The following is a 113,282-nucleotide window of genomic DNA, read 5'->3' on the forward strand; positions in this document are numbered from 1 at the left end:
CCGGGCGGACCAGCGCCCGGATCGCGTTCCTGCGCGCGGCCGCGCCGCCGTTCGGGACGATGGCGCGGCTGGGCGGCTACCTCATGCTGTCCGTCGGGCTCGCCGCGCTGCTCGGCGGGTCGTGGGTGGACCTGCTGGTCGCCGGGGCCCTGGGCCTGGCGGTGGGGGCGCTGCAGCTGGCCGTCGGGCCGATGCCGAGCGGCGTCGAGGTGGTGCTGACCGTCGGCGCGGCGTTCGCGGTGTCCGTCGTGGTGCTGCTGGCGGCCCGCGTGGTGCCCGAGCTCGGCGTCCTGCCGGCGCTGGTGGCGCCCCTGGTGCTGTTCCTGCCCGGCGGGCTGCTCACCACCGGCGTCATCGAGCTGGCCACCGGGCAGATGCTGTCCGGCGGCGGCCGCGTCGCGGCGGGCACCATGCAGCTCGTGCTGCTGGCGGGCGGCATCGTCGCGGCCGCCGCGCTGGTCGGCGTCCCCGAGGTCGACCTGGCGGGCGGGGCCCAGGCGCTCGGCCCGGTCGCGCCCTGGATCGGCGTCGTCCTGTTCGGCGTCGGCACGGTCGTGTTCCGGTGCGGGCGCCCGCGCACGGTGGGCTGGGTGATCCTGGTGCTGGGGGTCGCCTACGGCGCGCAGGTGGTCGGCGACGCCCTGGTCGGCGGCGTGCTGTCCGCGTTCGTCGGCGCGCTCGCGATGACGCCGGTCGCGCTGGCCGTCGCCCGGTTCCCGTCCGGGCCGTCCCCGCTGGCGTCGTTCCTGCCGGCGTTCTGGATGCTGGTGCCCGGCGCACTGGGCCTGGTCGGCGTCACCAGCCTGCTCGAGGGCGACGACTCCGGGCTCTCGACGCTGGTGACCACCGTGGCGACGATGGTCGCGATCGCGTTCGGCGTGGTCCTCGGCATGGCGGCGACGCGCGCGCTGCCCGGGCGGGGCGCGGGCCGACGGCCCGGCACCGTCGGCGGGGTGCCGGGCGTCCGTCCCGGGCCGGCCCCGAGGGGTCCGGCAGACCCGACGGGGCCGGCCGCCCGCACGGAGCCGGCGGACCCGCCGGTGTGAGGCGTCAGCCCCGCCGGCTCCAGCCCTCGCTCGGCGCGCCGGCCACGGCGACCTCGTCGCGCTTGTCCTCGAACAGCCGGATGATGCTCACCGACGCCGGCGCCACCCGCAGCTGGCTCCAGGACCCGGGCTGCGCGCCCATGGTGCGGCCCAGCGCCGCGCGGATCGCGACGGCGTGCGACACCACGACGACCGTCCGGTCGGTGCCGGCGGCCAGCAGGCCGTCCAGCCCGGCGCCGATCCGCACGCCGACGTCGGCGATCGACTCGCCGCGGTCGGGCCGGACGTCGGCGCGGGTGTGCCAGGGCTCCAGCTGCCCGGGCCAGCGCTCCTCGATCTGCTCGGCGGTGAGCCCCTGCCAGGCGCCGAAGTCGGCCTCCTGGAACGCGGCGTCGACCCGCGGGGTCAGCCCGAGGGCCTGCCCGATGATCCCGGCGGTCTCCTGCGTGCGGACCATCGGCGACGCGATCAGCTCCGTCGGGTAGGGCACGTCGCCCCACAGGTCCTGGCCGACCCGGCACACCAGCTCGCCGGCCGCGGCCGCCTGCTCGCGCCCGCGGTCGGTGAGCGACGGCCCCGGCTCGGACGAACCGGAGTAGCCGCGGGACACCGTCATCTCGGTCTCGCCGTGCCGGACCAGGATCACGGTCACGGGCTGCGCGTCGTCGAACCGCACGGCCGCGCCGGACGGCCGGGAGCCGCGGCGGGCCTGCGCCGGCGGCGCCGGGGTGCCGGCCTCGGGCTCGAGGGGTGCGGAGGTCTCGCCGGGACCGGGGCCGTCGGCGGCCATCAGAACGCGTCCTCGCCGCGCACGAGGATCCGCCCGGAGTCCTCGCAGTAGACGATCTCGTCCTCGGGCGTGGCCTTGATCTTCGCCAGCTCGGACGGCGGCACCGGCATGCCGCTGCCCCCGGACCGCCCGTGGGTCAGCGGCGCGACGGCCACGCCGCCGAACCGGGCCCGCAGCTTGTCGTACAGCGTGATCAGCCGCTCCTCGAGCGGCGCGGCCACCGCCTCGCGCTCGGCCCGGACGGTCTCGGCCTGCGCGTCCAGCACGGCGACCTCGGCGTCGCGCTCGGCGGCGACGCCCGCGCGGTCGTTCAGCAGCGCCGCGTGCGCCGTCGTCAGCTCGCCGAGCGCGCTCTCGTGCGCCTCCAGCCGCTCCATGGCCTCGAGCTCGACCTCCTCGAGGTCGCCCTGGCGCCGCGCGAGCGAGACGAGCTCGCTCTGCAGGGCCTGCAGGTCCTTCGCGCTGCCCGATCCGGAGTCCAGGCGGGCCCGGTCGCGGGCGGCGCGGTCGCGCACCTGCTGCACGTCGGCCTCGGCCTTGGCCACCTCCCGCTTGATGTCCCCGACGGAGGTGCGCGACGCCGCGATCGCGGTGTCCAGGTCGGCCAGCTGCGCGTCGAGCTCGGCGATCCGCGCGTGCTGCGGCAGCGACCGGCGCTTGTGCGCCAGCTGGTCCAGCTTCGTGTCGAGCGCCTGCAGGTCGAGCAGCCGCTTCTGGTCCTGCGGGGAGGCCTTGGTCACGGGTGGTGTCCTTCCGACGGTGCGGTGGTGCTGGCGGGCGCCGGGACGCGGCCGGTCCACGGATCGGTGCGCAGGGTGCTCACGCGGGTCTCCACCGTAGTGCCGCGCGCCGCGAGGTCGGCACGCAGGTCCTGGGCCGCCCCGACCAGCCAGGGCCACTCCGAGGCGAAGTGCGCGGCGTCCACCAGGTAGGGCGGGCTCGCCGCCGCGCCGCGGGCCTCGAACTCGGCGCGCTCCCGCAGCTCGGAGGCCGGGTGGTGCCGCAGGTCCGCCGTCAGGTAGACGTCCGCGCCGGAGGACCGCACGGCGTCGAACAGCGAGTCGCCCGACCCGCCGACGACGGCGACCGTGCGGACCGTCGCATCCGCCGGGCCGGCGTACCGGATGCCCTGCGCGGTGGCGGGCAGGGCGGCGGCGACCCGCTCGGCGAAGGCGTGCAGGGACAGCGGCTCCGCCAGGTGGCCCACGCGGCCGGTGCCGGTCGGGCCGTCCCAGCGCGCGAGCTCGAGGACGTCGAAGGCCGGCTCCTCGTAGGGGTGCGCCGCGCGCATCGCGGCGACGACGGCGGCCCGGAGACGACGGGGCGCGACCATCTCGACGCGGGCCTCCACGACGTGCGCCGCCTCGCCGGGCGTCCCGATCGCGGGCGTCGCGTCGGCCCCGGGCGTGAACGTGCCCTCGCCGGTGCTGGTCCACGCGCACCGGGTGTACTCCCCCAGCGCGCCGGCGCCCGCTGCGGCGAGCGCGTCCACCAGCCGCTCGGCGTCCGCGGCGGGGACGAACACGACGTGCTTGTCGAGCGCCGCCGCGGGCGCCGCGACCAGCGGGCGCAGGTCCTGCAGCCCGACCAGCCGGGCCAGCGCGTCGGCGACGCCGCCCTCGGCGGCGTCGGCGTTGGTGTGCGCGGTGTACAGGGCGACGCCGGCGCGGATCAGCCGGTGCAGCAGCGCGCCCTTGGCCTCGGTCGCCGCCACCGCGTGCACGCCGCGCAGCAGCAGCGGGTGGTGCACGACCAGCAGGTCGGCACGCGCCGCGATGGCCTCGTCGACGACCGCGGCCACCGGGTCGACGGCGAGCAGCACGCGGCGGACCGGCTGGTCCGGGTCACCGGTCACCAGGCCGACGCGGTCCCACGACTCCGCGGTGGACGGGGGGTAGCGGTGCTCCAGCACGCCGACCACGTCGGCGAGGGTCGCGACCGGACCGGGGGGTGTCGTCGAGGAGCTCACGCGGTCGAACCTACCCGTCGTGCCCGCCGCCGCTCAGGGCAGCAGCATGGTCTTGACGGCCCGGCGCTCGTCCATCGCGGCGTAGCCCTCGGCGACCTCGGCCAGCGGGAGCACCAGGTCGAACACCTTGCCCGGCCGGATCGCGCCGGACCACACCTCGGGCGCGAGCTCCTCGATGTAGGCGCGGACCGGCGCGATGCCGCCGCGCACGCCGACGTTGCTGCCGAACATCTGCTGCACCGGCAGCTCCGGGCCCCCGGCGGGCACGCCGACGAACCCGATCTGCCCGCCCGGACGCGCCGTGTCCAGCGCCTGCTGCATCGACTCCTTGGTGCCGACGCACTCCAGCACGTGGTCCGGTCCGACGCCGCCCAGCAGGTCCCGCACCGCGGCCGCGCCCTCGTCGCCGCGCTCGGTCACCACGTCGGTCGCGCCGAAGTCGCGGGCGAGGGCCTGGCGGGACTCGTGCCGGGAGAACGCGACGATCCGCTCGGCGCCGAGCCGGCGGGCCGCGATCACGGCGCACAGGCCGACCGCGCCGTCGCCGACCACCGCGACCGTCGACCCCGGGCGGACGCCGGCGGACAGCGCCGCGTGGTGCCCGGTGCCCATCACGTCGGTCAGCGACAGCACGCCGGGCAGCAGCGCGTCGTCCGGGGTGCCGGGCATCGCGACGAGCGTGCCGTCGGCGAGCGGCACGCGGACGTACTCGCCCTGCCCCGCGTCGGTGAACACGCCCTCGGCGTCGTCACCGCCCCAGCCGCTCGACCGCTCGCACGAGGTGTGCACCCCGTTGCGGCAGTGCACGCAGGTGCCGTCGGAGACGGTGAACGGCGCCACCACGAACTGCCCGGGCCGCAGGGTGCGGACCCCCGCGCCGACCTCCTCGACCACGCCGACGAACTCGTGCCCGATCCGGCGCGGTCGCGTCGTCGGGCGGACGCCGCGGTACGGCCACAGGTCGGAGCCGCAGACGCAGGAGGCGACCACCCGCACCAGGGCGTCGGTGGGGCGCTGGATCGTCGGGTCCGGCACCTCCTCGAGGCGGACGTCGCGGGGGCCGTGGATCAGAGTCGCTCGCACGCCTGCGAGCCTACGTCGGCGCCCGTGCCCTCGCCCGTGTCGGTGCCGCTGGGCACACTGGGTCCCATGTGTGGCCGCTACGCCCAGACCCGCGCCGACGACCAGCTCGAGCGCGACCTCGTCGTCGACCGGATCCTCGGCGAGGCCCGCGGGCCGTCGTGGAACGTCGCGCCGACCCAGGACGTCCCCGTCGTGCTCGAGCGCGTGGAGGACGACGGCCCCCAGCGCCAGCTGCGCACCGCCCGCTGGGGCCTCGTGCCGTCGTGGGCCAAGGACGTCTCCATCGGGTCGCGGATGATCAACGCGCGCTCCGAGACCGTGCTGGACAAGCCGGCGTTCCGGAAGGCCGCCGCCCGTCGCCGCGCGCTGGTCCCGATGGACGGTTACTACGAGTGGCAGGCCAACGAGCACGGCCCGAAGACGCCGTACTACCTGCACGGCACCGAGCCGCTGGCCGCGGCCGGGCTCTACGAGCTGTGGCGGGACCACGCCAAGGCGGACGACGACCCGACCCGCTGGCTGTGGACCGTCACCATCATCACGCGGCCGGCGACCGACGCCCTCGGGCACATCCACGACCGGTGCCCGGTGCTGCTGCCGCGCGACCTGTGGGACGGCTGGCTGGACCCGACGCTCACGGCCCCCGACGAGGTCGGCGCGATGCTGGTGCACGTCCCCGAGCCGCACCTCACGCCGCGCGAGGTCGGGCGCGCCGTCGGCAACGTGGCGAACGACCGGCCGGACCTGATCCAGCCGGTCTGACGACTCAGGCCGCGACGCGGACCTTCGCGGCCTTCCAGTAGCCGCAGAACGTCACGTCCTGCTTCGGGACCCCCGCGCCGACCCAGTGCCGGCGCGCGCCCGCGACCAGCCCCTGCTCCCCCACGACCCAGGCGGTGACGGGCTCGGCCGGGACGGGCGCCGCCTCGACCGCCGCCAGCACCGCGGCACCGACCACGGCGTGCGGGTCGTCCCGCACCAGCCAGCGCACCTCGACACCGGCCGGGCCGGGCATCGCCTGCCGGTCGTCGTCGTGCGGGACCTCCACCAGCGCGAGGCCGCGCGCGGTGGCCGGCAGCGACGCCAGGACGCCCGCCACGGCCGGCAGCCCGGTCTCGTCGGCGGCCAGCAGCACGTGCTCCCGAGCGGCCGCGGCGGGGAAGGTGATGCCCTCGTCGAGGATCGCGACCGCGTCGCCGACCTCGCACGTCTGCGCCCAGGTGGCCGCCGGACCGGACGTGCCGTCCTCCGGCGAGCCGTGGACGACGAAGTCGACGTCCAGCTCGGGACCTTGCGGACCCCCCGCGCGGAACGCCCGCACCGTGTAGTTCCGCAGCACCGGCCGGTGGGTGCGCGCGATGGTCAGGTAGCGCAGGTACGCGAACGTGTCGAGCTTCTGCGGCAGCCGGGCCAGGTCGGCTGCGTCGGCGACCGGGATGAACAGCCGGAACCACTGGTCGTAGCCCATCGGCCGGAACCGGGCGACGTCGCCGCCGCCGAGGGTCACGCGGACGAACCCGGACGAGATCCGCTCGCGGCGCAGCACGTGCAGCGTGAGCAGCTCCGAGGTCTCGGGCTTGCGCCGTGCGGCGTCGACGTTGCTGCGGGCCACAGGTCCCCCGTTGGGTAAGGCTTGCCTGACCCGGGGACCGTAGCAGGTGGGTCAGCGACCGCGGTAGCGCTGCACCATCGGGCAGTCGAACGGGTCGCGCGCCGACAGCCCGACCTCGTTGAGGTAGCGCACGACGATCCCGTAGGACGTCAGCAGCGTGGTCTCCGTGTACGGGACGCCGTGCTCCTGGCAGTGCGCCCGCACGATCTCGGCCGCCCGGGCCAGGTGCGGCCGCGGCATGCTCGGGAACAGGTGGTGCTCGATCTGGTAGTTCAGCCCGCCGAGCAGCAGGCTCATCGGGGTGCCGCCGGTGATGTTGCGGGACGTGAGCACCTGCTTGGACAGGAAGTCCAGCCGGCTGTCCTCGGGGATGATCGCCATGCCCTTGTGGTTCGGGGCGAACGAGGCCCCCATGTAGACCCCGAACACCGCGAGCTGCACCCCGAGGAACGCCAGCGCCAGCCCGAACGGCAGGAACCCGAGCACGACGGCGAGGTAACCGCCCAGCCGCACCGCCATGACGACGAGCTCGGTGGTCCGCTCGCGGCGCTTGCGGTCGTCCCCGCGCGCCAGCGTGGAGCGGATCGACGTGACGTGCAGGTTCAGGCCCTCCAGCAGCAGCAGCGGGAAGAACGCCCACCCCTGCACCCGGGCGAACGCCGCCCGCAGGCCGGTGCGGTGCTCGGCGGCGGCCGGGTGGAACGCCAGCGCCTCCATGTCGATGTCCGGGTCCTTGCCGACCCGGTTCGGGTTCGCGTGGTGCCGGTTGTGCTTGGTGGACCACCAGGTGTGGCTGACTCCGACGACGGCGTTGGCGAGCACGCGGCCCAGCCGGTCGTTCGCCGGGCCGGACCGCAGCACCTGCCGGTGCAGCGCCTCGTGCGCCAGGAACGCGCACTGGGTCATGACGACGCCGAGCACGCCGGCGACGGCCAGCTGCCACCAGGAGTCGCCCAGCAGCACGAACGCGACCGCGAGCCCCGCGAGCGCCACGCCCTGGGCGACCAGCAGCCCGACGTAGTACCCCACCGTGCGGTCCAGCAGCCCCTCCTCGCGCACCTGGGCGGAGAGCGCCTGGTAGCTGCCGGTCGCGGCCTCCTGCCGGGGGCGCGCGGAGGTCACGAGGGGTGCGGTGGTCACAGGCGCTCCGTGCGTGGGGGGTCGACTTGCCAGTCGAGGTCTGCCCGCCGGTCGCCCGGCGTCGGTCGCGGTCACTGTACGTGGGCACCCGTCCCCGCGCGCGCGACAGGGGCCCCCGGCGTGCCGGGCCGGGTCGCGTCAGCCGACCCGGCCCAGGGCCACCGCGGCGTGCAGCAGGGCCGCGAGCGACTCGTTGTCCGTGATCGCCCCGGCCCGCACCAGGTCCCACACCTGCGGCCACGGCACCCGCCGCAGCCCGACGATGCCCTCCTCCGCCTGCTCGTGCGCGGCGTCGGCGGGACGCAGGCCACGCGCGAGCAGCACGTGCCCCGGCGCGTGCGCCACGCCGTTCAGCGACACCACCGGGCCCAGCAGCCGCCACTCGTCGGCGGCCAGGCCGGTCTCCTCCTGCAGCTCGCGCCGGGCCGCGACCACCGGGTCCTGGCCGTCCGAGCCGCCCGCGGGGACCTCGAGCGACACCCCGCCGGTCGTGTACCGCTCGACCTCGACCAGCACGACCTCGTCGTCGTCCGTGACCGGCACGACGAACACCGCGGGGTGCCGCACCTCGACCACGCCGTACACGCCGCTGCCGCCGTCGGGCCGCGTCACGGCGTCCTCCCGGACCCGGATCCAGGCGTTCTCGTACACGGTGGTCGAGCCGTGCGTCGTCCAGGCGGAGGGGGTGGCGTCGGTCATGGCCGCCATCGTGCCAGCCGCGCCCTGCTCCCCCGCGCCGTCCGCGGCCGGCGCCCGACCCCGGGGCACCGCGTGCCGAGGTCGTCACGTGGCGTCGAGGTCGTCACGTGGCGTCGAGGTCGTCACGTGGCGTCGAGGTCGTCACGTGGCGTCGAGGTCGTCACGGACGAGTGACGACCTCACCGCGATGTGACGACCTGGCCCGCGCGGGACGGCGGGAGGCTCCGCGGTCGGGCAGGGCCGGTCAGAGCAGGCCGCGCTGCACCGCGACCCGCACGGCCGCCCGCCGGCCGTCGACGCCGAGCTTGCGGTAGATCGCCCGCATGTGGGTCTTCACGGTGTTGATCGACAGGAAGAGCGACCCCGCGATCTCGTCGGACGTCAGCGAGGACCGCAGGCAGGCCAGCACGTCGCGCTCGCGGGGCGTGAGCTCCCAGGCCGACGCCCGGGGCGACGGCGCGTCGTGCTCGGCGACCAGCAGCCGCGCGACCAGGCCCTCGTGCCCGCTCCCCCACTCCAGGTGCGCGGACAGCAGCGGGTGCAGGGCCGCGGCGCGGTCCCGCAGCGGCCGGACCACGCCGTGCGGGGCCGCCGCGGCGAGCGCCGCCTCCAGCGCGAGGTGCGCGGCGCCGTCGTCGAAGCCGGCGAGCAGCGCCGCGGCGGCCGCGCGGTTGGCGACCCGCACGTGCGCCGGCGTCCCGCCGAGCGCGGCCGCCATCCGGGCCGTCGCGTGCTCGGCCGCGCGCAGCGCCCGGCGCGCGCCGGCGACGTCGCCCGTGCGCCGCAGCACGTCGCTCTGCCAGCCCAGCGCCAGGGGGTCGGCGAACGCGACCGACCGCTCGTCCACCAGCTGCAGCGCCTCGGCGGGCCGGTCCTCCGCGTCGAGCTGCAGCGCCGTCAGGAACGCCCGGAACGGCGTCAGGTGCTCCGGCGCCGTGCCCTCGCCCCACGGGGCGTCGGTGATCTCCCGCGCCCGCGCGAGCCCGGGTGCGTCGCCCTGCGCCAGGCAGACGATCGCCAGCACCCCCGCCGCGTGCACCCCGACCTCCCGGCGGGTGCGCCCGGCGGCCTCGATCGTCGTCCGCAGGTGCCCGGCCGCCGCGCACAGCTCGTCGCGCCAGTAGGCCGCGAGCCCGCACGCGAGGTGCGCGGTCGCCACGATGCCGGTGCCCTGCCAGTCGTGCGCCGCGGCCGCAGCGAGCACCGCGCGGCCCCGCTCGGCGGCCTCGAGGACCGCGCCGCGGTGCGCGCTCGCCAACGCCTGCTCCGCCCGGCAGCCGAGCTCCAGGGCGATCCAGCCGCGCTCGGCCGCGAGCGCCGCGCCTTCCGCCAGGTGCGCGGCCGCCGACCGGTCGGCCGCGTAGCGCTGCAGCTCGGCCCGCCCGACCAGGTACAGACCGAGCGCGCGCGTCGCCGGGTCGGCCACCCCCGCGTCGAGCAGCGCCCGCCCCCGGCGCACGGACTCGTCCAGCGGCGGGCGGCCGGGCGCGAGGTAGATCCGGACCAGCTCGCCGGCGACGGCCGCGCTGCCGGTCGCGTCGTCGTCCGGCCGGACCGGTGCGTCGTCCGGCTCGAACGCCTGCGCCGCGGCGAGCGCCAGCAGCACGTCCGGCTGCTCGCGGTACGCCGCGGGCAGGGCCGCGCGCAGCCCCCGCACCTGCCCGACGTCCCCGCGGACCACCAGGTCCGGCCACCGCTCGCCGAGGATCGCCGCGGCGAGCTCGGGCGCGTGCCCGTCGAGGGCGTGCCGGATCGCGGCGGCGGGGTCGCTGCGCCCCAGGTGCGCCGCCACCACGCGGTGCGCGACCCGGGCGGCCAGGGGCTCGCGCCGGACCAGCACCGCCCGCGCGTGCGCCGCCACCAGCGCGTGCCACCGGTACACCGGCGCCTCGCCCGCGTCGCCGACCTCGGTGAGGAAGAGACCGCGCGCCGCGCACTCGTCGAGCAGCCGGGCACCGCCGGGCACGAGCGCCTCCGCGAGCTCCGGGTCGATCAGCTCGGCGACGCAGGCCCGGAGCACGAAGTCGGCGAGGTCGGCCGGCAGCGACCCGATGACCTCCTCCACCAGGTAGCCGGTGATCGGCACGTCCCGGTCCCGCAGCTGGGCCAGCGGCTCGGCGGACGGGCCCAGCACGTCCGCGGCCAGCGCCAGGCGGACCGCCACGGGCCAGCCGCGGGTGATCTCCCACAGGGACCGGGCCGCCTGCGGCTCGGCGGTGCCGCCCAGCGCGCGCACCACCTCGGCGACCTCGTCCGGCGTGAACGCGAGCGCGCTCTGCCGGAGCTCGCCCACCTCGCCGGTCAGCCGCATGCGGTTGACCGGCAGCGCCGTGTCGAACCGCCCGGCCAGCACGAACCGGGGCCCGGGGTACCGCAGCAGCGGTCCCAGCACCTGCCGGGACGTGCGCGCCGCCAGCAGGTGCACGTCGTCCAGCACCACCACCAGCTCGGCGGGCAGGCTCGCGAGCGCCGCCACCAGGGCGTCGACCCGCCGGGCGACGGTCATCCGGGCCCGGTCGTCGACCGCCGCCAGGTCCGCCCCCGCGTCGGGGCAGGCCAGCGCCACCGCGTCGGCCAGCACCCGGGTCAGCCTCCCGGGCTCGTCGTCGAGCGGGTCGAGCGACACCCAGGCGACCGGGCCCGGGACGTCGGTCGCCCACTGCGCGAGCGCGGTGGTCTTGCCGAAGCCGGCGGGCGCGCTGACCACCGTGAGCCGGTGGGCGTCGACGGCCTCGGCCAGCGCGCCGGAGCACCGCGGCCGCGGCACGGATCCGCGTGGTGGGCGCGGCACCGTCAGCTTGCCCACCGGAGTGCGCAACGAACCGGCGGCCTCGCCGACTGCCTCAGCGTCCATCTCCACGTCCCCCCGACGTGCCCGACGTCCGGTGCGCCGTGCTCGGGGCGGGCCCGTGGCGCGACCGGGTCGCCGGTACCAGAGTGGCACACCCGTGTGTCGTGCGTCACATCCATGGTGACCCGGTTCGCGGCGCGGCGTGACGGCCTCCCGCACGGCCGCTCGACGCCGGTTCATGCAGCGCGGGTGAGGCGGACGGCCCGGGGGTCGGCTGTGCTCGGTGCTGCCGGCGGCATCCCGCGGTCCGGCGCCGACGCACGACCACCACGGAGGCGGTGCGGACATGTCGCAGGTGCGGACCGGGACGGGTCCGGGCGCGCGCGACCCCGAGGTCGTCCGCGCCGCTGCGGAGGCCTACGTGTGGGCGTACCCCGCCCTGCTCGGCTACCGCGAGCTGCGCACGGAGGTGCGCACCGGCGTCGCCGCGTTCGACGTCTTCGACCACGACGCGGCCCCGCCCGCTCCGGGCGACGGCAGCCGGTGGGCGGACCCGCTGCTGCTCCGGTCGAGCACCTGGCTCGACCTGCGGGCCGAGCCCGCCGTGGTGGGGCACCCCGACCTGCCGGCCGACGCCTACGCGGGGCTGCAGGTGATCGACCTGCTCGCGCGCACGGTCGCGCACGTCGGCGTCGTGGCGAGCGGTCCGGCCGCCGCCGACTGGGTCGTCGCCGGAACCGGCTGGGAGGGACGCCGGCCGGCGGGGACGCGCGGGCTGCTGCGCACCCGGTCGGGGCTCGTCCGCGTCGTCGCCCGGACCGCGGTCGCGCCGTCGGAGGACCTCGCGGCCGCACGCGCGCGCCAGGCCGCGTACCGGGTGCGGCCCCTGCACGCCCTCGGCGGGGTGCCACCGCCCCGGCCCGCGCCGTCCGTCGACTGGCTGCCCTGGGACGAGGAGCGCGCCTGGGGCCCGGGCTTCGTCGACTACCTCGCGCTCCTGCTGCGGCTGGTCGCCCCGGACGACCCCGGCGACCTGGCGCTGCTCGACCGCTGGCGGCGGCTCGGCGTGCTGCCGGACCCCCGGGGGCCGGGTGGCAGCGCCCGCACGCGCAGCCTCGTCGCACGCGGTGCGGCGCTCGGTGCCGCGCAGCTCCAGGACGCGGTGCAGCGCGACGGCGACCCCGGCACCCCCGCCCTGCGCCGGGCGGTCGCCGCCGCCGTCGAGCTGCACGCCCCGGAGCCGTCCGAGGTGCGCACGCTGCGCTGGCGGCACGTCGACGACGAGCCGCTCGACGGGCACCGGCGGTACCGCCTGGTCCTGCCCGCCGGGGTCCCGGCCCGGCTCGGGTGGTCGCTGGCCGCGTACGCCGAGCCCTCCGGCGAGCTCGTGGCCGACCCCGTGCACCGCACCGCGCTGCACCCGGGCACCGGCGGTCTGCCGTGGGGGCCGGACGGGTCGCTGGTCGTGGCCGTGCAGCACCAGCGCCCGTCCGACCGGGGCGTCGGCGCGGGTGCCGCGTGGCTCCCCGCGCCGGCCCGGGCGTTCAGCCTGGTGCTCCGGCTGTACGCACCCGACCCGCGGCCGGGCCGCGCCGACTGGACCCCGGCGCTCCGCGCGCTGTGACGTGGCAGCCCGTGCCCGCACCCGCTCGACGCGCGCTCCCGGTCAGGCCCGGTGGCCGACCACCTGGAGCTCGGCGATGTGCACCCCGAGGTCGCTGAGCAGCGCCACGACGCCGGTCAGGCCTGAGGAGTCCGGCACCTCGCACGAGAGGATCGCGCCGTCCGGCGTCGGCGCCGAGACGATGTCCGCGTACTCCCGCAGGCCGTCGAGGTCGTGCTCCGGGCCGACCACCCGGATGTGGTAGAGCATGCCGACCTCCTCCGCCGCTCCGCCCAGGGTGGTCCGCCCCGGCCCGGCGGTCGTCATGCGAGGCGGGTGAGCCGCAGCGGGACCGGGCGGTCAGGACGCCACGACGGCGAGCGCCGCCGGCGACCCCGCGGTGACGTGCACGCTCCAGGAGTCCCCGAGCTCGACCCCCTCGAGCGTGCTCAGCGCCGGTGTCGCGGTCGCGTCCCCGCCGTGCGCGCACGGCACCGGCATCGAGCCGACCTCGACCCCCGCGCTGCGGACCACGAGCTCGGCCGGCGCCCCGTCGACCGACGTGCACGCGACGGTGACGTCGGCCGTCCACGGACCCCCGGGCGAGGTGGCGGTGCCGCTCATCGGTGCGTCCGGGCCCGCGGACCCGCCCGAGAAGGCCACGCCGTCCGGTCCCCGGAGCGGCTCGACGACCGCCATCATCGCGTCCACGTCCGGCAGCGCGGACGGGTCGACGCCGTCGTCCGCCCACGCGCGCACGCCCAGCACGAGCACCGCCGCGACCACCGGGAGGCCGACCGCGACGATCGCGGTGGTCCGGCGGCGGCGCGCGCCGAGCAGGTGCGGCGGGTCGGGCGTGGGCGGCGGCAGGTCGACGTCGATCGAGGTCACCTCGCCAGCCTGGCACGCCCGCCCGGCCGAGGGGGCGGGTCCCGGCGACCCGATCGGTTGACTTCCACTTGGTCGTGTTCCGACGAATGCTTGACGGGGACCCGGCCGTGTCGTAGCGTCGAGGTCGAGTCGAGATCAGCACTGACCGAGGGCCCCGGCGAGCGGTGCGACACCGTTCCGGGGCTCTTCGTCTGGGTCCACGGCGCGGCCCGCCCACGCGACACCGGCGTCGGCGCGGCGCCGGTAGGCTGGCGCACCGCAGACGGGCCTGTAGCTCAGTTGGTCAGAGCGCCGCGCTTACACCGCGGAGGTCGCCGGTTCGAGACCGGCCGGGCCCACATCGTCGCCGGCTCAGAGCGCCGCCACCGCGTCCCGGTACGCCGCGAACGGCCGCGCCCGCCCCGCGGGGTGCACGAGCGACCACCGCACCGTCCCCGCCGCGTCGAGCAGGAACGAGCCGCGCCGCGCGTACCCGTCGACCTCGTCGAAGACGCCGTACGCCCGCGCCGCCGCGCCGTGCGGCCAGAAGTCGGACAGCAGACCGAAGGCGTACCCGTCCTGGTCGGCCCAGGCCCGCAGCGCGGGCGCCGGGTCGCAGGACACGGCGAGCACGCGCACGCCCCCGAGCTCCGGCAGGCCGGCCTGCAGCTCGGTCAGCTCGGCCGTGCAGGTGCGCGAGAACGCGAACGGCACGAACACCAGCAGCGTGGGTCCGTCGCCCGGCCCGCCGACGACCACCGGCGCGCCGTGCGCGTCGGGCAGCGTGCGGACGGGCGCGACCGCGCCGACGCCGAGCGCGCCGGATGCGTCGGGCACGGCGGCGTCGGCGGTCACGCCCGCACGACCCGGTGGGTCAGCGGCCGCGGCCGCGGCTGCCGAGGCGCGTCGCGGACCAGTCGCCGGCGATCGAGAACGTGCTCGTCGCGTGCAGACCGGCCGTCGTCGCGGCCTCCTCGATGTCGTCGTGCCCGACGTGCCCGCCACGGCCGGGCTTGGGGGTGAGGACCCACATCTGCCCGCCGTCGTCGAGGACCGTCATCGCGTCCATGAGGTAGTCGGCGAGATCGCCGTCGTCCTCGCGGAACCAGATGACGACGCCGTCCACGACGTCGTCGTAGTCCTCGTCCACGAGCTCGGCGCCGGTGATCCCCGCCAGGTCGGAGCGCAGGTCCTCGTCGACGTCGTCGTCGTAGCCGAACTCCTGGACCACCTGCCCCGAGGTGAACCCGAGACGGCCCGCCCCCTGGGGAGCGTCGCCGGTGCTGGATGCCACGTCCTGACCTGTTCCTTCCGTCCGAGCCGCCGTCGGTGCGACCGCGACCTCATCGATGATCTCCGAACGGTAGCCCACCGCACCGGCTCCGTGCGTGGCAAGCGGCGCGCCGCGCGCGTGCCGCCTCCTGCCGGGGACGGGACCGGGCCGCACGGGGAGCGGGACGTGCGCCGCCGGGACCCGCCCGGCGGTTCCGGGCCGTGCACACCTGGCGGACGCGGCGCCCAGCATGCGAGCATCGCGGCGGCCGCGAAACGGCGGCTGACGTGCTGCGACGTGATGCGGGCCACCCCCCGGGCGCCGACTGTCACGGACGTCACGCATCCCAGGTGCCGGACTGGGAGACTTTCACCGTCCGGACGGCGGACAATGGTCCCACTACCCGCTTGGCGGCGAGGCGCACCGAACGTGGCGCGCACGCCGGGCGGGCCGAGATGCGCACCGGGGCCGACCGGCCCCCACGCGTGGAGAGGCGAGGAGCACTGGTGGCTTCGAAGGACGAGCGCGGACCGCTCATCAACGGCCTGCTGAGCCAGGTCCCGGACGTCGACCCGGAGGAGACCTCCGAGTGGGTCGAGTCCATCGACGGGCTCATCGACGACAAGGGCGGCCCCCGGGCGCGCTACGTGCTGCTGAACATGCTCAAGCGGGCACGCGAGCGCAACGTCGCCGTGCCGGCCGAGCTGAACACGCCGTACGTGAACACGATCGGCGTGCACGACGAGCCCTACTTCCCCGGCGACGAGGTGCTGGAGCGCCGGTACCGCTCGTGGAACCGGTGGAACGCCGCGGTCATGGTGACCCGCGCACAGCGCCCCGGCGTCGCGGTCGGCGGGCACATCTCCTCCTACGCGTCCGTCGCGACGCTCTACGAGGTGGGCCTCAACCACTTCTTCCGCGGCAAGGACCACCCCGGCGGCGGCGACCAGGTCTACTTCCAGGGCCACGCCTCCCCCGGCGTGTACGCCCGCGCCTACCTCGAGGGCCGCCTGGACGAGCACCAGCTCGACGGGTTCCGCCAGGAGGTGTCGCATGAGGGCGGCGGCCTGCCGTCCTACCCGCACCCGCGGCTCATGCAGGACTTCTGGGAGTTCCCGACGGTGTCGATGGGCCTCGGCCCGGCCTCGGCGATCTACCAGGCGTGGACCAACAAGTACCTGCACCTGCGCGGCATCAAGGACACCAGCCAGCAGGACGTCTGGGCGTTCCTCGGCGACGGCGAGATGGACGAGCCCGAGTCGCGCGGCATGCTCCAGCACGCCGCCCAGCAGGGCCTGGACAACCTGACCTTCGTGGTGAACTGCAACCTGCAGCGCCTCGACGGCCCGGTCCGCGGCAACGGCAAGATCATCCAGGAGCTCGAGGCGCAGTTCCGCGGCGCCGGCTGGAACGTCATCAAGGTCGTGTGGGGCCGCGAGTGGGACGCCCTGCTCAACGCCGACAAGGACCGCGCGCTGGTGCACCTGATGAACCAGACGCCCGACGGCGACTACCAGACCTACCGGGCCGAGAACGGCGCGTTCATCCGCGAGAACTTCTTCGGGCGCGACCCGCGCACCAAGCAGCTCGTCGAGAAGATGACCGACGACGAGATCTGGGCGCTCAAGCGCGGCGGCCACGACTACCGGAAGATCTACGCCGCCTACAAGGCCGCGCGCGAGCACACCGGGCAGCCGACCGTCATCCTGGCGCACACCGTCAAGGGCTACGGCCTGGGCTCCGGCTTCGCCGGCCGCAACTCGACGCACCAGATGAAGAAGCTCAAGGGCGCCGAGCTCAAGGCCCTGCGCGACTCGCTGAGCATCCCGGTGACGGACGAGCAGATCGACGCCGACCCGTACCTGCCGCCGTACTACCACCCCGGCCAGGACGACCCGGCGATCCAGTACCTGCAGGAGCGTCGTCGCCAGCTCGGCGGCTACGTCCCCGAGCGCCGCGTGGCCCACAAGCCGCTCGCACTGCCGGAGGACAAGGCGTACGAGCTGCTGAAGAAGGGCTCGGGCACGCAGGAGGTCGCCACCACCATGGCGCTCGTCCGGCTGTTCAAGGACCTGGTGAAGGACAAGGAGTTCGGCAAGCGGCTCGTCCCGATCATCCCGGACGAGGCCCGCACGTTCGGCCTGGACTCGATCTTCCCGAGCGCGAAGATCTTCAACACCAACGGCCAGAACTACCTCGCCGTGGACCGCGACCTCATGCTCTCCTACAAGGAGTCCGAGTCCGGCCAGATCATGCACACCGGCATCAACGAGGCCGGTTCCGCCGCCGCGTTCCAGTCGGTGGGCACCTCGTACGCCACGCACGGCGAGCCGCTGATCCCGTTCTACTTCTACTACTCGATGTTCGGGTTCCAGCGGACCGGCGACCAGTTCTGGGCGGCCGGCGACCAGATGACCCGCGGGTTCCTCATCGGCGCCACCGCGGGCCGGACCACGCTGACCGGCGAGGGCCTGCAGCACGCCGACGGCCACTCCCCGCTGCTCGCGGGCACCATGCCGCACGTCGTGCACTACGACCCGGCGTACGGCTACGAGATCCGGCACATCGTCAAGGACGGCATCCAGCGGATGTACGGGGACGACGGCCGCGACCCCGACGTCATGTACTACCTGACGGTCTACAACGAGCCGATGGTCCAGCCGGCCGAGCCGGAGGACGTCGACGTCGAGGGCATCCTCAAGGGCATCCACCGCATCGCACCGGCCGAGGGCGACGGGCCGCAGGCCCAGATCCTCGCCTCCGGCGTGGCCGTGCCGTGGGCGCTCGAGGCCCGGCAGCTGCTGGCCGACGACTGGGGCGTCCGCGCCGCCGTCTGGTCGGTCACGTCCTGGAACGAGCTGCGTCGCGAGGCCCTGGCCGCCGACCAGCACGCGTTCCTCCACCCGGGCGAGGAGGCGCGCACGCCGTACCTCACCGCCAAGCTCCAGGGCGCCGAGGGCCCGTTCGTCGCCACCACCGACTACGACCACCTCGTGGCCGACCAGGTGCGCGAGTGGATCCCGGGCCGGTACGCCACGCTCGGCGCCGACGGGTTCGGGTTCTCCGACACCCGCGCCGCCGCCCGCCGGCACTTCAAGATCGACGGCCCGTCGGTCGTGGTCCGCGTCCTGCAGCAGCTCGCCCGCGAGGGCAAGGTCGCGCCGGAGGCCCCGGCGCAGGCCATCGAGCAGTACCGCCTGCACGACGTCAACGCCGGCACCTCCGGCAACACGGGCGGCGACTCCTGACCCGCTGACCCGAGCCCGACGACGAGGGGCCCCGCGCCGACCGGTGCGGGGCCCCTCGCCGTCCCGCCCGCCCGCGGCACGGCGCCGGCCGACCGCCGACCGCCCTGGCCGTCCGCACCGACCGCGCGGCCGGGTCCGCATCGCCCACGCTTTCTCGCACTGCCCACGGCGATTCCGGGGGGCGGAGCGAAAATCCGTGGGCGATGCGGGCGATGCGGGCGACGCGGGCGACGTGGTGGGCGACGTGGGCACGCGCGCAGCGCGGCGCCGGGGACGGCGAAGGCCCCGGCGCCCGGGCGGGCGGCGGGGCCTTCGGCCAGGGGTGAGGTGGGGTCAGGCGCCGGCGTGGCGCTCGGCCTGCTCGACCAGACGGGTCAGCTCGCGGCGCATCTGCGCGATCTCGTCCTGCCGCGGGTACAGGTCGAGGCTCGCGAGGTGCTGCTTGGCGTCCATCGGCCGCTCGGCCTCGACGGCGGCGAGCACCAGCTCGCGCCCGACCTCGGGGTCGTGGTCGCGCGGGTGCCAGTGCCCGGTGCCGAGCCCGAGCGCCTCGACAGGCAGCCCCGCCTCGCGCAGCAGCCGCAGCCCGGCGACGAGCGCGCGGCCGGAGGGGTCGCGCTCGGCGGCGGTGGTGAGCCGGCGGACGGTGCCCTCCATGTCGTCGCGCACGGACAGCCGTGCGACCTCGACCAGCGGGTACCAGGCGCGCGGGTTGCCGGCGAGCTCCTCGCCGAGCGACCACACCGCGAGGTCGGCGGCGCGCTGCCGCTCCGCGTCGTCGGCGTCCGCGGTCAGCGGGTCGTCGTCGGAACCGGTGGCGGCGTGCCGGCGGACGATCTCGGCGAGCGCCGCGAAGGCGCGCTCGTCGTTGGGGTCGTCGCCGAGCTTCGAGCGGAGGGCGTCCTCCTGGGGGACGTCACCGTGCCGTGGGGTCGCCCCGGTGGGACGACGCGCCCCGACACGGGACGCAGGCACGGGCCTGCCCAGGAGGCGGCGCAGTCGGGGCAGCAGAGCCATGACGCGACACTATCCGGTGTCCCCGACCTGCACTCCTCGAACGGCCCACCAGGAGCCGGATCGGACCCGGGACCTTTGTCGGTTCCCCACAACGGGGTCCTATGCTCGCCCCATGCCTCAGCCCCGCCGGACGCCTGCCGCCACGGCATCCGCCGCTCCCGCAGCGCCCGCGGCACCGGCAGCGCCGGTCGCCACCACCCCCGCCACGGCCGCCCCGACGGGCCCGTCGACCCCGGCGAGCCCGGCACGCCCGGCACGCCCGGCACGCACCGTGACGACCGAGCCCGCCTCGGACGGCCTGTCCCCCGCGCGCACCCGCACCGGGCGCGGGGGCCGGATGGCGACCGCCCCCGACACCAGCAACGGCGAGACCCTCCGCCGGGTCCGCGAGGGCAGCGGCGTGCTGGCGGCCGCGGCCATGCGCCGCCTGGACGAGGACCTGGACTGGTACCGGGCGCTGCCCGCGGACGACCGGTCCTGGGTCGGGCTGGTCGCCCAGGCGGGCATCACCGCGTTCGTCACGTGGTTCGCGGACCCGTCCCGGCAGCCGCACGGCGTCGGCGAGATCTTCGCGACGGCCCCGCCGGAGCTGACCCGGTCGATCTCGCTGCAGCACACCCTGCAGCTGGTGCGGGTGGTCGTCGACGTGGTGGAGGCGCACAGCGACCGGCTCGCGGCGCCCGGCGGCGAACGGGACCTGCTGGAGGCGGTGCTCCGCTACTCCCGCGAGGTCGCGTTCTCCGCCGCCGAGGTCTACGCCCGGGCCGCCGAGGTCCGCGGCGCCTGGGACGCGCGGCTCGAGGCGCTGGTGGTCGACGCCCTGCTGCGCGGCGACGTCGACGACTCCCTGCGGTCCCGGGTCGCGGCGCTGGGCTGGAGCGGACGCGGCAGCACGCTGGTCGTGGTCGGCACCACGGCGTCCCCGCTCGACGACGTCCGCACCTCCGACCTGCGCCGCGCCACCCGCCGCGCCGCCGACGACGCGCTCGTCGGCATCCAGGGCGACCGGCTGGTGGTGTTCCTCGGCGGGACCGGCGACCTGCGCGAGGCGGCCGCGTCGCTGCTGCCCCGGTTCGGCCCCGGGCCCGTGGTGCTCGGCCCGACAGGCGAGGACCTGGCCGACGCCGCCCGGTCCGCCCGCGCGGCGCTCGCCGGGCTGGTCGCCGTGACCGCGTGGCCCGACGCGCCGCGGCCGGTGCTCGCCGACGACCTGCTGCCCGAGCGGGTGCTGGTCGGCGACGCGAGCGCGCGCGCCGTGCTGGTCGAGCAGGCGTACGTCCCGCTGCTGGCCAGCACCGGCAGCCTGCTGGAGACGCTGACCGCCTACCTCGCGGCGGGCCGGTCGCTCGAGGCCGCCGCCCGCACCCTCTACGTCCACCCCAACACGGTGCGGTACCGCCTGCGCCGCGTCGCCGAGGTCACCGGCTGGGACCCGCTCGACCCCCGCGAGGCCTACGTCCTGCAGCAGGCGCTGGCCGTCGGCCGCCTCGACCACCCGGCCTGACCGGCCCGCGGGCCCCGACGGCGTTGTGGAAGCCCGACAAGTCGGGCATCGGAGGTTGGTGCGCGTCGCGACCGGGCGCGGCCCGCGGGACGGGCAGACTGGTCGGGTGCTCGCGATCGTCTGCCCGGGACAGGGCGCCCAGACCCCCGGCATGCTCAGCCCCTGGCTCGAGCTGCCCGGCACCGCCGACCGCCTGGCGGCCTTCTCGGAGGCCGCGGGCACCGACCTGACGGCCCACGGGACGACCTCCGACGCGGACACCATCCGCGACACGGCCGTGGCCCAGCCGCTGATCGTGTCGACCTCGCTGCTGGCGCTGCGTGCGCTGGAGGACGAGGGCGGCCCGGTCGCCGTCGGCGCCACCGCCGGGCACTCGGTCGGCGAGTTCGCCGCCGCGGCCGTCGCCGGGGTCCTCGAGGACGCCTCGGCGGTCCGGCTGGTCGGCCACCGCGCGCGGTTCATGGCGGAGGCCGCCGCCGCGGAGCAGACCGGCATGGCCGCCGTGCTCGGCGGCGACCCGGACGAGGTCGCCGCGGCCGTCGAGGCCGCCGGCCTGTGGCCCGCCAACGTCAACGGCGGCGGCCAGACCGTCGTGGCGGGGTCGGTGGACGGGCTGGCGCTCTTCGCCGCGAACCCGCCGGCCCGCGCCCGGGTCGTGCCGCTGCAGGTGGCCGGCGCGTTCCACACCCCCTACATGCAGAGCGCGCTCGAGGCGTTCGGCGCCGTCGCCGCGGGCTGGCCCGCCGCCGCGCCGCGCACGGTCCTGCTGACCAACGCCGACGGGTCGGCCTACGCCGACGGCGCGACGGGTGCCGACGTCGTCGGCCGCCTCGTGCAGCAGATCGCCGCGCCGGTGCGCTGGGACCTGTGCCAGGGCACGCTCGCGGAGCTGGGCGTGACCGGCCTGCTCGAGCTCGCCCCCGGTGGTGTGCTCAAGGGGCTGGCCCGGCGTAGCCTGCCGGGGGTGGAGACGGTCGCGATCACCTCGCCGGCCGACCTGCCCGCCGCCCGGGACCTGGTCGCGCGCCACGCGCAGGGCACGTCCGGCACCGCACCGACCGACGACTCCCAGGAGACCGCCCTGTGACCCGACCCACCCTGAACCAGGCCACCGGCCCCGCCCACACGCGGATCCTCGGCCTGGGCGCCGCGCGCGGCGAGAACGTCGTCCCGAACGACGACCTGGTCGGTCCCATCGACTCCTCCGACGAGTGGATCCGCCAGCGCACCGGCATCGTCACCCGCACCCGCGCGGGCGCGGACACCGACGTGCTGGACCTCGCCGAGCGGGCGGGCCGCGAGGCCATCGCGAACGCGGGCCTGCAGGGCTCGGACATCGACGCGGTCATCCTGGCGACGGTCACGTACTTCCACCAGACGCCGTCCGGCGCCGCGGTGCTGGCCGACCGGCTCGGCGCCACCCCGGCGGCCGCGTTCGACGTCTCCGCCGCCTGCGCGGGCTACTGCTACGGCGTGGCCCAGGCGGACGCGCTGGTGCGGGCCGGCGCGGCGCGCAACGTGCTGGTGATCGGCGCCGAGAAGATGAGCGACTTCATCGACCCGACGGACCGCAGCATCTCGTTCCTGCTCGGCGACGGTGCCGGCGCGGTCGTGATCGGCCCGTCCGACACGCCGGGCATCGGCCCGACCGTGTGGGGCTCGGACGGCAGCCAGGCGCAGGCCATCCGCCAGACGCACTCGTGGATCGACGTCCGCGACAACGGCGCCGGCTGGCCGACGCTGCGCCAGGAGGGCCCGAGCGTCTTCAAGTGGGCGGTGTGGCAGATGGCCCCCGTCGCGCAGAAGGCGCTCGACGCCGCGGGCGTGACCGCGGACCAGATCGACGCGTTCATCCCGCACCAGGCCAACATGCGCATCATCGACCAGATGATCAAGACGCTGAAGCTGCCGGAGACGGTCGCGGTCGGCCGCGACATCGCCGACACCGGCAACACCTCGGCGGCCTCGATCCCGCTCGCCACCGAGCGCCTGCTCCGCGAGGGCCAGGTGTCCAGCGGGGCGCTCGCCCTGCAGATCGGCTTCGGCGCGGGCCTCGTCTACGCCGCCCAGGTCGTCGTGCTGCCCTGACCGGGCCGCGACCCGCAGTACCGTTCACCGACCGGAAGACGTCGCCGGGCCCCACGGACCCGGCGCAGCACACACACCAAGGAGACACGATGGCGCACAGCGAGCAGGAGATCCTGGCCGGCCTGGCCGAGATCGTCAGCGAGGAGACCGGCCTGCCGACCGACTCGGTCCTGCCCGAGAAGTCGTTCACGGACGACCTCGACATCGACTCCCTGTCGATGATGACGATCGTGACCCTGGCCGAGGAGAAGTTCGAGGTCCGCATCCCGGACGACGAGGTCAAGAACCTCGCGACCGTCGGCGACGCGGTGTCGTTCATCTCGAACGCCCAGGCCTGAGACACCACCGACCGGGGTCCGCGCCGCCACGCCGGCACCTGGTGCCGGCGTCGACGGGAGCCGTCCAGGCGCCCGCGGCGCGGACCCCGGTCGCGTCCCGGCACCCGGGACCCCCTTGAACCCCGCGACACCCGACACCACCAGGAGCCCTCGATGAGCACACGAGTCGTCGTCACCGGACTCGGCGCCACGACCCCCCTCGGCGGGGACGTGCCCACCACCTGGCAGGCCGCCCTGGCCGGGACGTCGGGTGCGCGCACCCTCGACAACGACTGGTCGGAGAAGTACGGCCTGCCGGTCGACTTCGCGGCCACCCTCGCGGTCCGCCCGGAGGAGGTCCTCCCCCGGCCCGAGATGAAGAAGATGGACCCGTCCGCGCAGTACGCGATCATCGCGTCGCGCGAGGCGTGGGCCGACGCCGGCTCGCCCGAGGTCGACCAGGACCGGCTCGGCGTCGTCGTGTCCTCCGGCATCGGCGGCATCTGGACCACGCTGGACGCGTGGGACACGCTGCGCGAGAAGGGCGCCCGCCGCGTCCTGCCGATGACCGTCCCCATGCTCATGCCGAACTCGCCGTCCGCGTACGTCGAGCTGGAGTTCGGCGCCCGTGCCGGGGCGCACGCCCTGGTGTCCGCGTGCGCGTCCGGCGCCGAGGCGATCGGCTACGCCGTCGACATGATCCGCAGCGGCCGCGCCGACGTCGTGATCGCCGGCGGCACCGAGGCCACGATCCACCCGATGCCGATGGCGGCCTTCGCGGCCTCGCGCACCCTGTCGACCCGCACGGACGACCCGGCCCGCGCGTCCCGCCCGTACGACACGGCGCGCGACGGCTTCGTGATCGGCGAGGGCTCCGGCATCGTCGTCCTGGAGTCCGAGGCGCACGCCGCCGCCCGCGGCGCCCGCGTCTACGCCGAGATCGCCGGCGTGGGCCTGTCCTCGGACGGCTACCACATCACCTCCCCCGAGCCCACGGGCCGCGGGCAGATCGCGGCGATGCGGATGGCCATGAAGGACGCCGGCATCGGCACCGCGGACGTCAAGCACGTCAACGCGCACGCCACCTCCACCGTGGTCGGCGACCTCATCGAGGCCCGCGGCGTCCGCGAGACCCTGGGCTCCGACGCCGACGGCGTGGTGCTGTCCGCGACCAAGTCGATGACCGGTCACCTGCTCGGCGGCGCCGGCGCGCTCGAGACCGTGTTCTCGGTGCTGGCGGTGCACGACCGGCAGGCGCCCCCGACGATCAACGTCGAGGACCCGGACCCCGAGCTGGTGCTGGACCTGGTCCGCGACAAGCCGCGCGCGCTGCCCGAGGGCGACCTCGCGGTGGTCAACAACTCGTTCGGCTTCGGCGGGCACAACGTGGCCCTGGTGGTCACGAACGCCTGAGCCCGCGCCGCGCGCGACGACGCCCGGTCCGCCCCTCGCCGGCGGGCCGGGCGTCGTGCGTCAGAGCCGGTGCGCCAGCGCGCCGACCGCCTCGCGGGCCAGCACCGCGTCCCGCCGCGCCAGCGCGCGCAGCCCCGCCCCGACCTCGGCGCCCAGGTCGAACGACGGCGCGACCAGCCACTCGGTCTGGAGCCCGTCCCAGAGGGCCATCAGCTGCCGCGCGAACCGCTCCGGGTCGACGTCCGGGTGCGCCCAGCCGCGCTCCTGCAGGTCGCGGAGGAACCGCGCGTACTGCTCCACGATCCCGGCCCGGCGCCGGAGCGCCCAGGCGTGCGCGGGGTGGTCGGGGTCGGTGGCCTCGGCGCTCATGCTGACGAACAGCCGGAGCACCCGCGGGTCGGACAGCTCGGCGTTCACGACCGCGGCCAAGGCCACCGCCGGGTCCTCGTCCCGAGGAGCCGGGTCGGCCCGGCGCTCGACCCGGCGCGCCTCCTGGCGCGCGTCCGCGTGCTCCAGCGCCGCGACCAGCAGGTGGTCCCGCGAGGGGAAGTGGTAGAGGACCTGCGACTCGGTGAGCCCGGCGCGCCGCGCCACCTCGGCGAGCGTGAGGTTCCGGTGCCCGGCCTCGACCACCAGCTCGTAGCCGTGCCGGCCGACGGCCTCGATGCGGCCCCGGGTCTTGGCGTAGGGACCACGCCGGGGCTGCGCGCTCGTCGACATGGCACCGAGGGTACCGGCGGCCCCGCGCCGCCCGAAACCGGATCTCCGTCGGTTTCCACCGGCCCCGAGACGGGCCAGCGTGACGACAGGTTGTGCGCCCAGGCGTGCAGAACGTCCATCTGCGCCCGAAATGAGAGTGTGCTGGTGTTTGACTCGCGCCGCACCAGCTGACCGGGGTCGCGTCGCGGACGACGCCGACCTCGACGCACGAGATGAGGCCAACGATGCCCAGGAAGCAACCACGACGGCTGTCGACGCCCGTGGCGGTCGGCGCGTACGCGCTGTGCGCCGCGCTCGCCGGCGGGCTCGTCGTCGGGAACGTCTACGCGACCAAGTACGCCGACCTGGTGTCGGTGTACCTCGACCAGCCGACCCAGAAGGTGGTCACGGCCGAGGGCGAGGACGCGGAGTACTTCACCAGCGACTTCACGTCCGACGAGGAGCGCCAGGCGTACCTGGCCGACGTCGGCACCCGCATCTCCGAGGAGGGCATCACCCTGCTCGAGAACGACGGCGCGCTGCCGCTCGCCGACGGCGCGCGGATCAGCGTGTTCGGCCAGAGCGCCGTCGACCCCGTCTACGGCGGCACCGGCGCCGGCTCGCTGGACACCTCGCAGGCGGTCACGCTGGAGGACTCGCTCACGGACGCGGGCTTCGAGCTCAACCGGACGCTGTGGGACTTCTACGCGTCGGGCGCCGGCTCCGAGTACCGCCGAACGGTCCCCGACGTGTACGGCGAGGGTGCGTTCGCGGTGAACGAGGTGCCGCAGAGCGCCTACACCGATGAGGTCCGCGCCTCCTACGCCGACTACGCGGACGCCGCCGTCGTCGTGCTCGGCAGGTCCGGCGGCGAGAGCAAGGACCTGATCGCGACCGGCGACCCGGCGGCCGGGACGTACCTGCAGCTGACGCCCGACGAGCGGGACCTGCTGACCGCCGCCACCGCCGGGTTCGACACCGTCGTGGTGCTGCTCAACACGCAGAACCCGGTGGAGCTCGGGTTCCTCGAGGAGTACGACGTCAGCGCCGCGCTCTGGGTCGGGGCGTACGGGCAGACGGGCGCCGCAGCCGTCGGCCGGGTGCTGGACGGCGAGGTCAACCCGTCCGGCGCGCTCGTCGACACCTACGCCTACGACTCCCTGAGCGCCCCGAGCACGGCGAACCTCGGCTCGTACGAGATCGCGAACTCGGAGGTCGACCGGGGCGACCGGTACATGGTCTACGCCGAGGGCGTCTACGTCGGGTACCGGTACTACGAGACCCGGTACGAGGACGTGGTGCTCGGCACCGGGAACGCGGGCGACTTCGACTACGCCACGGCGGTGCAGTACCCGTTCGGCCACGGCGAGTCGTACACGACGTTCGACTGGTCCGACTACACGGTGACGGAGGGCGACGACGCGTTCGAGGTCGCCGTCACCGTCACCAACTCCGGCGACGTGGCGGGCAAGGACGTCGTGCAGGTCTACCTGCAGCAGCCGTACTCCGACGAGGACCGGGCGAACGGCGTCGAGGAGCCCGCCGTCGAGCTGGCGGGCTACGCCAAGACCGGCACCCTGGAGCCCGGCGCGAGCGAGACCGTGACCGTCGAGGTGCCGCGCGAGCTGATGCGGTCCTACGACGCCGACGGCACGGGGACCTACGTGGTCGGCGCGGGCGACTACTACCTCGCCGCGGGCACCGACGCGCACGTCGCGCTCAACAACATTCTCGCGGCCAAGGGCTTCACCACCGCCGACGGCATGACCGACGACGGCGACCCGGCCTTCGTGCACGACGTGGCGGTCGCCGAGACCGACGCGACCACCTACGCCGTCTCCGCCGAGACGGGCACCGAGGTGACCAACCAGTTCGCGCACGCCGACCTGCGCACCTACGACGAGGACTTCACCTACCTGAGCCGGTCCGACTGGACGGGCACCTGGCCGACGACCTACGCCGACGGCTCCTGGACGGCCCCGGAGCAGCTGCTGGCCGACCTGGAGATCCCGGACGTCGAGGACCCCGACGCCGAGCAGCCCGAGGTGGGCGCCGTCGACGACGCCTACGGCGAGCTGAACGCCGCGATGCTGGTCGGCGAGGAGCACGACGCGCCCGCCTGGGACGCGCTGGTCGGCCAGATGACCGAGTCCGAGCTCGACGAGCTGGTGCGCGTGGGCGGCTACGCCACCAAGCGCGTCGACTCGGTCCAGCTCCCGGCCACCGTCGACAAGGACGGCCCGGCCGGCATCTCCGACACCCTGGTCGGCGGCCAGTCGGGCATGGGGTACCCGCCCGCCATCGTGCTGGCCTCGACCTTCAACACCGACCTGGCCGAGGAGTTCGGCGTGGCGATCGGCGAGGACTCCCTCGACCTCGGCGTCACCGGCTGGTACGGCCCCGCCCTCAACATCCACCGCTCGCCGTACAGCGGCCGCAACTTCGAGTACTTCTCCGAGGACGCGCGGCTGTCGGGCGTGATGAGCGCCGCGGTGGTCGAGGGCGCGCAGTCCAAGGGCGTCCTGGTGTTCATGAAGCACTTCGCGCTCAACGACCAGGAGACGGACCGCATCGGCCTGGTCACCTTCGCCGACGAGCAGGCGATCCGCCAGCTCTACCTCGCACCGTTCGAGGTCACCGTCCGCGACGGCGGCGCCCGGGGCGCGATGGCGGGCATGAACCGCATCGGCCCGGTGTGGTCCGGCGCGGACGCGGGGCTGATGACCGCGACCCTGCGCGACGAGTGGGGCTTCGCCGGCGTCGTCGTCACCGACCAGGCGTCCTTCGACGTGTTCGCCTACGAGGACCTGCGCGCCGGGCTGGCCGCGGGCACCGACCTGTGGCTCAACACGGACGCCGACCTCTGGCGGCTCTCGGACGACGAGATGACGCCGACCGTGCTGGCGCACATGCAGCGCGCGGCGCACAACATCGCCTACGCCGTGGTCGGCAGCAACGCGATGAACGGGCTCTCCGCGGGCTCCGAGCTGGTCTCGGTCACGCCGCCGTGGAAGTGGGCCCTGTACGCCGCAGACGTGGTGCTCGGGCTGGTCGCCGTGGGGGCGGTCGTCCTGGTCACCCGCAGGCTGGTCCGGGAGCGGCGGCAGCCCGCCGCCACCCCGGCAGCCTGAACCGGCGCCGGACCCGGGCCCGCCCAGCACCGGGCGGGACCGGGTCCGGCGTCCGCACGCTCAGTACCCGCTGAACGCGTCCGTCCGCACCCGCCGCACCCCGGCGCGCCGCAGCAGCGCCCGGGTCGTGTCGACCATCGCGGGCGGGCCCGAGACGTACGCGTCGCGGGACGCCGCGTCCGGGACCGCCTCCGCCAGCAGCCCCGGCGTGAGGCGGCGCTCCCCCAGGTGCACCCAGCCCGCGGGCAGCCCGTCCTGCTCCGCCGTCGACGACAGCACGAGCACCCGCGCGCCCGCGGCGGTCAGCGGCTCGGCGTACGCCAGCTCGGCGTGGTCGGTGACCGCGTACACCAGCACGACGTCCCGCCGCTCCCCCGCCGCGGCCAGCGCGGCGAGCTGGCTGGCGAAGGGCGTCACGCCGATGCCGCCCGCGACCAGCAGCAGCGGCCGCGCGGGGTCGGCCGGCAGCACGAAGTCGCCGCCGAGCCCGGTGGCCCGGACCCCGGCCCCCACCGGGAGCGCACCCAGCGCGCGCTTGAACGTGCTCGCCCGCTCCGGCACCGTCAGCGCCACGGTGAGCTCGTCCGCCGACGGCGCCGACGACACGCTGAACACCCGCCGCGTGCCCCGTGCGTCGGGGCGGGGGTGCGGCACGGTCAGCTCCACGTACTGGCCCGGCCGGAACCGCACGGGCCGGTCGGCCCGGAACCCGACCTCCACGGTGCGCGGCGTGAGCCGGCGCTGCCCGGTGACGGTCAGCCGGACCGCGCCGCGCTGACCGAAGCCGAACGCGAGCAGGTTGCCGACCAGCAGCGCGGCCTCGGGCGTGCTGAACAGCGGGCCGAGGTGGTACGGCACGGCGAGGACGGCAGCGACCACGACCGCCTCCAGCAGCTGCTGCCACCGGCGCGGCGGGAGGGTCAGCGGCTCGGTCAGCATGACGCCGCCCAGGAACAGGATCGGGTACGACACCAGCGCCGTGCTCACGGCGTCGAGCACCGGCTCCCCGCCCGACGCCAGCCGCACGGCGACGAACACCGTCGCCGCCGCCACGAACGTGCCCACCGGCGCGTACCGCCGGGTGCGGACGACGACCACGACGGTCAGCAGCAGCACGGGGACCAGCAACCAGCGGTCGGCCACCCACCAGGTCGTCGCATCCCAGCCGGTCAGGCCGATCACGAACGCGCCCGCGGCGGCCGGGTTGAGCACGTGCCGGCCGCGCCAGGCCAGCAGGTACTTCGACGCGTTCGCGAGCACCGCCGCCAGCGCCAGGGTGCCGAGGTAGCGCACCTCCAGCGTCGGCCAGAACAGGAACAGCAGGATCAGGCCCGTGATGACCGCCGACTCGGTGTGCGGCCGGGTCCGGGCCGCCAGGGCGGCCACCCAGGCGCCGGCGACCGACGCGCCCACCGCGACCAGCGCGCTCACGACGATCGCCCCGGGCTCGACGAACAGCACCCCGGCGAGCGACAGCACCAGGGCCACCAGCGCGAGCGCCGACAGCCCGAGCGTCAGCAGCCGGTACATCGTCACGCGGCCGAGCCGCTCATCGACCCGGCCGAGCACCGCGGACCCGCTCATGCGAAGACCTCCCCGTCGATGCCCAGCGACCAGCGGACGCCGCCGTCCGCCCGCAGCACCACGTACCGGATGCCGAACCGCGACGCGACCAGGTCGGGCTCGGCGAAGAACAATGCGGTCGCGGCGACGTCCGCCACGAGCGCGGACGGGCCGACGGCCCAGGTGGCCAGCACGTCCTGCGTCGGGACCCCGGTGCGCGCGTCGACCACGTGGTGCACCCCGGGCGCCCACGCCCGCCGGTTGGTCGCCGAGCCGCACAGCGCACCCTCCGCCAGCCGCAGCACCCCGAGCGCCCGGGTGGTGTCCCGCGGGTCCTCCAGCGCGACCGTCAGCGGGTCCGGCACCGCGGCCCGCAGGTCGCCGCCCGCGTCCACCACGTGCTCGGTGACCCCGTGCGCGGCCAGCACCCCGGCGACCAGGTCCACCAGGTAGCCCTTGCCGCCGGCGCCGACGTCGAGCAACGCCGGCTCGTCCAGCGTCAGGGAGCGGCCGTCGGGCGACCGCCGCGCGGCGGTGCGCCAGTCGGGGGCCGGGGTCGCCAGCAGGGTGCCGGCGGCGTCCCGGCGCGGGCGCAGCGAGTACGCGGCGTCGTAGCCGAGGCCCTCCAGCGACCGGCCGACCAGCGGCTGCACCGCGCCGTCCGTGCAGCGTGCCGCGACGTCGTAGGCGTCCAGCAGCGGCCCGGCGTCGTCGGGGAGCCGGTACGTGCCGGCCCCGCCCCGCGCGACCGCCGCCACCCAGGAGTCGCCCCGGAACCGGGACCAGTCGCGGTCGAACCGCGCGATCCGCTCGTCCACCGCCGCCCGGACCCCCGGGTCCAGCGGCGCCGGGGTGTCGATCGTCCAGCGCGTGCCGATGGCGTCGAAGCCGGTGCTAGACCTCGGCATCGGCGCGGATCTGGTCGAGCGCCGCGTTGAACCCGTCACCGGTCAGCGACGACCCGGACACCTTGTCCACCGACAGCCCGGAGAGCTCCGCGCCGACGACCTCGTCGGCGATGCCCGAGGCGAACTCGTCCTGGAACCGGGCCGCGTTGCCGCCGGTCGCCTCCGGGGTGACCGTCACGTCGGTCACCACGTCGTCCGCCACGGTGACCTCCACGGAGATCGACTCCTCGCCGCCCGGGGTCTCGTACGAGCCCTCGGCGGTGTACGTGCCGTCGGTGTAGGTGCCCGTGGTCGCGCCCGCGGTGCCGTCGGTGCCGGCGCCCGCGGTGGCCTCGGAGCCTCCGTCGGAGTCGGCGTCCGACTGGGAGCTCGCGGGGGCGTCGCCCTCGGTGGCGGCGTCCGCGTCGCCGCACGCGGCGACCGCCACGACCACGGACAGACCGGACAGGACGGTGAGGGTGCGGCGTCGGATCGATCGGGCCATGGTGCTGCCTCCCTGGTCCCGGACGTCCCCGGGCTCGTGCGGTGCTTGCGGCCGACATGTTGTCGTGACAACGACGCTAGGCACGCTTCCTGCGAAACGCCTGGGAACCGCGGATGCGCCGGCGGTGCGTCGGTGCCCGGCCGGACGCTGAGGGGTGCTGGCACCGCGGGCGGCCCCGCACCGGGGGGCCGGCCGCTGCGGGCACCGGGCGGTCGAGGGCCGAGCGGTGCGCCGGTCGCGCGGCGCCCCAGGTGGCTCGCGGCGTGCCCGTCGCGTCCCGGCCCTCGCGTCCTCCCGTCCTCACCCCGGCGAGGTCGTCACACGTCGGCGAGGTCGTCACTCGTACGTGACGACCTCGCGACGTCTGACGACCTCGAGCACCGGCCCACGCCCGCGACGAGGTCCGCAGCCGGGAGTTGCCGGCAATCCCCCGCCCCGGCGGCAGGGCTGCGAAGGCGGTCAGCCGACGCGGTGCAGCCAGCGGACCGGCGCGCCGGCTCCCGCGTAGCGGAACGGCTCCAGCTCGTCGTCCCAGGCCTGGCCGAGCGCGAGCGCGAGCTCGGCCCGCACGGTACCGGCGTCGCCGGCGTCCAGCGCGGCGCGGATGCGGTCCTCGGGCACCACGACGTTGCCGTGCACGTCGGTCTGCGCGTGGAAGATCCCGAGCTCGGGGGTGTGGCTCCACCGGGCGCCGTCGCTGCCGTGGCTGGCGTCCTCGGTCACCTCGTAGCGCAGGTGCGTCCAGCCGCGCAGGGCGGAGGCCAGGCGCGCGCCGGTGCCCTGGCTGCCCTGCCACGAGTGCTCGGCGCGCAGCATCCCGGGCGCGGCAGGCTGCTCCGTCCACTCCATGGACACGCGCGTGCCCAGCACGTTGCCCGCCGCCCACTCCAGGTGCGGAGCGAGCGCGCGCGGCGCGGAGTGCACGAAAAGGACACCGCGGGTGATAGCACCAGCCATGTCATCCCTCCCGGTTCGGCTCGAGGTTCGTCTTCCCCAACGGCCTCGTCCCGATTCCCGGGTGGTACGCACGGTGTCGCGGCGTGCAGGCACAGCATGCCTGATGAGGGCCGGTGCGCACCAGCGCTCCGGCCCTCCTCGGTGAATCTGCCCGGTTTGCCCGGACCCGGGACGACCCGGGCGGACGCGTCAGAGCGTCTCGCGGATGGCCCGCATCGCCTTCTTGCGCACCGAGCGGTCCAGCCGGTCGATGTACAGGTGCCCGTCCAGGTGGTCGACCTCGTGCTGCAGGCAGCGCGCCATCAGCTCGACGCCCTCGACGACGACCTCCTTGCCGTCGAGGTCGTGCCCGACCACCCGCGCGTACCAGGCGCGGCGCGTCGGGAACCACAGCTCGGGCACGGACAGGCAGCCCTCGTCGCCGTCCTGGTAGTCCTCGGACAGCTCGACGATCGTCGGGTTCAGCACGTAGCCGATCTCGTCGTCGATGTTCCAGGAGAACGCCCGCAGGCCGACGCCGATCTGGTTCGCGGCGAGCCCGGCGCGGCCGTCGTGGTCCACCGTCTCGAGGAGGTCCTCGACCAGCCCGCGGACCCGGGCGTCGATGGTGGTCACCGGCTCGCAGGGGGTGCGCAGCACCGGGTCGCCCACCACGCGGATCTCTCTCATCGCCATGGGGACGATTCTTCCATGACCCGGCTGCCGCCCGCGGACCGGCGCGTCGGCCGGTCCGCGGGCGACGACCGTCACACCCCGGAGCCGCCGACCAGCGCGTCCAGCTCGCCGTAGTCGATGCCGTCCGCCACCGCCGTGTACGTGCCGGCCGTCGCGAGCTCGACCGCGGCCCGGCGCACCACGGCGTAGGCCGCCTCGGCGACCGACGAGCCCAGGCTGACCCGCGCGACGCCCAGCCGCCCGAGCTCGGCGACGGGGGGCAGGCCCGGCCGGACCATGACGTTGAGCGGCACGGGCACCGCCGCCGCGAGGGCGGCCACGGTGCCGGGGTCCACCACGCCGGGGACGAACACGCCGTCCGCCCCGGCCGCCACGTACCGCCGCGCGCGGGCGACCGCCTCCGCGAGCAGCGCGTCCGGGTCGCCGGTCCCGGCCAGGAAGACGTCGGTGCGCGCGTTCACGAACAGCGCCACCCCCGCCCGGTCCGCCGTCTCGCGCGCGACGGCCACGCGCGCGGCCAGCCCCTCGGGACCGCACGCGCCGTCCTCCAGGTTGACCCCCACGGCGCCGGCGTCCAGGAGCCCCGCGACGGTGACCGCGACGTCCCCCGCGTCCGCGGCGAAGCCGCCCTCGGCGTCGACCGTCACGGGCACGTCCACCGCGTCGACGATGCGCCGGACACCGGCGAGCAGGGCGTCGCGGTCCAGGCGGTCGCCGTCCCGCGCGCCGAGCGCCCAGGCGAAGCCGGCGCTCGTGGTGGCGAGCGCGGGCGCACCCGCCGCCTCGACGACCCGGGCGCTCGCGACGTCCCAGACGTTGGCGAGGGCGAGCGGGGCGGCGGGGTCGTGCAGGGCGTGGAAGCGGAGCGCGCGCTCGGCGGTGGCTGCGCGCCGGGCGGGGTCGTGGGTCGTCATGCGCCCAGTCCAGCGCGCGCGCCGGTGCTGCGTCTCGCGGATTTCGGACGACGTCCGTCGGTTCCCGGCCGGTGTGACCGGAGGAACGCCCCGTCGGCATGACACCGGAGGGTCCCGGATCTAGTCTTTTGTACTGACCAGTCAGTACTAAGAATCAACGAGGTGACGGCATGTCCTCCACGCAGCCGGACCCGTCGACGGGTGACCGGACCCCCGACGGCCCGTGGGACGTCCCGCCGGACGTCCTGACGGACCTCGCGCCCGGCGTCGGCCCGGACACGGCCGAGCCCGGCGCGGATCCGGAGCCGGCAGCCGCCGCCGTGCGTGCCCGCGGGCTGCGGCTCACCGGGTCGCGCGGACCGGTCTACGGGCCCGTCGACCTGGACCTGCCGGCCGGTGCGCTCACGGTGGTCCAGGGGCCGCAGGGTGCCGGGCGGTCCAGCCTGCTGCTGACCCTCGCCGGCCGGATGGTCCCGGACGCCGGCAGCGAGCTCACGGTCCTCGGCGAGCCGCTCCCCCGGCGCCGCACCACCGTCCAGCGGCGGGCCGCCGTCGCGGGGTTCGCGGGCGTCGACGAGCTGGACGACGCGGTCACCGTCGGCGACGTCGTCCGCGAGCGGATCGCGTGGCTCACGCCGTGGTACCGGCGCACCGGCTGCGTCACGCAGACGACCTTCGCCGACCTGGCCGCACCCGTGTTCGGCGACCGGCCGCTCCCCCGGGTCGGCACGGTCGTCTGGGACCTGGACGAGGTCGACGTCATGCTGCTGCGCGTCACGCTGGCGCTCGCCCAGCGTCCCGACCTGCTGGTCGTCGACGACCTGGACCAGGTGCACGACTCCGGCCGGCGCCAGACGGTGTGGACCCGGCTCGAGGCCCTGGCCGCCACCGGGACCACCGTGATCGCCTCCGTCGCCTCGCTCGACGAGGCCGCGCGGATGCGCTGGTCGACGCCGCCCGAGGTCGTGCACCTCGCCACCGGCCCGCACGCCGTGCCCGCCGCCTGATCCTGCTGCTCCTGTCCTGAGGACCCCCGATGCTCTCCTTCCTGTCGACCGGCACCGAGCTGCGCCGGTTCCGCCGCGGCGTGCTGCCGAAGCTCGCCGTGGTCGCGATGCTCGCCATCCCGCTGCTGTACGGCGCCCTGTACCTCTGGGCGTACTGGGACCCGACCGGCAACCTGGACCGGCTGCCCGTCGCCCTGGTGAACGCCGACCAGGGCGCCACCCGCGACGGCGAACCGCTGCACGCCGGTGCCGACGTCGTCGACGAGCTGCTCGACTCCGAGGCGCTGGACTGGCGCCCGGTCGACGCGACCACCGCGGCCGACGGCGTGGCGGACGGGACCTACTACTTCGCGGTCACGGTCCCCGCGGACTTCTCGGCGGACATCGCCTCGATCGGCGGCGACGCCCCCGCCGCGGCCGAGATCGACGTCACCTACAACGACGCCAACTCCTACCTCGCCTCCACCCTCGGGCGCAGCGCGATGACGCAGATCCGCGCCGCCGTCTCCGCCACCATCGGCGAGCAGGCCGTCGACCAGGTGCTGGTCGGCCTCGGCTCCGCACGGGACGGGTTCGCTCAGGCGTCCGACGGCGCGCTCACCCTGACCGCGGCGAGCGGGGACCTGTCCTCCGGGGCGCACCAGGTCGCCGACGGCGCGACGTCCGCGGCCGACGGGGCGGCGCAGCTCGCCTCCGGCTCCTCCGACCTGGCCGGCGGCGCCGCCCGGCTCGACTCGGGCGCCGCGCAGCTGTCGTCGGGCGCGGGCACCCTGTCCTCCGGCGCGGCCACCGCGGCCTCCGGGGCGGCGGCTCTCGCGTCGGGGGCGCAGCAGCTCGCGGCCGGCACGCAGACCGCCGCCGGCAGCGCGACGACCCTGGCCGACGGCGCCTCCGCGGTCAGCGACGGCGTGGACACCCTCGCCGGGACCGTCGCGGGGCTGCAGACCGCCGCCGGGGACCTCGGCGTCGACCTCACCTCGGTCGGCGACGCGCTCGGCGCCCTCGCCCGGGAGCAGGCGGTGACGGGCGACACCGACGCGGCCGCGCGCATCCAAGCCCAGCTCGCCGCCCTGCAGCAGGCCGTCGCCGGCGTGCCGGTCCCGGACGACCCCGACGCGGCGGCGGCCGACCTGGCCCGGCTGGTCGACGGGGCGCACCAGGTCCGGGACGGGTCCGCCGCGCTGTCCGCCGGCCTCGGCACGCTCGCCGGCTCCTCCGGCGACCTCGCCGCGGGCGCCGCGACGCTGGCGGACGGCACCGCCCAGGTGGCCACCGGGGCCGCCACCCTCGCCACGAGCTCCGGCACGCTCGCCTCCGGTGCGGCCGAGCTGGACGGCGGCGCGCAGACCCTCGCGTCCGGCGCCGCCGGCCTCGCGACCGGCACCGGCACCCTCGCGTCCGGCGCGACGCAGGTCGCCGACGGCACCGACCAGCTGGGGGACGGCAGCCGCCGGCTCGCCGACTCCCTCGCCGACGGCGCGGCGCAGATCCCCGACGACGACGACGCCACGCGCTCCGACCGCGCCGACGCGCTGAGCACGCCGGTCGGGCTCGCGAGCACGGACGTCGCCGCCGCGGACGGGTACGGCGAGGGGTTCGCGCCGTTCTTCATCCCGCTCGCGCTGTTCGTCGGTGGGCTCATCACCTGGCTGCTGCTGCGGCCGCTGCCCCCGCGCGGCCTCGCCACCCCGGCCCGGGGCTGGCGGATCGCCCTGGCCGGCTACCTGCCGGCGCTGGCCATCGGCGTCGGCCAGGTCGTCGTCCTGCTGGCGGTCGTGCACCTCGGCCTCGGGCTCGGCATGTCGACGGTGCTCGGCACGGTGGCGTTCACCGTCCTGGTCGCCGCGGCGTTCCTCGCCGTGCAGCAGATGCTCACCGCGGTGCTCGGCCCGGCGGCCGGCAAGGTCGCGATCATCGCGCTGCTCATGCTGCAGCTGACCGCCGCCAGCGGCACCTACCCGGTCGAGACGACGCCGTCGTTCTTCCAGTGGCTGCACCCCGGGCTGCCGATGACCTACGCCGTCACCGGCCTGCGCGAGCTGACGACCGGTGGGACGGACGGGCGGCTCTGGTCGTCGGTCGGCGCGCTGCTGCTCTTCCTGCTGGGGTCCCTGGCGATCACCTCGTGGCGCGCGGCACGGCAGCGCACGTGGACGCTGTCCCGGCTGCACCCCGCGCTGTCCATCTGAGCGGCAGGGTCCGACCGAACGCCACCGATCTGAGAGGCTGGGCGCCATGCCGACCGCCGCCGACGCCGTCCCCACGGCCCCCGCGACCGCCGACACCCGCACCGGGACGTCGCCCGGCGGACGCCGGGACACCCGCCGGGCGATCATCGAGGCGACCGTCGCGCTGATCGCCGACCGCGGGTTCTCCGCCACGTCGGTCGACGACATCGCGGACCGCGCGGGCGTCGCGAAGGGCAGCGTCTACTACAACTTCGGGTCCAAGGGCGCGCTGTTCGAGTCCGTGCTGACCGAGGGCCAGCAGGCGCTCACCAGCGCGCTGCGCGGTGCCGCCGACGGCCGCACCGGCCGCGAGGCCGTCGGCGCGCTGGTGCACGAGCTGCTCGCCCAGATCCAGGGCCACCCGGACTTCGCCAAGGTGCTGGTCGCCGAGGTGTTCCGCACCGGCCGCGACTGGCAGGAGTCCATCCGGCAGGTCCGGGACGAGGCGTTCGCGGTCTTCGCGGAGGTGGTGGCGGCGTCCTGGCCGCACCGAGACCCCTCGCTCACCGCCGCGGCGATGTTCGGCGCCACGCTCGTGGCCGGCCTGGAGTGGCTGGCGTTCCAGCCCGAGCGGCCCGTGGCGGACGTGCGGCGGGCGGTGCTGGCGACGGTGCTCGACCCGCTCTGACCTGCTCGGACCGGGGCTCGACCCGGTCCTCGACCCGCTGTGCCCCGAGCGGTGGCGACCCCGGGACGCGGAACGGCCCGGCGAGCAGGTGCTCGCCGGGCCGTCCCGGAGGTGCTGCGGTTCGCTCAGTAGCGGCCGGCCTGCTGCGGCACCGCGCCGAGCAGCTCCATGACCTCGGCCTCGAGGAACCGGCGGTGGCCGCCGAGGGTGCGGACCGCGGACAGCTTGCCCGCCTGCGCCCAGCGCGTGACCGTCTTCGGGTCGACGCGGAACATCACCGCGACCTCACCGGGGGTGAGCAGCGAGGTGGAGGCCTGCGTCGGGAGCTGGGCCTCGAGGGGGTACGTCATGATGACTCCTAGTCGGTTCGGTAGCCCGGCTGACCTCGTAGGTCCCGTGGCTTTGCGTCCCCGCCTTGCAGCGGGTTTGCCGTTGTCGCTCAACGGGTAGAACTATACAGAAATCGGACAGATCGGCAAGTACCACCCGAGAGCGGACAAACTCGCAGGTCAGCGGTGTGTGCGCTCACATCGCGGACGCCGGTCCCAGTACCCGACCCGTTCCGGGGCCGCCACCGGGGCCACCCCTGCTCCGCGCGACGTCACCCGTCCGGAGCAGCGACCGCGTGCGGAGGTCGCCCACGCCGCCCTCGCGGACGTCCCCGATCACCGGTCCGCCGCCCCGGTCGGTGCACCACCCCGGGGCGCACCCGCCGAACCGCGCGGCGCAGCGCGGTGGGTCAGGCGCCGCCGTCCGGGTCGAACCGGTAGCCCATCCCCGGCTCCGTCAGCAGGAACCGCGGTGCCGCCGGGTCCGGCTCCAGCTTCTTGCGCAGCTGCGAGAGGTAGAGCCGCAGGTAGCCCGTGTCGGTGACGTGCTCGGAGCCCCAGATGTCCTGCAGCAGGGTCTGCCGGGTGACCAGCCGCCCGGCGTTGCGGACCAGCATCTCGAGGATCCGCCACTCGGTGGGCGTCAGCCGCACCGGTTCCGGCGCACCGCCGGCCACCGCGTCCCGGGTCACCGTCGTCGCGGTGAGGTCGACGACGACGTCCCCGATCCGCACCAGCGGCTCGGCGTCCTGCCCGGGCACGCGGCGGGTCAGCGCACGGATCCGGGCGAGCAGCTCGTCCACGCCGAACGGCTTGGTCACGTAGTCGTCGGCACCGGCGTCGAGCGCCTCGACCTTGTCGGCCGATCCCGTCCGGCCCGACAGCACGAGGATCGGGGCGCTGGTCCACCCGCGCAGCCCGTGGATCACGTCGACGCCGTCCAGCTGCGGCATCCCGAGGTCGATCAGGTAGAGGTCGGGCTTGTGCTCGATGGCCTGGTTCAGCGCGGCCGTGCCGTCCGTGGCGACCAGGATCTCGTAGCCGCGCGCACGCAGGGTGATCCGCAGCGCCCGCAGGATCTGCGGGTCGTCGTCGGCGATGAGGATCTTCACGACGCCACCTCCTGCGCGCCCGACTGGCGCAGCGCGATCACCATGGTGAGCCCGCCGCCGGGGGTGTCCTCGGGGCTCAGCGTGCCGCCCATCCCCTCGGTGAACCCGCGGGACAGGGCGAGACCGAGCCCGAGCCCGGTGGCGTTGTCCGTGTCCCCGAGCCGCTGGAACGGCAGGAACAGGTCGGACCACCGCTCGGCGGGCACCCCGGGGCCGTGGTCGACCACCCGGACCTCCACGCGGTCGGCGAACGCGCTCGTCTGCACCCGCGCCGGCACACCGGCGGGGCTGGCGTGCACGGCGTTGGCCAGCACGTTCACCAGCACCCGGCGCAGCAGGGCCGGGTCCGCCTGCACGGCCGGCAGGTCGGGGTCGAGCTCCAGGTGCACCAGGTCCGGCCCCAGACCGAGCTCGTCCAGGGCGGGCAGGATCACCTCGTCGACGTCCGTCGGGCGGCAGGACACCCCCAGCACGCCCGCCTGCAACCGGCTCACGTCGAGCAGGTCCGTGACCAGGCCGGTCAGCGTCGCCAGGCTCTCGTCCGCCGTCGCCAGCAGCTCGGCCCGGTCGTCGGCCGTCAGGTCGACGTCGGCGGACCGCAGGCTGCCGACCGCGGTGGTCGCCGCGGTCAGCGGGCGGCGCAGGTCGTGGCTGACGGCGGACAGCAGGGCGCTGCGCACCTGGTCGGTCTCCCGCAGCGGCCCGATCGCGTCGGCGGTGCGGCTGAGCCGCTGGTGCTCGAGCGCCGCGGCCAGCTGCGTGCGGACCACGCCCAGCAGCCGGTTGCCGACGCCGTCGACGTCGTCCGGGTCGACCCGTCCCTCGCCGCCGGGGTCCAGGTCCAGCACGGTGTGCTCGTCGACCGGCACCGCCGGTGACCCGGGCCGCACCGTGCCGGACTCGGCCAGCACCTCCTCGCCCGCGCGCAGCCGCGCACCGGCCAGGCCGAACGCCTCCTGGGCCCGCTCGACCAGCGCCGCGAGCGCGTCCTGGCCCCGCAGCACCCCGCCCGCCACGGTCGCCAGCAGCTCGGACTCCGCGCGCGCCCGCGCCGCGACCCGGGTCCGCCGCGCGGCGACGTCGACCACCGCGCTGACCAGGACCGCGTTCGCGACGTAGAGCACCAGGGCGGCGGCGTGCACCGGGTCGGCGACGCTCACGGTGTGGATCGGCGCGACGAACAGGTAGTTCAGCGTCAGGCCCGACAGCAGCGCGGACAGCAGCGCCGGCCACAGCCCGCCGACCAGCGCGACCACCACCACCAGCAGCTGGTACGCCAGCACGTCGCCCGCCAGGGACTCCTCGCTGCGACCCGCGACCAGCCAGGCGGTCAGCAGCGGCCCCAGCACCAGCGCCAGGACGAACCCGAGCACCCGGCGCCGCACGGTGAGCGCCCCGGTCAGCGCACCGGTCAGCCGGGGCAGCGGCAGCCGCCGGGCCGCGGCGGCGTGGTTGACGATGTGCACGTCGATCGGCCCGGACTCCCGGATCACCGTCGACCCGATGCCCGGCCCGGTCAGCGCGGCCCGCAACCGGCTCCGTCTGCTCAGCCCGATCACCAGCTGGGTGGCGTCCCGGGACCGGGCGAACTGCACCAGCGCGGTCGGCACGTCCTCCCCCACCACCTGGTGGTAGCTGCCGCCGAGCTGCTCCGCGAGCGCGGCCTGACCCGCGAGCGCCTCCGGGTCCGTGTCCCGCAACCCGGTCTGCGCGGTCACGTGCACCGCCAGCAGCTCCCCGCCGGCCGACCGCGCCGCGATCCGGGCGCCGCGGCGCAGCAGCGTCTCCCCCTCCGGCCCGCCGGTCAGCGCGACCACGACGCGCTCGCGCGCCTCCCACGGGCTGTCGATCGCGTGCTCGGCGCGGTAGCTGCGCAGCGCGGAGTCGACCTCGTCGGCGAGCCACAGCAGCGCCAGCTCGCGCAGCGCCGTCAGGTTGCCCAGCCGGAAGTAGTTGGACAGCGCGGCGTCCACCCGCTCGGCCGGGTAGACGTCACCCGCCGCGAGCCGGTCCCGGAGCGACTGCGGCGTCAGGTCCACCAGCTCGATCTGGTCCGCCGACCGGAGCACGCGGTCCGGCACCGTCTCCCGCTGCGGCACACCGGTGATGGTGCGCACCACGTCGTTCAGCGAGTCGATGTGCTGGATGTTGACCGTCGTGAGCACGTCGATGCCGGCGTCGAGCAGCTCGGCCACGTCCTGCCAGCGCTTGTCGTGCCGGGACCCCGGGGCGTTGGTGTGCGCGTACTCGTCCACCAGCGCGACCTCGGGTCGCCGGGCCAGCACCCCGTCCAGGTCCATCTCGGTGAGGGCGACGCCCCGGTGCTCGACCCGGGCCCGGGGAACGACCTCGTACCCGTCGAGCAGGGCGGCCGTCGCGGCGCGCCCGTGGGTCTCCACGACCGCGACCACCACGTCCCTGCCGTCGCGCGCCAGGTCGCGGCCCGCCTCGAGCATCGCGTAGGTCTTGCCCACGCCCGGCGCAGCACCGAGCAGGACGCGCAGCCGGCCCCGGGTCATCGGCTCTTCCTTCCAGGTCGTCGAGGTCGAGGTGCGGTCCGCGCGCGTCGCGCCGGCCGCCAGCAGCCCAGGTCCTCGCGGTGATCGTAGTCTCGACGGAACCCGCGTCCCGCGAGCAGGATGGGGGCCATGACCTCGGACGACGACGCCGACGACGCGACGGCCGGCGGCCCGCTGCACGAGCACGTCGAGCGGCACCGCGACGGCAGCGTGCGGGCCCGCGGGCCGATGCTGGGCGACGTGCAGCACGGCGCCTGGGAGTGGTTCCGGCTCGACGGCACGATCCTGCGGTCCGGGTCGTTCGACCGCGGCGCGCAGGTCGGGGACTGGACGACCTACGACCGGCAGGGCCGGCCGTACAAGGTGACACGGATGGGCTGAGCCCCGCTGTGCCCGGCTCGCTCCCGGCACCCGGCACCCCGCAGCGCGCGCCGGTGCCTGCGCGCGCTGCGGGTCCGGCGCGTCAGGCCATCGGCCACCTCCCGTCGTCGTCGGGCCCGGCGGTGCCGCCGGTGGTCGCGTCGAGCTCGCGCCGCAGCCGTCCCCGGTACCGGAGCACGGCCACCCCGCCGCCCAGCAGCAGCACGGCGGCGGTCGCGGCCAGCGCGACGTCCGCGCCGGTGACGGCCAGCGGCTGCCCGGGGGGCGCCGGCGGCGTCCCGTCCACCGGCGGCGCGGCGACGACCAGCGTCTCCGACGGGTCCCCGCACTCGCCGACCGACAGCACCGCCCCGTCCGTCCCGGTCGTGCGCTCGACGAACCCGTAGGTCCCGGGCGCGTCCGTGGTGAACCGGCCGGTGAGGTGCTCCCCGATGCCGTCGTCGCCCGCGGTGAGCGCGATCGGCTGCGACGTCCACACGGGCTCCGTGCAGACGAGCGGCTCGCCCTCCGGTGCGTGGAACAGCTCGACCACGGTCGTCGCACCCGCCGGGACCGCGCCGTCGACGACCACCACGTCCCAGATCTCGACGCCGGCGACGAGTTCGCCGGCGGCCACGGCCTCCGTGCGGACGGCGAGCCGGTCGGTCACCAGTGTCGTCTCGTGCGGGATCCCGCACCTGCCTTCGTGCCGGGTGACGCCCTCGCCGGTCAGCAGGGTCTCGACCCAGTACACGGCGCCCGCCTCGCCCGGACCAGGGGTCGGGCCCGAATCGTAGAGACCCGCCCCGTCGACCGGGACCGGGTCGGAGGTCCAGAGCAGGGTGCTCTCGTCGCAGACCGGCTCCGCCGCCGGGTCCTGGGGGCCGAACGCCCGGAACACCAGGTGGTCGCCGGGGTCGGTCGTCCCGGTGACGAGCGCGACGTCGTGGATCGGCTCCCCCACGACCGCGTCCGGCTGCGCCCGGGTCACGACCGACGGCGGGACCACCACCTCCGGGGCACCGGGCACGTAGAACACCTCCCGGACGTCGTCGTACGGGCTCACGAACGGTTCGACGCGGTCGTCGCCCGCGAACGCGTAGACGAACACGAAGTAGTCACCGCCGGGATGCACCGCCCGGGTCGGCGCCACGATCGGGTGCGCGTCGTCGTAGCCGACCTCGTGCACCCCGTCGACCGCCGGGACCGTGTCCGTCCAGTGCACCGGCGCGCCGTCGGGCACCTCGGGCTGGTCGGGCATGCCCGGCAGCGGCCCGTAGACGGTGACGACCGCGTCGCCGAGATCCGGCTGCCACCCCCCGAGGCCCTCGAAGTCACCGTGGTCCTCGGGGTACCCGCCGATCGTGATCCGGTCGAACGCCCGGCCGCCGGGCACGACGTTGAACTCACGGGTCTGCGACTCGTGCACGAGGTCGAACCGGTTGACCGCGGTCTCGACCTCCTCGAAGTACGGCGCCGTGAAGTCCTCCCGCACGTACGGCGCGAGCTCCCCGGCGTCGGCCTTCCGGATGGTCACCACCGCCGTGTAGAAGCCGTTGGCCGTGGCGGTGACGGCGCCGGTCGAGGTCACGCGACCCGGCCCGTGCGCGACGACGCGTTCGACCCCCGCGACCGGAGCACCCGCGGGTGGCGCCGGCGCCTGCGGCTGCGGGCTGTCGAACGGCCCGTACCAGGTGACGTCCGCCGGCAGCGCCACCGGGACGCCGTCCAGCTCGACCCACTCGTCGCCCGGCGCGGCCGCGAACTCGATCACGTCGACCAGCGGTTCGCCGTCCTGCACCACGACGTCCTGGACGGTCGTGGTGGCCTGCGGCCGGAAGTCCCGGACCACCTCGAACGGATCGCCCGGGACGGTCACCTCCCGCGGTTCGTGAGCGGGCCGGTTGCCGTACGTCAGCTGGTCCTGGCGGTTGCCCGCCATCTCGAGCACGGTGAGCGACGTGCGCCACGCGTCGGGGAACACCACCTCGTAGCCGACGGTCCCGTTGCCGGTCGCCGTCCACGTCAGCGTGACCGGCTGCGCGGTCGTGGTGCCGGAGAACGTCCGGGTGCCGGTGGCGTCCAGCACCGCGGGGCCGGTCAAGGTCACCGTGAACGCGGCACCCACCACCGGGTGCCCCGTGGCGGACGTCAGCGATATCCCCTGGATCGCGCCGGTCCGGTGCCCCGCTCCGGTGGCCGAGCCGGGGGAACCGGCCCAGGGCCCGGCCTCGGCGGCCCCGGTGGTGAGCACCTCGTGAGCGCGGTCCCTGACCGCCTGCGGGGTGGCGGCCGTGATCAGCAGCTTGGTGGCCTCGACGACGCCGCCGGCCATCGTCCCGGGGCGTTCCTGGCGCTGGTGCACGGCGTACCCGAGCGCCGCCTGGGTGAGGTCGTCGGTGGCGAACCGGTGCCGGGCGAGGGCCGCCGCCAGCTCGGGATCGTCCACCTGGTGCTCGCCCTGGGGCCGGTCCGAGGCGGAGGGCGCAGTGACTCGCGCCTGGACGCAGTAGCCGTGCTCGTCGGCACCCGCCGGCCCGGGCATCGGCCCGAGCTGGACCGGGCCGTAGCCGGAGGGGGTGATGGAGATGCCCGCCGCGGGGACGCTCGCGGTGGCCGCGGGTGGGGACGGCGCGAGCAGGAGCGCGACGACCGCGCCTCCTGCGAGCACCGTGGCCAGCAGCGCCGAGAGGCTGCGGCGGGCATGCCAAGATGGCCGTGCTTGCATGTCAGGTCTCCTGAGGAACTGTCGAGCAGGTACGAGGGGCCCGGTGTGCCAGCACCGGGCCCCTCAGCTCGTGGTCTGAGGTCGGGTCGGAAGCCGAGGTCGGCTCGAGGGTCGGGATCGGAGGTCGAGGTGGAGGGCGGACTCGGGGGTTGGGCGCGGCTGAGGTCCCGACACTAACGACGGGGCCACCGGCCGTGGGCCGGTCGTCGTCCTCGCTGGGGACGACCCTCGGCGCGTCGACGATCTCCGGCGCGTCGCCAGGCTCAGCCGTGGGCCAGCTCAGCCCTCGGCCAGCACCCAGCCCGGCTCGTCCGACCCCGCGGGGAGCGTCACCTCGCCCCACGACCCGACCGCCACAGTGAGCTCGCCCGCACCGTCGACGCCGTCCGGCAGGGCCACGACCGTGGTCGCGGGGACGTAGTCCTGGGTGCAGATGCCGTCACCGGGCTCGGGGAACGTGATCTCGACGGCACCCTCGCCGGTCGAGGTCGCCGTCGGGTCCGCGACCACCGGGCAGGTGCTCGACCCGAACGTCACGACGTAGAGCAGGGCGGGGTCGGTGGTGCGCGCGGCACCCGCGGACGCGTCGGCGGGCGGGGCCGCGAGGTCGTCCGGCAGGCCGACGACCGTCGACCCGGCGGTCAGCGTCAGCGGCTCCGGTGTGGCCGGCTCGGTCGTGGCGGGCGGCTCGGTCGTCTCCGAGCCGCCGGCGTCGCCGCTCGCGCACCCGACGACGAGCAGCAGCGCCGCGGCGGCCAGGGCAGCGGCGGACGCGCCCCGACGGCGGCGACGTCCCGGAGTCACGGCACGGGCGAGGGCGGCGGGCGTCTGGTCGTGAACCATGAGGTGCTCCTGGTCGTCCGGCTGGCGCTGACGGGTGTCGAGCCCCGGCGCGCCGGGCCCCGACGCCCACGCTACCGCCGCCGCCCTGGCGCCCGCGGGCCCTCGGCGGGGCGCGAGGAGGGCCAGGGAGATCGCCCTTGAGGGAGCCGGCCCGGTCCCGCCACGATGAACCCGTGCCCCTCCGGTTCCCCGCCCCCCTCGTCCCCGGCGACCGCGTCGGCGTGACCGCCCCGTCCGCCGGCGTCGCCCGTGACCTGCGCCCCCGCCTCGACGTCGCCCTCGCGACCCTGCGCGACCACGGCCTGGACCCGGTCCTCGGCCGCTGCCTGGACGGCATCGGCATCGTCAGCGCGCCGGCCCGCGACCGCGCGGACGACCTCGTGGCGCTGCTGACCGACCCCGCGGTGCGGGCCGTCGTGCCGCCCTGGGGCGGGGAGCTGGGCATCGACCTGCTCGGGCACGTCGACTGGGACCGGCTGGCCGACGACCCCACCTGGCTGGTGGGGCTGTCCGACACGTCCGTGCTGCTGCTGGCGCTGACCCTGCGCACCGGCGTCGCGACCCTGCACGGGCAGAACCTGATGGACACGCCCTACCGGGTGCCGGAACCGCTCGTGGGGTGGCTCGACGTCGTCCGGCTGCCGTCCGGGTCCCGGTTCGACCAGGGGCCGTCCGTGCGGCACCGCCGGGACGGCTTCGACGACTGGGTGGCCGACCCGGCGGTCACCGAGCGCACGCTCGACACCCCCGGCACGTGGTCCCTGCTCGACGAGGCGACCGCGGGCACCGTCACGGGCCGGCTGGTCGGCGGCTGCCTGGACGTCGTGCCCCGGCTCGCCGGGACCCCCTACGGCGACGTCCCCGGGTTCGCCGGGACGTACGCGCCGGAGGGCCTGGTCGTCTACCTGGAGGCCGTGCACCTGGAGCCGGCGGAGGTCGCCCGCACCCTCTGGGGCCTGCGGCACGCGGGCTGGTTCGAGGCCGCGAGCGCCGTGCTGATCGGCCGCACCCTGTCCCCCGAGTCCGGCACGTTCTCGCAGCGGGACGCCGTCCGGCACGCGCTCGGCGACCTCGGCGTCCCGGTGCTGCTCGACGTCGACTGCGGCCACGTCCCGCCGCACCTGGCGCTCGTGAACGGCGCGCTGGCCGAGGTCCGGGCGGAGCCGGGGGCGTTCCGCCTCACGCAGACGCTGGCGTGAGCCCGCGCCGGTCCGCCGCCCGGCGCAGGACGACCCGTACCAGCCGCCGCACCAGCATCCCGGCCAGGCCGGCGCCGACGGCGACCGCCACCACCCCCGGGTCCGTCGGGTCCAGGACGAAGACCCGCTGCCCGAACGGGGTGAGCACCGCCAGCGCCATCCCCGCGACCATCGCCAGGACCAGCCCGGCCTTCCACGGCCGCAGCGGGCGGGCGACGTCCACCAGGACGTCGAACGCGACCAGCACCAGCGCGAGGAACGCCGCCGTGGCGGTGCGGACGTGCTCGTCCGGCCCCGAGCCGACCACCGCGCGGGCGACGACGAACGCGCCGTACGCGGCGACCGCCACCCCGATCCCACCGGGCACGGCCGAGGTGAGCACCCGGCGGACGAACCCGGTCCGGGCGGGCGCGTGGTTCGGCGCGAGCGCCAGCACCGCGGCGGGGATGCCGATGGTGAACCAGGCGATCAGGGTGACGTGCCGGGGCAGCAGCGGGAACGGCACGCCGCTCAGCGCCACCGCGAGCGCGAGCAGCACCGAGTAGACGGTCTTGGACAGGAACAGGGTGGCGACCCGCTCGATGTTCGCGACCACCCGGCGCCCCTCGGCCACGACGTGCGGGAGGGTGCCGAAGCTGTTGTCCAGCAGCACGATGCGCGCCACGGCGCGCGCGGCGGGGCTGCCGTTGCCCATGGCGACGCCGACGTCGGCCTCCTTGAGCGCGAGCACGTCGTTGACGCCGTCGCCGGTCATCGCCACGGTGTGCCCGCGGGCGGTCAAGGCGCGCACCAGGGACCGCTTCTGCTCCGGCGCGACCCGCCCGAGGACGGTGGTGCGCTCGGCCACGTCGGCCAGCTCCTCGAGGTCGGTCGGCGCGTCCCGGGCGTCGAGCGTGGCACGCGCGTGCGGCACGCCGACCTGCTCGGCGACCGCGGCGACCGCGCTCGGCGCGTCGCCCGAGATCACCTTGACCGCGACCTGCTGCCGGGCGAAGAAGTCGAGCGTGCCCGCGGCCTCGGGGCGCACGCGCTGGTCGAGCACCAGCAGCGCCGATGCCTGGAGCGCGGGCGGCAGCTCCGTGCCGGACCACGGCCCCGCGGCGCGAGCCAGCGCGAGCACCCGGCGTCCCTGGTCGGCGGCCTCCGTCGCGCGGGCCTGCGCGGGGTGCCCGGGCAGCAGCACGTCGGGGGCGCCCAGCACCCACGTCGTCCCGTCCGTCGTCCGCACGGCGGCCCACCGGCGCGCCGACGAGAACGGCACGACGTGCTCGGTCGCCGACGGCTCGCGGTCGCCCACGTGCTCCAGCACCGCCCGGAGGCTGGCGTTCGGCCGCTCCTCCGCCGCCCCGAGCGTCGCGAGCACGTCGTCCACCCGGTCGGCGTCGAGCCCGCCGTCGAGCACCTCCACCGCACGCAGCCGCATGCCGTCCTCGGTCAGCGTGCCGGTCTTGTCGAAGCACACGACGTCGACCCGGGCGAGCGCCTCCATCGCCGGCAGGTCCTGCACCAGGCACTGCCGGCGGCCCAGCCGGATCACGCCGACCGCCATGGCGACGCTGGTCATCAGGACCAGGCCCTCCGGGACCATCGGCACCAGCGCCGCGACCATGCCGCGCAACGCGTCCGACGGGGCCTGGTCGTTGATCCAGAGCTGGTTGACGATCGTCAGGGCGGCGACCGGGACCAGCGCCCAGGTGACGTACCGCAGGATCTGGTCGATGCCCGCGCGCAGCTCGGACGACGGCCGGCGGAACGCCGAGGCCTCCCGCGCCAGCCGCGCGGCGTAGGCCTGCTCCCCCACACCGGTCGCCCGCACGGTGCCCGACCCGGCGACGACGACGCTCCCCGACAGCACCCGGTCGCCCGCGACCGGCACCACCGCCTCGGACTCCCCGGTGAGCAGCGACTCGTCGACCTCCAGCCCCGACGAGTCCACCAGCTCCCCGTCCACGGGCACCTGGTCGCCGGCGGCCACCCGCACGAGGTCGTCGAGGACCACCTCGGCCGGCGCCAGCACCACGGTGCCGTCCGCACGCAGCACGGTGACCTGCACGCGGTTCAGCACGGCCAGCCGGTCCAGCGTCCGCTTGGCCCGCACCTCCTGCACCATGCCGACCGTCGAGTTCACGACGATCAGCAGCCCGAACAGGCCGTCGAGCAGGTGCCCGGTGCTGAGCACGAGGACGAGCAGCACCAGGTAGATCGCGTTGACCCGGGTGAAGGCGTTGCTCCGGACGATGTCGCCCCAGCTGCGGCTGGTGGTGGCCGCGACCGTGTTGGCCTGACCCCGGTCGACCCGCTCGCGCACCTGCGCCGTCGTCAGGCCGACCGCCTGCCCAGCCTCCGTGCGCGTCATGGACCGACCCTAGCCAGCACCCGGTTCCGGGTGGTCACCTGCCCGGGCTGAGTGCTCGCGCCACTCTCGCGAGGGAAAACGGGCAAAACACCATGTATCGGACGGCGGATCCGCGTAAGGTCCGCACCGTGCCCCATGTGCCCCCGGACTCGAGCGGCCTGGCGCTGGCACGTGCCGTGCCCCACCTCCACGACACGACCGGCCTGCCCGGCGGCACCGCGTGGGAGCCCAAGTGGGACGGCATGCGGGTGCTGGCGCTCGCCGACGGCCCCCGCACGCTGCTGCGCACCCGGCACGGGTCCGACCTGACGCCCGCGTTCCCGGAGGTCGCGCGCGCCGTCGGCCACCAGGTGCCCACGGGCACCGTGCTGGACGGCGAGCTCGTGGTCCAGCTGCTGGGCCGCGTGGACTTCGGCGCGCTCCAGCGTCGTCTGCAGGCCTCGTACCCCGCCTCGCTCGCCCAGCACGTGCCGGCCGGGTTCATCGCCTTCGACCTGATCCAGCGCGAGCACCACGACCTGCGCCCCCTGCCGTTCATCGAGCGGCGGATGGCGCTCGAGGAGCTCGCGGCCGGCTGGACCGGCCCGATGACGACGTCCGCGCTGACCGGGGACGTCGACGTCGCCGCCCGCTGGTTCCGCGACTTCGCCGGCCAGGGCGTCGACGGCCTCGTGGCGAAGGGGCTCGACCAGCCCTATCGCGCGGGCACCCGGGACTGGCTCAAGGTCAAGCACCACGCCGCCGTGGACCTGGTCGCCACCGCGGTCACCGGATTCGCGTCCCAGCCCGGGGCGCTGCTGCTCGCGCTGCCGGTCGACGGCGAGCTGGTCCCCGTCGGCCGCTCGCGTTCCCTCGGGACCGTCGCCTCGCTCGAGCTGGCGCGGCAGATCACACCGCTCGGCAGCCCGGACGGTCCGCGATCCGGCATCGCGACCGCGATCGCCCCGATCGTCGTCGAGGTGTCCGCCGACGTCCCGTGGTCGGGCGGCGCCCTCGCGCGGCCGGCGCAGTACCTGCGCGCTCGCCCCGAGCTGCACCCGCTCGAGGTGGAGCCCGACGCCGTCCTGGCGGGCTGCGCCTGACGTCGCACGCCACTGGCCCGCGCAGGCGGACCACCACCGCGCACCCGGTCGGGCGTGACCACGCGCGGACGTGACGGCCGGCCTCGATCCGCGACGCGTCCGGGCGCGGCAAGGCTCGGCCACCTCCCGACGTCTTTGCGCACGGCACGACCACGGGCTGACGGCAGCTTCGTGGCTCGGTCCGGGTCGCGCCGCTCGGGGTGCTCCGGGAGCCGTCGCGTCACCGGTGACCACCCGGTGCGTCACGGAGGGATCCCGTCGAACGCGTCCTGGTGGTGCCGGGAGGACGGTCGTCCTGCCCCGGTGTGCCAGGTCCGGTCGACGCGCGCCGTCGCCGTGCCGGTGCGCACGCTCGCCGTCGCCGTCGCCGTCGCCGTCGCCGTCGCCGATGCCGGTGCCGATGCCGGTCCCGCTGCACCGTCCCCACCTGGTGCCGACCCGGTCGTACCCGGTGCCGAGCCGGCAGACGGACGCCCCCCGGCAGTCTCGGGCGGCGGCGTCCAGCTCGGTCCGGCCACCACGCGCCCGTCGCCGCTGACGAACCGGTAGCGCGCGCCACCGCCCGGGTCGCGTGCGTCGGTCTCCGCGAGCGCAGAACCACCACGCGTCCGCGCACGACCTCGGCGGTCGCCACGGTCCCGGGCGAGCGTCTCGCGGACCGGCGCGCCGACCCTCGACAGCGCCAGGTCCCGGCGGTGGACCTCGTGGTGGTGGACGCTGCAGAGCAGGACGCCGTTGCCCACGGACGTCTCGCCGCCGTCGCGCCCCCACCAGCGGATGTGGTGGATCTCGCACCACCGGGCCTGAGCGGCGCAGCCCGGCCAGCGGCACGAGCGGTCCCGGGCGATCACCGCCCGACGTTGCACCCCCGTGTAGGTCCGCTGCGTGCGGCCGAGGTTCAGCGGGGCGTCGGCGGCGTCCAGCACGACGCGGGTGACGTCGCAGTCGCACAGCACGCGGTCGACCTCGCTGCGGGGCAGGGGCGTCCCGTCCTCCCAGGTCGCCGGGTCGGCAGGACCGGCCGGACCCGGCACCGTCGTGGCACCCGTCGCTCCGCCCGCCGTCAGTCCGCCGTCGCGCGGTGGCTCGCCCTCGGCCCGGTGTCGTCGGTGCCGCCGCCACGTCTCCTCCCGCACGAGCACGGAGACGTGCGGTCGCACCGCAGCCCCGGGTGCGGTGGACGGCTCGGTGAGGGCGCCCTCGGCCAGCGTGACCAGGGCGTCCGCAGCGCGCTGCTCGCTCGTACGGTCGTCGTCGGCCGCGGGCCGCGGGGTGACCGCCTCCAGCGCGAGGCGCAGCCGGTGCCCGGCGACCGCATCGAGGCGCCCGGAGATCCGCGTCCCCTGGTCCGACGTACCGAGATGCAGGAACCGGGCTCGGCGCTGCGCCTGGTGCGCGTTCTCCAGCGCGTCCTCGTCGTGGGTGGCCGCCCACCGCTGGACGGCGCGGGCGAATGAGGGCACGCCCTGGTCCCTGGCGAGCGCCACGAGCTCGGCCTGACCGCTCGGGGACACCGCGGCCGCACGGACCCGCTCGGACGGGTCGGCGGCGACAGCACCGATCACGCTCGCGTGCGCCAACCCGAGCTCGCCGGCACGCACGGCGTCGGCGACCGCGGGGAGTCCCACCAGCGCCTCGGCCTGGCGCTCCTCGCGCGCCGCGGCACCTGCGCCCGTGCCGGCGGTCCCGACCCGGGCACCGCCGGCACCCGGCGGCGCGCCGCGCCACTGCGCGAACGACGCGGCACCCGACGCCCGCCAGCCGCCGGCGTCCCGCTCGGCGAGCAGGAGGTGCGCGCGCACCGCGGAGGCGGCGGCGACGAGACCGTCCACGGCCCGCAGCGCGGACCGCCGCTCGCCCTGCGACCACGAGCCGGCATCCGCGAGCGCGGGGACCAGCCGGTCGACGTCGGCGCGCAGCTCGAGCAACCGGTCGCACGGCGACGCGCCGCTCCCGCCAGGCCGCTCCGTCGTGAGCGCCGCAACCGACCGGTCCATCTCCACCTCCCGATGATCGAACACGTGTTCGAACCTATCGGGAGCCTCTGACACGCCTCGCCGCCGCCCGGTTCAGGGCCTGCGGCCGGGGTCGCCCGCTGCGGGACGCCGCGGCGCCCCGCCCCGTCCGTCGGACCCGTTCTCGACGCGGGTGGGAGCCGCGACGTCGACTTGGGTGGAGGCCCCGGCGTCGACCTGGGTCGGGACCCCGGCGTCGCTCTGGGTGGGGGCCGCGGCGTCGACCGGGGCGTCGACCCGCCTCGGAACCCCCGCGTCGACCTGGGCCGCGACCACGACGTCGTCACGCCCGCCGGTCGGCCGCGACAGCGGGCCGGTCAGCCGCGCCTCCCCCGCGCCCTGCACGGGGTTCGCGAACCGACGCAGCACGCCGCAGACCCGGCTCCAGCGAGCCGCCTCCGCCACGGGCTCCGACGGCCCCCCTCACGACGCGCCCTCGGCACGGTCCCGCACACCGCGGAGCATGCGCTCGGTCATGAGCAGGCTCACCCAGGACACGGCCTCGACCATCCACCGCGCCCACGGCTCCCGGTGCGCGTACCGCTCGCGCACGACGAGCCGGCACCGACCCGGGAGCGGGCCGCTGCGCAGCACGAAGGCCCACACGAAGTCGAACGGCGGCAGGTCCTCGTCGGGCAGCGACGGCCCGGCGCCCTGCAGCACGAGGGCGTGCGGCGGTTCCAGGCGCGCCACCGTGAGGCCGATCTCCCCGCCCAGGCGCACGAGGTCGCCCTCGGCGAGGTCCTGCCACCGCTCCTCGACCCGGTCGGCGCTGCGGATGCCCAGCCCGACCAGGTTCTCGAGTCCGTCGTAGCTGTAGAAGCCGCCGCGCCCCTGCCCGAGCTGGACCAGCCACGGCCACACCTGCTCGGCCGGCACCCCGATCGTGATCGCCCGCGTCGCGACCAGGTCGGCGTCGGGCAGGAGCTCGTCACCCGGCAGCCCGACGGCCAGCTCGCTCCCGGTGGCGCCCCAGCGGAGCGCGCGCCGGCGGGCGAGGGCGTATCCGGCGGCCGCGGCCACCCCGACGAGGAGCGGGCGCACGGCGCGTGAGGCGGTCATGCGCCTCACTCCACCAGTCGCGCCCCGGCCGCCGCCAGGCCCGAAGGTCCCCCGGGGCTCCGTCTGCCCGGGCCGACGCGGTCGCTCCCGTAGGCGACACGAACGACTGTGCGGGAGCACGTCGTCCGCCCGCGTGCCGGCGTGCGCGAACGGCCCGCCGCCTGCATGCAGCAGGTGACGGGCCGTTCGGCTGGCTCCCTCGACTGGACTCGAACCAGTAACCGTCCGATTAACAGTCGGATGCTCTGCCAATTGAGCTACGAGGGATCGTGCGGGAAGAACTCTAGCAGCCGTTGGACCGTGCTCCGGACACGTCCGGGACCGGCCCGGCCGGACGGGTCACGACCGCAGCCCGGCGGCCGCGCGCACCCGGGCCTCGGCCTCGTCGAGCAGCGCCGCGACGCCCGCGTCGGCGAGGTCGACCCGCCCCGACCCGATGACCTGGGTGAACAGGTCGCCGTCCTCGCCGCGGCGCAGCGCGACCCGCACCGGGCCCGCGCCGGGCACGGTGACGGTCTCGACGTGCACGACCGACGACTGCACCCGCTCGCGGAGCGTCTGCGCGAACGCCACCGGGACGGGCGGGGTCAGCGGCAGCTCCTGCACGGCGCCGGTGACCCAGTGCACCGTGATCGCCGCGGGCTCGGGGGCGAACGACGCGCGGTCCACGTCGGACCACGGGTGCCGCTCCACGGTGCCGGCGTCGGCGACGTAGAGCGCGCGTCGCGTGGCGGCGAGCCAGCGGTCGCCGGTCGCGGCCGTCGCCAGGACCTTGTCCCCCGGCGGGAGGTCGAGGGCACGGCGCACGTCGTCGGGCATCGCGGGGCGGCGGGAGAAGAGCGGCACGGCTCACCACCGTAGTCGGCGGCGGGCACGGCACCGACCCGGCGCCCACCCGGCGCGACCGCGTACCCTGGCGGCCGTCGGGGCCAGTAGCTCAGCCGGTCAGAGCAGCGGACTCATAATCCGTCGGTCGTGGGTTCAAGCCCCACCTGGCCCACCACCGCCCGGTCCGCCCGTCGCCGCCCGCACGGACGCGACCGGCAGCAGCGCCGCGCCGGCGAGGAAGCACACCGCCCCGGCGAACGTCCCGGAGTTCACCAGCGCGACGTTCGCGACCTCGGTGGTGTCGCCGACGTAGCGGGCGGCGACCGCCGCCGCGCCGAACGCGACCGACCCGGCCAGGTTGAGCACCGCCACCCGCCGGTCGAGGGGCTGCAGCGGGCCGGACCGCGCCCGGGCGCGCACCGCGACCACGGCCAGCACGCTGGCCGCCAGGAAGCAGATCGACCCGTAGACGTCCGGCGCCCACACCAGCCGTCGCGCCTCGGCCGTGTCGAGGCCGCGGGTGGCCGCGTAGGTGCTGATGTTGAAGCAGACCGTGCCGACCAGCTGCACCAGCGACGCCCACCAGTCCGTCCGCTCGGCACGCGGGGTCCCGGCGAGCTGGAACGCGGCCGCCGTGGTGAAGAACAGCGAACCCACGACGAAGGTCCACGCGGCGACCGTGGGGCTCACCTCGGTGAAGTACAGCGGCAGGGAGCCCACCGCGAAGCACAGCGAGCCGATCCCGAACAGCACGCCGAGCCGGACGCTCGCCCGGCTCGGCGCGGGCCTCCGGCCGGCGTGGCGGGTCGTCCCGGTCACGACCCTAGGCCGGTCCGGGCCTTGCTCTGCGCCGCCGCGTGCCCGGGCGCGGTCCAGAGGTCGGCCTTGACGGTGGCGCGCTCCGTCGGGGACTCCTTCTGCAGGTCGGTGTACGCCAGGTCGAGGTCACGCAGCAGCTGGTCGATCATGATCCGGCTGAGGTCCAGCCGGACGACGACGCGCATCAGGTGCACGTCCTCGGCGTCGGGCGGCAGGCTGTACGCCGGGACGATCCAGCCGGTCTCCCGCAGCCGCGCCGACAGGTGGTAGACGTCGAAGCCCGGGTCGTCCGCCAGCCGGAACGTGACCACCGGCTCGGCCAGGCCCGGGTTGAGGACCTCGAACCGCCCGGTCGCCTCGAGCGCCTCGTTCAGGTACCGGGCGTTGGCCAGCATGTTCTCGACGATCGCCGTGTACCCGGTGCGGCCGAGGCGCAGGAAGTTGTACATCTGCGCCTGGATCATCGCCGAGCCGCGGGAGAAGTTGAACGTGTAGGTCGGCTGGGCGCCGCCCAGGTAGTTCACGCTGAACACCAGGTCCTCGGGCAGCTTGGTCCCGTCGCGGAACACCAGCCAGCCGACGCCCGGGTAGACTAGGCCGTACTTGTGCCCGGACGCGTTGATCGACGCGACCTGCTCGAGCCGGAAGTCCCACAGCAGGTCCGGCTCGGCGAACGGCGCGATGAACGCTCCGCTGGCGCCGTCGACGTGCAGGGGCACGTCCCACCCGCGCTCGCGCTTGATCCGCACCAGCAGCGCGTCGATCTCGGCGATCGGGTCCGCCTCGCCGACGTGGGTGGTGCCCAGGACGGCGCCGACGGCGATGGTCCGCTCGTCGACGCGGCTCTCGACGTCCTCGGCGGAGATCGTGTACCGGTCCGGGCGCATCGGGATCTTGCGCATCTCGACGTCGAAGTAGTTGGCGAACTTGTCCCACACCACGTGCGTCTCGGCGCCGAACACGACGTTCGGCCGGTCCGTCGGCAGCCCGGCGGCCTCCCGGCGGTTCCGCCACGCGCGCTTGTGCGCGAGCAGCCCGAGCATGATCGCCTCGGACGACCCGATGGTCGCGACCCCGACCACGGTGGCCGGGTCCGGCGCGTGGAACAGGTCGCCGAGCATGTGCACGCACGCCTCCTCGACCAGCGAGGCGACCGGGTACTCCTCGTGGTCGATGTGGTTCTTGCGCAGCGTGTCGTGGATCAGCGCCTCGGCCTGCGGCTCCATCCACGTCGTGACGAACGAGGCGAGGTTCAGCGTCTCGCGGCCGTCCAGCATGAGACCGGTGTGCAGCAGCTCGTACACCTCGTCCGGGTCGAGCCCGTGCTCCGGGAAGTGCGTGCGGTCGATGGCCGTGCGGAAGCCCGCCCGGCCGTGGATGGGCAGCGCGGTCTGGCCGTTGCTCGTGTCGCTCACATGGGTCCCCGATGCAGCAGGGCGGCGCGCACGCCGCCGTCGTGTCCAGCGGTACGGGTGCGGCGGCGGGGGCCCGTCGGGACGTGGTGCTGCGGCGGCGCGGACGGCGCAACCGGGACGAACGTAGCAGGGCCGCTCACAGGCCCTCCAGCCTCGGGGGCGTGCGTAGGCCGATCGTCCTGTTGCAGCCGGGCGAGCGTCGGTCACATTCTGGTGGGCGGGTTTCGCGGCACGGCGGACCCGGCGACGTCAGGAGACCCGACCATGTCCACCGCGGCCCACGACGAGCGCCCTGCCGGCGAGCTGGCGGGCGATCGCGCGTTCTTCGGCCACCCCCGGGGTCTGATGACGCTGTTCACCACCGAGCTGTGGGAACGGTTCAGCTACTACGGGATGCGCGCCATCCTGCTCTACTACCTGACCGACACCGTCGCGAACGGCGGTCTCGGGATCGAGGAGCGCACCGGCCTGGCGCTGGTGTCGATCTACGGCACGAGCGTCTACCTGCTCTCGGTCGTCGGCGGCTGGCTGGCCGACCGGCTGATCGGCTCACGCCGGTCGACCCTGTACGGCGGCATCATCATCGCCGCCGGCCACGTCCTGCTGGCGGTGCCGGCGGAGGCCGCGTCGTACCTCGGGATCGCGCTGGTCGCCCTGGGCACCGGCCTGCTCAAGCCGAACGTCTCCAGCATGGTCGGCGAGCTGTACGCCCGCGACGACGAGCGCCGCGACTCCGGCTTCTCGATCTTCTACATGGGCATCAACATCGGGTCGTTCACGGCGCCGTTCCTGGTCGGCGCGGCCCGGGCCTGGGGCGGGTACCACGCCGGGTTCCTGGTGGCGGCGGTCGGCATGGCGATCGCGCTGGTGTTCTTCGTAGCCGGCGGCAAGTACCTCGGCCGCGCGGGCGGCACCGCGCCGAACCCGATCCGGCCGGAGGAGCGCCCGAAGCTGGTCCGCGGTCTGCTGGTCATCGCCGGCGGGATCGTGGTCGTCGCGCTGATCGCAGCCGTCGTGTCCGGCGGGTTCAACCTGGACACGTTCATCGACACGATGTCGTACCTGGCGTTCATCGCACCGGTGGCGTACTTCGTGGCGATGTACCGGTCGCCCAAGGTCACCGACGCCGAGCGGCCCCGCGTCATCGCGTACATCCCGCTGTTCGTGGCGGCGATGCTGTTCTGGATGATCTTCGAGCAGGCCGCCACCACGCTCGCCTCGTTCGCGCAGAACCGCACCGACCTGGACCTGTTCGGCGTGACGATCAGCCCGGAGTTCTTCCAGTCGGTCAACCCGCTGTCGATCATCATCCTGGCGCCGGTGTTCGCGTGGATCTGGACGAAGACCCACGACCGCCCGCCGACCGCGACCAAGTTCGCCATGGGGCTCGGCCTCGCGGCGATCTCGTTCCTCATCATGTCGGCGGCGTCGGCGCTGATCGGGGACAGCAAGGCGCCCGCCTGGGTGCTGGTCGTCGTCTACGTGGTGCAGACGCTCGGCGAGCTGTGCCTGTCCCCCGTCGGCCTCGCGGCGACCACGCTGCTCGCGCCGAGGGCGTTCCGGACGCAGGCGATGGCCGTGTGGTTCCTCGCGCCGGCCGCGGGGCAGGCGATCACCGCGCAGCTGATCAAGGCGACCGAGGGCGCCTCGGACACCGCCTACTTCGGCGGGATCGGCGCCGTGGCGCTGCTGTTCGCGATGGCGCTGCTGCTGCTGTCGCCGTGGGTCGGCCGGCACATCCGGCACGCGGACGAGCTGGAGGGCTCGGTCACCGCGGGCACGTGACCCCCGGGTGCGGCTCCGTCGTCCGGGTCAGCGGCGGGCGGTCTGGGTGTTGCTGACCTGGGCGCGGGGGCGGACCACGAGGGTGTCGATGTTGACGTGGTGCGGGCGGGTCAGCGCGAACGTGATGACGTCCGCGATGTCGTCGGCCACCAGCGGGTCGTAGCCCTCGTAGACCTTCGCGGCGCGCTCGGCGTCGCCCTCGAAACGGACCAGCGAGAACTCCTCGGTGGCGACCGCGCCCGGGGCGATGTCGATGACGCGCACGGGCTCGCCGATCAGCTCCAGGCGGAGCGTGGTGGTGAGCATCCGCTCGGCGTGCTTCGCACCGGTGTACCCCGCGCCGCCCTCGTACGGGCCGATGGCCGCCGTGGAGGTGACGACCAGGACGTCGCCGCGGCCGCTGGCCTTGAGCGCGGGCAGCAGCGCCTTGGTGATCCGCAGGGTGCCGAGCACGTTGACCTCGTACATCCGGCGCCAGCCGTCGACGTCGGCGTCCTCGACCCGGTCGAGGCCGAACGCGCCGCCGGCGTTGTTGACCAGCGAGGTCAGCCCGCCCGTCGCCTCGACGTGCGCGGCCAGCCGGGCGACGTCGTCGTCGCTGGTGAGGTCGGCGGGGAACGCCTCGGCACCGGTCTCGGCGGCCAGGGCCTCGAGCCGGTCGGCACGGCGCGCGACGGCGACGACGTCCCACCCCTCGGCGCGCAGCCGGCGGACCGTGGCCGCGCCGATGCCGCTGGACGCGCCGGTGACGACGGCACGCTGCCGGCCGGGCGCGGGGGTGGGGGTGCTCTCGGACATGCTCGGGTCCTCTCGGTGGGTGGGTCGTGGGCTGCGTCGACCCTACGGCCGCATCGCCTGCGGATTCTCGCGACGCCCACCCGCAGATCGGTGGGCCTCGCGAGAATCGGCTGACGATGCCGGGGTCGGCTCGCGGGTCGGGTGGGGCTGGGTGGGGCTGGGTGGGTCAGAGGGTGGCGTCGAGGTCCGCGAGGACCTCGTCGTACGCGGCGAGCGCGGTGCGGACCTGAGGGTCGGACACGGTGCAGGGCGGGACGACGTGGATCCGGTTGTCCTGCACGAACGGCAGCAGCCCGCGCTCGATCAGCCCGGCCTTCACCGCGCCCATCGCCGCGGCGGGCACCGGCGCGCGGGACTTCCGGTCGGCCACCAGCTCGACCGCCCAGAACACCCCGGTCCCCCGCACCTCGCCGACGGACGGGTGCGCGTCCGCGAGCGCCGCGAGCCCCGGCCCGAGCACGTCGGCGCCGACGCGGGCGGCGTTCTCGACGACCTGCTCGTCCTCCATCGCCTCGATGGTGGCGACGATCGCGGCCATGGCCAGCGGGTGCCCGGAGTAGGTGAGCCCGCCGGGGAAGACGCGGTCGTCGAACACGGCCGCCACGGCGTCGGAGATCAGCACCCCGCCGGCGGGGACGTAGCCGGAGTTGACCCCCTTGGCGAAGGTCACCAGGTCGGGCCGCACGTCGTGCTGGTCGAACGCGAACCACGACCCGGTCCGGCCGAACCCGGCCATCACCTCGTCCAGGACCAGCAGGATGCCGTACCGGTCGGCGAGGGCCCGCACGCCCGCGAGGTACCCGGGTGGCGGCACCAGGACGCCGCCGGTGCCGACCACCGTCTCGAGCAGGATCGCGGCGATCGACGACGGCCCCTCGGACACGACGACGCGCTCCAGGTGCTGCAGCGCCCGCTCGCACTCCTGCTCGGGCGTCGTGGCCCAGAAGTCGGAGCGGTACAGGTAGGGGCCGAAGAAGTGCACGTGGCCGCGGGCGTACTCGTTGGGGACGCGGCGCCAGTCGCCGGTCGCGACCACGGCGGCGCCGGTGTTGCCGTGGTACGAGCGGTAGGCCGACAGCACCTTGTCGCGGCCGGTGGCGACCCGCGCCATCCGGATCGCGTTCTCGTTGGCGTCGGCGCCGCCGTTGGTGAAGAACACCTTGCTGAAGCCGGCCGGCGCGTGCCGCAGGATCGCCTCGGCGGCCCGGCCGCGCGGCAGGACGGCGTGCTGGGGCGCGATGGTGGTCAGCTGCCCGGCCTGCGCGGCGATCGCGGCCACCACCCGGGGGTGCTGGTGGCCGATGTTGGTGTTGACCAGCTGGCTGCTGAAGTCGAGCAGCGTGCGGCCGTCGGCCAGCGTGACCTCGCAGCCCGACGCCCCGGCGACGACCAGCGGCGCGAGCGCGCCCTGGGCCGACCAGGAGTGGAAGACGTGCGCGCGGTCGAGGTCGTGCGCGAGCCGGCCGTCGGCGTCGAGTGCGGTCATCGTGGGGCCTTCCGTGAGGTGCGGGGGTGCGGGGCGTGCCCGGGCCGGGGGACGCGCGGTCCCCCGGCCCGGGAGCCGGGTCAGTTGCCGCCGGGCTGGAGCTCGACGTCGACCGGGGTGAAGTCCGCACCCTCGACGTCGACGCCCTCCTCGGCGAGCTCGTCCAGCGCCTGCTGCACGTACTCGTTGCTGTAGGCCGTCGCGGGCGGCTCCTCCGAGATGATCGTGGCGCCGGTCTCGTTGGAGGTCTGCAGGGCCATCTCGACGGTCGCGTCCCAGGCGGACTCGTCGACCAGGCCGATGCCGCCGGAGGTGGACGGCCAGATCAGCTTGTTGACCTCGTTGGTCATCCAGAGCTGGTGGCTGGTGCCGAGGGTCGAGCCGGCGGCGGTGACGATGTCGGCGGCCTCCTGCGGGTTGTCCCGGGCGTAGATCCAGCCCTTGAGCGAGGCCTTGATGAACGCGACGGTGGTGTCCGCGTAGTCCGGGTCGTCGGCCAGCCGCTCCGCGTCCGCCCAGATGGCGTCCTGCAGCATGGCGGTGCCCTCCTCGTTCCAGTCGAGGACGGAGAAGTCCTCGGGCTGGTAGAGCTCGCCGGTCTCGGGGTTCTCCGCCTCGAGCAGCTGGGCGTACTCGTTGTAGGTCATCGCCTGCGCCGCGTCGATGTCGCCGGCCAGGAACGCGTTCATGTCGAACGCCTGCTGCACGATCTCGAAGTCCGTGACGCCCGCCTTGTTCAGGCCGGCGAACAGCTCCCACTCGTTGCCGTAGCCCCACGACCCGATGGTCCTGCCCTCGAGGTCGGCCACCGAGTCGATGCCGGCGTCGGCGAACGACACCTGCAGCGTGGCGGACCGCTCGAAGATCTGGGCGACGTCGGTGATGTTCGCGCCCTGCTCGATGGAGCCGAGCACCTTGGGCACCCAGGCGATGGCGTAGTCGACCTCGCCGTTGGCCAGGGCGTCCTGCGGCACGATGTCGCCGCCGCTCGGGATGATCTCGACGTCGAGGCCCTCGTCCTCGTAGTAGCCCTGGTCCAGCGCGGCGTAGTAGCCGGAGAACTGCGCCTGGGTCAGCCACTGCAGCTGGAGCTTGACGGGCGTGAGCCCGCCGGACTCCCCGCCGCCCGCGGCCGCGGTCTCCTCGTCCGACCCGCCACCGCCGCCGCACGCGGTCAGCGCGAGCGCCGCGGCGAGCCCCAGCGCACCGACGCCGGCCAGGCGTCGCTTCGTGTCCCTCATGTCGTCTCCTTCTGTCCTGCCGGATGACTGCGTGCATGACGTGCTGGGTGGTGCACCGCCGACGGCGCCTCAGGCGCCGGCGACCCCGCGGCTCCCCCGTCGCTCGACGGCGAGGGTGACCCCGTAGAACAGGAGCCCGACGACGACGCCGCCGAGCACGAACGCCCAGGCGCGGGCGTAGTTGGACCCGGCGGCGGCCGTGGTGATGAACGACCCGATGCCGGACCGCGGACCGCCGAAGTACTCGGCGACGATCGCCGAGATGACGGCGAGCGAGGACGCCAGCCGCAGCCCGGTGAACACGAACGGCAGCGCCGTCGGGATGGTCACGGCGCGCACGGCCTGCCGCGGCGTGGCGGCGTAGGCGCGCATGAGGTCCCGGTGCACGGGCCGCACCTGACGCAGCCCGCGCAGCGTGGTGACGAACACCGGGACGCCGACCGCGACGGCGACGACGATCTGCCGGCCGGTCTCGACCGAGGCGCCGTACATCGTGTAGAGCACGGGCGCGAGCGCCACGACCGGGACCACGGCCAGCCCGGCGACGACCGGGTCCAGCAGCAGGTCGACCATCCGGACGGCGGAGGCCAGCACCGCCGCGGCGATGGCGACCACCGCCCCGATCAGCAGCCCGACCAGCGCGTTGGCGCCGGTGACGAGCGCCGCGGACGCGATGGTCGGCAGCAGGTCGGCGAACTCGCGGGCGATGTCGGCGGGGCTCGGCAGCAGGAACGGCGGCACGTCGCCGAGCGTCACCACGGCCTGCCACGCGCCGACCAGGGCGAGCAGCAGCAGGACCGGTGCCGCGCGGTCGAGCACCCGGGCGGCGGTCACCGGGTCTCCACGCCGCGGGCCGGGACCGCCGACGCCCCGCCGTGCAGCGCCTCGCGGACCGCCGTGACCGCCGCGAAGTACCCCGCGTCCTCGCGCAGGTCGTCCCCCCGCTCCCCGGACCGGCCGAGCCGCACGTCGACGATGCCGGCGATCCGCCCCGGGCGGGCGGACATGACGACCACCCGGTCGGACAGGAACACCGCCTCGGGGATCGAGTGCGTGACGAACACGACCGCCGCCTGCGTCTCCGCGCAGATCCGCACCAGCTCGGACTGCAGCCGCTCGCGGGTCATCTCGTCCAGCGCGCCGAACGGCTCGTCCATCAGCAGCAGGCTCGGCCGCTCGGCCAGCGCCCGGGCGATGGCGACGCGCTGCTGCATGCCGCCGGACAGCTGGTCCGGGAAGTGGTCGGCGAACTCGGTCAGCCCGACCAGCGCGAGCATCTCGTCCGCGCGGTCGCGCCGCGCGACCCGGCCGACGCCGTGCAGCGAGAGCGGCAGCTCGATGTTGGCCCGGACCGTGCGCCACGGCAGCAGGCCGGCCTGCTGGAACGCGATCCCGTAGTCGTGGCCCAGCCGGGCCTGCTCCGCGGGGCGGCCGAACACCGCGATCGAGCCGGACGTCGGCGCGTCCAGGTCGGCGATCAGCCGCAGCAGGGTCGACTTGCCGCAGCCGGACGGGCCGATCAGCGACACGAACTCCCCCGCCCCGACGGTCAGGTCGACGTGCTCCAGGGCGGTGACGGAGCGGCCGCCGTCCGCGGGGAACACGCGGGAGACGCCGGACACCTGCACGGCCGTGGCGGTGGCCGTCGGCGCGCTCACGCCGTCACCTCCGCGCGGCGGTACCGGCCCAGGCCGGCGCCCAGCAGCGCGACCGCGCCGGAGGCGACCAGGCCCAGCAGCACGGCCCCGAAGATCGGCGCCCACGGCTTGGCCGGGTCGCTGCTGGCGAAGTTGGCGAACTCGAGGATCATCCGTCCGATACCTCCGGGCATCCCGGTCGAGACCTCCGCGACGACGACGCCGAGCACGGCGCTCGTGGCCGCCAGGCGGAGGGCGGGCAGCAGGTGCGGCACGCTCGCGGGCAGCCGCAGGTGGACCAGGGTCTGGGTCCAGGACGCGGCGTAGCCGGCGAACAGCTCGCGGTGCAGGGTGTCCGGGGAGGTCAGGCCGCGCAGGGCGCCGACCGCCACCGGGAAGAAGGCCAGGTAGGACGCGATCACGGCGACCGACATCCACGGCTCCCAGCTGAACCCGAGCTCGAGCTTGCTGCCCCAGCCCTTCACCAGGGGCGCGAGCGCGATCAGCGGGATCGTCTGGCTCAGCACGACCAGCGGCAGCACCGCCGACCGCGCGACCCGGAACCGGGTCATCAGCAGGGCGAGCAGGAAGCCGACGGCGACGCCGATCACCCAGGACACGGCGGCGATCCGCAGGCTGGTGCCACCGGCGCGCAGCACGGCCAGCCACAGCGGGTCCGCGCCGGGCTGCGCCGTCAGCGGCTCGCCGAGCCGGGCCAGCATCTCGGGCACGTGCGGCATCGCCAGGTCCGTGGTGCGCGGCAGCACCCGCAGCTCGCCGATGCTCCAGCCCTCCTCGGGGACGACCAGCTTGACCAGCTCCCAGAGCGCCGCGAGCAGCACGAGCGCCAGCAGCCCGAGCGCGGCCGGGCGCAGCGCCCGCAGCGGGGCGGGCAGGGACCGCGAGCACCGGGTCGCCGTCGCCGTCGGGACCAGCACCGACGCGTCCGCGACGCCGGCCGTCGTGCCGGCCGTCATGCCGTCGCCACGACGTGCTCGGCCATCGCGGGGATGACGCGCTCGCCGTACATCCGCAGCGTCTCGTCCTTGTTGTCGTGCTGCAGGTACCCGGCGAACTGCGTGACCCCGAGCTCGCGCAGGGCCTGGAGCTTCTCGACGTGCTCGCGCGGGGACCCGATCAGGCAGAACCGCTCGACGATCTCGTCCGGGACGAACGACGTGTGCGAGTTCCCGGCGCGGCCGTGCTCGTTGTAGTCGTAGCCCTGGCGCCCGGCGATGTAGTCGGTGAGCGCCTTCGGGACCTGCGAGCCCTGGCCGTACTTGGTGACGATGTCGGCGACGTGGTTGCCGACCATGCCGCCGAACCACCGGCACTGCTCGCGCATGTGCGCCCGGGCCGCCGGGGAGTCGCCGTCGCCGACGTACATGGGCGCGGCGACGCAGAACTTGATGGCGTCGGGGTCGCGGCCCGCGGCCTCGGCGGCGTCGCGGACGGTGCGGATCATCCAGGACGCCACGTCCGGGTCGGCGCACTGCAGGATGAAGCCGTCGCCGACCTCACCCGTCAGCTTGAGCGCGAGCGGGCCGTACGCGGCGACCCACACCTCCAGGGCCGACCCGCGCGACCAGGGGAACTGGACCTTGCGGCCGTTGTGCTCCACGGCCCGGGAGTTCGCGAGCTCGCGGATCACGTGCACGGCCTCGCGCAGGGTCGCCAGGTTGGACGGGCGGCCGTTGAGCGTCCGCACCGCGGAGTCGCCGCGGCCGATGCCGCAGACGGTGCGGTTGCCGTACATCTCGTTCAGCGTGGCGAACGACGACGCGAGCACGGTCCAGTCGCGGGTGGCCGGGTTGGTCACCATCGGGCCGACCATCACCTTGCGGGTCGCCGCGAGGATCTGGGAGAACACGACGAACGGCTCCTGCCAGAGCAGGTGCGAGTCGAACGTCCACACGTAGTCGAACCCGTGGGTCTCCGCCTGGCGGGCCAGGTCGACCACCCGGGACGCGGGCGGGTCGTTCTGCAGGACGACGCCGAACTCCATGGCGCGGCCTCCTTCCGTCTCGGTGCGGTCGGGTCAGATCAGGTACTGGGACAGGCCGCGCTTGACGTACTGCCCGTGGCCGGCCCGGCCGTGGAACGCGCCGCCGTCGACCACGACCTCGCCGCGGGACAGCACCGTGTCGACGTGGCCGTCGACCTCGAAGCCCTCCCAGGCGGAGTAGTCCATCCGCATGTGGTGGGTCTTCCCGACGCCGATGGACGTGTGCCCGGCCGGGTCGTAGACCACGACGTCGGCGTCGGCACCGGGAGCCAGCACGCCCTTCTTCCCGTACATGCCGAACATCCGCGCCGGGGTGGTGCAGCAGATCTCCACCCAGCGCTCCAGGCTGATCTCGCCGGTGACCACGCCCTGGTAGAGCAGGTCCATCCGGTGCTCGACGGAGCCGATGCCGTTGGGGATCTTGGAGAAGTCCCCGATCCCCATCTCCTTCTGGTCCTTCATGCAGAACGGGCAGTGGTCCGTCGACACCAGCTGCAGGTCGTTGGTGCGCAGGCTGTTCCACATCTGGTGCTGGTGGCCCTCGGCCCTCGACCGCAGCGGGGTCGAGCACACGTACTTCGCGCCCTCGAAGCCCGGCGCGCCGAGGTGCTCCTCGAGCGAGAGGTACAGGTACTGCGGGCAGGTCTCGCCGAACACGTTCTGGCCGCGGTCCCGGGCCTGGGCGATCTGCTCCGCGGCCTGCTTGGCGGACACGTGCACCACGTACAGCGGCGCCCCCGTCAGGTTCGCCAGCATGATCGCGCGGTGCGTGGCCTCCTCCTCGGCCTGCCACGGGCGGGAGACGCCGTGGTAGTACGGGGTGGTCTCGCCGCGGGCCAGGTGCTGCTGCACGAGGGTGTCGATGACCGACCCGTTCTCGGCGTGCATCATGATCATCGCGCCGTTGCCGGACGCCTTCTGCATGGCCCGCAGGATCTGCCCGTCGTCCGACAGGAACACGCCCTTGTAGGCCATGAACAGCTTGAAGCTGGTCACGCCCTCGGCGATCAGCTCGTCCATGGCGTGCAGCGAGGAGTCCTGCACGTCGGACAGGATCTGGTGGAACGCGTAGTCGATCGCGCACTGCCCGGCCGCCTTGGCCTGCCAGAGCGCGAACTGGTCGACCGGGTTCTCGTGCGGGTACTGCACGACGAAGTCCACGATCGTCGTCGTCCCGCCCCACGCCGCCGCGGTGGTGCCGGTCTCGAACGTGTCGGAGGCGAACGTGCCGCCGAACGGCATCTCCATGTGGGTGTGCGCGTCGATGCCCCCCGGGATGACGTACTTCCCGGTCGCGTCGATCACGCGGTCGACCGTGCTGCGCAGGTCCACGCCGAGCGCGGTCGAGCCGGGCTGCAGCAGCGCGACGATCGTCTCGCCGTCGATCAGCACGTCCGCCGCGCCGCGGCCCGTCGCGTTGACCACGGTGCCGCCGGTGATGAGGATCGTCATCGCCGTCCCCCGCTCAGGGCGCCACGATCGGGCCGTACGCGTCCGGCCGGCGGTCGCGGAAGAACTGCCAGCGCTCGCGGGTCGTGCGGATCACGTCGAGGTCCAGGTCGCGGATCAGCAGCTGGTCCTCCGACGACGAGCCGACCTCGCCGACGTAGTTGCCGTCCGGGCCGACCGCGTACGACGAGCCGTAGAAGTTCACGGCCTCGTCGCCGTACTCGTTGTCCTCGAGCCCGACCCGGTTGTTCGCGATGACGTAGTAGCCGTTCGCGATCGCGGCCGCGGGCTGCTCGACCTCCCACAGCTTGTTCGAGATGCCGGGCGCCGTGGCGTTCGGGTTGAACACGATCTCCGCGCCGTTCAGCGCCAGCACCCGCCAGCCCTCCGGGAAGTGCCGGTCGTAGCAGATGTTCACGCCGATCTTGCCGACCGCCGTCTCGAACACCGGGTAGCCCTGGTTGCCGGGACGGAAGTAGAACTTCTCCCAGAACTTGGGCAGGTGCGGGATGTGGTGCTTGCGGTAGGTGCCGAGCAGGGTGCCGTCCGCGTCGATGACCGCCGCGGTGTTGTAGAGCACGCCCGGCTGGTCCTCCTCGTAGATCGGCAGCACGATCACGATGCCCAGCTCCTTGGCGAGGGCCGAGAACCGGTCGGTCGTCGGGCCGGGGACCGTCTCGGCGTACTCGTAGTACTTCGTGTCCTGCGTGATGCCGAAGTACGGGCCGTAGAACAGCTCCTGGAAGCCGATGACCTGCGCGCCCTCGGCCGCGGCCTTGCGCGTCCAGTCCTCGTGGAGCTGGATCATCGACTCCTTGTCGCCCGTCCAGGTGGCCTGGGTGAAGGCGACGCGCACGACTGACATGGAGGACCTCCGCTGGTGGTGGGACCGGGACAGGGCCGCTGGGAGGCCCGATGGGAATGTGACTGTGGGGGTTGAACATTTCTGCGGCGTTTCTGCTGGTTTCGGCCCCGAGAACGCTCGTGTCGCGCTGGTAAACACTGCGAGGGCGGTGCGGGCGCAGGCGGGCGGCCGGGGCACGATGACCCCCATGGACGTGGCCCAGCACGTGGAGGACCGCAGTCCCCGCGGGATCGCGGCCGCCGTCTCGCGCCTGGTGCGCAGCGGCGAGCTGCGGCCGGGCGACCGGCTGCCGACCGTGCGCCGGCTCGCCGCGGACCTCGGCGTGAGCCCGGCGACCGTCAGCGGCGCGTGGCAGGCGCTCGCGGCCGTCGGGCTGGTCACCTCCCGCGGCCGGGCCGGCACCGTCGTGCTGCCCGAGCCCGCGGCGTGGCTGCCGCCGCGGTACCGGGAGCTCGCCGCGGGCGGCCGGGCCGCCGGCCCCGCGACGGCACCCGGGAGCCCGGCGACGGCACCCGCCGACCCGGCGCGGCCCGCGACGCGGCTGGACCTGTCCACCGGCACGCCCGACCCCGCGCTGCTGCCGCCGCTGCAGCGCGCGCTGGCCCGGGTCGCCGCCGCCACGCCCGCGGCCGGCACCGGCAGCTACCTCGGGCCGCCCGTGATCGAGCCGCTGGACCGCCTGCTGCGCACCTCCTGGCCGTTCACCCCGCAGCGGATCACCGTCGTCGACGGCGCCGTGGACGCCATGAGCCGCACCCTGGAGCAGCTGGCCGGCTTCGGGGACCGCGTCATCGTCGAGGACCCCTCGTTCCCGCCGGTGTTCGACCTGTGCGACCAGCTCGGCCTGGAGCGGGTCCCCGTCCCGCTGGACCGGCACGGGCTGCGGCCCGACGCGCTGGAGGCGGCGCTGCGCACCGGCGCGGAGGTGGTCGTGCTGCAGCCGCGGGCGCACAACCCCACGGGGGTCTCGATGACCTCGACCCGCGCGCGGGAGATCGCCGCCGTGGTCCGGCACCACCTCGCGGCGAACCCCGGCGCCGGGCTGACCGTGATCGAGGACGACCACTCCGGGGAGATCGCCTCCTCGGCCGACGTGTCGCTCGGCAGCCACCTGCCCGACCGCGTCGTGCACGTGCGGTCCTACTCCAAGTCGCACGGGCCCGACCTGCGGATCGCTGCCGTCGGCGGGCCGGCCGCGGTGCTCGACCGGGTCGTGTCCCGCCGCATGCTCGGCCCGGGCTGGACCAGCCGGCTGCTGCAGCGCGTGCTGGCGGAGCTGCTGGTCGACGGCGAGGCGCTCGCCGCCGTCGCCCAGGCCCGGCGCACCTACTACGCGCGGCAGCGGGCCCTGAGCACCGCGCTCGCCGAGCACGGGCTGGTCGTGCAGCCCGGCGACGGGATCAACGTCTGGGTGCCGGTCGCCGACGAGTCGACGGCCCTGGTCCGGCTGGAGGCCGCGGGCATCCGCGTCGCCCGCGGCCGCCCCTTCCGCGCGAGCGCTCCCGCGGAGGCGGGCGCGGGCCACGTCCGCGTCACGGTCGGCGCCCTGGCGGGCGGCCCGCCGGAGGTGGCGCGCGTCGCCCGCGCCCTCGCCCTCGCCGCCGCCCCCTGAGCTCCCTCCCGCCGAGCGGGCAGCAGGTGTCACCTCCCGGGCCGCCGAGGGGGCACCTGCTGCCCGCTCGACGCGCGGGGGCCGGCCAGGCGTAGGGTGGATCCCGGACCAGGCCGGATGTGGCCTGGACGCCGCCGCCCGTGCTGGGCGGCGCAGCCACCGGGCGCGACGTGCACCCTCCCGGCCCGCAGCGGCGGACGCGCTCGCGTCCCGCACGGGCCGGCCCCCTCAGCGTCCACCGTCGGACCGCGGCGTCCGACGTGCGCCGCGGCCGGCACGCGACGCCGCCGCCGCGAGCCCGCGCGCGTCGTCGCCCGCCCGTCAAGGAGCCACCGTGCCCAGCAGCACCACCCGCCGCCTCGCCCTCGCCGGACCGGCGGCGCTGGCCGTCGCCGTCCTGGCCGCGTGCAGCGGCTCGACCGACGGCACCTCCGCCGCGGGCACCCCCACCGACGGCACCGCGTCCGCGAGCGCCGCCGGGTTCACGCCCGTCACGCTCGACAGCTGCGGCACCGAGGTCACGGTCGACAGCCCGCCGGAGCGCGTCGTGGCGATCAAGTCGACCTCGATCGAGATGCTGCTGGCGCTCGGGCTCGAGGACCGCATGGTCGGCACCGCGTTCGCCGACGGCCCCGTCCCCGACGCCTGGGCCGACGCGTACGCGGCCGTGCCCGTGCTGTCCGACAAGGTGCCGGGCCAGGAGGCGCTGCTCGCGGTGCAGCCCGACTTCGTCTACGCCGGGTGGGAGTCGAACTTCTCCGACGACGGCGCCGGCGAGCGCTCCGCGCTGCAGGACCTCGGCATCGGCACCTACGTCTCCCCCGCCGCGTGCAAGGAGGAGGGCTACATGCCCGACCCCCTGACCTTCGACGAGGTGTTCGACGAGATCCGCGAGATCGCCTCGGTGTTCGGCGCCGGGGACCGCGCGGAGCAGATCGTCGCGGAGCAGCAGGAGATGCTCGACGGCGTGCAGCCGCCCGCCGAGGAGACCACCGCGCTCTGGTACTCCTCCGGCACGGACACCCCGTACGTCGGCGCCGGCATCGGCGCGCCGCAGATGATGCTGGACGCCGCCGGGCTGACCAACATCTTCGCCGACGTGCACGACACCTGGACCTCGGCGGGCTGGGAGCAGGTCGTGGCCGCCGACCCGGACGTGATCGTGCTGGTCGACGCCACCTGGAACACCGCGGAGAGCAAGATCGAGCTGCTGGAGGGCAACCCGGCCACCAGCAAGCTCACCGCCGTGCAGGAGCACCGCTACCTCACCGTGCCGTTCCCGGCCGCGGAGGCAGGCGTGCGCAACGCCGAGGCGGTCGTGAGCCTGTCCGAGCAGCTCGCGGCGCTGGAGGGCTGAGCGATCCGATGACCAGCGCCCCCGCCCGTCCGGCGACCGCCCGGCCGCCCGCGACCCGCCCGCCGTGGCGGCCCCCGCTGGCGGCGACGCTCGTCGTCGGCCTGGTGCTGCTGGTGGCGACCGTGCTGGTGACGGTCACGATCGGGCCGGCGGACCTCGCGGTGGCGGACGTCGCCCGCAGCATCGCCGGGCACCTCGGGCTCGGGCCGGCCGCCGGCACCGAGGGCGGCGTGCCCGTGCTGACCGACGCCATCGTCTGGGACCTGCGGCTGCCGCGGGTGCTCACCGGGGCGGCGGTCGGTGCCGGGCTCGCGCTGGCCGGTGCCGTCATGCAGAGCCTGACGCGCAACCCGCTGGCCGACCCCTACCTGCTGGGGCTGTCCTCGGGCGCGTCGCTCGGGGCCGTGGCCGTGCTGGTGGTCGGCGTGGGCCTGCTGCTCCCGGTCACCGCGTTCGCCGGGGCGCTGGCGGCGCTGGTCGCGACGCTCAGCCTGGCCCGGGTCGGCGGCGTCCTCACCCCGGGCCGCGCCGTGCTGGCGGGGCTCGCGGTGTCCCAGCTGGCCGCGGCGGGCACGTCGTTCGTCATCTTCTGGTCCGCGACCGGCGACTCCTACCGGGAGATCCTCAACTGGCTGCTCGGCTCGCTGGCCGGGTCGACGTGGCAGTCGGTGGTCATCGCGGGGGTCGCGCTGCTGGCCGTCGGCACGGTGCTGGTCGCCTCGGCGGTGCGGCTGGACGCGTTCGCGTTCGGGGACACGGCCGCGGCCGCCCTCGGCATCGACGTCGACCGGACCCGCTGGGTGCTGATGACGCTGGTGGCCCTGCTCACCGGCGCGATGGTGGCCGTGAGCGGGTCGATCGGGTTCGTCGGGCTGGTGCTGCCGCACGCCGTGTCCGCGCTCACCGGGCCCGCGCACCGGCGGCTGCTGCCCGTCGCGGCCGTGGTCGGCGCCATCTTCCTGGTCTGGGCCGACACCGGCGCGCGCACGCTGTTCGACCCGCGCGAGCTCCCGGTCGGCATCGTCACCGCCCTGGTCGGGGTGCCGGTGTTCGCGGTGCTGCTGCGGCGGGGACGGGGGTCGGCGTGGACCTGACCCTCTCCGCCGTCGGCACCCGGCTCGGCGGGCGCTGGGTGGTCGACGGCGTCGACGCCACCCCGCCGGCCGGCGCGCTCACCGGCCTGCTCGGCCCGAACGGCGCCGGCAAGACCACGCTGCTGCGGCTCATCGCCGGTCTGCTCGACCCCGAGGCCGGCGCGGTCCTGGTCGACGACGTGCCCGTGCACGCCGTCCCGCGCCGCGAGCGGGCCCGGCGGATCGCGCTGCTGGAGCAGGAGTCGTCCTCGACCGTCCCGCTGACGGTGCGCGAGGTCGTCGCGCTCGGCCGCATCCCGTACCGGACGCTCTGGGGGTCGGACGCCGACGAGCCCGCCGTCGACCGGGCGCTGGCCGCCGCCGACGCCGCGCACCTCGCGGACCGGCCGTGGTCGGCGCTGTCCGGCGGTGAGCGGCAGCGCGTGCACATCGCGCGGGCCCTCGCGCAGGAGCCCGAGCTGCTGCTGCTCGACGAGCCGACCAACCACCTCGACGTCAGCGCGCAGCTGTCCCTGCTGGCGTTCGTCCGCGACCTCGGCCGCACCACGGTCGCCGCGCTGCACGACCTCAACCTGGCCGCCGCGTACTGCGCGCACGTGCTCGTGCTCGCCGAGGGGCGCCTCGTCGCCGCGGGCGACCCGCGCGAGGTGCTGACCGCCGACCTGGTCCGCGAGGTCTACGGGGTCGAGGCCGCCGTCCTGACCCACCCGCGCACGGGCCGGCCGGTGATCGCGTTCGGCGATCCCGCGGCCGACGCACCGGAGCTGCCCACCCCCGTCTCCCGAGGAGCACGATGAGGATCACCGTCCTGTCCGGCGGCGTCGGCGGCGCCCGGTTCACCCGCGGCCTGCTGGCGCTGCTGGGGAACGACGCCGAGGTCACCGTGGTCGCCAACACCGGCGACGACATGTGGCTCCACGGCGTCCGGGTCTGCCCGGACCTCGACACCCTGATGTACACGCTGGGCGGCGCCGTGCACGAGCAGCAGGGCTGGGGGCGGCGCGAGGAGTCGTCGCGGGTCAGCGCCGACCTCGCGGCGTACGACGTCGGCTGGGACTGGTTCACGCTCGGCGACCTCGACCTGGCGACGCACCTGGCCCGGACGCAGTGGCTGCGCGAGGGGCTGACGCTGTCGGAGGCGACCGAGCGGCTGTGCCGGCGCTGGGACCTCGCGGCGCAGGGCGTCCGGCTGCTGCCGATGTCCGACCAGCCCGTCGAGACGCACGTGGTCGTGGCGGACGCCGACGGCGCCGAGCGCACGATCCACTTCGAGGAGTGGTGGGTCCGGCACCGCGCCGCCCTGCCCGCGCGGCGGTTCGTGCAGGTCGGGCTGGAGTCGGCCGAGGCGGCCCCCGGGGTCCTCGACGCGATCCGTGCCGCCGACCTCGTGGTCCTCCCGCCGTCCAACCCCGTCGTGTCCGTCGGCACCATCCTCGCCGTGCCCGGTGTGCGGGACGCCCTGGCGACGACGTCCGCCGCGGTGGTCGGCGTGTCACCGATCATCGGCGGCGCGGCCGTGCGCGGCATGGCGGCCGAGTGCCTGGCGACGATCGGCGTGGACGCGACGGCGGAGGCCGTGGCGCGGCACTACGGCCTGCGCGGCGACGCGTCCCGTCCGGCCGGCTCCCCCGGGGTGCTCGACGCGTGGCTGGTCGACAGCGTGGACGCCGACGCCGCCGAGAAGCTCGCGGCCGACGGCTGGCGCACGGGGGCGGCGGACACGCTGATGCGGGACGTGCCCGCGACGGCGCGGATCGCGGCGGCGGCGCTGGGGCTCGTCGGCCGCTGAGCCGGGGGCGCGGGGCCGGCGCGAGGCGCCTCGCCGCCGGGCGCGGCGGCCCCGAGGTCGTCATACCTGGGCGAGGTCGTCACTCCTACCTGACGACCTCGCGCACGTATGACGACCTCGCGCGATGTCGCCGGCCGCGGTCAGCCCAGCGGCGCCAGGCGGCGCAGCAGCGCGCCGGTGCGTCCGCCGACCCCGCGGTCCAGCAGCGCGGTGAGGTCGGCCGGCACGTCGACGTCGTGCCGCAGGGTCGACGTCTCCGGCAGGTCGAGCCGCACGTGCCCCAGCGCCGCGTGCGCCGCCGCCGACCCGCCGCCGAACGCCGGCCGGAGCCGCTCCCCCGGCGCGACCGTGAGCAGCGTCGTCCCGGTGCCCTCGGCGTCGGGCAGGACGGCGCGCGGGTGCTGCTCGGCGGCCGCCAGCGCCGCGTCGAGCTCCGCCGGGTCGAGCCCGGGCAGGTCCCCCAGCAGCACGCCGACGTGCGCGGTCGGCGCCTCGGCCCGCGCCGCTTCGGAGCCCGCCCGCACCGCCCGGTCGAGCGAGGCCCAGCCGCCGGGCGCGTCGTCGGCGCGGGGCGCGGGCTCGGGCAGCACCCGCACCCGGGGCAGCGCCGGCGCCGCGGCCGCCACCTCCGGGTCGGCCGTCACGACGAGCACCCGCGCGACCCGGGCTGCACCCAGGACGGCCTCAACCGTGTCCAGCGCCATCGCCCGCACCAGCGCGGCGCGCGCCGCGGGCTCGAGCACGTCGGCCAGGCGGGTCTTGCCGCGCCGGGCGTCCTTCACGGGGACGACGAGGATCCAGCGACCGGGCAGCACGCCAGGCACCTTACGCGTGCCGACCACGCCGGTGCCGGGTCAGGGACGTGGACCGCCCAGCGCGGCGTCGATCTCCGCGCGCCGGCCGAGGACCAGCGCGTCGAAGGCCTCGGGGGGAAGCGGCCGGTCGACCGTGAACCGGATGCCGCCCTTGGTCGCGTCGAACCCGTCGAGCGTGGCCAGCACGCTCGCCGTGACGTCCGAGCTGAACGGGTAGGCCGTCAGCCCGCGCGCCCCGACGGCGACCGTCACCAGCGGCCGCCCGCGGTACCGGTAGGCGGCCATCCCGTAGCTCGTGCCCTCCTCCGCCTCCGGCACGAGCACCCGGGCGCGGTCCAGCAGACCGCCGACCACCGCGCGCTCGGCGTCCGCCAGCGACGCGACGTACTCCGTGACCTCCGGCACCGGCCCTCCTCCGCTCCCTGGTCTCCCACCTCCGGCCCCCCGCGATCACCCGGATGCGCCCTCCACGAGCGTCCCCGGTCGCCGATGGGTGGGAGGACAGGACGTCGGCGGACCAGCGGGGGGGTGGGTGATGAGCGTGCGGCAGCGCGTGATGTCCGCGCTCGTCCTCGCGGGCTGCGTGTTCGGCCTCGTCGCGGTCCCGCTCGGGTGGGGTGCGCACGAGCCCGCACGCTTCTGCGCGACCGCGGCCGACTGCCCCGACCTGCGCTGGTCGACGGTCGTCGCCGTCCCCTGAGCCTCAGCAGCGTGCCTCGCCCGGCGCGCACCACTGGTGCCCGACGTCGACCACGAGCCGGGACCCCGCCCCGGGACCCGGCAGGACGAACGCGCGGAACGGCAGGCGGGCCCGCACGCCGAGCCCCACCGTGGTCACGCCCTCGAAGCTGCCGGCCCACGCGACGTGCCGGAACGTCTGGTACCCCGTGGTGTTCACGAGCGTGCCCGGGCCGACGAACCAGGCGTCGGTCGGCACCACGCCCACCCGCGCGACGACCTCCAGGCGCGCGCCGCCGCGGACCGGCACCACGGCACCCGAACCGTCCATGACGACCCGGTCGACGTAGCGCACCGACCAGCCGGTCAGGGGCGCGTTCACGTCCAGCACGAGCCGGTCGAAGCACGCGTGCCGCCCGGCACGGACGTTGGTGAGCAGGCCCGCCGACATCCCGGGTGCTCCCTCGGCGGTGGACCCCCACACCTGGCCGCAGTACGGACCCGCCGTCGCGGCGGGGGCCGTCACCACCGCCCCGGCGAGCAGCAGCGGCAGGACGGCCAGGAAGGCCAGCAGTCGACGGCGCACGGCGCACCCCCTTGTACGCACTCCACGGTCCTCCTGCGCCGGGGCCCGGTCAAGGTCCGCCTCCCGCCCCCGCGCGGGCACCTCCGGGGTGCGCGCCGCTCGGGCACAATGGCGCGATGACGCTCTGGATGACCGGTGACGCCGAGGCCGACCGCCTGCTCGACTCCGACCCGTTCGCGCTGCTCACCGGGATGCTGCTGGACCAGCAGGTCACGATGGAGTCGGCGTTCGCCGGCCCGGCCAAGATCGCCGCGCGCATGGACGGGCTCGACGTCCGGGCGATCGCCGAGGCCGACCCCGAGGCGTTCGCCGCCCTGTGCGCGACCCCGCCGGCCGTGCACCGGTTCCCGGGCTCGATGGCCGGCCGCATCCAGGCCGTCGCGCGGGCCGTGGCAGACGACTACGACGGCGACGTCACCCGGCTCTGGACCGACGGCAACCCCGACGGCGCCACCGTGCTGAAGCGGCTGAAGGCGCTGCCCGGGTTCGGCGACCAGAAGGCGCGCATCTTTCTGGCGCTGCTCGGCAAGCAGCGCGGCGTGACGCCCGCGGGCTGGCAGGAGGCCGCCGGCGCCTACTCGGACGACGTCCCCCGCTCCATCGCCGACGTGCGCGACCCGGAGTCGCTGGCGCGGGTGCGCGAGACGAAGAAGGCCGCCAAGGCCGCGGCGAAGGCCGCGAAGGCCTGACCTCACCCGCGGCTCACCCCGACGGCTGGCGCCGCACGCCGCCCGTGCGTGGCAGCCTGGCCGGATGATCGTGGTCACCAGCAACGAGATCCCCGGCTACCGCATCCAGGCGGTGCTCGGCGAGGTCATGGGCCTCACCGTCCGCGCCACCAACATCGGCGCCAGCTTCACGGCGGGCTTCCGGTCCATCGGCGGCGGCGAGATCCCCGAGTACACGAAGATCATGTACGAGTCCCGGCACGAGGTGATGCGCCGGATGACCGAGGAGGCGACCCAGCGCGGCGCCAACGCCATCGTCGCGATGCGGTTCGACACCGACGCGATCGGCCAGTTCAGCGAGGTCTGCGCGTACGGCACCGCGGTGATCGTCGAGCCGATCGCCGGCGGCGAGCCGGGCGCCACGGGCCAGTCCGCGCAGATCGCGGCGCAGGCCGAGCAGGGCTAGGCCCGCGCCGCCAGCGCTTTCTCGCACCGCACCCCGGTATCGGCGCGGGCGAGGCGAGAATCCGCGGGCGATCCGACCGCCGCTAGTGCGTGAGGCCCGCCGGGACGGACAGCCCGACCAGGCGCACCAGCCGGACGACGGTCTCCTCGACGAACGTGTCCTCCGGCTCCTCGCCCTCGATCGCCATGAGCCGGCGGACCTCGCCCGGCTGCACGTCGTCCACGCCGACCAGCTCGGCCCACGCGGCGAAGCCCTCGGCCTCGGCGTCGACGTCCACCGGGGCGCTCTCGTCCGGGTCGTCGTAGAAGTCGCGCGGCTGGAAGCCCAGGTAGAACCGGCCGGCCGAGGTCGGCGACGGGGCGTAGTCGATCACCGCGATGTCACCGTGGTGCACCTCGATGGTCAGGCTCGGGGTGGCGTCCGCGTCACCGCCCCAGGCGCCGCCGCTGTACCGGTACGTCTCGACGTCGCTCACGCCGGGCCTCCTCTGGTTCGTCCCCTGCCGCTGCCACCTCGCCACGCCCCTCCGGCCGCCGCGACGCGAGGCGATGCTAGCCCGGGGTCCGTCCGGCGTCCGACCCGGCGGCGTCCTTCCACCCGCGGGCGTACGCCTCCGCGGTGCCCTCGGCGACCATGTCGTCCGGCCCGACCCGCACCAGCGCGCGCCGCCCTGGCCCGTCCTCGGCGGTGACTGCGTGCGCCATCCCCCGCACGAGGCCGCCGCGCCGATGGCGATGACCGACTCGATGGGGCAGTGCAGCGAGGTGTCCGCTGACGGCGCCGCGGTCATCGCGGAACTGATCCCAGGCGGCGAGCCTGGGCGACGGGGCAGTCGACGCAGATCGGGGGGCGCCGACCCGGGAGGGAACCGCGCCGCCCGCACACCCCGTTGCCGTCGGAGGCGGGCGCGGTCGACCTCGTCAGAGCAGGTGCCCGTCACCGCGCTTCGCGGCCGGATAGGCATCGGAACCAGGTCGAGCCGATATCACCAAGCGCACCCGCTCGATGCCGATGCCCGTTTCCTTGAGGGCGTCGACCTTCCTCGGGTTGTTCGACAGCAGCCGGATCGCGAGCACACCTCGAGCGAGCAAGAAATCGGAGGCCCACCCGTCATCGCGCGGGTCGGCGGGTAATCCCGTGCGAGTAAAGAACGCGAAGGTATCCGGCTCTTCGGATCTGTGGGTGGGTCAGGGCCATGCTCCGTCGCCGATCAACTGCTGGGGCTGGTGTGGGCGAGCGTGCTTGGGCTGCAGGAGGAGTGCAGGGTACAGCCGTTCGTTGGTCACTGACTGGGCCAGGAAGGTCCGCGACCGGGCTCGCCGCGGGAAAGGGTTGAGCCCGGCCGCGTCGGATCTACTTGCTGTCGATGCTGAAGACGCCGGAACTGGCTGCGGCCTTCTCCTGCAGGTCCTGCCATGCGCTGGCGTCAGCATGGAGGGCGTCGAGGAGGTAGGCGGCCACGGCGTCGGCGACGAGGGCGACGCGGGCGGGGTCCTCGTCGCTGGTCTCGCGGACGGCTTCCCCGGCGATGCCGCCGAGGGTGTGCTCGCCGTCGGTGATGGTGAGCATCGCCTTGGGGGCGGGGCTGAGGTAGTAGGCGTCGGTGAACCAGTCCGGTCCGCGGGTGGACATCGCCGACTGGTCCTTGCCGCCGGTGATGACCAGGGCGGGGGTGGTCATGGTGGAGTAACCCGGGCGCATGAACGGCAGGTGCTCCAGCGCGAACGGGGTCAGCGTGTCACCGGTGCCGGTGGTGGCGATGAGCGCGCCCGCCTTCACGGCCGGGTGGGTGAAGTCCTCACCCGGGGCGCCGTCGGCGTCCAGGACACGGGCCCCGAGCAGGGCCCCGGTGCTCTGCCCTCCCCAGGAGTGCCCGACGACGGCGACGCGGCCCGCGTCGACGCGGGGAGACAGGCCGGGGACCTGGCCGAGGACGTCATCGAGGTGATCCAGGACCGCGTGCAGGTCGGCGATGCGGACCCGCCAGATGGTGGAGAAGCGCGGGTCACTGAAGCCGATGCGGTTGCGGCGGGAGTCCAGGTGGGTGGGCTGGACGACGACGAAGCCGGCGGCCGCCCAGCGATCCACGAGGGGTTCGTAGCCGTCCATGGACCAGGCGTTGCCGTGGGAGAAGACGATGACGGGCAGGTCCTGGCCGTCGACGGGTGCGGTGACCTTGACCTGCAGGTCGAGGCCGCGGTCGACGCCGTGACCGGTGGTGGGAACTGTGATGGGCTTGACCGCGATGAGCTGACGGTCGAGGGCTTCAGGCACGAGATGTCCTTCGAAGGGGGCCGGCTCTGCCACACTGGCGGAGCATCGTTCCGCCGACGTTAACGGAACATCGTTCCGCGAGCAAGGGAGGGCGTGGTGACCCCCACGACCGGAGTACGCCAGGCCGGCATGCAGCGAAGCCGCGAGGCACTGCTGACCGCGGCGGCGGCGGCGTTCATCGAGCACGGCGTGCAGGCACCGGTGCGGGACGTCGCTGAACGTGCCGGGGTGGGTGTGGGCACGGTCTACCGTCACTTCCCTACCCGCGCGGACCTCGTCAACGCCGTCTACCGCCACCAGGTCCAGGAGTGCACGGCCCTCGCGGCGTCCCTGCTCGAGCAGCCGATCCCGGCGGTCGAGGCGCTGGAGCGGTGGATGGCGGCCTTTGTGGACTTCCTGGTGACCAAGCACGGCCTCAGCGAAGCTCTGCTCTCAGAGGACCCGAGCCTGGCGAACTTGCACGCCTTGATCCTCGACGAGCTGGTGCCGGCGTGCGCATCCCTGCTCGCGGCCGGCCAGGACGCCGGCGAGGTCGACCCGCAGGTCGCCGCGTTCACGCTGCTGCGCGCGGTGGGGAACCTGTCCATCCCCGGACCGGGCTACGGCAGGGACGAGGCCCGGCAGATGGTGACCCGCCTCCTCGCCGGGTGCCGCACCGCGATCGCTGACTCCCCTCACCAGGGTTGAGCTGTACGGTCCTCACCGGACAGGCGGGCGGCCGGACCTGACGAATCGAGACTCGCCTGTCGCAGTGGAAGTGGTGAGCCGCACGTTCCCACCCTGGCATCCCAGTCGAGCTCTCGACCGGAGCCTTGCGCCGACGGCCCCGGTCGGGCACCACCATCAGCACGAGCACCCGTTCGAGTCCTCGTGCCGGCGATCGTCGGCGGTGACTCGTGTCCGTCAGGCCGTCGCCGGACCTGGCGGAGCCCCCGCCGCGTCCTTCCACCCGCGGGCGTACGCCTCCGCGGTGCCCTCGGCGAACATGTCGTCCGGCCCGACCCGCACCAGCGCGCGCGCCCCCGGCCCGTCCTCGGCGGTGACGGCGTGCGCCATCCCCCGCACGACGGCCAGCGGCCGGCCCGTCGCCTTGCCCTTGACCAGCTCGGCCGCGCCCGCGATCTCGTCGGCCACCGCCGCCACGCTGACCTGCAGCGGCCGGCCGTGGGTGTCGGAGGACCCGCGCAGGTCGTCCAGCACCTGCACGCCCGCCGCGCCGATCGCGATGTCGGTCTGCCCCTGGCGCCACGGCCGCCCGGCGGTGTCGGAGACCAGCACGCCCACCCGCACGCCGAACCGCTCCGCGAGCGCGGCCCGCAGCGCCCGCGCCGTGGCGTCGGGGTCGACGGGCAGCAGCAGCACGGTGCCGTCGGCGGTGTTGGACGCGTCGACGCCGGCGGCGGCCATCACCAGGCCCAGCCGGTTCTCGACGATCCGGGTCACGCCGCCGGGGTGCTCCCGGGTCGCGACCACGCGCACGGTCTCGGCGGTGATCGCTGCCTCGCGGTCCGCCGCCTCGACGACCCGACCCTCGGCCTTGGACACGATCTTGCTGGTGACGACGAGCACGTCGCCGTCGGCCAGGGCCGTGCCGGGCCGGGCCGCCGCGTCGGCCGCCAGCGCGTCGCCGAGCACGGTCGCCAGGTCGTCGCCGGGGTGCACCTCGCCGATCCCGGGGACGCCCCAGGCGGTGAGGACGTCCGCGGCGGACGACGCCGGCGCCTGGTCGGTCACGGTCAGCGCACCAGCTTCGGCAGCACGTCGCGGCCGAACACGTCGATCCACTCGCGCTGGTTGCGGCCGACGTTGTGCAGGTACACGCGGTCGAACCCGAGGTCGACGTACTTCTGGATCTCGGCGCGGTGCACGTCCGGGTCGGCCGAGATGACCATGCGGCCCTCGAAGTCCTCGGGGCGGACGAGCTTGGCCATCTGGGCGAAGTCGAACGGCGAGCGGATGTCGCCCTTGGGGAACTTCATGCCGCCGTTCGGCCACTCGACCATGGCGTTCTCGAGGGCCTGCTCGTCGGTCTCCGCCCAGGACAGGTGCAGCTGGAGCACCTTGGGCAGGTCCTCCGGGTCGCGGCCGGACTCGCGCACGCCGTCGTCGAACTTGCCGAACAGCCCGCTGATCTTCTCCAGCGGGGCGCCGACGGTGATCAGGCCGTCCGCGTGCCGGCCCGCGCGCTTGGCCGTGACGGGCCCGGCGGTGGCGACGAGGATCTCGGGCGCGACCTCGGGCATGGTCCACAGCCGCGTGGACTCGAGCTTGTAGAACTGCCCGGCGTGCTTGACGTCCTTGCCGACGAGCGAGGCCGTGAACAGCTTCTTGATGATGTCGATGGCCTCGAACATCCGGTTGATCCGCTCGGGCGCCTCGGGCCAGTACGACGCGGTGATGTGCTCGTTCAGCGCCTCGCCGGAGCCGAGCCCCAGCCAGTGCCGGCCCGGGTACATGGCGGCGAGCGTCGCCGACGCCTGCGCGACCATCGCGGGGTGCCAGCGGAACGTCGGCGCGGTCACGCCGGGACCCATGTCACCGGTCGTGCGCTCGCCGAGCGCGGCCAGCACGTTCCACACGAACGCGGACTGCCCCTGCTGCGGGACCCACGGCTGGTAGTGGTCCGCGGCCATCGTGCCGAGGAACCCCTGCGACTCCGCGTAGGCGGACAGCTCGACGGCCTCCGTCGGATGGAACTGCTCCAGCATCGCCGCGTACCCGACCTGCAGACCCTCGGCCACCACACCCTGTGCCACGAACGCTCTCCCTCTTGCCAGGGCGCGCGTGGTCGCGCGCCCTCGTCGAGGGTAACCAGCCTGTGTGTCGCCGCGATTCCCGACGGGGGTCGGGCCGGTGTCGCCCCGACGGGTCAGGCGCCGCGCAGCAGGTGCGCGAGGTGCCCCTGCGCGTGCAGCCGCCCGGCGACGGCCTCGCTCACCTCGCCGAACACCGACTCCGAGCGCTGCACCCCGATCGCGCCACCCATCACGCCCGCACCCGACTCGCGGGCGAACCGGGCCACCGGCGTGCCCTGGTGGTCGAAGAACCGGACGGTGTACACGAGCCGCTGGTTCTTCCGGCCCGCGAGCGCACCGAGCAGCGCCGTGGCGGCGACGCTGCCGCGCGCGACGGTCCAGGAGCCGTCCGGCTCGGGGGTCACCCCGAAGCCGTGCTCGGTGAGCGCGGCCTGCAGCACGGTGCGGGCGGCGTCCGGGTTGCCGGACAGGAAGTAGTCGGCGCTGGCCACGCGGGGGTCCTCCAGGTGCGGGACGAGTCGGCCGGGGCGGCCGTCGCCGCAGGTTAGCGCAGGTCGGAGCACCACCCAGGCGGCGGATCCGCGCTCGCTCCGGAAGCGCGAGGATGACGACGTGACGACGAGCGGCCGCATGGTCCGGGTGACCGACACCGGGTCCGCCGTCGCGTGGCTGTCGGACCGTCCGGCGCACGAGGCCTCGACGGGATACGCACCGGAAGGCTGGGCGGCGGACACCTGGGTTCTGCCGATCATCTACGAGCGACGCCGCCGTGGTGCGCGGTGGCGGCGGGTCACCTGGGCCTCGTACCTGGCGCGCCCCGGGAACGACAGCACCGTCCGGTCGGTTCCCCCGTGCTTCCGCTGGTTCGAGCACCCGGTCATGAGCCCGACGGTGCGGTGGCCGGAGGACGGCACGCTCGACCCCGAGACGTTCGCCTCGCTCATCGACGTCCTCGCGCGGTCCGCACCGGGTCCGGAACCGGTCGAGTGCGTGGCCTTCTGGGGCCGGCTGGCGGTGCCACACCAGGACTGGGACCGGGACGAGCTGTGGACCGGCCCGCTCTCCGCGCTCCCCGACCTCGTGCAGGCGAACGGCGGGCCGTACCGGAGCACCCCGACGAACTTCTGGGCGCACGACCGCTCCTGGTTCGTCTGGTCCGACTACGACCTCATGGGGACGCGCGTCAGCGGATCCCTCGCGCTCGTCGACGCCGTGCGCGGGCACCCGGAGCTCGAGACGGTCACCTGGCCCGGCTGACTCAACGCGGCGCGTTGCCGAGGATCGCGGTGGTCAGCGCGGAGATCGGCTCGCTCGGCGACTGCGGGTTGGCCACCAGCGTGATGTCGACGTCCCCGGGGTCAGGCAGCCCGAAGGCTGCGGGCAGCTGCACCAGGTCGTCGGGGATCAGGCTCTGCGGCAGCACCGCGATGCCGATGCCGGCCCGCAGCGCCGCGAGCACGCCGTTCACCTCGACCGTCTTGCAGGTGATCCGCCACGGCCGGCCCGCCCCGGTGAGGGCGCGCACGGCGGCCTGCCGGGTGAGCGACGTGCCCTGGTACGTGATGAGCGGGACGGGCGCGTCCGGGTCGACGGCCGTGCCGGGCAGCGCGACCCAGACCAGGCGGTCGCGGCGGACCAGCTCGCCCTCGGCCTGACCGGTGGCCTCCTTGATGTACACCAGGTCGAGCTGCCCGGCCCGCAGCCGCCGGTGCAGGGCACCGCTCTGCGCGACGGTGAGCTCCAGGGTGATGCGGGGGTGCAGACGCCGGAAGTCGCGCAGCACCCGGGGCAGCTGGGCCAGCGCGAGGTCGTCGGCCGCGCCGAACCGGAGGCGGCCCTGCATCACCGAGCCGGTGAAGTACCGGGTGGCCTCGTCGTGCGCGGCCAGGATCGTCCGGGCGAACGACGCCATCGACTGGCCGTCGTCGGTCAGCTGCACCCCGCGGGTGTCGCGGTCCAGCAGCCGGCGCCCGGCGGCGTCCTCGAGCTTGCGCACGTGCTGGCTGACCGTGGGTTGCGACAGGGACAGCCGGGCCGCCGCGCGCGTGAAGTTCAACGTCTCGGAAACGGCGAGGAAAGTACGCAGCTGGTCGGGGTCAAACACGGGGCACCTCGCTCCTGGAGCGGCCGCGGCTGACCTGCGGCGTCGTCACCGGACTATTACAGAACGTGATCACACTGATTGCCGCCATGACATCAGAAAATCGCTCAGGCAACCGTACTGTAGAGGGACACCACGCAACCGGACCCCGTTCCGCACGTACCCAGACACGCACCTCTCGCAAGGAACTTCTGTGCCCTCGGCTCGCCGCCCGTCCCTGTCCCCGACCCGCACCCGCCGCCCCGCTCGCGCCACCGCCGCCCCGAGCCGCCCCGCCCGGACGCTGCACCGCCCCCACCTCGGGCTCCACCGCCGCCCTGCTCCCCCGGTCGACACGCCCGCCGACGCCGCCGCCGCGAGCACCCCGAAGCCCCGGAACGCGACGCTCGCCGCGCTCGGCGTCCGCAACTTCCGGCTCTACGTCGCCTCCCAGGTGCTGACCAACACCGGCGGCTGGGCCGCGCGCGTCGCCCAGGACTGGCTGGTGCTCAGCCTGACCGGGTCCGCCGCGCTCGTCGGCCTGACCGTGACCCTGCAGTTCCTGCCGATGCTGCTGCTCGGCCTGGTGGGCGGCGTGATCGCCGACCGCTACCCGCGCCGCCGGGTGCTGATGGTCACGCAGTCGGTGTTCGGCCTGTCGACGCTCGCCATCGCCGTGCTCGCCCTCACCGGCCACGTGCAGGCCTGGCACGTGCTGGTCGCCGCGTTCGTCAGCGGCCTCGCGACGGTGTTCGACAACCCGGCGCGGCAGGCGTTCGTGCACGAGATCGCGGGTCCGCAGCACCTGCGCCAGGCGATCAGCGTGAACTCCGCGGTGTTCCAGCTCGGCGGCCTGGTCGGCCCGGCCGTCGCGGGCGCCCTGATCGCGGCGGTCGGCGAGGGCTGGACGTTCATGGTCAACGGCGCCGCGTGCTTCGTGGCCGTCGCGCTGCTGGCCGTCATGCGCGCCGCCGAGCTGACGCCTGCACCGGTCGTCGCCCGCGCCAAGGGGCAGCTGCGCGAGGGCCTGGCCTACGTCCGGCGCAGCCCGCGCATCCTGTGGTCCGTCGTGCTGGTCGGCTTCGTCGCCGTGACCGGCGTCAACATGGCCACCGTGCTCGCGTCCTACTCCGACCAGGTGTTCCGCACCGACGCCGGGGGCTACGCGCTGCTGACCTCGATGCTCGCAGTAGGCGCGCTGGTCGGCGCGCTGCTGTCCACGCGGCGTCGCGGCAGCCGGATCACGCACCTGGTGCTGCTCGCGGCGGGGATCGGCGTGCTGCAGCTGCTGGCCGCGGCCGCGCCGAGCCGGCCGGTGTTCATCGCGGTGCTGATCGGCATGGGCGTCATCACCCTGCTGTACCTGACCGGCAGCAACACGCTGGTGCAGACGACGGTCGCCCCCCACCTGCGCGGTCGCGTCATGGCGCTGTACGTACTGGTGCTGCTGGGCGCGCAGGCCGTGTCCGGCACGCTGATCGGCTGGGTCTGCGAGCACCTCGGCGCCCGCGCCGGGATGGTGGCGTGCGGCGTCGGCCCCCTGCTCGGTGCGCTGGTGGTCGGCATCGCACTGGCCCGGCGCAGCGACGCCGGTGTGCGCGGCACGGTCCGGCGGTTCACGGCTCGCGAGACGACTCGCGAGACCGTCGCGGCCTGACCCGGCGCACGGGATGATGTGCCCGTGCCCGCTCCCGAACTGCGCGTCCGCTCCGCGGCGGTGCGTCCGGCGGCCGCGCTGGCGTCGGCGCTGACCGCGGACGAGCAGGCCCGCGTGGCGCGCACCGCGCCGGCCGACCGGGACGCCGTCGCCGCGGCGCTGCTGCTGGCCCGGCGGGCGGTCGCGCAGGCGTGCGGCGTCGGGCCCGGCGCGGTGCGCCTCCGCCGGCGCTGCAGCCGCTGCGGCAGCACCGGACACGGGGCGCCCCGGGCGGAACGGGCCGACGGCGGGCCGGTGCCGCAGGTGTCGATCTCGCGCACCGCGGACCTGGTCGTGGTCGCGCTGGCCGACGTCCCCGTCGGCGTCGACGTCGAGCGCGCGGGCACCGGGGACGCCGCGGACGCAGGGCTGGCTGCCGTCGCCCTGGCCGACGGCGAGCGTCCCGCGGCGGGCCGGCACGGCGTCCTGCGCACGTGGGTGCGCAAGGAGGCCGTGCTCAAGGCGGCGGGCACCGGCCTGGGCGTGGACCCGCAGACGCTGCGGGTGTCCGACGCGGCGGGCCGGCCGCTCGTCGCGGCGACCGGGCCGGCGGCGCCGCCGGACGGCACGCGGTGGTGGCTGACGGACCTCGACCTCGGCCCGGGCCACGTCGCCGCCCTCGCGACGGCGCTGCCCCCCGGCACGACCCCGCCGATCGACCTCCGCGTCGCCGACCTCGCCCGCGGGTGACTGCCGAGATCGCAGTTCCGGCCTGTGCGGGGCGACCGCGACAGAGGCGGGAAGTGCGATCTCGGCGAAGGGCCGGAAGCAGGGGTGGGCAGGTCTGCGCGGGTCGTGCGGCGCTCAGCCGCGCAGGCGGCTCACGGCGCGTGCCACGCGCCCGCGCGGCGCCGCGGGGAGGACCGGCAGCGCGGGCTGGTGCAGCCACGCGGCCAGCAGGTCCCCGACGTCGTGCCGCGTCACGTCCGCCACGCACGCCGCGAAGAGCGGGGTGGTCACGGTGCCGTGCCGGTACCGGTCGGTCCACGCCCGCAGCACGTCGAAGAACGCGTCGTCCCCGAGCTCCAGGCGCAGCGCGTGCAGCGTCAGCGCCCCGCGCTTGTAGAGCCGGTCGTCGAACATGCCCTCGCGGCCGGGGTCGCCGATCACCAGGTCCTGCGGCAGCCCCGCGAGCCGGGTGCGCGCGGTGCGGGCCTGCGCGTCCGCGCTCCGCCCTCCCGAGGACTCCTCCCACAGCCACTCCGCGTAGGCGGCGAACCCCTCGTGCAGCCAGATGTCCCGCCAGGTGGCGGCGGTGAGGCTGTTGCCGAACCACTGGTGCGCCAGCTCGTGCGCGACCAGCCGCTCGGTCCCCCGGTGCCCGTCGACGTGGTTGGCGCCGAACACGGACAGGCCGTGCGCCTCGAGCGGGATCTCCAGCGGGTCGTCCGTCACCACGACGTCGTACCGGGCGAACGGGTACGGCCCGAACCGGTCGGTGAACAGCGCCATCATCTCGGGCTGCCGGGCGAAGTCGTGCGCCTGCTGGGTGCGCAGCCGCGCTGGAGCGACCACGTCCTGCGGCACGGGGCCGTCCGCCAGCGGGGTGCGCTCGTACCGGCCGACCTGCACCGTCGCCAGGTACGGGGCGGTGGGCTCGTCCTGGACGAACTCCCACGTCCACCGGCTGGCCCGTGCCCGGCGCGACCGCAGGGCGCCGTTGCAGACCACCTCGTACCCGGCCTCCGTCGTGACGACGATCCGGAACGCGGCCTTGGCGCCGGGCCGGTCGTCGCACGGGAACCAGGACGGCGCGCCGTCGGGCTGCCCGGCGACGATGACGCCGTCGGTCAGCTCCTCCCAGCCGACCTCGCCCCACGGGCCGCGCCGCGGACCCGGCTGACCGGCGTACTGCACCTCGACCACCAAGGTCGCCCCGGCGGCGACCGGGCGCGCGAGCCGCACCTCGAGCCGGCCGTCGCGCTGGGCGAACCGTGCCGGCCGGTGCCCGTCGACCAGCACGCGCGACGCCCTGAGGCCGACCAGGTCGAGCGACAGCCGCTCCAGGTCCGTCGCCGCGGTGGCGTGCACGCGGGCGCGGGCCTCGAGCCGGTTGGTGGCGACCCGGTAGTCGAGCTCCAGGTCGTAGCGCGCCACGTCCAGCCCGCCCGGCACCCGGTCGGGCAGGTACGGGTCGCGCGGCTCGTCGGCGCTCACGCGGTCACCGGTGCCACGGGGTTGCCGGTCCACCGGCTGCCGGCGGGGATGGACTCCCCGCGCAGGACCAGGGACGCGGGGCCCACGGACGCGGTGGCGCCGAGGCTCGCCGCGGGCAGGACCACGCCGTGCGGGCCGATGCTCGCGCCCCGGTCGAGGCGCACGCTGTCGATGCTCATCACACGATCATGGAACAGATGTGTCTGGAGCACGCACCCGCGGTTGACGGTGGCCCCGTCGCCGAGGGTCACGAGGTCGGCCTCGGGCAGCCAGTACGTCTCGCACCAGACCCCGCGGCCGATGTGCGCGCCGAGCAGGCGCAGCCACGCGTTCATGGCGGGCGAGCCCACCGTCGCGGGTCCGAGCCACGGCACGGCGACGACCTCCAGGAACGCGTCGGCCAGCTCGTTGCGCCAGATGAACCCGCTCCACAGCGGGTGCTCCCCCGCGCCGACCCGGCCGACCAGCAGCCACTTGGCCACGACCGCGACGGCGCCCGCGACGCCCGCGGCGCCGAGCACGAGGACCGGCGACAGCAGCGCGGCGGTCCCCAGCCCCTCGGCGTGCGCGACCTCGCCGAGCACGAGCAGCACGGCGACGCCGATCCCGAAGGCCACCACGACGGCGGCCAGCCGGCAGACCTCGACGACCGCCCGGGCCACCCGTAGCCGGGTCGGCGGGTCGAACGTGCGTGTGGTGTCGGCGTCGCCGGCGGTGCGGCGCAGCGGCTCGGGCGGCGAGCCGAGCCACGACGTGCCGGGCTTGGCCCGCTCGGGGGCGCCGGACAGCACGGCGACCAGCCCGCGCTTGGGCACGGCGCGACCGGGGGCGATCATCCCCGAGTTGCCGAGGAACGCGCGCTTGCCGACCTTGGCGCGCTCGACCCGGAGCCAGCCGCGGCCGAGCTCGTAGGAGCCGATCAGGGTGTCGTCGGCGAGGAACGCGCCGTCGCCGACCGTGGTCAGGCCGGGCAGCATCAGCACGGTCGACGCCTCGACGTCCCGGCCGACCCGCGCACCGAGCGCCCGCAGCCACAGCGGGGTGAGCGTGCTGGCGTACAGCGGGTAGAGGGTGCTGCGGGCGTCGTCCATCAGGCGCTGGGTGGCCCAGATCTGCCAGCCGGTCCGGCTGCGGACGGCGTGGTACCCCTCCGCGACGCCCCGGCCGAGCAGCCGCACCCCGGCCAGCGTCGCCAGCGCGAGCGCGACGAACGCGGTCAGCGCGGCGAGCGGCACGGCGCGCAGGGCGTCGTCCCACGCCGTGCCCCACGACCCGGCGTCCCGCACGCCGGCGGCGACCACCAGCAGCCCGCAGGTGGCGGCGAGCACCGGCAGCACGGCGAGCACGGCGGCGGTCGCCCCGTAGACGGCGACCCAGCGCCGGCCGCGGGGCGCGCGCCCGGCGGGCCAGGACTCGGCCGCCGGGCCGACGAACGCCGCCGGCGACCCGGCCCACAGCTCACCCGGCGCCACGCCCGCGAGCACGGCGGACCCGGCCGCGACCTGGGCGCCCTGCCCGATCCGGACGCCCGGCGCGATCGTGCTGCGGGTGCCGACGGTGGCGCGCTTGTCGATCCGGATCCGGCCCACGTGCAGCGTGCCGCCGTCCAGCCAGTGCCCGCGCAGGTCGACCTCCGGCTCGACCGCGGACCGGTCGCCGAGCGTCAGCAGGCCGGTGACCGGCGGCGGGGTGTGCAGGTCGACGTCCGCGCCGACCTTCGCCCCCAGCGCCCGGGCGTACGCGGCGGTCCACGGCGCGCAGGACAGGTTCTCCGCCCCGGCCGCCGCCGCCCAGCTCTCGGCGAACCAGAGCCGCAGGTGCACGGAGCCGCCGCGCGGGTACCGGCCCGGGCGCAGCCCGCGCAGCAGCGTCCGCGCCACCAGCACGGTGCTGCCCATCCGGCCGAGCGGGCTGATCAGCAGCAACCACCCGAGCCCGAGCCACAACCACGCGGCGGGGACCGGGTCCAGCCACGGCACCAGGCCCGTGACCGCGAGCAGCTGCTCGGCCGCCAGCAGCCAGGTCAGCCACCGCAGCCCGACGAGCGCCGCGAGCGGGACGCCGAGCACGGTCTGCAGCACCTGGGCCCGCCGGGGCGTCGGCGCGACCTCGCGGTGCTCGACGGGGGCGGCGGGCTCGAGCTCGTCGAGCCGGCGCGCCAGGTCCCCGAGCCGCGGGTACTCGTACACGTCGGCGACGGTCACGGTGCCGAACCGCTCCCGCAGCGCGGAGACGAGCTGGGCGGCGACCAGGCTGCCGCCGCCGGCGTCGAAGAAGTCGTCGTCGGGCCCGGACACCGGGGCGCCGAGCGCCGCGGTCCACCGCTCGCCCACCCAGGCGGCCGTCGGGGACAGCCCCGCGGTGGGGGCGCCCGGCCCGGACGCCGCCGGTGCCACGCTCCCCGGCAGCGGCCACGGCAGCGCGTCCCGGTCGACCTTGCCCGAGCCGCGGGTCGGCAGCTCGTCGAGCACCGCCAGCTGCGGCACGAGCGCCGCGGGCAGCACCGCGCGCAGCCGCGCGCGGGCGTCGGTCAGGTCGAGGGTCGTCCCCGCGGCCGCGACCAGGTACCCGGCCAGCACGGCGGTACCGGCCGGCGTGCGCCGGACCGCGGCGGCGGCCCCGGCCACGCCCGGCAGGGCGCCGAGCGCCGCGTCGACCTCGCCCAGCTCGATGCGACGCCCGCCGATCTTGACCTGGTCGTCGGCGCGGCCGACGAACAGCAGTCCGGCGTGGTCCAGCCGGACGACGTCGCCGCTGCGGTACGCGCGCTCCCAGCCGAGACCCCGCGCGGGCGCGTACTTCTGCGCGTCCTTCTCCGGGTCCAGGTACCGGGCCAGGCCGACGCCGCCGATGATCAGCTCCCCGGTCTCCCCCTCGGCCACCGGGGTGCCGTCCTCGCCGACGACGGCCAGGTCCCAGCCGTCCAGCGCCAGGCCGATCCGCACCGGGCCCTCGCCGGTGAGCCGCGCCGCGCACGCGACGACCGTGGCCTCGGTGGGGCCGTAGGTGTTCCAGACCTCGCGGGACGGCGTCGCCAGCCGGGCGGCGAGCTCGGGCGGGCAGGCCTCGCCGCCGAAGATGAGCAGCCGCACGCCCGCGAGCTCCTCGGGCCGCCACAGCCCGGCCAGCGTCGGCACCGTCGAGATGACGGTGATGCCCTGCGCGACCAGCCACGGGCCGAGGTCCATGCCGGTGCGGACCAGCGCGCGCGGCGCGGGCACCAGGCAGGCCCCGTGCGCCCACGCCAGCCACATCTCCTCGCAGCTCGCGTCGAACGCGACGGAGAGCCCCGCGAGCACCCGGTCCCCCGGGGCGAGCGGGGCCTCGGCGAGGAACAGCCGCGCCTCGGCGTCGACGAACGCCGCCGCCGACCGGTGGGTCACCGCGACGCCCTTGGGCGCGCCGGTCGACCCGGAGGTGAAGATGATCCAGGCGTCGTCCGCGAGCCCGGGGCCGGCGGGTGCACCGGCGCGCGCTCGGCGGCCCGCGGCGACCAGCCCGGGCAGGTCGCCCTCGGCGAGCACCCGCTGGACGGCGGCCTCGGTGAACACGGTCCGGGCGCGCTCGTCCGGGTCGTCGACGTCGACCGGGACGTACGCGGCGCCCGCCGCCAGCACGGCGAGGATGGCGGTGTAGAGCTCGGCGGTGCCCGACGGCACCCGCACGCCGACCCGCGACCCGGGCCCGACGCCCTCGGCCGCGAGCGCGGTGGCCGCCGCACGGACCGTCGCGGCGAGCTCGGCGTAGGTGAGCACGGTGCTGCCGTCGTCGATCGCCGGGGCGTCCGGGTGCGCCGCGACCGTGGCCCCCAGCACGTCCAGCAGCGTCCGCGGCTCCGGCGCGAGCGCCGCCCGCAGCAGCCCGTCGGTGTCGCCCACGCGGTCCTCCTGCTCGTCCGGCCGCCCGCACGGACGGCCGTCGGGAACTGTCGCACACGCCCGCGAGGACCGCCCCGCCGCCCCGGCCCCGTTCACCGACGCGCCACCCGCCGTTCGCCCGGCGGCCAACCTCGAGCCCGCTCGGCCCGACGCCCCCGCCGTGGCCGGCGGGCTGCGCGGCACCGGACCTCCTCGCCCGGCCGGTCGCACGTCGGGGGCCCCGCCGGTTTTCTGGGAGGATGTCGCCCATGACCGACCTGCCCTCCGCCCCGTCCCCCGCTGCCCCGACGACGACCGCCGCCGCGGCCGTACGCGCGGTACGCGACGTACCGGACCGGGTGTCGCTGGACGGCGTCGAGGCCCGCTGGGACGCCGACTGGACGGCGCAGGGCACGTACGCGTTCGACCGGACGAAGACCCGCGAGCAGGTGTACTCGATCGACACCCCGCCCCCGACGGTGTCCGGCTCGCTGCACGTCGGCCACGTGTTCTCGTACACGCACACCGACGTGGTCGCCCGGTACCGCCGGATGCGCGGCGCCGAGGTGTTCTACCCGATGGGCTGGGACGACAACGGCCTGCCCACCGAGCGGCGCGTGCAGAACTACTTCGGCGTGCGCTGCGACCCGTCGCTGCCCTACGACCCCGACTTCGAGCCGCCGCACGTCGGCGGCGAGGGCAAGAGCGTCAAGGCCGCGGACCAGGTGCCGGTCAGCCGCCGGAACTTCGTCGAGCTGTGCGAGCGCCTGACCGTCGAGGACGAGCAGCAGTTCGAGGCGCTGTGGCGCCGGCTCGGCCTGTCCGTCGACTGGGGCATGACCTACCAGACGATCTCCGCCGAGGCCCGCGCGGTCGCCCAGCAGGCGTTCCTGCGCAACCTCGCCCGCGACGAGGCCTACCAGGCCGAGGCGCCCGGCCTGTGGGACGTCACGTTCCAGACCGCCGTGGCCCAGGCCGAGCTCGAGGCGCGCCCGTACCCCGGCGCGTTCCACCGCGTCGCGTTCCACGGCGCCGACGGCGCGCCGGTCTACATCGAGACCACCCGGCCCGAGCTGCTGCCGGCGTGCGTCGCGCTGATCGCGCACCCGGAGGACGAGCGCTACCAGCACCTGTTCGGCACCACCGTGACCAGCCCGCTGTTCGGCGTCGAGGTCCCGGTGCTGGCGCACCCCGCGGCCGAGCCGGACAAGGGCGCGGGCATCGCGATGTGCTGCACCTTCGGCGACCTGACCGACGTGCAGTGGTGGCGCGAGCTGCAGCTGCCGACCCGCTCGGTGATCGGCCGGGACGGCCGCATCCTGCGCGACGTCCCGGAGTGGATCGGGGCCGAGGGCCGCGCCGCCTACGAGGAGATCGCCGGCAAGACCACCTTCTCGGCGCGCGAGGCGGTCGTGGCCGGGCTGCGCGGGTCCGGCGACCTGGACGGCGAGCCGAAGAAGACCGACCGGATGGCGAACTTCTTCGAGAAGGGCGACAAGCCGCTCGAGATCGTCACCTCCCGCCAGTGGTACATCCGCAACGGCGGCCGCGACGCCGACCTGCGCGAGCAGCTGCTGGCCCGCGGCGCCGAGCTCGGGTTCCACCCCGACTTCATGCGCGTGCGGTACGAGAACTGGGTCGGCGGCCTGAACGGCGACTGGCTCGTGTCCCGCCAGCGGTTCTTCGGCGTGCCGTTCCCCGTGTGGTACCCCGTCTCCGAGGCCGGCGAGACCGACTACGACCACCCGATCGTGCCGACCGAGGACCAGCTGCCGGTCGACCCGTCGTCCGACGTCCCGGCCGGCTACACCGCCGACCAGCGCGGCGTCCCGGGCGGGTTCGTGGGCGACCCCGACATCATGGACACCTGGGCGACGTCGTCGCTGTCCCCGCAGATCGCGGGCGGCTGGCGCTCCGACCCCGACCTGTTCGAGCGGGTGTTCCCGATGGACCTGCGCCCCCAGGGCCAGGACATCATCCGCACCTGGCTGTTCTCGACGGTCGTGCGCTCGCACCTGGAGCACGGCACGCTGCCGTGGAAGGACGCGGCGATCTCGGGCTGGATCCTGGACCCCGACCGCAAGAAGATGTCGAAGTCCAAGGGCAACGTCGTCACCCCGATGGGCCTGCTCGAGGAGCACGGCTCGGACGCGGTGCGGTACTGGGCGGCCTCCGCGCGGCTCGGCACCGACGCGGCGTTCGAGGTCGGCCAGATGAAGATCGGCCGCCGCCTGGCGATCAAGGTGCTGAACGCGTCCAAGTTCGCGCTCGGCTTCGGCTCCGCCGAGCAGGGTGCGGCCGCGCTCGACCCGGCCCTGGTCACCGACGCGCTCGACCGCGCGATGCTCGCCGGCCTGGCCGACGTCGTCGACCGGGCCACCGCCGCGCTGGAGTCCTACGACCACACCCGGGCGCTGGAGCTCACCGAGACGTTCTTCTGGACGTTCTGCGACGACTACCTCGAGCTGGTCAAGGACCGCGCGTACGGCGCGGGCGCCGCGGACGCGGACGTCACCCCGGAGACCGCGTCGGCCCGCGCCGCGCTGAACCTGGCCCTGGACGTGCTGCTGCGGCTGTTCGCCCCGGTGCTGCCGTTCGCCACCGAGGAGGTCTGGTCCTGGTGGCGCGAGGGCTCCGTGCACCGCGCGCCCTGGCCGTCCGCCGAGCCGCTGCGCCAGGCCGCCGGGGACGGCGACCCGGGCGTGGTCGCCGCCGCGGGTGCCGCGCTGGCCGCGCTGCGCAAGCTGAAGTCCGAGGCCAAGGTCTCCATGCGCACCGAGATCCTGCGGGCGCGCCTCGAGGTCCCGGCGTCGCTGCTGCCGGGCGTGCAGGTGGCGCTCGGGGACATCCGTGCCGCGGGTCGCGCCACCGGCGAGCTCGACGTGGTCGAGGTCCCGGACGCCCCGGACGCGTCGGTCGTCGCCCGCGACGCCGAGCTGCTCCCCCCGGAGCCCAAGCAGCAGCCGACCGCCTGACCCGGAGCGCGACGCGGCCCGAGGGGCGCACCCTGCCCGGGTGCGCCCCTCGGTGCGTCCGCCCCCGCCTCGCACCAGCACCAGCACCAGCACCAGCGTCCGCCGCAGCGCGTCGCCAGCGCTTTCTCGCACCGCCCACGCGCATCCCGGTGGGTCTTGCGAGAATCGGCAGGCGACGCGGCGCTGTACCGGGCACACGGGCCGACCGACACCGAGCGCGGAGGCACGAGGGCTCGGTGCGGGGTGCGGGTGCGCGTGCGGGTGCGCGCGGGCGTGGCACGCTGGGGTCGTCGGCCCGGCGACCCCGGTTATGCATACGTATCGTCGGACTTGTATAGTCTTGCAGCCGGTCTTCCCCCCACGAGGAGTACTCCCCCGATGCGCACTCGCCACCTCGCCGTCCTGCCCGCCGCGGTCGCGGCGTCCCTGCTGCTCGCCGCCTGCGGCGGTGGCGACGACGCCGCCTCCGGCGACGGCTCCGAGGGCGGCGTCGAGCTGGTCACGGCCGGCTCGCTGACCGTCTGCACCAACCCGCCGTACGAGCCGTTCGAGTACGAGGAGGACGGCGAGGTCGTCGGCCTCGACATCGCGATCGTCCAGGAGGTCGCGGACGACCTCGGCGTCGAGCTGGTCACCAAGGTCACGCCGTTCGAGGGCATCCAGTCCGGCGCCGACCTCAACACCGACAACTGCGACGTCGTGGCCTCCGGGATCACCATCACCGAGGAGCGCCAGGCGAAGATCGACTTCTCGGAGCCGTACTTCGACGCCGACCAGGGCCTGCTGGTCCCGGAGGGTTCCGACCTCGACAGCGTCGAGTCGCTCGAGGGCAAGACGATCGGCGTGCAGCAGGCGACCACCGGCGAGACCTGGGCGCAGGACAACGGCCTGGACACTGTGCAGTTCGAGGACCTCGGCCTGCAGGTCCAGGCGCTCAAGACCGGCCAGATCGACGCCGCGGTCAACGACATCGCCGTGCTCGGCCCGTTCGTGTCCGAGGGCTTCGAGGTCTCCGCGAACTTCTCCACCGGTGAGCAGTACGGCCTCGGCGTGAAGCAGGGCAACACCGCGCTGCTCGACGCCGTGAACGCCACGCTGGACCGGATCCGCGAGGACGGCACGTACGACGACATCTACACCCAGTACATCGGCACCGCCCCGATGACTTCGGAGTCCGCGTCGCCCGAGCCGAGCGCGTCGGACAGCTGACGTGACGACGACGCCGTCTACCACGGCGCCCGGGACGATGCCCGCGTCCCGGCGCCGGTGGAGCCCCCGCCGGCGGGCGCGGGCCTTCCGCACCGCCCAGTACGCGCTGATCGTCGCCGTCCTGGTCGCCGTCGCCTTGGCGATCGACTGGGAGAACGTCGGGACCAACTTCTTCAACACCCAGGCCGCGGGCGACATCGCGGCGCTGATCCCGGCCGCGTTCGTCAACACCCTGAAGTACACGCTCGCCGGGTTCGCGGTCGGCCTCTCGCTCGGCACGGTCCTGGCGCTGATGCGGCTGTCGTCGGTGGCGCTGTACCGGTGGATCGCCGTCGTCTACATCGAGTTCTTCCGCGGCATCCCCGCGCTGCTGGTCGTGATCTCGTTCGGCTACGCCGTGCCGATCGCGTTCGGCGTCAACATCGGCTCGGTCACCACCAAGGCGGCGCTCGCGCTCGGCCTGGTGTCGGCCGCGTACATCGCCGAGACGCTGCGCGCGGGCCTGCAGGCGGTGCCGAAGGGGCAGGTCGAGGCGGCCCGCTCGCTCGGCATGTCGCACGGCCGCACGCTGGCGACCGTCGTGATCCCGCAGGCGTTCCGCATCGTGCTGCCACCGATGACCAACGAGTTCATCCTGCTGACCAAGGACACCTCGCTGGTGTTCCTGCTGGGCCTGGCGACCAGCCAGTACGACCTGACCAAGATCGGCCGGGACGCGCTGAACAGCGCGCAGGGCGGCCTGACGCCGCTGTTCGTCATCGGCGCCTGCTACCTGCTGATCACCCTGCCGCTCGGCCAGCTGGCCCGGTACCTGGAGAAGCGCACCGGCGCGAGGAGCCGCACATGAGCACCGACTCCCCCACGACGTCCGCCCCGGTGGTGCGCGTCGCCGGCCTGCGCAAGGCGTTCGGCGAGCGCGAGGTGCTGACCGGCATCGACCTGGACGTGCGCGCCGGCGAGGTCGTCTGCGTGATCGGCCCGTCGGGGTCCGGCAAGTCGACGCTGCTGCGCTGCGTGAACCTGCTGGAGCAGCCCACCGGCGGCACCGTCGAGGTGCTCGGCGTCGACGTGACCGACCCGGACGTGGACATCGACCGGGTGCGCACGCACGTCGGCATGGTGTTCCAGCAGTTCAACCTGTTCGCGCACAAGACGGTGCTGGAGAACTGCACCGTCGCCCAGCGGCAGGTGCTCAAGCGGTCCCGCGCCGAGGCCGAGCGGATCGCCCGCGCCAACCTCGAGCGGGTCGGCCTGGCGGACCGCGCGGACGCGCTCCCGGCCCAGCTGTCCGGCGGCCAGCAGCAGCGCGTGGCGATCGCCCGGGCGCTGTCGATGGACCCGCAGCTCATGCTGTTCGACGAGCCGACGTCCGCCCTGGACCCCGAGCTGGTCGGCGACGTCCTCGCCGTCATGCGGGACCTGGCCGACGCGGGCATGACGATGATCGTCGTCACGCACGAGATGAGCTTCGCGCGGGACGTGGGCGACCGGGTCGTGTTCATGGACGGCGGCGTCATCGTCGAGGAGGGCCCGGCCAGCCAGGTCATCGGCGCGCCGCGCGAGACCCGCACGCAGACGTTCCTGCAGCGCGTGCTGGACCCGACGCACACCGCGACGCCCTGATCGTCCCGTTCTGACCTGCGGGTCCGTCGGGTTCGCACCACCCGCGGGCCCCAGCGCTGTGCGATCCGGGCCCCGGGGCGGCGCCGGCCCGCTCGGTAGCATGGCGGGCACGGTCGTCGCCGCTCGCCGGGTCGGACGCCCGCGACCCCGTCCGCCCGACCAGGAGCACGCATGCGCGAGTTCGCCGCCGAGGCCCCCGTCCCGCACGACCCCACGACGAACGTGCCCGGGCTGCTGCTCGCGCGGCTGGCCCGCGGCGCGTCCAGCGTCATCTTCGAGCGGTCGGCGGGGCTGGGCGGGTCCTGGGCGCCGGTCACCGTCGCGGAGTTCGTCCGCGAGGTCACCGCGCTCGCCAAGGGCCTGGTCGCGCAGGGCGTCGAGCCGGGCGACCGCGTCGCCATCATGTCCCGCACCCGCTACGAGTGGACGCTGACCGACTTCGCGATCTGGTTCGCCGGCGGCGTCGGCGTGCCGGTGTACGAGACCTCGTCGGCGGAGCAGGTCGAGTGGATCCTGTCGAACTCCGGCGCCTCGCTGGTCATCGTCGAGACCGCCGCGCACGCCGCCGTGGTCGGGCAGGTCCGGGCGGCCGTGCCCGCCGTCCGCGACGTGCTGGTCATCGACGACGGCGGGCTGGCGCGCCTGGTCGCCGACGGCGCCGGCCTCGAGGACGCCGAGATCGAGCGCCGCCGCGCGCTGGCCACCGGCGCCGACCTGGCCACGATCATCTACACCTCCGGCACCACCGGCCGGCCCAAGGGCGTCGAGCTCAGCCACGGCAACTTCGTCGACAACGCCCGCAACGGCGTCGCCGCCCTGGCGGACGTCTGCGCCACCCCCGGGTCGCGCACGCTGCTGTTCATGCCGCTGGCGCACGTGTTCGCGCGGTTCATCCAGATGGTCGCGATCGAGGCGGGCTCCCCGCTCGGGCACACCCCGGACACCCGCAACCTGCTGGCCGACTTCGCGTCGTTCCGGCCGACGTACATCCTCGCGGTGCCCCGGGTGTTCGAGAAGGTCTACAACTCCGCCGAGCAGAAGGCCGGCCACGGCGCGAAGCTCAAGCTGTTCCGCTGGGCCGCGAAGGTGTCCATCACCTACTCCCGGGCGCTCGAGTCGGCCGACGGCCCCTCGGCGCAGCTGAAGGCGGCGCACGCCCTGGCCACGACGCTGGTGCTGCGCAAGCTCAAGGACGCGATGGGCGGCAACCTGCGCTACGCGATCTCCGGCGGCGCGCCGCTCGGCGAGCGGCTGGGCCACTACTACCGCGGCCTGGGCCTGTCGGTGCTCGAGGGCTACGGCCTGACCGAGACGACCGCGCCGTCCGCCGTGAACCGGCCCGGGCTGATCAAGATCGGCACCGTCGGCCCCGCCTACCCCGGCACGGCGGTGCGGGTGGACGACGACGGCAACGTGTTCGCCCGGGGCCCGCACGTGTTCCGCGGGTACCACGACAACCCCGAGGCGACCGCGGAGGTGCTGGACGCCGACGGCTGGTTCGCGACCGGCGACATCGGCACCCTCGACGACGACGGCTACCTGCGGCTGACCGGCCGCGCCAAGGAGCTGATCGTCACCGCCGGCGGCAAGAACGTCGCCCCGGCGGTGCTCGAGGACCGGTTCCGCGGCCACCCGCTGGTGAGCCAGGTGGTCGTGGTCGGCGACGGGCGGCCGTTCATCGGCGCGCTGGTCACCCTGGACGCCGACATGCTGCCCGGCTGGCTGTCGATGCACGGGCTGCCGGCGATGGACGTCCGCGCGGCCGGGAAGCACCCCGAGGTGCTGGCAGCGCTGGACCGCGCCGCGACCCGCGCCAACGAGGCCGTGTCGCGGGCGGAGTCCATCCGCAAGGTCCGGGTGCTGGAGACCGACTTCACGGAGGCGAACGGCTACCTCACGCCGTCGCTCAAGGTGAAGCGCGCACTGGTGCTCCAGGACTTCGCGGGCGACGTCGAGCAGCTGTACGTGGACACCCGGGAGCACTGAGCGCTCGCCGCCGCGGCACCACGCAGACGACCCCCGGCCTGGCAGGCCGGGGGTCGTCCGCGTCAGCGGGTCCGGTCGTCGTGCCGGACCTCCGCCGTCGTCAGACCACGTCGTGCAGCCGCGCCTGGTCGGCCGACTGGCTCGGCAGCGCCTCGCTCGGCGTCGAGCCGTCGTTCCACCGGAGCAGCGCGCCCACGCCGTCGACGACCTCGACCTGGCCGTCCAGCGCCAGCGTGAGGCCCGCGTCCTGACCGAGCGCGGCCCGCAGCAGCGCCACGTCGGCGCGCATCCTGCGGGCACCCTCGGTCACGCCGATGCCGGCCAGGTCGGCCTCGCTGGAGGCGATCTGCAGCGGGTCCGGGCCCACCCAGAGCTGGCGGTCGGCCAGCGGCGCGTCGGGGAGCGTGACGTCCTCGTGCAGCACCACCTCGCGCACCTGCCCGCGCTGCAGGACGGTCACGAGGTCGTCGACGGACGTGACCGCCGCTCCCCCGCGGCCGATCTCCTGGCGGTACTGCTCGAGCACGCCCTCGCGGCGCTTCTGGCGGAACCGTTCGAGCGCCTCGGCGACCCGCTGGTGGAACACCTCCTGGTTGACGCCCTCCGCGCGGGAGCCACCGGCCACCTCGACGATCAGGTCCCGGGTGCGCGGGGCCACCGCGTGGCAGAGCAGCGGCACCGCCCGGACGTCGCCGGTGACCAGCACGACCTCGGGCTTCTTCTCCACGATCTGCCGGTCCAGCTCGGCCGCCACGGTCTCCGCGTTCCGCTCCCAGGAGTCCTCGGCGCGCATCTGCACCCGGCGGCTGCGCCAGCCGTCGCCCGTCTCCTTGACCTTGCGCAGCTCGTCGTGGTCGCCCTCGACCGTCTCCCGCGCGGCGTCGCGCAGGCCGGACCCGTCCGACCAGGTGAGGTCGGCGCCCTGCCGGTCGGTCTCGACCAGGAGGAACCGGGTGGCCTGGTCCGCGGCGCGCACGGCCGGCAGCAGGTTCGGGACGTCGTCCAGCACCGCCGTCGACCGGGCCGGCGGCTCCTTGAGCACGCGGTCCACGACCACGCCCTGCGCGTCCGCGACGACGACCCGGCCGTGCGGGCCGCCGACGCCCGTGGGACGGGTGACCCGCTCCTCGATGTCGTCCAGCACGCCGGCGGCCGCGCCCGCGCGCTCGAGCTCCCTGCGCAGCGCGCGCCACCGGCCCGCCACCTCCTCGTCTCCGGACGCGTCGGCGCGGGTGGCGTCGAGATGGACCGTCACGAACGGGGCGGGACGGCCGAGAAGGGGCTTGAGCCAGTGCAGTTCCACGAGGCGACCTCCGAGAAGGGGTTGCGTGTTGTCGGCCGAGCCGGCGCGCACCTCCGCGGGCCCGCCGGACGACCGGTCCTGACCCCTCCCACCCTCTGACAGCCGACGCCCGCGCGCCACCCCGGGAGCGCCGTCGGGCGGGTTCAGGCGGAGGCGGACGTCCCCTCGGCCTCCCCCGCGGCGCCCTGGCCGTCCGGGCCCGCGGCGATCGCCTCGTGGTGCCGGATGACCTCCTCGACGATGAACGCCAGGAACTTCTCCGCGAACACCGGGTCCAGGTCCGCGTCGTGCGCGAGCGCGCGCAGCCGGCCGACCTGCTGCGCCTCGCGCCCCGGGTCGGACGCCGGCAGGCCGAGCCGGGCCTTGAGCACGCCGACCTGCTGGGTGGCCTTGAACCGCTCGGCCAGCAGGTGGATCAGCGCCGCGTCGATGTTGTCGATGCTGCCGCGCAGCCGGGCGAGCTCGGGCGGGGGCGTCGGGGAGGCCGGTGCAGTCGTCACGCCCCCGATCGTAGGGGCGCCGCCGCGGCCGCTGCCGCAGGCGGTCACCAGACGGGCGACGGCCCGGTCCCCCTGCCGGGGACCGGGCCGTCGGGCCGTGCTGCGGTGCGGGTGCTCAGGCGCTCTTCTCGCGCGGCGTGCGCTTGGCCGGGACCTGCCGCGGCACGAGCGTCGGGTTGACGTTCTCCAGCACGACCTCGCGGGTCACGACCACGCGCTCGACGTCGTCGCGGCTCGGCACCTCGAACATCACCTGCTGGAGGACCTCCTCCATGATCGCCCGGAGCCCGCGGGCACCGGTGCCGCGCAGCAGCGCCTGGTCGGCGATCGCCTCGACGGCGTCGGCGGTGAACTCGAGCTCGACGCCGTCGATCTCGAACATCCGCTGGTACTGCTTCACCAGGGCGTTGCGCGGCTCGGTGAGGATCCGCACCAGGGCCGACTGGTCGAGCGGCGACACGGTGGTGATGACGGGGACGCGGCCGATGAACTCGGGGATCAGCCCGAACTTCAGCAGGTCCTCCGGCATGACGTCGCCGTACACGTCGCGGTCGTCCGCGGAGTGCAGCGGGGCGCCGAAGCCGATGCCGCGGCGGCCGGCGCGCGACGTGATGATCTCGTCCAGCCCGGCGAACGCGCCCGCGACGATGAACAGCACGTTCGTCGTGTCGATCTGGATGAACTCCTGGTGCGGGTGCTTGCGCCCGCCCTGCGGCGGCACCGAGGCGGTCGTGCCCTCGATGATCTTGAGCAGCGCCTGCTGCACGCCCTCGCCGGAGACGTCCCGCGTGATCGACGGGTTCTCGCTCTTACGGGCGATCTTGTCGATCTCGTCGATGTAGATGATCCCGGTCTCGGCCTTCTTCACGTCGAAGTCGGCGGCCTGGATCAGCTTGAGCAGGATGTTCTCGACGTCCTCGCCGACGTAGCCCGCCTCGGTCAGGGCCGTGGCGTCCGCCAGCGCGAACGGGACGTTGAGCATCTTGGCCAGCGTCTGCGCGAGGTACGTCTTGCCGCAGCCGGTCGGGCCGATCAGCAGGATGTTGGACTTGGCGATCTCGACGGACTCCTCCGCCTGCGCCGTACCCACCGTGGCGGTCGATGCGGCCTCGCCGGCCTGGATCCGCTTGTAGTGGTTGTAGACCGCGACGGCGAGCGACCGCTTGGCGGGCTCCTGACCGACGATGTACTGCTCGAGGAACGCGAAGATCTCCTTCGGCTTGGGCAGCTCCACCATGCCGATCTCGGTGGCCTCCGCGCGCTCCTCCTCCATGATCTCGTTGCAGAGCTCGATGCACTCGTCGCAGATGTAGACGCCCGGGCCCGCGATCAGCTTCTTGACCTGCTTCTGCGACTTCCCGCAGAACGAGCACTTGAGAAGGTCAGCGCCGTCCCCGATGCGAGCCACGTGCGTCCCCTTCCCTCGGTGCGACCGCGGTCCGCGGTCGCGTCGTCGCCGATCCCTCGGCACGGCGCCCCCTGCGGGGCGCTCGTCGAACCATTCCACACCACTGCGGGCGCGGTGTCAGCCTTGCTGGTCCCGGCGTCGGGCGTGTCGCGCGGACGTCACCCGCCCGCGGACGCCGGACCGCCCGCCCCGGGACCGCGCGCGGCGGGCCCGGGGCGGGCGGAGGGGGTCACGGCTCGACGGTCGTCGCGACGACGCCCTTGCGGCTCTCGAGCACCTGGTCGACGATCCCGTACTCGTGGGCCTGGGCCGCCGTGAGGATCTTGTCGCGCTCGATGTCCTGGCGGACCTGCTCGAGCGGCCGGCCCGTGTGGTGCGCGAGGGTCGCCTCGAGCCACTCGCGCATCCGGATCAGCTCGTTGGCGTGGATCTCGATGTCGGACGCCTGGGCGTAGCCGCCGCCCTCCATCGCGGGCTGGTGGATCAGCACGCGGGCGTTCGGCAGCGCGAGGCGCTTGCCCGGCGTGCCGGCCGCCAGCAGGACCGCCGCGGCCGAGGCCGCCTGGCCGAGGCACACGGTCTGGATCTGCGGCTTGATGTACTGCATCGTGTCGTAGATCGCGGTCAGCGCGGTGAACGAGCCGCCGGGCGAGTTGATGTACAGCGTGATGATGCCGTCGGGGTCGGTCGACTCCAGCACGAGCAGCTGGGCCATGACGTCGTCCGCGGAGGCGTCGTCCACCTGCACGCCGAGGAAGATGATGCGGTCCTCGAACAGCTTGGTGTACGGGTCCTGGCGCTTGAAGCCGTAGGCCGTGCGCTCCTCGAACTGGGGCAGCACGTACCGGGACGACGGCAGCTGGGCGGGCGCGCCGCCCCAGCCGCCGGCGAGGCGCCCGGCGCGGGCGATGAACTGCGACTCGGTGCTCACGGGTTCTCCTTCTGCGTGGTCTGGTGGGGTCGGCGCGGCGTCAGGACTGCGTGCCGCCGCCGCCGGTGACCGCGCCGGCGTGCGTGACGACCTTGTCGATGAACCCGTACTCGAGCGCCTCCGGCGCGGTGAACCAGCGGTCGCGGTCCGAGTCGGCGGTGATCTGCTCGTGCGTCTTGCCGGTCTGCTCGGCGATCAGCTCCGCGAGCACCGTCTTCATGTGCAGGATCAGCTGGGCGTTGATCCGCACGTCGGTGGCGGTGCCGCCGATGCCGCCGGACGGCTGGTGCATCATCACGCGGGCGTGCGGGGTCGCGTAGCGCTTGCCCTTGGCCCCCGAGGAGAGCAGGAACTGCCCCATCGAGGCGGCCATGCCCATCGCGACGGTGGCGACGTCCGGCTGGATGTACTGCATCGTGTCGTAGATCGCCATGCCCGCGGTGATGGAGCCGCCGGGCGAGTTGATGTACAGGAAGATGTCCTTGTCGGGGTCCTCCGCCGCGAGCAGCATCATCTGCGCGCAGATGGCGTTCGCGTTGTCGTCACGGACCTCCGAACCCAGCCAGATGATCCGCTCCTTGAGGAGCCGGTTGTAGATGGAGTCGTTGAGGCCGAGTCCCCCGGACTCGGCCCGGGCGATCGCCGGCGTCTGGTCGTTCACGAAGGCTCCCTCGTCAGGCTTGGTTGCTTGTCAGCGACCCTAACGCCCGGGCACGGCGGCATTCGTCCCGCTGACCCCCCGTTTCGCTGTCGGCGCACGGGCGCCTGCCCGCCCGAGGTCGTCACACGTGGGCGAGGTCGTCAGGTGCACGTGACGACCTCGCCGCCTTCTGACGACCTCGCCGCCCGGGACGCAGGGCGGACGACCGAGGGCCCCGCACCGGGATCGGTGCGGGGCCCTCGTGCGGAGCGTGGGGGTCAGGCCTTGGCGTCGGTCTCCGTGGCCTCGGCCTCGGTGGCCTCCGTGGTCTCGGCCTCGTCGCCCTCGGCGGCGGCGGCCGTGGCGGCCTCCAGCGCGTCCTGCGCGGCGTCGTCCTCGTCCGAGCCGATGTACTCGGACAGGTCCACGGGCGCACCGGCGCCGTCGACGACGGCCACGCTGCGCAGCGCCACGGCGAGCGCCTTGGAGCGCGCCACCTCGGCGACCATCGCGGGGATCTGGCCCTGCTGGTCGACCGTCTGGATGAAGGTGTTCGGGTCCATGCCGTACTGGCGGGACGCGCTCACCAGGTAGTCGACGAGCTCGCCCTGGTTGACCTTGACCTCGAGGTTCTCGGCCAGGGTGTCCAGCAGGATCTGGTTGCGCAGCGCGGTGGTGGCCTGCTCGGCGACCTCGGCGCGGTGCACGTCGTCCTCCAGGCGGCCCTCGGACTCGAGGTGGCGGTGCACCTCGGCCTCCACGGCGCCGGACGGGACCGGGATGTCCAGCTGCTCGAGCAGCTGCTCCAGCAGCAGGTCGCGCGCCTGCACGGCCTGGTTCTGGCCCTTGACCTTGCCGGCCTGCTCGCGCAGGTCCGCCATCAGCTCGTCGATCGTGTCGAACTCCGACGCCATCTGGGCGAAGTCGTCGTCGGCCTCGGGCAGCTCGCGCTCCTTGACGGAGGACGCGGTGACGGTGACCTGCGCGACCTCGCCGGCGTGGTCGCCGCCGACCAGCGTGGTCTCGAACGTCGTGGTCTCGCCGGCCGACAGGCCGGTCAGCGCCTCGTCCAGGCCCTCGAGCATGTTGCCCGAGCCGATCTGGTAGGAGACGCCGGAGACGGTGTCGACCTCCTCGTCGGCGATCTTCGCGACCAGGTCGATGACGGCGAAGTCCTTCTCGGCGGCCGGGCGGTCGACGCCGACCAGCGTGCCGAACCGCTCGCGCAGCGCGTCCAGGCGACCCTGCACGTCCTCGTCGGAGATCTCGGTGCCCTCGACCGTGACGGAGAAGCCCTCGAGCGAGGGGATTTCGATCTCGGGACGGACCTCGACCTCGGCGGTGAAGACCAGGTCGCCCTGGGCGTCGTCGGCGGTCAGGCCGGGGACCTTGGTGACGTCGACCTCGGGCTGGCCGAGCGGGCGCAGCTTGTTCTCGCGGACGGCCTCGGCGTAGAAGCCGGACAGGCCCTCGTTGACGGCGTGCTCCATGACGGCCGGGCGACCGACGCGCTGGTCGATGATCCGCGGCGGCACCTTGCCCTTGCGGAAACCGGGGATGGTCACCTGCTCCGCGATGTGCTCGTACGCGTGATCGATGCTCGGCTTGAGCTCGTCGTACGACACCTCGACGGTCAGCTTGACCTTGGTGGGGTCCAGGGTCTCGACGGCGCTCTTCACTTCAGTGGTCTCCAACTGCTCGGATGTCTGCGCCGGGGGTCCGGCGTGGGGCGCTGGGGCGAGCCGGCGGGACGGTTCCCCGCTTCCCCCGAGGGGCGGCACGCTTCGGCGCGTGCGGGCATGGCTCGCCGCACCGGCCCCAGCAGCCTACGCCACGGGCTCCCGCCGTCGCCAAAGCGGGGCGCGCCGGAGCCGGCGTCAGGCCCGGCGCCGGCGGCTCGTCCGCCACGCGCGGAACGCACCGGTCGACCACAGCGCCCACGCCACCAGGCCGGCCTGGAACGGCAGCCGCGCGAGGCGCTTGGCGTCGGTGTCGAGGCCGAACGCGTCGGTGTGCGTCACGTACTGCGAGACGTTGCCCGGGAAGATCGCGACGAAGAACGCGGCCGCGGTCCAGCCGACCGCCGTGCGGTACCGCCGGGGCGCCAGGGCGAGCGCCGCGCCGAGCGCGATCTCCACCACGCCGGACCCCAGGACCACCAGGTCCTCGTCGACCGGGACCCACCCCGGCACCTGCGCCTGGAACTCCTCGCGGGCGACGGTCAGGTGGCTCGTCCCGGCGAAGGCCAGCACCGCCCCGAGCCCGACCCGCCCGATGTGCCGCGCGACCTCGCCGCGCCCTGCCTGCTGCTCCGCCATGACGACCCCTCGGTAGACGACTTCGTCTACCCATCAGACCACACCGGGCGCCGGCCGTCGCGCCGGTAGCGTGCGGCCCCATGACCACCGGCACCGTGCTGCGGACCGCGCTCGCGCTCGCCGTCCTGGTCGGCGTGGTGGTCGCCGTGGCCGCAGCGGCCCGGGTCCCGGTGCGCCGGGAGGCCGTGGTCGCCGTCGCGCGGGCCGCGGTGCAGCTGGCGGCGGTGGCGGCCGTCATCGCCTGGGTCTTCCAGCACCCCGGCGCCGCCTGGCTCTACCTGCTGGTGATGCTCGGGGTCGCGGCGTGGACCTCGGTCCGCCGGATCGGCCTCGGCCGCGGCACCTTCCCGGCCCTGCTGCTCGCCGTCGCCGCCGGGACCGTCACGGCCGTGGTGCCGGTCGTCGCCAGCGGCGCGCTGACGATCGGGGCCCCGACGCTGCTGCCGTTCACCGCGCAGATCATCGGCGGCACGATGGCGGCCGCCTCGGTGACCGGCCTCCGGCTGCGCGACGACACCTGGGCGGAGTGGGACGTCGTGGAGGGGTGGCTCGCGCTCGGGGCGACGGGGCCGCAGGCGGTCGCCGCGCACGGCCGGCGGGCGGTGGCCCGGGCGCTGACACCCGCCGTCGACCAGACGCGGGCCGCCGGGCTGGTCACGCTGCCGGGTGCGTTCGTCGGGCTGCTGCTCGGCGGCGCGAGCCCGGCGCAGGCGGCGCAGGTGCAGCTGCTCGTGCTGGTGGGGCTGCTGGCGGCGCAGACCGTGGCGGGGGTGCTGACGGCGCGGCTGCTGGCCACCCGGCTCGGGCGGCACCGGCCCACGGACTGAGCTACGTCGCGCGCGTCGAGACCGTGACGGTGAACTTGGGGTCGCGGCTCACCTGCCGGGTCGGCCCGACGACCCGCTCCAGCGTCGGCCGGTAGCGCAGGTGGGAGTTCCACACCGCCCACAGCTCACCGCCGGGTCGCAGGACCCGGGCGGCGTCCGCGAACAACGCGCGGGCGATCCCCGCGTGCACCGCCGCGCCTACGTGGAACGGCGGGTTGAGCAGCACGACGTCGGCGCTCGCGTCGGGAACAGGGCCGGCGGCGTCCGCCCGCACCACGGCGATCCGGTCGGCAAGGCCGTTCGCCGCCACCGTCGCCCGGGCGGAGGCGACCGCCGCGGCGGACTCGTCGGTCGCCGTGACCGTCAGACCCGGCCGGGCACGCGCGAGCAGGACGGCCAGCACCCCCGTGCCGCAGCCGAGGTCGACAGCCGACGCGACGTCCGTCGGCACCGCATCGAGGTGCGCGAGGAGCGCGCGCGTGCCGATGTCGATCCCCGCCCCGGCGAACGCGCCGCCGTGGGCGCACACCGTGAGGCCGAGGTCCGGGTGCTCGCGCCGCTCGGGCCAGCGCGGTGCCGCCCGACGGTCGGCCGGCCGCGGCCCCGAGGCCACGAGGACGCGCGACTTCTGCCGGGCGAGGCGCGCCTGCACGCTGGCCAGGTGGCGCTCCAGGACGTCGTTCATCGCCGTCGTCATGTGCTTGACGCGCCCGCCCGCCACGACGACGACGTCGGGCTCGGCGTGCTCGGCGATCAGCGCGGCGATCTCGTCCAGCGCGTCGAGCGACCGCGGGAGCTGGAGCAGCACGACCCGGGCACCCGCCACGAGTCCGGGCGTCAGCCCGTGGGAGGCGAACCCGCCCACTCCGAGCCGCTCGGCGTTCGCGTGCAGCGCCCGCTCGCCGAGCAGGCGGTCCTGGTGCGTGCGGACCCCGGACAGCCCGTGCCTCGTGATCGCGCCGAGCGTCAGCGCGCCGTGGTGGTCACCGATGACGACGACCTCCGGGCCGGTCGCCGCCGTCAGCGCGGGCGCGGCCTCGTCGAGGACGAGCCGGTCGCTCGCGTCGACCGCGTGCAGGTTCGGCGCCTCGAGGTCGGGAGCCCGCCGGAGGTCGGCGAGCACGTCGGTCTGGTCCTGCCCCACCGCCGCGTCCACGTCACCGAGCCTATCCGGCGGCGGTGGACGTCGGCTCCGCCCCCGCGGTGCCGGTCCACGCCCGGTGGACCGGCACCACCGCCGCGTCAGCCGCGCTCGGGGAACACCGGCCGCTGGAACCGGCGCTCGAACCGGCGGATGCACCCGCTGGTCCGCGCCAGCTCGTACGCCTCGATGCACTCCGCGTCGGTCTCGGCGGCCGTCCGGTAGCGCTCGTAGTCGGCCAGCGAGGGGAACGTGAAGAGCGCGAACGCCTCGTCGTTGTCCCCCTCCGCCGGCAGGAAGTAGCCGTGGTGGTCGCCGCCGAGGCGGTTCACCAGGCGGATCCAGCGCTCGGCGTAGTCCGTGAAGACGTCGATCTGGTCGGGGTCGATCTCATAGCGGAGGTGGATCGTGATCATCGCGAGATCATGGCACCCGCACCCGGGCCGCCGGCCGCGGCGCACCGGCAGGTGCGCAGGTCAGCGCACCTCGTCCGTCGTGAGCGCGAGCTCCCGCGCGGCGGCGACCTCCGCCGCCAGGACGGTCGCCCGGTCCGCGGCCATGCCCGACGCCTCGGGGCCGAGCTGCTGGCGCAGCGCGCCGTCGCCGCGCGCGGGACTCCCCGGCCTCGACCGACTCAGGCGCGCGGGAGCACACCCAGCAGCGCCGACGTGAAGGCCATCCGCAGCGCCTCGCGCAGGTCCACGTGCAGCACGCCGAGCTCGGGCTCGTCCGCGTACGCGGCGAGCAGGGTCGGCGGCGGCGGGACGTAGGACGACAAGGCGCCCGCCGAGACGAGGCTCATCAGGCAGAACGGCTGCGCGCCCTCGCCCAGCTCGGGCACGTGGTGGCGCACGAGCGCGGTCATCGTGGCGAGCCTGGCCAGCGAGGAGCGCTTGTGCCGCTTGACCACGTCGATCGAGACGTTGTGCTCCAGGACGCCGCCCTGCGCACCGAACAGGTCGCACAGCACGACCCGGCCCGCCAGCGAGCGACTGAGCGTCTCGGCGAGCTGGCGGGCCCGGACCTCCGGCGCCGCGGTCGCCTCGACACCCGCGGCCAGCTCCCCGTCGAGCTGGTCGAGCCAGCTGCCCAGGAAGTCGTCCAGCAGCTCGAGCAGCACCGCCTCGCGCGACTCGAAGTACCGCAGGACGTTCGACTTGGCCAGGCCCACCCGCCGGCTGAGCTCGTTGAGGCTCACCTCGGCCACGGGCATCTCGTCGAGCATCGCCGCCGCCGTGTCCAGGATGACCCGGCGGCGGATCTCCTTCTGCTCCTCGCTCCGCGCGCGTTGGAAGGTCACCGACCCACCGTATCGGACCGCTGGTCCCTTGACAGCAGACCAGCGGTCCTTTACGTTCGCAGTATCAAACCGGCGGTCTTTTAGGAGCGAGTCATGAGCCACGACTGGACCCAGCAGGACATCCCCGACCAGCAGGGCAGGGTGGCGGTCGTGACCGGCGCCAACACGGGACTCGGCTTCGAGACGGCCCGGATGCTGGCCGCCCGAGGGGCGACGGTGGTCCTCGCGGTCCGAGATGTCGAGAAGGGCAAGCAGGCGGCCGCCCGCATCACCGGCGACGTCGCCTTCCAGGCGCTCGACCTGACCTCCCTGAACTCGATCCGGTCCGCCGCAGCAGACCTCCGCGCCGCCCACCCGCGCATCGACCTCCTGATCAACAACGCCGGCGTGATGTACACCCCCCGGCGCACCACCGCCGACGGCTTCGAGCTGCAGCTCGGCACCAACCACCTCGGCCACTTCGCCCTGACCGGCCTGCTGCTCGACCGGCTCCTGCCGGTCACCGGCTCCCGGGTCGTCACCGTCAGCAGCACCGGGCACCGCATCCGCGCCGGCATCCACTTCGACGACCTGCAATGGGAGCGCTCGTACAGTCGCGTCGCCGCCTACGGCCAGTCCAAGCTGGCCAACCTGATGTTCACGTACGAGCTGCAGCGCCGGCTCGCCCGGCACGGCAGCACGGTCGCGGTGGCCGCTCATCCTGGCGTGTCGAACACCGAGCTCGTCCGCAACACCCCCGCCGCGCTCCGGCTGCCGGTGACCTGGCTCGCGCCGCTGCTCACGCAGCCGGCCGAGATGGGCGCCCTGCCGGTCCTGCGCGCAGCCGCCGACCCGGCTGTCCTCGGCGGGCAGTACTACGGTCCGGGCAACCGGGGCGAGGTGCGGGGGTACCCGAAGGTGGTCACCTCCAGCCCCGCCTCCTACGACCGGACCACCCAGCAACGCCTGTGGACGGTCTCCGAGGCGCTCACCGGGGTGACGTTCCCCCGGGGGTAGCCGGCACCCGCCGGTGGCCCCCGCCCGACGCGGCTACCTCCGCGGCCCGGTGGACTCGCGGAGCCGGAGCTCGGTGGGGAGCTCGACGCGGACCGGCGGCTTGCCGGGCTCGCGCCCACGAGCCGCCGCCCGGAGCAGGATCTCGACGGCCGCCCGCCCGACCTCGGCGTGCGCGCCGCCGAGCGTCGTGAGCCGTGGCGTGCACAGCTCCGCGGCGAAGATGTCGTCGAAGCCGACGACCGAGACGTCCTCCGGGACCCGCACGGCACGCTGCTGCAGACGCTGGATCACCCCGATCGCGAGCAGGTCGTTGTGCGCGACGATCGCGGAGGCCCCCGTGCTGAGCGCGGCGTCCGCGGCCACCCCGCCCTGCGAGACGCGCGGGGTGAAGGGACCCACGCGGTCGGCCGTCATGCCGACGTCGTGGGCGGCGCGCCGCAGGGCCGCCCAGCGCGTCGCCGCCATCCACGAGCTGCTCGGCCCCGCCAGGTACACGAGGTGCTGGTGCCCCAGCGAGTCCAGGTGCTGGACGATCTGCCGCGAGCCCTCCACGTGGTCGAGCAGGGCGCACGGCAGCCCGGCGAGCTCGCGGCCCACGAGCACCACGGGTCGCTGCTCCGCGAGACGGGTGAGGTTCTCGTCGGGGAGCCTGCTCGCCGCGAGCACGAACCCGTCCACGGCCGGCATCAGCCGCTGGATCTGCTCCAGCTCGATCCGCGCGGACTCCTCGGCGTTGACGAGCACGAGCGTGTGGTCCGACGCCTTCGCCCGCATCTCGGCGCCGCGGATCAGCTCGAAGTAGTAGGGGTTCGCGATGTCCGAGACGACCATCGCGACGGTCGAGTGGCGGTCCGAGAGCAGCGCGCGCGCGTGCGGGTTGGGCCGGTACCCGAGCTCCTCGGCCACCTCGAGCACGTGCTCCCGGGTCGCGGCGCCGACCCGTCCGGGCGTGGAGAACGCCCGGGAGACGGTCGAGGTCGCCACCCCGGCCGCCCTCGCGACGTCGTAGATCGTCGGGCCCCGCACGCCGTCAGCCAACTCGCTCCGGCAACACTTGGCAACCCCTTGCCGTCCTCGTCGCGGTTTCCCTAGCGTCACGGCTGTGAACCACATCACATCTGGCGACGGCGGCAGGGTGCGGTCGTTCTTCGCCGATCCACCGAGGCCGGTCGCCCGGACGATCAGGGCGCTCACGGCCGTGGAGCTCGGTCTGGGCGTCGCGGCGATGCTGATCATCTTCGTGCTGGTCCTCGTCCAGGCCCTGCAGCGCTACCTCCCCGTGGAGGGCTGGCCGTGGACCGGGGAGCTGGCTCGCTTCTCGCTCGTCTGGCTCACGTTCGTCACCGCGGGCGTGCTGGTCTCGAGCGACTCGCACATCGCGATCGAGAGCATCGACGCGGTCCGGAACGCGCTCGTCCGCCGGGTCGTCCGCGTCGTGGCCTGCCTCACGGTCGCCGCGGTGGGGGCCCTCCTGACGGCGGAGGCGTGGGCCCTCGTGCAGACGCAGGGCGTGCTGCGCTCCCCCGCCATGGGCATGCCGATGTCGTGGCTCTACGGGATCTCGATCGTGGGCTTCGTCAGCACCACCCTGCGGGCGACGGTCGCCGCGCTCGGGTTCGCGGTGCTCGGGGTCCCCGACCCGTCGGAACCCGGCACCGCACCGCAGGAGGTGGCGGGCGCATGAGCCTCCTCGTGCTGTGCCTGCTCATCACCGCGCTCCTCCTGGCGCGCGTGCCGGTGGCGTTCGCGTTCATCGGGCCGTCGCTGGTCTACCTGCTCACCACCGGGCAGTCACTCGGGCTGTCGCTGCGGCTGGTCGCGCAGTCCACGGCCAGCTTCCCCCTGCTCGCGGTCCCCCTGTTCATCCTGCTCGGCTCGCTGGCGAGCCACGCGGGGATCGCGGACCGCCTGTACGCGTTCGCCCTCGCGCTGCTGGGCCGGGTGCGCGGGAGCCTGGGGTACGTGAGCGTCGGCGTGAGCGTCGGGTTCTCGTGGATCAGCGGCTCGGCCGTCGCCGACGCCGCCGCGCTCGGGAAGATCCAGATCCCGGCGATGCTGCGCGAGGGCTACTCGAAGAAGTTCGCGCTCGGCGTCTCCGGCTCCTCGGCGCTGATCGCCCCGGTCATGCCGCCGAGCATCCCGGCGGTCATCTACGCCGGGCTCGCCGCCGTGTCCACCGGCGCGATGTTCGCCGCGTCCGTGGTGCCGGCGCTCCTGATGGCGCTCGGGCTGTGCGTCGTGGTGTTCATCTGGGTGCGCCGCGAGCCAGGCATCCGGGTCACCCGGTTCGACCGCGACGACCTGGGCCGGACCGCGCGCGGCGTGCTCGGTGTGCTGGTCGCCCCCGCCCTCATCCTGGGGGGCATCCTCAGCGGCTGGTTCACGCCCACCGAGGCGGCCGCCGTGGGCGCCGCGTACATCGGCGTGCTCGGATTCGCCTACCGCACGCTGCACTGGCGCGACCTGCCCACGATCCTCGTCGAGTCGGTGCTGACCTCCGGCGCGATCCTGCTCATCGTCGCGTCGGCCAACCTCCTCGGCTACATCTTCGCCCGTGAACGCGTGCCGCAGGTGATCTCCGAGTGGATCCTCGGCGTCACCACCGACCCGACCGTCTTCCTGCTGCTGGTCCTGGTCCTCTCGCTGGTCC

The 113,282-nt window shown here is 75.0% G+C and carries 102 protein-coding genes, 3 tRNA genes, 1 pseudogene and 1 riboswitch (2 of these 107 cut by a window edge); of the genes and pseudogenes, 40 read left to right on the forward strand and 66 right to left on the reverse strand.

Features of this window, described 5'->3' with window-relative positions; translation table 11 throughout:
• Positions 1–1,046: the 3' portion of a threonine/serine exporter family protein gene (locus AC1050_RS04220; protein WP_482386124.1), read on the forward strand. The gene continues 850 nt to the left of window position 1, outside the view; only the last 1,046 of its 1,896 coding nucleotides appear in the window; the start codon falls outside the window, past its left edge; its stop codon occupies positions 1,044–1,046.
• Between the two features lie 4 nt (positions 1,047–1,050).
• Here the strand turns inward: AC1050_RS04220 and AC1050_RS04225 are convergent, their stop codons facing one another.
• From AC1050_RS04225 to AC1050_RS04240, 4 genes are read right to left on the reverse strand one after another with little or no spacing between them, the layout of a single operon-like run.
• Positions 1,051–1,836 (reverse strand): histidine phosphatase family protein, encoded by a 786-nt coding sequence (locus tag AC1050_RS04225; RefSeq protein WP_482386125.1) that lies wholly within the window; start codon positions 1,834–1,836, stop codon positions 1,051–1,053.
• The gene (locus AC1050_RS04230) at positions 1,836–2,576 is read right to left on the reverse strand and encodes a zinc ribbon domain-containing protein (RefSeq protein WP_482386126.1); all 741 of its coding nucleotides are present in this window, start codon (positions 2,574–2,576) and stop codon (positions 1,836–1,838) included. Before AC1050_RS04230 ends, AC1050_RS04225 begins: the two co-directional genes overlap by 1 nt.
• A complete protein-coding gene (locus AC1050_RS04235; RefSeq protein WP_482386127.1) occupies positions 2,573–3,805 on the reverse strand; it encodes a Nif3-like dinuclear metal center hexameric protein in 1,233 nt (410 codons plus the stop codon). Before AC1050_RS04235 ends, AC1050_RS04230 begins: the two co-directional genes overlap by 4 nt.
• A gap of 33 nt (positions 3,806–3,838) precedes the next feature.
• Positions 3,839–4,888, reverse strand: coding sequence for a zinc-dependent alcohol dehydrogenase family protein (locus AC1050_RS04240; protein WP_482386128.1), 1,050 nt, complete (start codon positions 4,886–4,888; stop codon positions 3,839–3,841).
• 66 nt (positions 4,889–4,954) lie between these two features.
• Between AC1050_RS04240 and AC1050_RS04245 the strand changes: the two genes are divergently transcribed.
• On the forward strand, positions 4,955–5,650 hold the full coding sequence (locus AC1050_RS04245; protein ID WP_482386129.1) for an SOS response-associated peptidase: 696 nt from the start codon (positions 4,955–4,957) through the stop codon (positions 5,648–5,650).
• A 4-nt stretch (positions 5,651–5,654) separates the two neighbouring features.
• Here the strand turns inward: AC1050_RS04245 and AC1050_RS04250 are convergent, their stop codons facing one another.
• The 4 genes from AC1050_RS04250 to AC1050_RS04265 form a co-directional block, all read right to left on the reverse strand.
• Positions 5,655–6,500 carry a siderophore-interacting protein gene (locus AC1050_RS04250; RefSeq protein ID WP_482386130.1) on the reverse strand — a complete coding sequence of 282 codons (846 nt, stop codon included), beginning with the start codon at positions 6,498–6,500 and terminating at the stop codon, positions 5,655–5,657.
• 51 nt (positions 6,501–6,551) lie between these two features.
• Positions 6,552–7,640 carry a fatty acid desaturase family protein gene (locus AC1050_RS04255; protein ID WP_482386131.1) on the reverse strand — a complete coding sequence of 363 codons (1,089 nt, stop codon included), beginning with the start codon at positions 7,638–7,640 and terminating at the stop codon, positions 6,552–6,554.
• 138 nt (positions 7,641–7,778) lie between these two features.
• On the reverse strand, positions 7,779–8,339 hold the full coding sequence (locus tag AC1050_RS04260) for an NUDIX domain-containing protein (protein ID WP_482386132.1): 561 nt from the start codon (positions 8,337–8,339) through the stop codon (positions 7,779–7,781).
• Between the two features lie 244 nt (positions 8,340–8,583).
• Positions 8,584–11,193 (reverse strand): LuxR C-terminal-related transcriptional regulator, encoded by a 2,610-nt coding sequence (locus AC1050_RS04265; RefSeq protein ID WP_482386133.1) that lies wholly within the window; start codon positions 11,191–11,193, stop codon positions 8,584–8,586.
• Positions 11,194–11,476: 283 nt separating this feature from the next.
• Here AC1050_RS04265 and AC1050_RS04270 point away from each other — a divergent pair, with 283 nt between their 5' ends.
• Positions 11,477–12,754, forward strand: a complete 1,278-nt coding sequence (locus AC1050_RS04270) for a DUF1214 domain-containing protein (protein WP_482386134.1) — start codon at positions 11,477–11,479, stop codon at positions 12,752–12,754.
• Between the two features lie 42 nt (positions 12,755–12,796).
• Here the strand turns inward: AC1050_RS04270 and AC1050_RS04275 are convergent, their stop codons facing one another.
• The gene (locus tag AC1050_RS04275) at positions 12,797–13,060 is read right to left on the reverse strand and encodes a hypothetical protein (protein WP_482386135.1); all 264 of its coding nucleotides are present in this window, start codon (positions 13,058–13,060) and stop codon (positions 12,797–12,799) included.
• 33 nt (positions 13,061–13,093) lie between these two features.
• Positions 13,094–13,624, reverse strand: coding sequence for a hypothetical protein (locus AC1050_RS04280; protein ID WP_482386136.1), 531 nt, complete (start codon positions 13,622–13,624; stop codon positions 13,094–13,096).
• 264 nt (positions 13,625–13,888) lie between these two features.
• On the opposite strand from AC1050_RS04280, the gene AC1050_RS04285 reads away from it, so the two are divergent.
• Positions 13,889–13,962 (forward strand) — tRNA-Val (locus AC1050_RS04285).
• A 13-nt stretch (positions 13,963–13,975) separates the two neighbouring features.
• On the opposite strand, the gene AC1050_RS04290 is transcribed toward AC1050_RS04285, so the two are convergent.
• Together AC1050_RS04290 and AC1050_RS04295 are read right to left on the reverse strand one after the other, a co-directional pair.
• A complete protein-coding gene (locus AC1050_RS04290; RefSeq protein ID WP_482386137.1) occupies positions 13,976–14,458 on the reverse strand; it encodes a redoxin domain-containing protein in 483 nt (160 codons plus the stop codon).
• A 19-nt stretch (positions 14,459–14,477) separates the two neighbouring features.
• Positions 14,478–14,897 (reverse strand): DUF3052 domain-containing protein, encoded by a 420-nt coding sequence (locus AC1050_RS04295; RefSeq protein ID WP_482386138.1) that lies wholly within the window; start codon positions 14,895–14,897, stop codon positions 14,478–14,480.
• Positions 14,898–15,382: 485 nt separating this feature from the next.
• Between AC1050_RS04295 and aceE the strand changes: the two genes are divergently transcribed.
• Positions 15,383–18,124 (forward strand): pyruvate dehydrogenase (acetyl-transferring), homodimeric type, encoded by a 2,742-nt coding sequence (gene aceE / locus AC1050_RS04300; RefSeq protein WP_482386139.1) that lies wholly within the window; start codon positions 15,383–15,385, stop codon positions 18,122–18,124.
• Between the two features lie 333 nt (positions 18,125–18,457).
• Here aceE and AC1050_RS04305 read toward each other — a convergent pair whose 3' ends face one another.
• Entirely contained in the window at positions 18,458–19,141 is a 684-nt protein-coding gene (locus AC1050_RS04305; protein ID WP_482386140.1) for a hypothetical protein, read from the reverse strand.
• Positions 19,142–19,478: 337 nt separating this feature from the next.
• Here AC1050_RS04305 and AC1050_RS04310 point away from each other — a divergent pair, with 337 nt between their 5' ends.
• The 5 genes from AC1050_RS04310 to AC1050_RS04330 all read left to right on the forward strand — a co-directional run bounded on the left by AC1050_RS04310 (position 19,479) and on the right by AC1050_RS04330 (position 24,463).
• Positions 19,479–20,645 (forward strand): PucR family transcriptional regulator, encoded by a 1,167-nt coding sequence (locus AC1050_RS04310; RefSeq protein WP_482387239.1) that lies wholly within the window; start codon positions 19,479–19,481, stop codon positions 20,643–20,645.
• A 106-nt stretch (positions 20,646–20,751) separates the two neighbouring features.
• Positions 20,752–21,732 (forward strand): ACP S-malonyltransferase, encoded by a 981-nt coding sequence (locus AC1050_RS04315; RefSeq protein WP_482386141.1) that lies wholly within the window; start codon positions 20,752–20,754, stop codon positions 21,730–21,732.
• A complete protein-coding gene (locus tag AC1050_RS04320; RefSeq protein ID WP_482386142.1) occupies positions 21,729–22,733 on the forward strand; it encodes a beta-ketoacyl-ACP synthase III in 1,005 nt (334 codons plus the stop codon). Before AC1050_RS04315 ends, AC1050_RS04320 begins: the two co-directional genes overlap by 4 nt.
• Before the next feature lie 89 nt (positions 22,734–22,822).
• Positions 22,823–23,071, forward strand: coding sequence for an acyl carrier protein (locus AC1050_RS04325; protein WP_146838928.1), 249 nt, complete (start codon positions 22,823–22,825; stop codon positions 23,069–23,071).
• Positions 23,072–23,224: 153 nt separating this feature from the next.
• Positions 23,225–24,463: a beta-ketoacyl-[acyl-carrier-protein] synthase family protein gene (locus tag AC1050_RS04330; RefSeq protein ID WP_482386143.1), complete on the forward strand. Its 1,239-nt coding sequence runs from the start codon at positions 23,225–23,227 to the stop codon at positions 24,461–24,463.
• 60 nt (positions 24,464–24,523) lie between these two features.
• Here AC1050_RS04330 and AC1050_RS04335 read toward each other — a convergent pair whose 3' ends face one another.
• Positions 24,524–25,183 carry a TetR/AcrR family transcriptional regulator gene (locus AC1050_RS04335; RefSeq protein ID WP_482386144.1) on the reverse strand — a complete coding sequence of 220 codons (660 nt, stop codon included), beginning with the start codon at positions 25,181–25,183 and terminating at the stop codon, positions 24,524–24,526.
• Positions 25,184–25,407: 224 nt separating this feature from the next.
• Here AC1050_RS04335 and AC1050_RS04340 point away from each other — a divergent pair, with 224 nt between their 5' ends.
• Positions 25,408–28,293: a glycoside hydrolase family 3 N-terminal domain-containing protein gene (locus AC1050_RS04340; protein WP_482386145.1), complete on the forward strand. Its 2,886-nt coding sequence runs from the start codon at positions 25,408–25,410 to the stop codon at positions 28,291–28,293.
• Positions 28,294–28,353: 60 nt separating this feature from the next.
• Here AC1050_RS04340 and AC1050_RS04345 read toward each other — a convergent pair whose 3' ends face one another.
• The 6 genes from AC1050_RS04345 to AC1050_RS04370 all read right to left on the reverse strand — a co-directional run bounded on the left by AC1050_RS04345 (position 28,354) and on the right by AC1050_RS04370 (position 33,794).
• Positions 28,354–29,877, reverse strand: coding sequence for an FAD-dependent oxidoreductase (locus AC1050_RS04345; protein ID WP_482386146.1), 1,524 nt, complete (start codon positions 29,875–29,877; stop codon positions 28,354–28,356).
• Positions 29,874–30,764 (reverse strand): FAD:protein FMN transferase, encoded by an 891-nt coding sequence (locus AC1050_RS04350; protein ID WP_482386147.1) that lies wholly within the window; start codon positions 30,762–30,764, stop codon positions 29,874–29,876. The genes AC1050_RS04345 and AC1050_RS04350 overlap by 4 nt, the downstream gene beginning before the upstream one ends.
• Positions 30,751–31,248, reverse strand: coding sequence for a hypothetical protein (locus AC1050_RS04355; protein WP_482386148.1), 498 nt, complete (start codon positions 31,246–31,248; stop codon positions 30,751–30,753). Before AC1050_RS04355 ends, AC1050_RS04350 begins: the two co-directional genes overlap by 14 nt.
• A 459-nt stretch (positions 31,249–31,707) precedes the next feature.
• Positions 31,708–32,205, reverse strand: a complete 498-nt coding sequence (locus AC1050_RS04360) for a DUF3145 domain-containing protein (protein ID WP_482386149.1) — start codon at positions 32,203–32,205, stop codon at positions 31,708–31,710.
• A 189-nt stretch (positions 32,206–32,394) separates the two neighbouring features.
• On the reverse strand, positions 32,395–32,880 hold the full coding sequence (gene def, locus AC1050_RS04365; RefSeq protein ID WP_482386150.1) for a peptide deformylase: 486 nt from the start codon (positions 32,878–32,880) through the stop codon (positions 32,395–32,397).
• Between the two features lie 71 nt (positions 32,881–32,951).
• The gene (locus AC1050_RS04370; protein WP_482386151.1) at positions 32,952–33,794 is read right to left on the reverse strand and encodes an isocitrate lyase/PEP mutase family protein; all 843 of its coding nucleotides are present in this window, start codon (positions 33,792–33,794) and stop codon (positions 32,952–32,954) included.
• A 170-nt stretch (positions 33,795–33,964) separates the two neighbouring features.
• On the opposite strand from AC1050_RS04370, the gene AC1050_RS04375 reads away from it, so the two are divergent.
• The 3 genes from AC1050_RS04375 to AC1050_RS04385 are packed head-to-tail and all read left to right on the forward strand — an operon-like array spanning position 33,965 to position 37,657.
• Positions 33,965–34,801, forward strand: coding sequence for an ATP-binding cassette domain-containing protein (locus AC1050_RS04375; protein WP_482386152.1), 837 nt, complete (start codon positions 33,965–33,967; stop codon positions 34,799–34,801).
• 29 nt (positions 34,802–34,830) lie between these two features.
• Positions 34,831–36,990, forward strand: a complete 2,160-nt coding sequence (locus AC1050_RS04380; RefSeq protein ID WP_482386153.1) for a YhgE/Pip family protein — start codon at positions 34,831–34,833, stop codon at positions 36,988–36,990.
• Positions 36,991–37,036: 46 nt separating this feature from the next.
• Positions 37,037–37,657 (forward strand): TetR/AcrR family transcriptional regulator, encoded by a 621-nt coding sequence (locus AC1050_RS04385; protein ID WP_482386154.1) that lies wholly within the window; start codon positions 37,037–37,039, stop codon positions 37,655–37,657.
• Between the two features lie 125 nt (positions 37,658–37,782).
• Here AC1050_RS04385 and AC1050_RS04390 read toward each other — a convergent pair whose 3' ends face one another.
• From AC1050_RS04390 to AC1050_RS04400, 3 genes are all read right to left on the reverse strand, one after another.
• Positions 37,783–38,007, reverse strand: a complete 225-nt coding sequence (locus AC1050_RS04390; RefSeq protein WP_482386155.1) for a BldC family transcriptional regulator — start codon at positions 38,005–38,007, stop codon at positions 37,783–37,785.
• A 16-nt stretch (positions 38,008–38,023) separates the two neighbouring features.
• A riboswitch (cyclic di-GMP riboswitch) is annotated at positions 38,024–38,098 on the reverse strand.
• A gap of 298 nt (positions 38,099–38,396) precedes the next feature.
• The gene (locus AC1050_RS04395; RefSeq protein ID WP_482386156.1) at positions 38,397–39,098 is read right to left on the reverse strand and encodes a response regulator; all 702 of its coding nucleotides are present in this window, start codon (positions 39,096–39,098) and stop codon (positions 38,397–38,399) included.
• On the reverse strand, positions 39,095–41,617 hold the full coding sequence (locus AC1050_RS04400) for a sensor histidine kinase (protein ID WP_482386157.1): 2,523 nt from the start codon (positions 41,615–41,617) through the stop codon (positions 39,095–39,097). Before AC1050_RS04400 ends, AC1050_RS04395 begins: the two co-directional genes overlap by 4 nt.
• A 129-nt stretch (positions 41,618–41,746) precedes the next feature.
• Between AC1050_RS04400 and AC1050_RS04405 the strand changes: the two genes are divergently transcribed.
• The gene (locus AC1050_RS04405) at positions 41,747–41,998 is read left to right on the forward strand and encodes a toxin-antitoxin system YwqK family antitoxin (RefSeq protein ID WP_482386158.1); all 252 of its coding nucleotides are present in this window, start codon (positions 41,747–41,749) and stop codon (positions 41,996–41,998) included.
• Positions 41,999–42,080: 82 nt separating this feature from the next.
• Here AC1050_RS04405 and AC1050_RS04410 read toward each other — a convergent pair whose 3' ends face one another.
• Both AC1050_RS04410 and AC1050_RS04415 read right to left on the reverse strand, forming a co-directional pair.
• Positions 42,081–44,705 carry a hypothetical protein gene (locus tag AC1050_RS04410; RefSeq protein ID WP_482386159.1) on the reverse strand — a complete coding sequence of 875 codons (2,625 nt, stop codon included), beginning with the start codon at positions 44,703–44,705 and terminating at the stop codon, positions 42,081–42,083.
• Positions 44,706–44,984: 279 nt separating this feature from the next.
• Positions 44,985–45,548 carry a hypothetical protein gene (locus tag AC1050_RS04415; RefSeq protein ID WP_482386160.1) on the reverse strand — a complete coding sequence of 188 codons (564 nt, stop codon included), beginning with the start codon at positions 45,546–45,548 and terminating at the stop codon, positions 44,985–44,987.
• 173 nt (positions 45,549–45,721) lie between these two features.
• Here AC1050_RS04415 and AC1050_RS04420 point away from each other — a divergent pair, with 173 nt between their 5' ends.
• On the forward strand, positions 45,722–46,747 hold the full coding sequence (locus tag AC1050_RS04420) for a S66 family peptidase (RefSeq protein WP_482386161.1): 1,026 nt from the start codon (positions 45,722–45,724) through the stop codon (positions 46,745–46,747).
• Here the strand turns inward: AC1050_RS04420 and AC1050_RS04425 are convergent.
• Positions 46,728–49,103 (reverse strand): HAD-IC family P-type ATPase, encoded by a 2,376-nt coding sequence (locus tag AC1050_RS04425; RefSeq protein ID WP_482386162.1) that lies wholly within the window; start codon positions 49,101–49,103, stop codon positions 46,728–46,730. The two genes, AC1050_RS04420 and AC1050_RS04425, sit on opposite strands and share 20 nt — an antisense overlap.
• 128 nt (positions 49,104–49,231) lie before the next feature.
• Here AC1050_RS04425 and AC1050_RS04430 point away from each other — a divergent pair, with 128 nt between their 5' ends.
• Positions 49,232–50,185 carry an ATP-dependent DNA ligase gene (locus AC1050_RS04430; protein ID WP_482386163.1) on the forward strand — a complete coding sequence of 318 codons (954 nt, stop codon included), beginning with the start codon at positions 49,232–49,234 and terminating at the stop codon, positions 50,183–50,185.
• Positions 50,186–50,427: 242 nt separating this feature from the next.
• Here AC1050_RS04430 and AC1050_RS04435 read toward each other — a convergent pair whose 3' ends face one another.
• From AC1050_RS04435 to AC1050_RS04455, 5 genes are all read right to left on the reverse strand, one after another.
• Positions 50,428–52,182: an HNH endonuclease signature motif containing protein gene (locus tag AC1050_RS04435; RefSeq protein WP_482386164.1), complete on the reverse strand. Its 1,755-nt coding sequence runs from the start codon at positions 52,180–52,182 to the stop codon at positions 50,428–50,430.
• A 72-nt stretch (positions 52,183–52,254) separates the two neighbouring features.
• Entirely contained in the window at positions 52,255–52,569 is a 315-nt protein-coding gene (locus tag AC1050_RS04440) for a hypothetical protein (protein ID WP_482386165.1), read from the reverse strand.
• A 54-nt stretch (positions 52,570–52,623) separates the two neighbouring features.
• Positions 52,624–53,262, reverse strand: coding sequence for an SRPBCC family protein (locus tag AC1050_RS04445; RefSeq protein WP_482386166.1), 639 nt, complete (start codon positions 53,260–53,262; stop codon positions 52,624–52,626).
• A 191-nt stretch (positions 53,263–53,453) separates the two neighbouring features.
• A tRNA-Asn gene (locus AC1050_RS04450) sits at positions 53,454–53,529 on the reverse strand.
• A gap of 72 nt (positions 53,530–53,601) precedes the next feature.
• A complete protein-coding gene (locus AC1050_RS04455; RefSeq protein WP_482386167.1) occupies positions 53,602–54,108 on the reverse strand; it encodes a hypothetical protein in 507 nt (168 codons plus the stop codon).
• Between the two features lie 80 nt (positions 54,109–54,188).
• Between AC1050_RS04455 and AC1050_RS04460 the strand changes: the two genes are divergently transcribed.
• Positions 54,189–54,265 (forward strand) — tRNA-Ile (locus AC1050_RS04460).
• Here the strand turns inward: AC1050_RS04460 and AC1050_RS04465 are convergent.
• A complete protein-coding gene (locus tag AC1050_RS04465) occupies positions 54,244–54,909 on the reverse strand; it encodes a YrhK family protein (protein WP_482386168.1) in 666 nt (221 codons plus the stop codon). The genes AC1050_RS04460 and AC1050_RS04465 overlap by 22 nt on opposite strands.
• A complete protein-coding gene (gene gad, locus AC1050_RS04470; RefSeq protein ID WP_482386169.1) occupies positions 54,906–56,324 on the reverse strand; it encodes a glutamate decarboxylase in 1,419 nt (472 codons plus the stop codon). The genes AC1050_RS04465 and gad overlap by 4 nt, the downstream gene beginning before the upstream one ends.
• Positions 56,325–56,588: 264 nt before the next feature.
• On the opposite strand from gad, the gene AC1050_RS04475 reads away from it, so the two are divergent.
• Positions 56,589–58,109, forward strand: coding sequence for a peptide MFS transporter (locus AC1050_RS04475; RefSeq protein WP_482386170.1), 1,521 nt, complete (start codon positions 56,589–56,591; stop codon positions 58,107–58,109).
• Between the two features lie 27 nt (positions 58,110–58,136).
• On the opposite strand, the gene AC1050_RS04480 is transcribed toward AC1050_RS04475, so the two are convergent.
• From AC1050_RS04480 to AC1050_RS04520, 9 genes are all read right to left on the reverse strand, one after another.
• Positions 58,137–58,907, reverse strand: a complete 771-nt coding sequence (locus AC1050_RS04480; RefSeq protein WP_482386171.1) for an SDR family oxidoreductase — start codon at positions 58,905–58,907, stop codon at positions 58,137–58,139.
• 166 nt (positions 58,908–59,073) lie between these two features.
• On the reverse strand, positions 59,074–60,393 hold the full coding sequence (locus AC1050_RS04485; protein ID WP_482386172.1) for an aminotransferase class III-fold pyridoxal phosphate-dependent enzyme: 1,320 nt from the start codon (positions 60,391–60,393) through the stop codon (positions 59,074–59,076).
• Between the two features lie 80 nt (positions 60,394–60,473).
• Positions 60,474–61,634, reverse strand: coding sequence for an ABC transporter substrate-binding protein (locus AC1050_RS04490; protein ID WP_482386173.1), 1,161 nt, complete (start codon positions 61,632–61,634; stop codon positions 60,474–60,476).
• A 69-nt stretch (positions 61,635–61,703) separates the two neighbouring features.
• The gene (locus AC1050_RS04495; RefSeq protein ID WP_482386174.1) at positions 61,704–62,468 is read right to left on the reverse strand and encodes an ABC transporter permease; all 765 of its coding nucleotides are present in this window, start codon (positions 62,466–62,468) and stop codon (positions 61,704–61,706) included.
• Entirely contained in the window at positions 62,465–63,292 is an 828-nt protein-coding gene (locus AC1050_RS04500; protein WP_482386175.1) for an ABC transporter ATP-binding protein, read from the reverse strand. The genes AC1050_RS04495 and AC1050_RS04500 overlap by 4 nt, the downstream gene beginning before the upstream one ends.
• Positions 63,289–64,248: an ABC transporter permease gene (locus tag AC1050_RS04505; protein WP_482386176.1), complete on the reverse strand. Its 960-nt coding sequence runs from the start codon at positions 64,246–64,248 to the stop codon at positions 63,289–63,291. Before AC1050_RS04505 ends, AC1050_RS04500 begins: the two co-directional genes overlap by 4 nt.
• The gene (locus AC1050_RS04510) at positions 64,245–65,276 is read right to left on the reverse strand and encodes a TIGR03842 family LLM class F420-dependent oxidoreductase (protein WP_482386177.1); all 1,032 of its coding nucleotides are present in this window, start codon (positions 65,274–65,276) and stop codon (positions 64,245–64,247) included. Before AC1050_RS04510 ends, AC1050_RS04505 begins: the two co-directional genes overlap by 4 nt.
• Before the next feature lie 33 nt (positions 65,277–65,309).
• A complete protein-coding gene (gene hydA / locus AC1050_RS04515) occupies positions 65,310–66,728 on the reverse strand; it encodes a dihydropyrimidinase (protein ID WP_482386178.1) in 1,419 nt (472 codons plus the stop codon).
• Positions 66,729–66,741: 13 nt separating this feature from the next.
• Positions 66,742–67,590 carry a nitrilase-related carbon-nitrogen hydrolase gene (locus AC1050_RS04520; protein ID WP_482386179.1) on the reverse strand — a complete coding sequence of 283 codons (849 nt, stop codon included), beginning with the start codon at positions 67,588–67,590 and terminating at the stop codon, positions 66,742–66,744.
• Between the two features lie 187 nt (positions 67,591–67,777).
• Between AC1050_RS04520 and AC1050_RS04525 the strand changes: the two genes are divergently transcribed.
• From AC1050_RS04525 to cofD, 5 genes are all read left to right on the forward strand, one after another.
• Entirely contained in the window at positions 67,778–69,202 is a 1,425-nt protein-coding gene (locus tag AC1050_RS04525; protein ID WP_482386180.1) for an aminotransferase-like domain-containing protein, read from the forward strand.
• Positions 69,203–69,536: 334 nt separating this feature from the next.
• The gene (locus AC1050_RS04530; protein ID WP_482386181.1) at positions 69,537–70,559 is read left to right on the forward strand and encodes a putative F420-0 ABC transporter substrate-binding protein; all 1,023 of its coding nucleotides are present in this window, start codon (positions 69,537–69,539) and stop codon (positions 70,557–70,559) included.
• A gap of 8 nt (positions 70,560–70,567) precedes the next feature.
• A complete protein-coding gene (locus AC1050_RS04535; protein ID WP_482386182.1) occupies positions 70,568–71,653 on the forward strand; it encodes a putative F420-0 ABC transporter permease subunit in 1,086 nt (361 codons plus the stop codon).
• On the forward strand, positions 71,644–72,450 hold the full coding sequence (locus AC1050_RS04540) for a putative F420-0 ABC transporter ATP-binding protein (RefSeq protein WP_482386183.1): 807 nt from the start codon (positions 71,644–71,646) through the stop codon (positions 72,448–72,450). The genes AC1050_RS04535 and AC1050_RS04540 overlap by 10 nt, the downstream gene beginning before the upstream one ends.
• Positions 72,447–73,442, forward strand: coding sequence for a 2-phospho-L-lactate transferase (gene cofD, locus AC1050_RS04545; protein ID WP_482386184.1), 996 nt, complete (start codon positions 72,447–72,449; stop codon positions 73,440–73,442). Before AC1050_RS04540 ends, cofD begins: the two co-directional genes overlap by 4 nt.
• Positions 73,443–73,582: 140 nt before the next feature.
• Here the strand turns inward: cofD and cofC are convergent, their stop codons facing one another.
• A complete protein-coding gene (gene cofC / locus AC1050_RS04550; RefSeq protein ID WP_482386185.1) occupies positions 73,583–74,257 on the reverse strand; it encodes a 2-phospho-L-lactate guanylyltransferase in 675 nt (224 codons plus the stop codon).
• A gap of 39 nt (positions 74,258–74,296) precedes the next feature.
• Positions 74,297–74,662, reverse strand: coding sequence for an iron chaperone (locus AC1050_RS04555; protein WP_482386186.1), 366 nt, complete (start codon positions 74,660–74,662; stop codon positions 74,297–74,299).
• Positions 74,663–74,792: 130 nt separating this feature from the next.
• Here AC1050_RS04555 and AC1050_RS04560 point away from each other — a divergent pair, with 130 nt between their 5' ends.
• Positions 74,793–74,957 carry a hypothetical protein gene (locus AC1050_RS04560; protein WP_482386187.1) on the forward strand — a complete coding sequence of 55 codons (165 nt, stop codon included), beginning with the start codon at positions 74,793–74,795 and terminating at the stop codon, positions 74,955–74,957.
• 3 nt (positions 74,958–74,960) lie between these two features.
• On the opposite strand, the gene AC1050_RS04565 is transcribed toward AC1050_RS04560, so the two are convergent.
• Positions 74,961–75,521 carry an AMIN-like domain-containing (lipo)protein gene (locus AC1050_RS04565; RefSeq protein ID WP_482386188.1) on the reverse strand — a complete coding sequence of 187 codons (561 nt, stop codon included), beginning with the start codon at positions 75,519–75,521 and terminating at the stop codon, positions 74,961–74,963.
• Positions 75,522–75,637: 116 nt separating this feature from the next.
• On the opposite strand from AC1050_RS04565, the gene AC1050_RS04570 reads away from it, so the two are divergent.
• Both AC1050_RS04570 and AC1050_RS04575 read left to right on the forward strand, forming a co-directional pair.
• Positions 75,638–76,210 carry an HhH-GPD-type base excision DNA repair protein gene (locus AC1050_RS04570; RefSeq protein WP_482386189.1) on the forward strand — a complete coding sequence of 191 codons (573 nt, stop codon included), beginning with the start codon at positions 75,638–75,640 and terminating at the stop codon, positions 76,208–76,210.
• A 64-nt stretch (positions 76,211–76,274) separates the two neighbouring features.
• Positions 76,275–76,655, forward strand: a complete 381-nt coding sequence (locus tag AC1050_RS04575; protein WP_482386190.1) for a YbjQ family protein — start codon at positions 76,275–76,277, stop codon at positions 76,653–76,655.
• An 82-nt stretch (positions 76,656–76,737) separates the two neighbouring features.
• On the opposite strand, the gene AC1050_RS04580 is transcribed toward AC1050_RS04575, so the two are convergent.
• From AC1050_RS04580 to AC1050_RS04595, 4 genes and pseudogenes are all read right to left on the reverse strand, one after another.
• Positions 76,738–77,130 (reverse strand): hypothetical protein, encoded by a 393-nt coding sequence (locus tag AC1050_RS04580; protein WP_482386191.1) that lies wholly within the window; start codon positions 77,128–77,130, stop codon positions 76,738–76,740.
• Between the two features lie 76 nt (positions 77,131–77,206).
• Positions 77,207–77,359 carry a hypothetical protein gene (locus tag AC1050_RS04585; protein ID WP_482386192.1) on the reverse strand — a complete coding sequence of 51 codons (153 nt, stop codon included), beginning with the start codon at positions 77,357–77,359 and terminating at the stop codon, positions 77,207–77,209.
• 216 nt (positions 77,360–77,575) lie between these two features.
• Positions 77,576–77,809, reverse strand: a pseudogene (locus AC1050_RS04590) (GTP cyclohydrolase II); the annotation flags it as partial.
• A 199-nt stretch (positions 77,810–78,008) separates the two neighbouring features.
• A complete protein-coding gene (locus AC1050_RS04595; protein WP_482386193.1) occupies positions 78,009–78,962 on the reverse strand; it encodes an alpha/beta hydrolase family protein in 954 nt (317 codons plus the stop codon).
• A gap of 63 nt (positions 78,963–79,025) precedes the next feature.
• On the opposite strand from AC1050_RS04595, the gene AC1050_RS04600 reads away from it, so the two are divergent.
• A complete protein-coding gene (locus AC1050_RS04600; RefSeq protein ID WP_482386194.1) occupies positions 79,026–79,616 on the forward strand; it encodes a TetR/AcrR family transcriptional regulator in 591 nt (196 codons plus the stop codon).
• 216 nt (positions 79,617–79,832) lie between these two features.
• Here the strand turns inward: AC1050_RS04600 and AC1050_RS04605 are convergent, their stop codons facing one another.
• The 3 genes from AC1050_RS04605 to AC1050_RS04615 form a co-directional block, all read right to left on the reverse strand.
• Positions 79,833–80,663 carry a coenzyme F420-0:L-glutamate ligase gene (locus tag AC1050_RS04605; RefSeq protein ID WP_482386195.1) on the reverse strand — a complete coding sequence of 277 codons (831 nt, stop codon included), beginning with the start codon at positions 80,661–80,663 and terminating at the stop codon, positions 79,833–79,835.
• A gap of 2 nt (positions 80,664–80,665) precedes the next feature.
• Positions 80,666–81,685 carry a TIGR03557 family F420-dependent LLM class oxidoreductase gene (locus AC1050_RS04610; protein WP_482386196.1) on the reverse strand — a complete coding sequence of 340 codons (1,020 nt, stop codon included), beginning with the start codon at positions 81,683–81,685 and terminating at the stop codon, positions 80,666–80,668.
• A 113-nt stretch (positions 81,686–81,798) separates the two neighbouring features.
• A complete protein-coding gene (locus AC1050_RS04615) occupies positions 81,799–82,176 on the reverse strand; it encodes a hypothetical protein (protein WP_482386197.1) in 378 nt (125 codons plus the stop codon).
• 121 nt (positions 82,177–82,297) lie between these two features.
• On the opposite strand from AC1050_RS04615, the gene AC1050_RS04620 reads away from it, so the two are divergent.
• Positions 82,298–82,942 (forward strand): hypothetical protein, encoded by a 645-nt coding sequence (locus AC1050_RS04620; protein ID WP_482386198.1) that lies wholly within the window; start codon positions 82,298–82,300, stop codon positions 82,940–82,942.
• Between the two features lies 1 nt (position 82,943).
• On the opposite strand, the gene AC1050_RS04625 is transcribed toward AC1050_RS04620, so the two are convergent.
• A complete protein-coding gene (locus AC1050_RS04625; RefSeq protein WP_482386199.1) occupies positions 82,944–83,789 on the reverse strand; it encodes a LysR family transcriptional regulator in 846 nt (281 codons plus the stop codon).
• Positions 83,790–83,979: 190 nt separating this feature from the next.
• On the opposite strand from AC1050_RS04625, the gene AC1050_RS04630 reads away from it, so the two are divergent.
• Entirely contained in the window at positions 83,980–85,422 is a 1,443-nt protein-coding gene (locus tag AC1050_RS04630) for an MFS transporter (RefSeq protein WP_482386200.1), read from the forward strand.
• A gap of 24 nt (positions 85,423–85,446) precedes the next feature.
• Positions 85,447–86,151 carry a 4'-phosphopantetheinyl transferase family protein gene (locus AC1050_RS04635; RefSeq protein WP_482386201.1) on the forward strand — a complete coding sequence of 235 codons (705 nt, stop codon included), beginning with the start codon at positions 85,447–85,449 and terminating at the stop codon, positions 86,149–86,151.
• Between the two features lie 114 nt (positions 86,152–86,265).
• Here the strand turns inward: AC1050_RS04635 and AC1050_RS04640 are convergent, their stop codons facing one another.
• Together AC1050_RS04640 and AC1050_RS04645 are read right to left on the reverse strand one after the other, a co-directional pair.
• Positions 86,266–87,618, reverse strand: coding sequence for a M1 family metallopeptidase (locus AC1050_RS04640; RefSeq protein WP_482386202.1), 1,353 nt, complete (start codon positions 87,616–87,618; stop codon positions 86,266–86,268).
• Positions 87,615–91,496, reverse strand: a complete 3,882-nt coding sequence (locus AC1050_RS04645) for a Pls/PosA family non-ribosomal peptide synthetase (protein WP_482386203.1) — start codon at positions 91,494–91,496, stop codon at positions 87,615–87,617. The genes AC1050_RS04640 and AC1050_RS04645 overlap by 4 nt, the downstream gene beginning before the upstream one ends.
• A 248-nt stretch (positions 91,497–91,744) precedes the next feature.
• Here AC1050_RS04645 and valS point away from each other — a divergent pair, with 248 nt between their 5' ends.
• The 5 genes from valS (at position 91,745) to AC1050_RS04670 (ending at position 99,268) form a co-directional block, all read left to right on the forward strand.
• The gene (valS, locus tag AC1050_RS04650; RefSeq protein WP_482386204.1) at positions 91,745–94,450 is read left to right on the forward strand and encodes a valine--tRNA ligase; all 2,706 of its coding nucleotides are present in this window, start codon (positions 91,745–91,747) and stop codon (positions 94,448–94,450) included.
• A 378-nt stretch (positions 94,451–94,828) separates the two neighbouring features.
• Positions 94,829–95,659, forward strand: coding sequence for a transporter substrate-binding domain-containing protein (locus tag AC1050_RS04655; RefSeq protein ID WP_482386205.1), 831 nt, complete (start codon positions 94,829–94,831; stop codon positions 95,657–95,659).
• 37 nt (positions 95,660–95,696) lie between these two features.
• On the forward strand, positions 95,697–96,506 hold the full coding sequence (locus AC1050_RS04660; RefSeq protein WP_482387240.1) for an amino acid ABC transporter permease: 810 nt from the start codon (positions 95,697–95,699) through the stop codon (positions 96,504–96,506).
• Positions 96,503–97,282: an amino acid ABC transporter ATP-binding protein gene (locus AC1050_RS04665; protein ID WP_482386206.1), complete on the forward strand. Its 780-nt coding sequence runs from the start codon at positions 96,503–96,505 to the stop codon at positions 97,280–97,282. The genes AC1050_RS04660 and AC1050_RS04665 overlap by 4 nt, the downstream gene beginning before the upstream one ends.
• A gap of 171 nt (positions 97,283–97,453) precedes the next feature.
• A complete protein-coding gene (locus tag AC1050_RS04670; RefSeq protein ID WP_482386207.1) occupies positions 97,454–99,268 on the forward strand; it encodes an AMP-dependent synthetase/ligase in 1,815 nt (604 codons plus the stop codon).
• 100 nt (positions 99,269–99,368) lie between these two features.
• Here the strand turns inward: AC1050_RS04670 and AC1050_RS04675 are convergent, their stop codons facing one another.
• The 7 genes from AC1050_RS04675 to AC1050_RS04705 all read right to left on the reverse strand — a co-directional run bounded on the left by AC1050_RS04675 (position 99,369) and on the right by AC1050_RS04705 (position 106,368).
• Positions 99,369–100,571, reverse strand: coding sequence for a baeRF2 domain-containing protein (locus AC1050_RS04675; protein WP_482386208.1), 1,203 nt, complete (start codon positions 100,569–100,571; stop codon positions 99,369–99,371).
• A gap of 143 nt (positions 100,572–100,714) precedes the next feature.
• Complete coding sequence (locus AC1050_RS04680; RefSeq protein ID WP_482386209.1) at positions 100,715–101,071, reverse strand: chorismate mutase; 357 nt, start codon at positions 101,069–101,071, stop codon at positions 100,715–100,717.
• 115 nt (positions 101,072–101,186) lie between these two features.
• Entirely contained in the window at positions 101,187–102,479 is a 1,293-nt protein-coding gene (gene clpX / locus AC1050_RS04685) for an ATP-dependent Clp protease ATP-binding subunit ClpX (RefSeq protein ID WP_482386210.1), read from the reverse strand.
• Positions 102,480–102,708: 229 nt separating this feature from the next.
• Positions 102,709–103,410 carry an ATP-dependent Clp protease proteolytic subunit gene (locus AC1050_RS04690; RefSeq protein WP_482386211.1) on the reverse strand — a complete coding sequence of 234 codons (702 nt, stop codon included), beginning with the start codon at positions 103,408–103,410 and terminating at the stop codon, positions 102,709–102,711.
• Between the two features lie 40 nt (positions 103,411–103,450).
• Positions 103,451–104,071 (reverse strand): ATP-dependent Clp protease proteolytic subunit, encoded by a 621-nt coding sequence (locus tag AC1050_RS04695; RefSeq protein WP_454051656.1) that lies wholly within the window; start codon positions 104,069–104,071, stop codon positions 103,451–103,453.
• A 257-nt stretch (positions 104,072–104,328) separates the two neighbouring features.
• Positions 104,329–105,729: a trigger factor gene (gene tig / locus AC1050_RS04700; RefSeq protein WP_482386212.1), complete on the reverse strand. Its 1,401-nt coding sequence runs from the start codon at positions 105,727–105,729 to the stop codon at positions 104,329–104,331.
• Between the two features lie 198 nt (positions 105,730–105,927).
• Positions 105,928–106,368: a DoxX family protein gene (locus tag AC1050_RS04705; protein ID WP_482386213.1), complete on the reverse strand. Its 441-nt coding sequence runs from the start codon at positions 106,366–106,368 to the stop codon at positions 105,928–105,930.
• Positions 106,369–106,448: 80 nt separating this feature from the next.
• On the opposite strand from AC1050_RS04705, the gene AC1050_RS04710 reads away from it, so the two are divergent.
• Positions 106,449–107,195: an ABC transporter permease gene (locus AC1050_RS04710; RefSeq protein WP_482386214.1), complete on the forward strand. Its 747-nt coding sequence runs from the start codon at positions 106,449–106,451 to the stop codon at positions 107,193–107,195.
• Position 107,196: 1 nt separating this feature from the next.
• Here the strand turns inward: AC1050_RS04710 and AC1050_RS04715 are convergent, their stop codons facing one another.
• From AC1050_RS04715 to AC1050_RS04725, 3 genes are all read right to left on the reverse strand, one after another.
• Complete coding sequence (locus AC1050_RS04715) at positions 107,197–108,351, reverse strand: class I SAM-dependent methyltransferase (protein ID WP_482386215.1); 1,155 nt, start codon at positions 108,349–108,351, stop codon at positions 107,197–107,199.
• Positions 108,352–108,437: 86 nt separating this feature from the next.
• Positions 108,438–108,752, reverse strand: coding sequence for an NIPSNAP family protein (locus AC1050_RS04720; protein WP_482386216.1), 315 nt, complete (start codon positions 108,750–108,752; stop codon positions 108,438–108,440).
• A gap of 218 nt (positions 108,753–108,970) precedes the next feature.
• On the reverse strand, positions 108,971–109,636 hold the full coding sequence (locus AC1050_RS04725) for a TetR/AcrR family transcriptional regulator (RefSeq protein ID WP_482386217.1): 666 nt from the start codon (positions 109,634–109,636) through the stop codon (positions 108,971–108,973).
• Between the two features lie 93 nt (positions 109,637–109,729).
• Between AC1050_RS04725 and AC1050_RS04730 the strand changes: the two genes are divergently transcribed.
• Entirely contained in the window at positions 109,730–110,632 is a 903-nt protein-coding gene (locus AC1050_RS04730) for an SDR family NAD(P)-dependent oxidoreductase (RefSeq protein ID WP_482386218.1), read from the forward strand.
• Positions 110,633–110,665: 33 nt separating this feature from the next.
• Here AC1050_RS04730 and AC1050_RS04735 read toward each other — a convergent pair whose 3' ends face one another.
• Entirely contained in the window at positions 110,666–111,658 is a 993-nt protein-coding gene (locus tag AC1050_RS04735) for a LacI family DNA-binding transcriptional regulator (protein ID WP_482386219.1), read from the reverse strand.
• Between the two features lie 76 nt (positions 111,659–111,734).
• On the opposite strand from AC1050_RS04735, the gene AC1050_RS04740 reads away from it, so the two are divergent.
• Together AC1050_RS04740 and AC1050_RS04745 are read left to right on the forward strand one after the other, a co-directional pair.
• The gene (locus tag AC1050_RS04740; protein ID WP_482386220.1) at positions 111,735–112,316 is read left to right on the forward strand and encodes a TRAP transporter small permease; all 582 of its coding nucleotides are present in this window, start codon (positions 111,735–111,737) and stop codon (positions 112,314–112,316) included.
• Positions 112,313–113,282, forward strand: partial view of a TRAP transporter large permease gene (locus AC1050_RS04745; RefSeq protein ID WP_482386221.1) — the 5' portion only. The gene runs 305 nt beyond the window's last position; only the first 970 of its 1,275 coding nucleotides appear in the window; it begins with the start codon at positions 112,313–112,315; the stop codon falls past the right edge of the window. The genes AC1050_RS04740 and AC1050_RS04745 overlap by 4 nt, the downstream gene beginning before the upstream one ends.

This window comes from Cellulomonas sp. NEAU-ZC6 (genome assembly GCF_056844425.1).

What these genes read in the sequence shown, in the direction of transcription:
- AC1050_RS04225 (WP_482386125.1), bottom strand. Translation starts at nt 1,836, where the DNA reads ATGGCCGCCGACGGCCCCGGTCCCGGCGAGACCTCCGCACCCCTCGAG.
- AC1050_RS04245 (WP_482386129.1), top strand. Translation starts at nt 4,955, where the DNA reads ATGTGTGGCCGCTACGCCCAGACCCGCGCCGACGACCAGCTCGAGCGC.
- AC1050_RS04260 (WP_482386132.1), bottom strand. Translation starts at nt 8,339, where the DNA reads ATGACCGACGCCACCCCCTCCGCCTGGACGACGCACGGCTCGACCACC.
- AC1050_RS04265 (WP_482386133.1), bottom strand. Translation starts at nt 11,193, where the DNA reads ATGGACGCTGAGGCAGTCGGCGAGGCCGCCGGTTCGTTGCGCACTCCG.
- AC1050_RS04270 (WP_482386134.1), top strand. Translation starts at nt 11,477, where the DNA reads ATGTCGCAGGTGCGGACCGGGACGGGTCCGGGCGCGCGCGACCCCGAG.
- AC1050_RS04275 (WP_482386135.1), bottom strand. Translation starts at nt 13,060, where the DNA reads ATGACGACCGCCGGGCCGGGGCGGACCACCCTGGGCGGAGCGGCGGAG.
- AC1050_RS04305 (WP_482386140.1), bottom strand. Translation starts at nt 19,141, where the DNA reads ATGGCTCTGCTGCCCCGACTGCGCCGCCTCCTGGGCAGGCCCGTGCCT.
- AC1050_RS04310 (WP_482387239.1), top strand. Translation starts at nt 19,479, where the DNA reads ATGGCGACCGCCCCCGACACCAGCAACGGCGAGACCCTCCGCCGGGTC.
- AC1050_RS04325 (WP_146838928.1), top strand. Translation starts at nt 22,823, where the DNA reads ATGGCGCACAGCGAGCAGGAGATCCTGGCCGGCCTGGCCGAGATCGTC.
- AC1050_RS04330 (WP_482386143.1), top strand. Translation starts at nt 23,225, where the DNA reads ATGAGCACACGAGTCGTCGTCACCGGACTCGGCGCCACGACCCCCCTC.
- AC1050_RS04335 (WP_482386144.1), bottom strand. Translation starts at nt 25,183, where the DNA reads ATGTCGACGAGCGCGCAGCCCCGGCGTGGTCCCTACGCCAAGACCCGG.
- AC1050_RS04340 (WP_482386145.1), top strand. Translation starts at nt 25,408, where the DNA reads ATGCCCAGGAAGCAACCACGACGGCTGTCGACGCCCGTGGCGGTCGGC.
- AC1050_RS04345 (WP_482386146.1), bottom strand. Translation starts at nt 29,877, where the DNA reads ATGAGCGGGTCCGCGGTGCTCGGCCGGGTCGATGAGCGGCTCGGCCGC.
- AC1050_RS04350 (WP_482386147.1), bottom strand. Translation starts at nt 30,764, where the DNA reads ATGCCGAGGTCTAGCACCGGCTTCGACGCCATCGGCACGCGCTGGACG.
- AC1050_RS04355 (WP_482386148.1), bottom strand. Translation starts at nt 31,248, where the DNA reads ATGGCCCGATCGATCCGACGCCGCACCCTCACCGTCCTGTCCGGTCTG.
- AC1050_RS04360 (WP_482386149.1), bottom strand. Translation starts at nt 32,205, where the DNA reads ATGGCTGGTGCTATCACCCGCGGTGTCCTTTTCGTGCACTCCGCGCCG.
- def (WP_482386150.1), bottom strand. Translation starts at nt 32,880, where the DNA reads ATGGCGATGAGAGAGATCCGCGTGGTGGGCGACCCGGTGCTGCGCACC.
- AC1050_RS04370 (WP_482386151.1), bottom strand. Translation starts at nt 33,794, where the DNA reads ATGACGACCCACGACCCCGCCCGGCGCGCAGCCACCGCCGAGCGCGCG.
- AC1050_RS04375 (WP_482386152.1), top strand. Translation starts at nt 33,965, where the DNA reads ATGTCCTCCACGCAGCCGGACCCGTCGACGGGTGACCGGACCCCCGAC.
- AC1050_RS04380 (WP_482386153.1), top strand. Translation starts at nt 34,831, where the DNA reads ATGCTCTCCTTCCTGTCGACCGGCACCGAGCTGCGCCGGTTCCGCCGC.
- AC1050_RS04385 (WP_482386154.1), top strand. Translation starts at nt 37,037, where the DNA reads ATGCCGACCGCCGCCGACGCCGTCCCCACGGCCCCCGCGACCGCCGAC.
- AC1050_RS04390 (WP_482386155.1), bottom strand. Translation starts at nt 38,007, where the DNA reads ATGACGTACCCCCTCGAGGCCCAGCTCCCGACGCAGGCCTCCACCTCG.
- AC1050_RS04400 (WP_482386157.1), bottom strand. Translation starts at nt 41,617, where the DNA reads ATGACCCGGGGCCGGCTGCGCGTCCTGCTCGGTGCTGCGCCGGGCGTG.
- AC1050_RS04405 (WP_482386158.1), top strand. Translation starts at nt 41,747, where the DNA reads ATGACCTCGGACGACGACGCCGACGACGCGACGGCCGGCGGCCCGCTG.
- AC1050_RS04410 (WP_482386159.1), bottom strand. Translation starts at nt 44,705, where the DNA reads ATGCAAGCACGGCCATCTTGGCATGCCCGCCGCAGCCTCTCGGCGCTG.
- AC1050_RS04415 (WP_482386160.1), bottom strand. Translation starts at nt 45,548, where the DNA reads ATGGTTCACGACCAGACGCCCGCCGCCCTCGCCCGTGCCGTGACTCCG.
- AC1050_RS04425 (WP_482386162.1), bottom strand. Translation starts at nt 49,103, where the DNA reads ATGACGCGCACGGAGGCTGGGCAGGCGGTCGGCCTGACGACGGCGCAG.
- AC1050_RS04435 (WP_482386164.1), bottom strand. Translation starts at nt 52,182, where the DNA reads ATGGACCGGTCGGTTGCGGCGCTCACGACGGAGCGGCCTGGCGGGAGC.
- AC1050_RS04445 (WP_482386166.1), bottom strand. Translation starts at nt 53,262, where the DNA reads ATGACCGCCTCACGCGCCGTGCGCCCGCTCCTCGTCGGGGTGGCCGCG.
- AC1050_RS04475 (WP_482386170.1), top strand. Translation starts at nt 56,589, where the DNA reads ATGTCCACCGCGGCCCACGACGAGCGCCCTGCCGGCGAGCTGGCGGGC.
- AC1050_RS04480 (WP_482386171.1), bottom strand. Translation starts at nt 58,907, where the DNA reads ATGTCCGAGAGCACCCCCACCCCCGCGCCCGGCCGGCAGCGTGCCGTC.
- AC1050_RS04485 (WP_482386172.1), bottom strand. Translation starts at nt 60,393, where the DNA reads ATGACCGCACTCGACGCCGACGGCCGGCTCGCGCACGACCTCGACCGC.
- AC1050_RS04490 (WP_482386173.1), bottom strand. Translation starts at nt 61,634, where the DNA reads ATGAGGGACACGAAGCGACGCCTGGCCGGCGTCGGTGCGCTGGGGCTC.
- AC1050_RS04505 (WP_482386176.1), bottom strand. Translation starts at nt 64,248, where the DNA reads ATGACGGCCGGCACGACGGCCGGCGTCGCGGACGCGTCGGTGCTGGTC.
- AC1050_RS04510 (WP_482386177.1), bottom strand. Translation starts at nt 65,276, where the DNA reads ATGGAGTTCGGCGTCGTCCTGCAGAACGACCCGCCCGCGTCCCGGGTG.
- hydA (WP_482386178.1), bottom strand. Translation starts at nt 66,728, where the DNA reads ATGACGATCCTCATCACCGGCGGCACCGTGGTCAACGCGACGGGCCGC.
- AC1050_RS04520 (WP_482386179.1), bottom strand. Translation starts at nt 67,590, where the DNA reads ATGTCAGTCGTGCGCGTCGCCTTCACCCAGGCCACCTGGACGGGCGAC.
- AC1050_RS04525 (WP_482386180.1), top strand. Translation starts at nt 67,778, where the DNA reads ATGGACGTGGCCCAGCACGTGGAGGACCGCAGTCCCCGCGGGATCGCG.
- AC1050_RS04535 (WP_482386182.1), top strand. Translation starts at nt 70,568, where the DNA reads ATGACCAGCGCCCCCGCCCGTCCGGCGACCGCCCGGCCGCCCGCGACC.
- cofD (WP_482386184.1), top strand. Translation starts at nt 72,447, where the DNA reads ATGAGGATCACCGTCCTGTCCGGCGGCGTCGGCGGCGCCCGGTTCACC.
- AC1050_RS04560 (WP_482386187.1), top strand. Translation starts at nt 74,793, where the DNA reads ATGAGCGTGCGGCAGCGCGTGATGTCCGCGCTCGTCCTCGCGGGCTGC.
- AC1050_RS04570 (WP_482386189.1), top strand. Translation starts at nt 75,638, where the DNA reads ATGACGCTCTGGATGACCGGTGACGCCGAGGCCGACCGCCTGCTCGAC.
- AC1050_RS04575 (WP_482386190.1), top strand. Translation starts at nt 76,275, where the DNA reads ATGATCGTGGTCACCAGCAACGAGATCCCCGGCTACCGCATCCAGGCG.
- AC1050_RS04585 (WP_482386192.1), bottom strand. Translation starts at nt 77,359, where the DNA reads ATGGCGCACGCAGTCACCGCCGAGGACGGGCCAGGGCGGCGCGCGCTG.
- valS (WP_482386204.1), top strand. Translation starts at nt 91,745, where the DNA reads ATGACCGACCTGCCCTCCGCCCCGTCCCCCGCTGCCCCGACGACGACC.
- AC1050_RS04655 (WP_482386205.1), top strand. Translation starts at nt 94,829, where the DNA reads ATGCGCACTCGCCACCTCGCCGTCCTGCCCGCCGCGGTCGCGGCGTCC.
- AC1050_RS04660 (WP_482387240.1), top strand. Translation starts at nt 95,697, where the DNA reads ATGCCCGCGTCCCGGCGCCGGTGGAGCCCCCGCCGGCGGGCGCGGGCC.
- AC1050_RS04665 (WP_482386206.1), top strand. Translation starts at nt 96,503, where the DNA reads ATGAGCACCGACTCCCCCACGACGTCCGCCCCGGTGGTGCGCGTCGCC.
- AC1050_RS04670 (WP_482386207.1), top strand. Translation starts at nt 97,454, where the DNA reads ATGCGCGAGTTCGCCGCCGAGGCCCCCGTCCCGCACGACCCCACGACG.
- AC1050_RS04705 (WP_482386213.1), bottom strand. Translation starts at nt 106,368, where the DNA reads ATGGCGGAGCAGCAGGCAGGGCGCGGCGAGGTCGCGCGGCACATCGGG.
- AC1050_RS04710 (WP_482386214.1), top strand. Translation starts at nt 106,449, where the DNA reads ATGACCACCGGCACCGTGCTGCGGACCGCGCTCGCGCTCGCCGTCCTG.
- AC1050_RS04720 (WP_482386216.1), bottom strand. Translation starts at nt 108,752, where the DNA reads ATGATCACGATCCACCTCCGCTATGAGATCGACCCCGACCAGATCGAC.
- AC1050_RS04730 (WP_482386218.1), top strand. Translation starts at nt 109,730, where the DNA reads ATGAGCCACGACTGGACCCAGCAGGACATCCCCGACCAGCAGGGCAGG.